Origin of the sequence: Kluyvera chengduensis (genome assembly GCF_044197065.1) — a bacterium.
Lineage (GTDB): Bacteria > Pseudomonadota > Gammaproteobacteria > Enterobacterales > Enterobacteriaceae > Kluyvera > Kluyvera ascorbata_C.
Map to the genome: position 1 here is coordinate 1 of NZ_JBIQOI010000008.1, position 115343 is coordinate 115343.

Consider the following 115343-nt stretch of genomic DNA (forward strand, 5'->3'; position numbering starts at 1 on the left):
TGGTAGTGTGGGGTCTCCCCATGCGAGAGTAGGGAACTGCCAGGCATCAATTAGTGAAGAAGCCCATCCTGACGGATGGGCTTTTTTGCGTCTGTGGAAAAGGAAAGTGCGGTGAAAATCCCGGGGTCGCTGCGCTCGCCCGGGCTACGGGCTGCTCTGATAGCCCGGACGAGGCGTTTTATGCCGACTCTGGAGATGCACCGTGATAACGCAAATGCAGCAACGGATAAGGTCGCCCATGATCATCCGTCTCCGACCGTCCGGTCACGACAAACCCCATCTTCTGATAGAACCCCACCGCCTGTGCATTCTGCTCGTTTACATCCGTGGTCAGATCGGGGATCAGCGACAGCGCATGTTCAACCATTTTACGCCCCACACCGGTTCCCCGCGCATCAGGATCGACAAATAGCGCCTCCAGATGATGCTCAGACAGCAGCATAAACGCGACCGGCACATCATTGTCATCTACCGCCACCCAGAGCGGTGCTTCCGGCAGGAAGGCTCGCACCTGAACTTCAATGTCTGCTCTATCCTGTGCGGAAAGAAAGTCATGCGTAGCGTCGACCGAACGACACCAAATCGCAATCAGCCGTTCGCCCTCATGGCGCTGTGAACGTCGAATTATCATCATTTTTCTCCTTTTCGAATCGTTTCCGTATTCTACCTTAAAGGTAATTGAAACTTTCTCACCTTCAACATGCAGACTCGACATTTCGTTGAAATCTGGGTATCGTTAGGTGTCTGGATGTCTAAACGTTTATACGTATGCTGTGAGGTAATAAGGTTATGCCGATTCGGGTGCAGGACGAGCTACCAGCCGTCAATTTCTTGCGTGATGAGAACGTCTTTGTGATGACCACGTCGCGTGCTACGGGTCAGGAAATTCGTCCTTTGAAGGTACTGATCCTCAACCTGATGCCGAAGAAGATTGAGACAGAAAACCAGTTCCTGCGGCTTCTGTCAAATTCCCCACTGCAGCTGGATATTCAGCTCCTGCGTATCGATGCGCGCGAGTCTCGTAATACACCAACCGAGCATTTAAATAACTTTTACTGCAATTTCGACGACATTCGCGACCAGAACTATGATGGATTGATCGTCACCGGCGCCCCGCTAGGCTTGGTTGAATTCAACGACGTTGCCTATTGGCCGCAGATCAAACAGGTGCTTGAATGGGCCAAAGATCACGTCACATCGACGCTGTTTGTCTGTTGGGCGGTACAGGCCGCGCTCAATATTCTGTATGGCATTCCGAAACAGACCCGCAACGACAAGCTCTCCGGCGTTTACGAACATCACATCCTTCACCCTCATGCGCTACTTACGCGCGGTTTTGATGACAGCTTCCTGGCGCCGCACTCTCGCTATGCCGACTTCCCGGCACAGCTGATCCGTGACTATACCGACCTGGAAATTCTCGCCGAAACGGAAGGGGGCGACGCCTACCTGTTCGCCAGCAAAGATAAACGTATTGCCTTTGTCACCGGCCACCCGGAATACGATGCCCATACCCTGGCGAGCGAATTTTTCCGCGACGTGGATGCGGGTTTAACCCCGGAAGTGCCATATAACTACTTCCCGAAAGACGACCCTAATAACAAACCGCACGCCACCTGGCGCAGCCACGGAAACCTGCTGTTTGCCAACTGGCTCAACTACTACGTCTACCAGATCACACCGTACGATCTGCGGAATATGAACCCTACGCTGGATTGATCCTCTACTCTCCACGATCCTAAAGCGTTTCAGCATTCTCAATCAGGCACCTTCGGGTGCCTTTTTTGTTTCCGAAAATACCCCCAGTAAAAATTATATTTTTATCTTATTACTAATCAATAAGTTGCATTTATTTTTAATTAAAAATGGAAATTGTTTTTGTTTTTTTAATTTTATTGATTAGGCTTAAAAACGTTGAGCGAAAACTACACAACGATCTTCTGCTCAGCTGGCGGGAAAACTATTCGGATCACTCACGAGGAGCTGCACCATGACACAACAGGCCACAACAACCGATGAACTGGCTTTTCTGAAGCCTTCTGGCGCGCAGGAACAGCAGGTTCTGACTGCGGAAGCGGTGGAATTTCTGACCGAACTGGTGACCCGATTTACGCCTAAACGCAATAAGCTACTGGCTGCACGTATTCAGCAGCAGCAGGATATCGATGATGGCAAGCTTCCTGACTTTATTTCGGAAACCGCTTCCATTCGTGAAGGTGGCTGGACGATTCGCGGTATTCCGGCGGACTTACAGGATCGTCGCGTAGAAATTACCGGGCCGGTTGAGCGCAAAATGGTGATTAACGCGATGAACGCGAACGTCAAAGTGTTCATGGCTGACTTTGAGGATTCCCTCGCGCCGGACTGGAACAAGGTCATTGAAGGCCAGATCAACCTGCGCGATGCCGTTAACGGCACCATCAGCTACACCAACGACGCGGGCAAAATCTATCAGCTTAAGCCCGACCCTGCGGTGCTCATCTGCCGCGTGCGCGGTCTGCATCTGCCGGAAAAACATGTCACATGGCGCGGTGAAGCCATCCCCGGCAGCCTGTTTGATTTCGCGCTCTACTTTTTCCACAACTACCAGGCGTTGCTGGCCAAAGGCAGCGGTCCCTATTTCTATCTGCCGAAAACGCAGGCCTGGCAGGAAGCGGCCTGGTGGAACGACGTGTTCTGCTTTGCGGAGGATCGCTTTAACCTGCCGCGCGGCACTATCAAAGCCACGCTGCTGATTGAAACGCTGCCGGCGGTTTTCCAGATGGACGAAATTCTGCACGCGCTGCGTGACCACATTGTTGGCCTCAACTGCGGACGCTGGGACTACATCTTCAGCTATATCAAAACCCTGAAGAATCATCCGGACCGCGTACTGCCTGACCGTCAGGTCGTCACGATGGATAAACCGTTCCTCAGCGCCTACTCGCGCCTGCTGATTAAAACCTGTCACAAGCGGGGGGCTTTCGCGATGGGCGGTATGGCGGCGTTTATCCCAAGCAAAGATGCTGAGCGCAACGCGCAGGTGCTGAACAAGGTGAAAGCGGACAAATCGCTGGAGGCCAACAACGGCCACGATGGCACCTGGGTGGCGCATCCTGGCCTGGCGGATACCGCGATGGCGGTATTTAACGAGGTACTGGGTGAACGTCCTAACCAGTTATCCATTTCTCGTGCTGACGATGCGCCGATCGCCGCAGAAGAGCTGCTGACACCATGCGACGGTGAGCGCACGGAAGAGGGGATGCGCGCCAACATTCGCGTGGCGGTGCAGTACATCGAAGCCTGGATCTCCGGCAACGGCTGCGTACCGATTTATGGCCTGATGGAAGATGCGGCGACCGCTGAGATCTCCCGCACCTCCATCTGGCAGTGGATCCACCACCAGAAGACGCTCAGCAACGGCAAACCGGTCACCAAACCGCTGTTTCGCCAGATGCTGGCCGAAGAGCTGCTGGTTATCAAAGACGAGCTGGGCGATGCACGCTTCAGCGGCGGCCGTTTCGATGATGCCGCGCGCCTGATGGAGCAGATCACCACCTCCGACGAACTTATCGACTTCTTGACCCTGCCTGGCTACCGCCTGCTGGCGTAATTCACCACATAACAATATGGAGCATCTGCACATGAAAACTCGTACCCAACAAATCGAAGATTTACAAAAAGAGTGGACGCAGCCTCGCTGGGAGGGCATTCGTCGCCCGTATAGCGCGGAAGAAGTGGTGAAACTGCGCGGGTCGGTCAACCCGGAATGTACGCTGGCTCAGCTCGGTGCCGCCAGAATGTGGCGTCTGCTGCACGGCGAATCGAAAAAGGGCTATGTCAACAGCCTTGGCGCGCTGACCGGTGGTCAGGCGTTGCAACAGGCGAAAGCGGGTATTGAAGCGGTGTACCTGTCCGGCTGGCAGGTAGCGGCGGACGCTAACCTGGCCTCCAGCATGTACCCGGACCAGTCGCTCTACCCGGCGAACTCCGTCCCGGCGGTGGTCGACAGAATCAACAACACCTTCCGCCGCGCGGATCAAATTCAGTGGGCGAACGGCATCGAGCCGAATGACCCGCGCTATGTGGACTATTTCCTGCCTATCGTCGCCGACGCAGAAGCCGGCTTCGGCGGCGTGCTGAACGCCTTTGAACTGATGAAATCGATGATTGCAGCCGGTGCAGCGGCGGTACACTTCGAAGATCAGCTGGCTTCGGTGAAGAAATGCGGTCACATGGGCGGCAAGGTGCTGGTACCGACTCAGGAAGCAGTCCAGAAACTGGTTGCCGCGCGTCTGGCGGCCGATGTGATGGGCGTACCGACCCTGCTGATCGCTCGTACCGATGCGGATGCGGCGGATCTCATCACCTCCGACTGCGACCCGTACGATAGCGATTTCATCACCGGCGAGCGCACCAGCGAAGGTTTCTACCGTACCCATGCGGGCATTGAACAAGCGATCAGTCGCGGCCTGGCCTACGCGCCGTACGCCGACCTGGTGTGGTGTGAAACCTCTACCCCGGATCTGGCGCTGGCAAAACGCTTTGCCGACGCTATCCACGCGAAATACCCGGGCAAGCTGTTGGCCTACAACTGCTCACCGTCGTTCAACTGGCAGAAAAAGCTGGATGATAAAACCATCGCCAGCTTCCAGCAGCAACTGTCAGATATGGGCTACAAGTACCAGTTCATCACCCTGGCGGGCATCCACAGCATGTGGTTCAACATGTTCGACCTTGCGCACTCTTACGCGCAGGGTGAGGGGATGAAGCACTACGTTGAGAAGGTTCAGCAGGCCGAGTTTGCGGCGGCGAAAGATGGCTACACCTTCGTTTCTCACCAGCAGGAAGTGGGCACCGGTTACTTTGATAATGTCACCACCATTATCCAGGGCGGTACCTCCTCGGTGACCGCGCTGACCGGCTCGACCGAAGAATCGCAGTTTTGATTGACGCCCGGTGGCGCTACGCTTACCGGGCCTACGAAGGGATGTAGGCCGGATAAGCGAACGCGCCATCCGGCATGACTCGGTGCCGGATGGGGAACAATGATGACGCGAGGCCTGGAATTACTGATTGCGCAGACCATTTTGCAGGGATTTGACGCCCAGTACGGGCGTTTTCTGGAAGTCACTTCCGGCGCACAGCAACGGTTTGAACAGGCCGACTGGCATGCGGTTCAGCAGGCGATGAAAAGCCGTATTCATCTGTACGACCACCACGTGGGGTTGGTGGTTGAACAGCTGCGCTGCATTACCGACGGTAAAAGTACTGATGAGGATTTTCTGCTGCGCGTCAAAGCGCAGTACACCCGCCTGCTGCCGGATTACCCGCGCTTCGAAATTGCCGAGAGCTTTTTTAACTCGGTTTATTGTCGATTATTCGATCACCGCTCGCTAAGCCCCGAGCGGTTATTTATTTTCAGCTCGCAGCCGGAGCGCCGCTTCCGCGCGATTCCCCGTCCGCTGGCAAAAGACTTTTTCCCGGATTCTGGCTGGGAAGCGGTGATTTTCAAAATGCTCAGCGACTTACCGCTGCGTCTGCCGTGGCAAAACAAATCCCGCGACGTCGGCTATATCATGGCGCACCTGAGCGAAACGCTGGGCGCTGAGACGCTGCATCGCGCGCATCTGCAAATCGCTAATGAACTGTTTTATCGTAATAAAGCCGCCTGGCTTATTGGCAAGCTCATCACGCCAGACGGCACACTGCCGTTTTTAATCCCGATCCACCGCACCGATGAAGGGGAGCTGTTTGTCGATACCTGCCTGACCACCACCGAAGAGGCGAGCATCGTCTTTGGCTTCGCGCGTTCCTACTTTATGGTTTACGCCCCGCTACCCGCCGCCCTGGTGGAGTGGCTGCGGGATATCCTGCCGGGTAAAACCACCGCTGAACTGTATATGGCGATTGGCTGCCAGAAGCACGCGAAAACGGAAAGCTATCGTGAGTACCTGAACTATATCGCCAGCACCGACGAGCAGTTTATCGAAGCGCCGGGCATTCGCGGGATGGTGATGCTGGTGTTCACGCTGCCGGGCTTTGACCGGGTGTTTAAAGTCATCAAAGACAAATTTGCGCCGCAAAAAGAGATGTCTGCCGCCCACGTGCGCGCCTGCTATCAGCTGGTAAAAGAGCACGACCGCGTTGGCCGCATGGCGGATACCCAGGAATTTGAAAACTTTGTGCTGGATAAGCAGCAGATTTCCCCCGCGCTAATGGCGCTGTTATTACGAGAAGTACCGGAGAAAATCGTCGATATGGGCGATAAAATCGCCATTAGCCATCTATACATCGAACGCCGAATGGTACCTCTGAATATCTGGCTCGAACGGGTGGACGGTCAGCCGCTGCGCGATGCAGTAGAGGAGTACGGCAACGCCATTCGCCAGCTTGCTGCCGCCAATATTTTCCCCGGCGATATGCTGTTTAAAAACTTCGGCGTCACCCGCCACGGCCGCGTGGTGTTCTACGACTACGATGAGATTTGCTATATGACAGAGGTGAACTTCCGCGACATTCCGCCGCCGCGCTACCCGGAAGACGAACTTGCCAGCGAACCCTGGTACAGCGTGTCGCCGGGGGATGTTTTCCCGGAAGAGTTCCGTCACTGGCTGTGCGCCGACCCGCGCATCGGGCCGCTGTTTGAAGAGATGCACACCGACCTGCTCAGCGCCGATTACTGGCGCGGTCTGCAAACGCGTATCAAGAATGGTCATGTAGAAGACGTTTACGCCTACCGCCGCCGCCAGCGTTTCAGCGTACGTTATGAAACCGACCGTAGGCCGGATAAGGCGCTTGTGCCGCCATCCGGCAATGTGCGCCGATCTGCCTGATGGCGTTACGCTTATCAGGCCTACCGAGAATGCCCCAAAGGGGCATTTTGTTTATTTAATTCCGCCGTACGCCAGCGTCACCTCTTTCGCCGCCTTAATCACCATCGCACCAAACTCGGTAACGCGGTCGTCGGTAATGCGCGAAATCGGCCCGGAAATAGAGATAGCGGCAAACGGCTCGCGGTGCTCGTCGTAAATGCACGACGCCACGCAGCGCAGGCCGAGCGCGTGTTCTTCATCATCAAACGAATAGCCGCGTTTGCGCGTCTGGGCGAGGTCATCTTTCAGATGTACTGGCGATACCAGCGTGGCGTGGGTGTAAGCGTGCAGCCCTTTGCGGTGCAGCAGGCTGGTCACTTCCTCTTCGCTCAGCTGCGATAAAAATGCTTTGCCCGCGCCGGAGGCGTGCATCGGTAGCTTGCCGCCAATCGGGGCGGACATGCGCATCAACTGCGTACACTGTACCTGGTCGATGATAATCGCCTGGTGATCGCTCTTATCAAGCACCGCCAGGTTCACCGTCTCGCCGGAGTCTTCCATCAGCTTGCGCAGAATCGGGTGGACGATGGCCAGCAGATTACGGCTTTGCAGGAAACTGCTGCCGACGATAAAGGCGTGCGCGCCCACGGACCAATGCCCCAGTTCACCCACCTGACGCACAAAGCCTAACTGCTGCATGGTGGTCAGCAAGCGGTGGGTGGTGGAATTGGGTAGCCCAGCCTGCTGGGCGAGTTCGGTCAGCGCGACGCTGCTATGGGATTCGGCAATCCACTCCAGCAGCTTCAGGCCGCGGGTCAGTGATTGTACCTGGCCGGTTGCCGGGGCAGCCGCAGGGGCGGGTTTTCTACCGCGTTTCGCAGGAACGTTGGCAACCATCGCAACTCCTTTCTGTATCGTGGAAATAGTTTTCGTTTTTATTGATTATAATACAACCGTTCGTATTACTGCTCCGATGAGTCATGTTGAACATGTCTCAAGTAGCAAGTTGTTTCCTTTTCCACCCTCACAGTTTATGCCAGTATGTTTTATTGCCTTTTTTAGGCCTGGGTTTCGTTGAGCGGTGTCGGGAGTGCTTGTGAGCAGCAAAGTGGAGCAACTGCGTGCGCAGTTAAATGAACGTATTCTGGTTCTGGACGGTGGCATGGGCACCATGATCCAGGGCTATCGTCTGAGCGAGCAGGACTTCCGCGGTGAGCGCTTCGCCGACTGGCCGTGCGACCTGAAGGGAAACAATGACCTGCTGGTGCTCAGCAAGCCGGAGGTGATCAGCGCTATCCATAACGCCTACTTTGAAGCGGGCGCGGATATCATTGAAACCAACACCTTTAACTCTACGACTATCGCCATGGCGGATTACCAGATGGAATCCCTGTCGGCGGAGATTAACTTTGCTGCGGCGAAGCTGGCGCGCGCCTGCGCCGACGAATGGACGGCGCGCACGCCGAACAAGCCGCGCTACGTCGCGGGCGTGCTTGGCCCAACCAACCGCACCGCCTCTATCTCACCGGACGTCAACGACCCTGCTTATCGTAACGTGACTTTCGATCAGCTGGTGGCCGCCTACCGCGAATCCACCAAAGCGCTGGTGGAGGGCGGCAGTGACCTGATCCTGATTGAAACCGTCTTCGATACCCTGAACGCCAAAGCGGCAATCTTTGCGGTGAAAGAAGAGTTTGAAGCGCTGGGTGTTGACTTGCCGATCATGATTTCCGGCACCATCACCGACGCCTCTGGGCGTACGCTTTCCGGCCAGACCACCGAAGCGTTCTACAACTCCCTGCGTCACGCCGACGCCCTGACCTTTGGCCTGAACTGCGCCCTGGGGCCGGACGAGCTGCGCCAGTACGTTCAGGAGCTGTCGCGCATTGCCGAATGTTACGTGACCGCGCACCCGAACGCCGGTCTGCCAAACGCCTTCGGCGAGTACGACCTTGATGCCGACACCATGGCAGCCCAGATTCAGGAATGGGCGCAGGCGGGCTTCCTCAACGTGGTCGGCGGTTGCTGCGGTACAACGCCGGAACACATTGCGGCAATGAGCCGCGCGGTCGAAGGCTTGCCGCCGCGCAAACTGCCGGAGCTTCCGGTGGCCTGCCGTCTGTCCGGCCTTGAGCCGCTGAACATCGGCGACGACAGCCTGTTTGTCAACGTCGGTGAACGTACCAACGTTACCGGCTCGGCGAAGTTTAAACGCCTGATCAAAGAAGAAAAATATAACGAAGCGCTGGATGTGGCCCGCCAGCAGGTGGAAAGCGGCGCACAGATCATCGACATCAACATGGATGAAGGGATGCTCGACGCCGAAGCGGCGATGGTGCGTTTCCTCAACCTGATTGCCGGTGAGCCGGATATCGCCCGCGTGCCGATTATGATCGACTCCTCCAAATGGGAGGTTATCGAAAAAGGGCTGAAGTGCATCCAGGGCAAAGGCATCGTCAACTCCATCTCGATGAAAGAGGGCGTTGAGCCGTTTATCGAACACGCGAAAAAAGTGCGTCGCTACGGCGCGGCGATGGTAGTGATGGCCTTTGATGAAGTGGGCCAGGCCGACACCCGAGAACGAAAAATTGAGATTTGCCGCCGCGCCTACAACATTCTGACCCAAGAGGTGGGCTTCCCGCCGGAAGACATCATCTTTGACCCGAACATCTTCGCCGTGGCAACCGGTATCGAAGAGCACAACAACTATGCGCAGGACTTTATCGGCGCCTGTGAAGATATTAAACGCGAACTGCCGCATGCGCTGATCTCCGGCGGCGTCTCCAACGTATCGTTCTCGTTCCGCGGCAACGATCCGGTGCGTGAAGCCATTCACGCGGTATTCCTCTACTATGCCATCCGTAACGGCATGGACATGGGGATCGTCAACGCCGGTCAACTGGCGATTTATGACGACCTGCCGGCCGAACTACGCGATGCGGTAGAGGACGTGATCCTCAACCGTCGCGACGACGGCACCGAGCGCTTACTGGAACTGGCCGAGAAATATCGCGGCAGCAAAACCGACGAGACCGCCAACGCGCAACAGGCGGAATGGCGCAGTTGGGACGTGAAAAAGCGTCTCGAATACTCGCTGGTGAAAGGCATTACCGAATTTATCGAACTCGACACCGAAGAGGCCCGCCAGCAGGCCGCGCGTCCGATTGAGGTTATCGAAGGGCCGCTGATGGACGGCATGAACGTGGTCGGCGACCTGTTCGGCGAGGGCAAAATGTTCCTGCCGCAGGTGGTGAAATCCGCCCGCGTGATGAAACAGGCGGTGGCCTACCTCGAACCGTACATTGAAGCCAGCAAAGAGAAGGGCTCCAGCAACGGCAAGATGGTTATCGCGACCGTGAAGGGCGACGTACACGACATCGGCAAAAACATTGTCGGCGTGGTATTGCAGTGTAATAACTACGAAATCATCGACCTTGGCGTGATGGTTCCGGCGGATAAAATCCTCAAAACCGCCAAAGAGGTGAATGCGGACCTGATTGGCCTCTCTGGCCTGATTACCCCGTCGCTGGACGAAATGGTCAACGTGGCGAAAGAGATGGAGCGTCAGGGCTTTACCATTCCGCTACTGATTGGCGGCGCGACCACCTCAAAAGCGCACACCGCGGTGAAAATTGAGCAGAACTACAGCGGCCCAACGGTCTACGTCCAGAACGCCTCGCGCACCGTGGGCGTAGTGGCGGCGCTGCTCTCCGATACTCAACACGACGATTTTGTTGCCCGCACGCGCAAAGAGTACGAAACCGTGCGTATTCAGCACGGGCGTAAGAAACCACGCACCCCGCCGGTAACGCTGGCGGCGGCGCGTGAAAACGATCTGGCGTTCGACTGGGAAAACTACACCCCGCCGGTGGCGCATCGCTTGGGCGTGCAGAGCGTTGAAGCCAGCATTGAAACGCTGCGTAACTACATCGACTGGACGCCGTTCTTTATGACCTGGTCGCTGGCCGGGAAGTACCCGCGCATTCTCGAAGATGAAGTGGTGGGTGAAGAGGCGAAGCGCCTGTTCAAAGATGCCAACGACATGCTGGATAAACTGAGCGCCGAGAAAGCACTGAACCCTCGCGGTGTCGTCGGGCTGTTCCCGGCTAACCGTGTGGGCGATGATGTGGAAATCTATCGCGACGAAACGCGCACCCACGTGCTGGCCGTTAGCCGTCATCTGCGTCAGCAAACGGAGAAAGTCGGTTTTGCGAACTACTGCCTGTCTGACTTTGTGGCGCCGAAAACCTCCGGCAAAGCGGACTACATCGGTGCCTTCGCGGTGACCGGTGGTCTGGAAGAAGATGCGCTGGCCGATGCTTTTGAAGCGCAGCACGATGACTACAACAAGATCATGGTGAAGGCGATCTCCGATCGTCTGGCGGAAGCCTTTGCCGAGTACCTGCACGAGCGCGTGCGTAAGGTTTACTGGGGCTACGCGCCGAATGAAAACCTGAGCAACGACGAGCTTATCCGCGAAAACTACCAGGGGATTCGCCCGGCACCGGGCTACCCAGCCTGCCCGGAGCACACCGAAAAAGGCACCATCTGGGAGCTGCTGGACGTGGAAACCCACACCGGCATGAAGCTGACCGAATCCTTCGCCATGTGGCCTGGGGCGTCGGTGTCCGGCTGGTACTTCAGCCACCCGGACAGCAAGTACTACGCGGTGGCGCAGATTCAGCGTGACCAGGTTGAGGATTACGCCTTCCGTAAAGGAATGAGCGTGGCGGAAGTGGAGCGCTGGCTGGCGCCGAACCTCGGCTATGACGCCAACTAATTCACAAAACCGTCATCTTTCCTTACAACTAACAGGGCGCTCAATGAGCGCCCTGTCTCTTTATTGTGCGTAAACCCTTATACTGAAAGAAGGCTCACGCGCGCTGCACACCTTATCCGGCCAGCATAGGGATGATTTGTAGGCCTGATAAGCGCAGCGCCATCAGGCATCGGAGCCTCAGGAACCCATAACAATAAGGAGAAACTGATTCCGTGTTAACTCTGCTGCACCTGCTTTCCGCCGTCTCGCTGCTGGTGTGGGGCACCCATATCGTGCGTACTGGCGTAATGCGCGTTTTCGGCGCACGCCTGCGTACCGTGCTCAGCCGCAGCGTCGAGAAAAAACCGCTCGCCTTCTGCGCGGGTATCGGCGTCACTGCGCTGGTCCAGAGCAGCAACGCCACCACCATGCTGGTGACCTCCTTTGTCGCACAGGATCTGGTCGCCCTGACGCCTGCGCTGGTGATTGTGCTGGGCGCCGACGTGGGGACCGCGCTGATGGCGCGTATCCTGACCTTCGACCTGTCGTGGCTGTCGCCGCTGCTTATCTTTATTGGCGTGGCCTTTTTCCTTGGCCGCAAGCAGAGCCGCGAAGGCCAGCTAGGCCGCGTCGGGATTGGCCTGGGGCTTATCCTGCTGGCGCTGGAATTAATTGTTCAGGCGGTCAGACCGATTACCGAAGCCAACGGCGTGCAGGTGATTTTCGCCTCGCTAACCGGCGATATTCTGCTGGATGCCTTGATTGGCGCGGTGTTCGCCATCATCAGTTACTCCAGCCTGGCGGCGGTGCTGTTGACTGCAACGCTGACCGCCGCAGGGATTATCTCCTTCCCGGTGGCGCTGTGCCTGGTGATTGGCGCTAACCTGGGCTCCGGCCTGTTGGCGATGCTGAACAACAGCGCCGCGAACGCCGCCGCCCGCCGTGTGGCGCTGGGTAGCCTGCTGTTTAAGCTGGTGGGTAGCCTGATTATCCTGCCGTTCGTTCACATACTGGCTGACGTGATGCACAAGCTGCCGTTGCCGGAGTCCGAGCTGGTTATCTACTTCCACGTCTTCTACAACCTGATTCGCTGCCTGGCGATGGTGCCGTTCGCCGAGCCAATGGCGCGGCTGTGTAAGCGCCTGATTCGCGATGAGCCAGAGCTGGATGCCAACCTCAAGCCGAAGCACCTGGACGTGACCGCGCTGGATACCCCAACGCTGGCGCTGGCCAATGCCGCCCGTGAAACGCTGCGCATCGGTGATGCCACCGAGCAGATGCTGGATGGGCTTAAGAAGGTCATGCACGGTGAGCCGCGTGAAGAGAAAAACCTGCGCAAGCAGGCGGATGATATCAACGTGCTCTACACCGCAATCAAACTCTATCTGGCGCGAATGCCGAAAGATGAGCTGGCGGAAGAGGAGTCCCGCCGTTGGGCGGAGATTATCGAAATGTCGCTCAACCTCGAACAGGCTTCGGACATTATCGAGCGTATGGGCAGTGAAATTGCCGACAAATCGCTGGCCGCGCGCCGCGCCTTCTCGGTTGAGGGGTTAAAAGAGCTGGAAGCGTTGTATGAGCTGCTATTAAGCAATCTACAACTGGCGATGTCGGTGTTCTTCGCCGGTGACGTCACCAGCGCCCGCCGCCTGCGCCGTAGCAAGCACCGGTTCCGTATTCTGAATCGCCGCTACGCGCACGCGCACGTCGATCGTCTGCACCAGCAGAACGTGCAGAGTATTGAAACCAGTACCCTGCACCTGGCGCTGCTGGGGGACATGCTGCGCCTGAACTCGCTGTTTTGCTCTGTGGCCTACAGCGTGCTGGAGCAGCCGGATGAAGACGACGATCGCGACGATTACTAGCCATACCCGGCGTCGCTGCGCTCGGCCGGGCTACCTTGTAGGCCGGATAAGGCGTTTACGCCGCCATCCGGCAATGTGCGCCGAATAGCCTGATGGCGCTGCGCTTATCAGGCCTACGGTTTGTAGCCCGGGCGAGGCGTTTACGCCGACCCCGGGTTCACGGCTCAGAAGCGATGCCCTTCCTCCAGCGCTACCGCCTCTTCACCCGCTCTGAACACATAGGTGGTACGCGGCCCGCCAAGCGTCGCCTCACCGTTAGCCACCTGAATCCAGTTGCCTTCCGGCAGACCAATCACCGTTAATTCTGGCGCAACAACCAGCAGCTCGCGAATACGCTGCTCGCGGGTTTCGCCTTTATGGCCTTCCGGCAGCGCGTTGGTGAAGTGTGGGTTAATCTGCAGCGGGAACAGCCCCAGCGCATCAAAGCCCTTTGGATCGACAATCGGCATATCGTTGGTGGTGCGGATGGTCTGGCAGGCGAGATTCGCGCCCGCGCTCCAGCCCACGTACAGCGCACCGCGCTTCACCACGTCGACAATCGGTCCGAGAAGTCCGCGCTCGCGGCTCTCTTTCAGCAACTGGAAGGTGTTGCCGCCGCCAACGATAATCACCTCGGCATTTTCAATCGCGGAGATAGGGTCTGCCACGCTATGGATACCGGTGACCGTCACGCCCAGCGGCGCCAGAACCGCGGCGGTTTTAGCCGTGTACTCGTCCCAGGTCTGCGTGACGCCCGCAAACGGCAGAAACACCGCGCGGCGGCGTCCGTTCAGTTGACCCGCAATCAGCGGCAGCGCGTGTTCCAGCCAGGCTTTACCCGGCAGCGTCGAGTTACTCAGCAGAAGTAAGTCCATCATCTCTCCTATCTATCAGAAATTATCAATCAGGGCGGCATGTTATCACCCTGCGTCAGACCGCTTACTGATGTAGTTCACGATGTTGTAGTAGAGAGCCCGGCCTACCGTTGACGTTACGCTGTTTATTACCCCGCTCTGGCAAACGCCGCCGCTTCGGCAACCAGCGCATCGTCAGGCCGCACCCCGGTGTACATCACGAACTGTTCCACCGCCTGTAGGGCAATCACTTCGGCACCGCTAATGGTCTTTTTCCCCAAGCGCTGGGCGAGCTGAATGACCGGCGTTTCCGGCGGCAGGGCCACCACGTCAAACACCACGCTGGCGCGCGCGACCATCGCTTCACTAAAGGCAAGCTGTTCGCTCTCTTTGCCGCCTGCCATGCCGATAGGCGTGACGTTGACCAGAATATCAATACCGTCGGCTTCCGGCTGTGCCTGCCACTGGAACCCGTACTGTTTTGCCAGCGTGGTGCCGTTGGCTTCATTGCGGGCGGCGATAATCACATCGCTAAAGCCCGCGTCACGGAAGGCGGCAATCACCGCTTTCCCCATCCCGCCGCTGCCCTGAATGATCACGCGGGCAGTGGTATCGAGCTGGTGGCTGACAATCAGGCTTTTTACCGCGATGTAGTCGGTGTTAAACCCGGTCAGATGGCCGTTGTCATTGACGATGGTGTTGACGGAATCGATGACCCTGGCCGACGGATCGATAGCATCCAGAAACGCCATGCAGCTCTCTTTAAACGGCATCGACACCGCACAGCCGCGAATGCCCAGTGCGCGAACGCCTTTCACCGCCGCCTCGATATCCTGCGTGGTAAAGGCTTTATAGATAAAATTCAGCCCCAGTTTTTCATACAGATAGTTATGAAAGCGCGTGCCAAAGTTGCCGGGGCGGCCGGCAAGCGACATGCACAGCTGGGTATCACGGTTAATCATGGTCATGTCCTCGTCAAAGTCTTACTGCACTAAATATTCTGCGGTGGCCCGGTCGGTGACCAGCGCGTTGATATGTTGCCCGCGCAGCGCGCCAAGGATGGCGGCGTGCTTCTCTTCACCGCTCGCCAGTCCAATCACATAACGGGCCTGTTTTAAGGTAGCGAGCTCAATGGAGAGCGTTTTTTCCTGCATCTCGGTAGCTACGGGCGTGCCGTCAGCGGCAAAAAAGCGTGAGCAGATATCCCCAGCCACTTGAAGCGCCTCCAGCTCATCGCTCTGCGCATTGCCGTAAAATGCCTGCCAGTTGGCCGCATGGCGAATGGCGGGTGAACCGATGCCCACCACGGCGATATCCAACCGCTGCCAGTAATCGGCCAGCGTCTGGAAATGTTGAGATTGCATGATGCCCTGGCGAATCAGCGGGTTATCCAGCAGGGCCGGAAAATCAGCGAGATACGACTCGCCTTTTAATCGCGTGGCGGCACTGTAGGTCAGGGTGTTGACGTGATAGCGGCTGGGGAGCTTACCCGATGGCCCGCCAACGATAGGCACGCATACCAGCGGGCGAGGCTGGCTGGACTGCGGCAATGCTTCAACCAGCGCACTGACCGCGCGTCCCCAGCCGAACCCAATGACGGCGTTCGGCGACAGCAGTCGCTCAAACAGCTGTGCGCCATAGGTTCCGGCCTCGCTCTCCAGCGGTGCGACAACGGCCTCTTTCAGGCCAAATTTCTGCTTTAGTCGCTCTTCCAGCCACAGGCTATCGTTGTAGTCATAGTTGATAGCGATGGTCACCACGCCCAGCTCGCGCCCGCGTTTGAGCAGGCGGCTGATGGTGGTGCGGTAAATCCCCAGTTCGTGGGCGATTTGCGCCTGTGTCATCTCCTGCTCGTAATAAAGCTGGGCAATTTTCACGATCAGGCGGATATCGTCGCTGTTTTCCATCGAAGTGGCTGGCTCCTGCACATATGTGCAAAACATAAAAACGGGTTCTCGATCTGGTATAGCGCCGTCATGCTGGGAGTTCAAGCGTATTTGCGGAAAAGCTGCCAGTTGTGTATATGCACTTATGTGCAAAATCGACGTGATGAAAACAAGGATTTGTCGCGGACTATTTTTTCTCACCCGAAAGGTAGGGTATATTTCGCTTTTACAGGAGAATTTATGCTGCCAGACTCATCCACCCGATTAAATAAATACATCAGCGAAAGCGGCATTTGCTCGCGTCGCGAAGCGGATCGCTTTATCGAACAAGGCAACGTCTTTATCAACGGTAAGCGTGCAACGATTGGCGATCAGGTCGTGCCGGGCGACGTTGTGAAGGTTAACGGTCGATTGATTGAGCCGCGGGAAGCGGATGATCTGGTGCTGATTGCGCTGAATAAACCCGTCGGTATCGTCAGTACCACCGAAGACGGCGAGCGCGACAACATTGTGGATTTCGTTAACCACAGCAAGCGTATCTTCCCGATTGGCCGTCTGGATAAAGACTCCCAGGGGCTGATTTTCCTCACCAACCACGGCGACCTGGTGAACAAGATCCTGCGTGCCGGCAACGACCACGAGAAAGAGTATCTGGTTACCGTCGACAAACCGGTTACCGATGAATTTATTCGTGGGATGGGCGCGGGCGTACCGATTCTGGGTACGGTGACGAAGAAGTGTAAGGTGAAGAAAGAGGCGCCGTTCGTCTTCCGTATCACCCTGGTGCAGGGCTTAAACCGTCAGATTCGCCGCATGTGCGAGCACTTCGGTTTCGAAGTCACCAAGCTGGAACGTACTCGTATTATGAACGTCAGCCTGACGGGAATTCCGCTGGGTGAGTGGCGCGACCTGACCGACGACGAGCTGGTGGATCTGTTCAAGCTGATTGAAAACTCCTCCTCCGAAGCGAAACCGAAGGTGAAGGCCAAGCCGAAAACCGCCGGCATCAAGCGCCCGGTGGTGAAGATGGAAAAAACCAGCGAGAAACCCGCACGCCCGGCGGGGAACGGTAAACGATTCACCGCGCCGGGACGTAAAAAGAAAGGCCGTTAACGCCTGCCGCGCGTCGGCGTACTCGCCGACCACGAAAACGAACTCTCGGTATCCGGTTTATAAGCCTGCTGTTTTTTTGCCTGGCGGGCTTTCTTCGCTTCGGCTTCGCGCTGAACCATCAGCTTATCGATGTACTCCTTTTTCACGCTATTGGTTTCCGCGTTGGAAAGCGGACGGCCATGCGCAATGCGCGCGCGGTCGAGCAGGGTTTTCAGTTCACGCTGCTCGCGCTCGGTCATCTCTTTTTGCGTAATGCGGGGGAGTGCCATAAGGGTTGCCCTCAATCGGATAGTTAACCCAGTGTACGGCAAAGGTGAGAGGCTGTGTAGGCCGGATAAGGCGTTTACGCCGCCATCCGGCAATGTGCGCCATGTTGCCCGATGGCGCTACGCTTATCGGGCCGACAAGCCCGGTCAAGCGAAGCGCCGCCAGAGGCTATTTTTGCGTTGTCTGCTTGATAGGCTTCCCAGACCAGTACCCCGCCAGCAGCGACCCGGACAGGTTATGCCATACGGAGAACAGCGCGCCCGGCAGCGCGGCCAGCGGCCCGAAGTAGATTTTCCCCAACGCCGCAGCAAGCCCGGAGTTCTGCATACCGACCTCAATGGCCAGCGTGCGGCAGGTCGACTCATCAAAACCAAACAGACGGCCGCCCCAGTAACCGCCGAGCAGGCCGATGGTGTTGTGCAGAATAACCGCGATAATCACCATAAAACCGACGGAGGCGATATGTGACGCGGAACCGGCGACAACCGCGCTGATAATCGCCAGAATACAGATCATCGAAAATGCTGGCAGATAAGGCTCCACCGCTTTCACCACGCGTGGGAACAGGTGATGGATAACCAGACCCATGGCAATCGGGATAACCACAATCTGCAGAATACTGAGCAGCATACCCATCACATCGACCTGAATATGCGCGTCGACGTACAGGCGGGTTAGCAGCGGCGTGGCGACGACGCCAACCAGCGTGGAGACGGACGAGATAGTGACCGACAATGCGACATCGCCTTTTGCCAGAAAGATCATTACGTTCGAGGCGGTTCCGCTGGCCACGCTACCCACCAATACCATCCCGGCGGACAGCTCCGGCGGCATATGGAAAGCCAGCGCCAGCAGCCAGGCGGCGAGCGGCATCACCAGGTAGTGCAGGAAAATCCCCGCCGCAACCGGCGCAGGCCGTGACAGTACGCGCTTAAAATCGTCCACCTTTAGATGCACGCCCATGCCGAACATAATCAGCATCAGCAGTGAGGGAACCAGCGGCCCGATAGGCGTGAAGGTGGTGGGAGTGAAGTAGGCAATAACAGAGAGCAGCAGCGCCCATAACGGGAACAGCCGGGTGATAACGGCGAGCATGTTGTATTCCTTGCGGTATATTGGTGTTGTGTTTTTATAAAAAAAAGCCGGGTTCGAGCCCGGCTATAGTTATTGTTTATCGCGTGGTGAAATATTATTCAAACAAATTATGATGAAGTTTCTGCACCACCTGCTCGGCCTCCGCCCCCGGTACCAGGAAACACAGGTTATAGCTGGATGCGCCGTAGCAAATCATGCGGATGTTGAACGGCTCAAGTACGCCAAACACCTCTTTGCCGACGCCGCAGGCTTTCGACAGGTTATTACCAATCAACGCCACCAGCGCCAGATTCTCTTCCACTTCTACGCGGCACAGCGCCGACAGCTCCATCAGCAGCGACTGCGTCAGCAGAGTGTCGCCGGTAGAGGTGGAGCCGGTGGTATCCAGCGTCAGCGCGACGCTGACTTCAGAGGTGGTGATCAGGTCTACGGAGATGCTATGGCGCGCCAGAATGCCGAACACTTCCGCCAGGAAGCCGCGGGAGTGCAGCATGTTCAGGCTGTGCAGGGTCAGCAGGGTCTGCTTACGGCGCAGCGCCAGCGCGCGAAACAGCGGCGGGTTGGCGGTTTTATTGCACACCATCGTGCCGCCCGCTTTTGGATCTTTACTGGAGCCGACGAATACCGGAATATCGCTGCGCACAGCGGGCAGCAGGGTAGCCGGGTGCAGCACTTTCGCGCCAAAGGTCGCCAGCTCAGCGGCCTCTTCAAAGGCGATTTCATCAATACGTTTTGCCGCTGGCACTACACGCGGGTCGGTGGTGTAGATGCCCGGCACGTCGGTCCAGATATCGACGCGGGTCGCATGCAGCGCTTCGCCCAATAGTGCCGCGGTGTAGTCGCTGCCGCCGCGGCCAAGCGTGGTGGTACGGCCTTTGCTTTCGCTGCCGATAAAGCCCTGGGTGATCACCAGACCTTCGTCGAGGCGCGGAGCCAGCTGCTGGGTGGCCAGTTCGGCCAGCGCGGCAACGTCCGGCTCGGCGCGGCCAAAGCGGTCGCTGGTGCGCATCACTTTACGCACGTCAAACCACTGCGCCTGCACGTTGCGTTCACGCAGAATTTCAACAAACAGCAGGGTGGACATCAGCTCGCCGTGGCTGACCAGTTCGTCGGTCAGGGCGGTAGAGGTGGCCAGAGAAGCGGCTTCCGCCAGCGTACCCAGGTTTTCCAGCAGACGTTCAATTTCATCGCGGATAACGGCAGGGTTTGCCAGACGTTCAAGCACGGCGTACTGAATGGCGCGGATGGCTTCCAGTTTGGCCTGGCGCTCGGCTGGTTCCAGCCCTTCGGCCAGGGCAACCAGCAGGTTGGTGACGCCCGCCGAAGCAGACAGCACAACCACGCGTACGTTGGCGTCGGAGAGCACCACATCGGCGCTACGGTTCATGGCGTCAAAATCGGCCACGCTGGTGCCACCAAATTTGGCGACGACTAATGCTGTCATAATAACCTCGTGTCAGGGGAGGTCAGGTTCAGATAAACCGGACCAAATTATTCAGCCTTGGCACAAGGGAAGAGCGAAAGACGGGTGGGCGCAGAGCGATAAACAACTACGATTTCACCCAGAAGTGCTCCACCACTTGCGAAACGCCCGACTGCGAACGTTTCTGGTGACAACCCAGGGGATTCAGCCCCTGCAGCCGATGGTGAACGCAACCTGTTGTTCACGCATCTCGGCGTTGCTCCCCCTCAGGTGTTTTCACAGGATTGGTTCCTCCCACACCCTTTACCTGGGCAACGCGCCTCTTCTGGCCTGCGCATGCGCAGGTAGTACGTTTATAAATAAAGGGTTAGCGGGTACCTTGTCAACGCTGGGGTTATGCGGATTTTTCATGCAGGCGAGCCCCACAGAAACGGGACTTATAAAGGCTATACTTTTGTCTGTTTTCTGCGCGATTTTGTCAGCCTTAGAGGGGATAACATTAAAACCATCACAATTTTTTGTGACAGGCGCTACAATCGAGGCAGTTTGATTCTTAAATCAGAAGGGTATTGCTAATGAAAAATATCAACCCAACGCAGACCGCTGCGTGGCAGGCACTACAGAAACACTTCGATGCCATGAAGGACGTGACCATTGCGGAACTGTTCGCTAAAGATAGCGACCGTTTCAGCAAGTTTTCCGCGACCTTCGACGATCAGATGCTGGTCGATTTCTCCAAAAACCGTATTACTGAAGAGACCCTGGCAAAACTGCTGGATCTGGCTAAAGAGACCGATCTGAGCGGCGCGATTAAGTCCATGTTCTCCGGCGAGAAGATCAACCGCACCGAAGACCGTGCCGTACTGCACGTAGCGCTACGTAACCGTAGCAATACCCCGATTATCGTTGATGGCAAAGACGTGATGCCGGAAGTGAACGCGGTGCTGGAGAAGATGAAAGCCTTCTCTGAAGCGATCATCTCTGGTCAGTGGAAAGGCTACACCGGCAAATCCATCACCGACGTGGTGAACATCGGTATCGGCGGCTCCGACCTCGGCCCATTCATGGTGACCGAAGCGCTGCGTCCGTACAAAAACCACCTGAACATGCACTTCGTTTCTAACGTCGATGGTACTCATATCGCCGAAGCGCTGAAAAACCTGAACCCAGAAACCACGCTGTTCCTGGTGGCGTCTAAAACCTTCACCACGCAGGAAACCATGACCAACGCCCACAGTGCGCGCGACTGGTTCCTGGCAAGCGCGGGCGATCAGAAGCACGTGGCAAAACACTTCGCCGCGCTGTCTACCAACGGTAAAGCGGTGTCCGAGTTCGGTATCGATACGGCCAACATGTTTGAGTTCTGGGACTGGGTTGGCGGTCGTTACTCTCTGTGGTCCGCGATTGGCCTGTCTATCATTCTGTCCGTGGGTTACGACAATTTCGTTGAACTGCTTTCCGGCGCGCACGCGATGGACAAGCATTTCTCCACCACGCCGGCGGAGAAAAACCTGCCGGTACTGCTGGCGCTGATCGGCATCTGGTACAACAACTTCTACGGTACTGAAACCGAAGCGATTCTGCCGTACGACCAGTACATGCACCGCTTTGCCGCATACTTCCAGCAGGGCAACATGGAGTCCAACGGTAAGTACGTTGACCGTAACGGCAACAAAGTTGAGCACCAGACTGGCCCAATCATCTGGGGCGAGCCGGGCACCAACGGCCAGCACGCGTTCTATCAGCTGATTCACCAGGGCACCAAAATCGTACCGTGCGATTTTATCGCCCCGGCCATCACCCACAACCCGCTGACCGACCACCATCCGAAGCTGCTGTCTAACTTCTTCGCCCAGACCGAAGCGCTGGCGTTTGGTAAATCTCGCGAAGTGGTTGAGCAGGAATACCGTGACCAGGGCAAAGATCCCGCAACCCTGGACTACGTGGTGCCGTTCAAAGTGTTCGAAGGCAACCGCCCAACCAACTCCATCCTGCTGCGCGAAATTACCCCGTACAGCCTGGGTGCGCTGATTGCCCTGTACGAGCATAAAATCTTCACTCAGGGCGCTATCCTGAACATCTTCACCTTCGACCAATGGGGCGTAGAGCTGGGTAAACAGCTGGCTAACCGCATCCTGCCTGAGCTGAACGATGATAAAGCCATCGACAGCCACGATAGCTCCACCAACGGTCTGATCAACCGTTATAAATCCTGGCGCGCGTAAGGTTATATATTTTCAATGCCGGCATCATGCCGGCATTTTTTTGTCAGATAATTCCGTATATCTTCGTTTTCTGAATTATATTGATATTGAGCATAATCCTAAATATCACCTATCGCAGACATCTGTTTCGGATTAACCGTATGTTGCTATTCTCACATCAATAATTAACACACTGTTATTTATTGATATTTTATTTTCTTATATTTCATTTTCATATTTTCCGAAAAATCCTTCCCCTATTTCCCATCACCGAATTCCGTTCATTTGGTTGTGTATACTCGATGACGCCTGAGTATTCTCGGGTATATCTCCATTCATCTAATGAAGGGAATACGTATGAAGAAAATCCTCTATGGCATTTTTGCCATATCGGCGTTTGCTGCGGCAAGCGCCAGCGCGGCACCTATTGAAACAGGTGAAGCGGCTGGCGCAGCAGCAACGTCCGTGTCGGCCGGGAGTTCAACCGCCACCAGCGCCAGCACCGTAGGTTCTGCGGTCGGTATGGCGCTGGCAGCGGCTGGCGGTGATGGTTCCAACACCGGGACCACCACCACGACCAGTACGACAACGACCACCCGTACCCAATAAAAACGGTACGTTAATCCTAACCACACTTCGGTGTGGTTATTTTGCCCCTGGAGAAGCGTCGTGAAGCGACTTGTTATTCCCCTTATTTGCCTGCTGCTTCAGGCGTGTTCACCCAGCACCAAGGGGCTGGGGAAATCGCTTTGGCAAAGCGTGTCTGGCGAGTCGGGCGTCCAGCTTACCGACGACGAAATCCAGACCATGCCCTACGCCAGCCAATATATGCAGCTTAACGGCGGCCCGCAGATCTTCGTGGTGCTGGCGTATTCCGAAGAAGGTCAGCAGAAATGGCTGACGCAGGACCGGGCAATGCTGGTGACGCAGCACGGCCGCCTGGTCAAAACGACGCTGGTGGGCGACAACCTGCTCACGGTGAATAACCTCGACAACGACCCGCTGGCCCGCCCGAACCAGATTACCGACGGCGCGCGCTGGACGCGGACTATGGGCTGGACCGAGCATCAGCAGGTGCGCTATGCCACCGCCACCTCCACCTTCCACTGGGACGGCAACGACACGCTGAGCATGTCGGGTCAGAACACGGCCGTACGCGTGCTGGAAGAGGAGGTGACCACCTCTGAAGCGAGCTGGCGCAACCGCTACTGGGTCGACAGCGAAGGGCAAATCCGCCAGTCGGAACAGTACCTCGGCGCGGGGACCTTCCCGGTGAAAACCATGCTGATTAAGGCGGCGAAATCATGAAAAAACCGTTAATTATCGCCGCTATGCTCAGCATGACATCTTTTGTCGCCATGGCGGCAGGCACCGTTGATGTACATATCGCCGGAAACGAAAAAACGCTGACCTTAACCCATGCCGAACGACTGGCCGACCTGGTTGGACAACCGAGGCTGGCGGGAAGCTGGTGGCCCGGCGCGGCGATCACCTCTCCGACGGCGGCCGCTAAAGCCGAGCGTGAACATCAGGCGCTGCTGGCAGAACTGGCCGTGCTTGCGGCGGATGAGGGCGGCAGCGAAGCGGGGGCGATTAATGCCCTACGCAACCAACTGCAGGCCATCCCGGTGACCGGACGTTTATTGGTGCCGCTGGACCCAGACACCGTGCGGGTTCATAGCAAGAACAACCCGCCGCTCGAAGGCAATTACACCCTGTGGCTGGGGCGTGAACCTTCCACTATTACGCTGGTGGGATTGGTGGATAAACCGGGAAAAATCCCCTTCACGCCGGGGCGCGACGCGGCCAGCTACCTTGATGATGTCAGCCTGCTCAGCGGCGCGGATCGCAGCTACGCCTGGGTGATTTACCCGGACGGGCGCACGCAAAAAGCGCCGGTCGCTTACTGGAATAAGCGCCACGTTGAACCGATGCCCGGCAGCATTCTGTTTGTCGGCTTTGCTGACTCAATATGGACGAATCAATACGACGCGTTGAACGCTGAAATCCTTCGCTCCCTGTCGCAGCGGAGACCTGAATAATGAAAAAAACCTGTCTTTACAGCCTGCTGGCCCTATCCGTCAGCGCGGCGTGTCATGCGGAAACCTTTCCCGCTCCTATTGGCCCCTCGCAGTCAGACTTTGGCGGCGTTGGCCTGCTGCAAACCCCAACGGCGCGCATGGCGCGCGACGGCGAGTTCAGCCTGAACTATCGCGATAACGATCAGTACCGCTATTACTCTGCCTCTGCCCAACTTTTCCCGTGGCTCGAAACCACGCTGCGCTATACCGACGTGCGTACCAAAGACTACAGCAGCGTAGAGGCCTTCTCCGGCTCGCAAACCTATAAAGATAAAGCCTTCGACGTGAAGTTACGCCTGTGGGAAGAGAGCTACTGGATGCCGCAGGTGGCAGTTGGCGCGCGCGATATCGGCGGTACCGGCCTGTTTGACTCGGAATATCTTGTCGCCAGCAAAGCCTGGGGACCGTTCGACTTTACTCTCGGCCTGGGCTGGGGCTATCTCGGCACCAGCGGCAACGCCACTAACCCGTTCTGCTCTTATAGCGACAAATACTGCTATCGAGACAATAGCTACCGTAAAGCGGGCTCCATCGACGGCAGCCAGATGTTCCACGGACCGGCGGCCTGGTTTGGCGGTATTGAGTACCAGACGCCATGGCAGCCGTTGCGTCTGAAGCTGGAGTATGAAGGTAACAACTACCAGCAGGACTTTGCCGGCAAGCTCGATCAGAAGAGCAAAATTAACGTCGGGGCTGTCTATCGCGTCACCGACTGGGCCGATGTGAACCTGAGCTACGAGCGCGGCAATACGGTGATGTTCGGCTTTACCCTGCGCACCAACTTCAACGATCTGCGTCCATCCTATAACGATAACGCGCGTCCGACCTATCGACCTCAGCCGCAGGATCCTATCCTCCAGCATTCGGTCGTGGCGAACCAACTGACCCAGCTTAAGTACAACGCCGGATTTGCGGCGCCGAATATTCAGGTGAAAGGCGACACGCTGTACGTCACCGGCGAGCAGGTGAAGTATCGTGATTCGCGTGAAGGGATCGAACGCGCCAATCGGATCATCGCTAACGATCTTCCGGAAGGGATCCGCACGATCCGCATTACCGAAACGCGGCTGAATCTGCCGGAAGTGACCACGGAAACCGATGTGGCGAGCCTGCAACGACATCTCGCCGGGGAGCCGCTGGGGCAAGAGACACCGCTGGTGCAAAAACGCGTCGCGCCAATCGTGCCGGATAAAACCGAGCAGGGCTGGTACATCGACAAATCACGCTTTGATTTCCATATTGACCCAGTGCTTAGCCAGTCTATCGGCGGGGCGGAAAGCTTCTATATGTACCAGGTGGGCGTAATGGGCTCGGCGGACTGGTGGGTAACCGACCACCTGCTGACCAGCGGCAGCCTGTTTGCCAACGTGGCGAACAACTACGATAAATTTAACTACACCAACCCACCGAAGGACTCAACCCTGCCGCGTGTGCGTACCCATATTCGTGAATACGTGCAGAACGATGTTTACGTGAATAACCTGCAGGCGAACTACTTCCAGTATCTGGGCAATGATTTCTACGGCCAGGTCTACGGCGGCTATCTGGAAACCATGTACGGCGGTGCGGGGGCTGAAGTGCTCTATCGCCCGGTGGACAGCAACTGGGCCTTCGGCCTGAACGCCAACTACGTGAAGCAGCGTGACTGGCGCAGCGCGCAGGACATGATGAAGTTCACTGACTACAGCGTGAAGACCGGGCACCTCACCGCCTACTGGACGCCATCGTTCGCGCAGGATGTGCTGGTGAAAGCCAGCGTCGGGCAGTATCTGGCGGGGGATAAAGGCGGCACGCTGGATATCTCGAAACACTTCGACAGTGGCATTGTGGTCGGCGCGTACGCCACCATTACCAACGTTTCAGCGGACGAGTACGGCGAAGGGGAGTTCACCAAAGGGGTTTACGTGAATATCCCGATGGATCTCTTCACCTCCGGCCCAACCCGCAGCCGCGCGGTCGTTGGCTGGACGCCGTTGACGCGCGACGGCGGTCAGATGCTGGGCCGTAAGTTTGAGCTGTATAACATGACCGGGGATAAGAGCCAGAACTTCAGGTAACGTGCATCCCGTAGCCCGGCCAAGCGAAGCGCCGCCGGGGATTTTTCGGCTCTGTGCCCATTGTCCCCTCACCCCAGCCCTCTCCCCAAAGGGGAGAGGGAGCCGTTAGGTGTCACAGTCGTTATAGCCGCCGCAACAACCGCGCCGGATTCCCGGCGTACACCCCTTTTTCCTCAATGGAGCGGGTCACCACGCTGCCCGCGCCAATCACCACGCCATCGCAAATCGACACGGCCAGAATGGTTGCACCGCTGCCAATAGAAACGTGGTCGCCAATCGTAATCCTGCCCCAGCTCTCGCGGTCGGCGTTGGGTTTTCCCTCGCGGAACATATCGTTGGCAAACATCACCCCGTGGCCGATAAAACAGCCGCGCCCGACGGTGACGTATTCGCAGATAAAGGTATGCGACTGAATTTTGCTGTTGTCGCCAATCCGCGTATTGCCCTGAATCTCCACAAACGGGCCGATAAACACGTTATCACCGAGCGTGCAGTCATAAAGGTTGGCGGGTTCGTAGATAACTACGTTTTCCCCGTAGATGACGTTGCGTGTGGCGACGGGACGAAATGAGGTCATCGTATCCTCTCAGAGCGTTTAAACCAGAATATACCGGAGGATATTGTGCCAGCAGGTCATGCTAACGGATAAGGAGTAGGGGGAAAACTGTGCGGTATCGCAGTATTTAAAAGGGGAGCAATGCTCCCCGTAGGCCCGGTAAGCGTAACGCCATCGGGCAATAGCCAGGCATTAACGCGGAACCGCGATAACCTCGATCTCGACGCCAGCATCTTTAGGTAGACGCGCCACTTCTACACAAGAGCGCGCCGGGAAGGTCGCATTGTGCTCGGTGAAGAACGCTTCGTACGCGGCATTAATGGTTGCGAAATGATTGAGATCTTTCACGAACACGGTGGTTTTGACGATATCGCCCACGGACAGCCCTGCCGCTTCAACGATAGCCTTTACGTTCTCCAGCGACTGACGCGCCTGTACCGCGATGTCGTCAGACATACTGCCATCCTGCGGGTTCACCGGCAGCTGGCCTGACGTGATAAACATTGAACCAAGATGGACGCCCTGAACATACGGGCCGATTGCCGCTGGGGCCTTAGGGGTATTAATGACCATGCTTTTCTTCTCCTTCTCAACTAAGCCATTGGCTGAATTATATAAAGTAGTTCAGTAAAAACAGGGTACCGACACCGCTGACCACCACCCACACCAGACCCAGGCGGAAGCTGGCGAGGGTGCAGACGATCGCCGCGATCACTTTCGGGTTCTTCAGATCGAACTCCATGCTGGAATTCACGTTTAATATCTGGATGGCGATGATCGCAGGCAGCACGGTAACCGGTACAAAACGCAGCGTTTTGGTCACGCGCTCTGACATCTGCACCTTTCCGGCCACGCCGATAAACGAGTAGCGAATCAGGAACGTGACGGCGGCCATGCCGAGCGTCAGGGCAAAAAACAGGGCGTTATTCATTTTCCAGCGCTCCTTCCAGCGGCAGAACCGGCGCGGCATGCGCTGCACGACGCTCTTCGGCAAGATCAACGCTCAGGCCAGCGAGCACGCCCAGTACGGAGGCAACCACGATACCCAGCGAGTAGGGCAGAACCACCAGCAGCACGCCGGAAACGGCGGCGACAATGGCCGCAACGGTGCAGGCCTGACTTTTAATCTGCGGGACAACGATAGCGATAAAGGCGGCAACCATGGCGAAGTCGAGCCCGTATTTCTCAATATTTGGGAATGAAGCACCGACTAGCGCACCGAGGAAATCAGCCAGTACCCAGACGGCCCAGAAGGTCAGCATGGCGGAGAAATAAAAGACGTATTTATCTTTTTTATTCTGCTCCATCTCTTTAATTGTCGTGGCATACACTTCATCGGTTAAGGCGTAGGCCATAAAACATTTTTTAAAGAAAGACGCTTCCCGCACCTGGCTGGATAACGAGGCGCTATATAAAACGTGGCGCAGGTTAATAATCAGGGTGGTGAAAATAATGACCCCAAGGCTGGCGCCGGTTTTCAGCATATTTAAAGCCAGCATTTGGGCGGAGCCAGCAATCACGATGGTAGACCAGGCGGTACTTTGCCAGATACTCATGCCCGCGCTAACGCTCAGCGCGCCAACAATAAATGAAAACGGAAAATCACCAATGCATAGCGGCATAATGGCGCTCATGCCGCGTAATACTGCTTTCTTACTCATAAATAAATACCTGCCGATTTAAGCTTCGGCTTATCAGGGAACAGAGACAGTGGCGTAAAATCGCGAATTACTTCGCGACCATAATGCTGATGATTTCCCTATCGGTATGCGTCATCGGCTTAATGACCAGACGGCACAGGTTATTAATGGTCTGTTCGACGTCGTCGCAAACAATGCCATCGTTGGCGCTGGCGCAGCTATCCTGCATGGCCATCAGTACGGATTTAAAGGCGCTGGAGACCACGGAGGAGACCTTCATGGCGCAGCTATTTGAAGCACCATCGCAGATCATGCCGGTGATATCGCTCACCATGTTGATGATGGCGGTATTGATGGTGTCGAGATTGCGGGTAAACAGCCACGCCATCCCGGCGGCGGCGCCCATGGCGGCGGTTGAGGCGGCGCACAGGGCAGACAAACGGGTATAGCGTGAGTGGATAGAGATAGCCGCCAGGTGCGACAGCGCCAGCGCGCGGGCCAGGGTATCTTCATCGGCGTTCAGGTGTTTGGCGACGGTGACGACCGGCATGGTGGCGGCAATGCCCTGGTTGCCGGAACCAAAATTAGACATCGCAATGACCGGTGCGCCGCCCATGCGGGCGTCGGATGCCGCTACGGTATCGATGATCACTTTGCTCATCAGGTCGTTGCTCATCAGCCCTTTTTTCACCGCATCGGCGAATGTGCCGTTGATATTCAGACCGTATTTTTTATTTTTGCCTTCCTGCGACAGCGCCGAGTTCAGGCGGCCTGCTTCCAGAATAAAAGCAATCTCTTCTGCCGGAGCATGAGTAATAAAGTCGAAGGCTTCCTGCAGGCTAAAGGTCGGCAGTTCGCCGTTTTTCGCTGAGGCGTTTTGCGTTTGTTTCAGGGGCTGCGCTTCGCCGTTGAGATAAAGCTCAACCACATTCGTATGCGTGCCTTTTACCACCACGCGGCAGGTTTGTTCTGCGGCGCAGAGCGTCAGGTCGAGGTGGATGAAATCCGGCGTATCCTGCACGTCGATATTGACGCTATTAGCGTTAATTAATGCCTGTGCTAATTCAACATGCTGCTCGGTAATACCTTCCAGCGTTTGCAGGCCTTTATCGGAATTACCGCCGAAGGCGCCAATGGCGGCTGCCAGATTAACACCGGAAACGGTGGTTCCAGGAATCGTCACGCCCATGGCGTTTTTATACAGGTTGGCGGAAATAAAACCACTGATATTGTCACATGGATTATTAAGATATTTCGCGGCGTAAGCGGCGGTAAAGGCAATTGCGACAGGTTCCGTACAGCCTAATGCCGGTGCGACTTCTTTTTTCAGCCACTGAATAAACAGTGAGGTGTTTTCGTTGCTCATGTTAAGCGCTTCCCAAAATAACTAATGCTTGAATGGCGCTAATGTAATTTTTTTTATGAGGAAAAACTTACTCTAATTCCCTGCTATTTTTCAGGTTATAGGGAAATTCATTCTCTTTTTAATAAAATGTTTTTGTAAAGCGAAAATAAAGTTAACTCATTGATTTTTATAATTCAGGGTAAGATTTTTTTGAACATTAAATGGGATTTAGTTAACTGGATCACGCTATCGATAGAGTGTGATTTTTCTCTTTATTCATCATTTTGTGAAATAGATTAATAAATAGACAGCGCCTGACTCTTCAGAATGGGTAAAAAAAGTAGATCTGGATCACACTTCTGCGCTATACAAAGAGTTCGGCCCAGAGAAAGAGGTGCTAACCATGACGTCACTATCTCGTCCCCGCGTGGAATTTATCTCCACCATTCTGCAGACCGTGCTGAACCTGGGCTTGCTCAGCCTTGGCCTGATCCTGGTCGTGTTCCTCGGTAAAGAGACATTACACCTGGCGGACGTGCTGTTCGCTCCTGAAAGCACCAGCAAGTATGAGTTGGTGGAAGGGCTGGTGGTCTATTTCCTCTATTTTGAGTTTATCGCCTTGATTGTGAAGTATTTCCAGTCGGGCTTTCACTTCCCGCTACGCTACTTTGTCTATATCGGCATTACGGCGATTGTGCGGCTGATTATCGTCGACCATAAATCACCGCTGGATGTGCTGATTTACTCCGCCGCCATTCTGCTGTTGGTGATTACCCTGTGGCTGTGTAACTCGAAGCGGCTGAAGCGGGAATAATCAGCGCGCTGAATTGCCCGATGGCGCTGCGCTTATCGGGCCTACAAACGCCGCTCCCTGTCGCCCGGCCAAGCGAAGCGCCGCCGGGGAACGGTGTATCTGTGGCAAAAAAAAGGGCGCTCCATAGGAGCGCCAAACAGTCACAAGTTAGGGTTCGTTCAAGTTGAGGATAATAGCAGTGGCATTGCTGATGAAAATTAGCCCTTCACACCCCCGGCCGTCAGGCCGTTCACCAGCCAGCGCTGTGCCAGCAGGAAGACCACGGTAATCGGGATGGCGGAAAGTACGGCCGCGGCGGCAAAGTCGCCCCACAGGTAGTTTTGTGGGTTGAGGTATTGCTGCATACCAACGGCCAGGGTGTAGCTGTTCACATCACGCAGCAGCAGTGATGCAACCGGAACTTCGGTAATCGCGGCGATAAACGACAGGATAAACACCACCGCCAGAATCGGTACCGACAGCGGCAGCAGAACCAGACGGAACGCCTGCCATGGGGTAGCACCATCGAGCGCCGCCGCTTCTTCCAGAGAACTATCAATCGTTTCGAAGTAGCCTTTAATCGTCCAGACGTGCAGCGCGATACCGCCGAGGTAGGCGAAGATAACGCCGCCGTGGGTGTTCAGGCCGATAAACGGAACGTACTGACCCAGACGGTCAAACAAGGCGTACAGGGCAACCAGCGACAGCACCGCCGGGAACATCTGGAAAATCAGCATCCCTTTGAGCAGCGTCGCTTTGCCCGGGAAGCGCATACGGGCGAAAGCGTAGGCGCAGGTGGTGGAGAGCGCGACGATGCCAATGGCGGTGATGCCGGCGATTTTCACCGAGTTCCACAGCCACAGCAGTACTGGGAACGGTGGCGGCGTCACGCGGCCATCGGCGTGTTCAACGCTGAAGCCCAGCGCCAGCTTCCAGTGTTCCCAGGAGATATTTTCCGGGATCAGGCTGCCGGTGGCGAAGTTACCTTCGCGCAGTGAAATGGCGATAACCATCAGCAGCGGGAACATAATCGCCGCAATGAAAACCAGCAGCAGAAGGTGCGTGGTAAAGAGGCGCAGTTTCTGAGATTTGGGTTGTACCATAGCCATGTTCGAGTCTCCCTTAATCAAACTTCATGCGCGTGGCTTTCAGGTTCACTATCGCAAGCGCACCGACCAGCAGGAAGATAAGCGTCGCAATCGCTGCCGCCAGACCGAAGTCCTGGCCGCCGCCGCCTTCAAAGGCGATACGGTAGGTGTAGCTCACCAGCAGGTCGGTATAGCCCGCCGGAGTGGTGGTGCCGAGACGGTCCGGACCGCCGTTGGTCAACAGTTGAATCAGCACGAAGTTGTTAAAGTTAAAGGCGAAGCTGGCGATCATCAGCGGCGTCAGCGGCTTAATCAGCAGCGGGAACGTAATCTTAAAGAAGTTCTGGAACGGGCCAGCGCCATCCATTGCCGAGGCTTCATACAGGTCGTCCGGAATCGCTTTCAGCAGGCCCATGCACAGGATCATCATGTACGGATAGCCAAGCCAGGTGTTGACGATAACAATCATCGAACGGGCAGTGGTCGGGTCGCTGAACCAGGCCGGTTTGATACCGAACAGCGCGCTCAGCATCATGTTGATTTCACCAAAGCTCTGGTTGAACAGCCCTTTGAAAATCAGAATCGAGATAAACGACGGTACGGCGTACGGCAGAATCAACAGCACGCGGTAGATGGCTTTACCCTTCAGCGATTCCCACTGTACGAGGCAGGCCAGCACCATACCGACGGCGACGGTAAGGATGACGGTCAGAACCGAGAAGACTACCGTCCAGACGAAGATAGCGAAGAACGGTTTCTGGATACCTTCATCGGTGAACACGCGGGTAAAGTTGTCCCAGCCAATGCTCACGGTGTAGCCCGGGCTCAGTTTCTCGTCGCCCCAGGAACCGTCGGCGTTGACCACCTGGTAGAAGCCCACGTCGTTGTTAGGACGGTATTTCACGCCACTCTGGTTGTTGGTCAGCAGCCCATCGTCGGCCAGGGTGTAGAGCGGCTGAGTGCCGGAGAACTGGCGCAGCGAGCTCATGGTGACTTTGCTTTCATCCGGCAGCACGGCGGTCAGTTGGTTCAGCGCCTGGCGGTTTTGGGTGATCACGCGTAGCTGCGCGCGATCGATGGTCGGTAGCGCTTCCGTTTCTTTCAACTGCAGCTTCTGCTCGCCGCCAATCTTAAAGCTGTCGGAAAGGTAATTTTTGCCGGTCTCGCCGTCGGTGAGGGCTAACTGCCACTCATCGCCCGCCGGGAACAGGCTGAAGTTATAGGTTTTGCCCGCCTGGTAAGAGCGGTCCATCAGCACCTGCTGCGCGCGCTCGAAGGTGAGCTGGTTGGTGCTGCTGTAGTTGGTAAAGGCGATGGCGATAGTACAAATCAGCGGGAACAGGACGAAGAGCCCCATCCCTGCGACGCCAGGGTAAACATAGCGCCAGGCGTAGGTTTTACGGTTAGCGAAAATATACAGGCCCGCTGAGCTTAAAATCAGCGTCATGATGGCAAACAGGTACTCCCCCTGCACATACATTAAAACTACAAGGTAACCCACCAGCAGGCACAGCAGACCAATCACTGACCACTTCAGCGTGTCGCTTTGCCACCAATGTTTCTTTTTAATGACATCCATGGGGATCTTCCTCTACAGCGTTTGAGCTTTTCTCCCTCTCCTGGGGGAGAGGGTCGGGGTGAGGGCGGATGTTGCAACACAACCCTCACCCTAACCCTCTCCCTGAGGGAGAGGGGATAAAAACATTACTTGGTGATACGACCCTGCGCGTCCTTCAGCGCAGCATCGACGGTCTGACGACCGCTCGCGGCGTTGATGACAGCGGTACGAACGGCATACCAGAATGCAGACATCTGTGGGATGTTCGGCATGATTTCGCCTTTCTGGGCGTTATCCATGGTGGCTGCAATGCGCGGGTCTTTCGCTAACTGATCCTGGAAGGATTTCAGCGCAACGGCGCCCAGCGGTTTGTCCTTGTTCACTTCATCCAGACCCTGGTCGGTCAGCAGGTAGTTTTCGAGGAACTCTTTCGCCAGTTCTTTGTTCGGGCTCGCGGCGTTGATACCGGCGCTCAGCACGCCAACGAACGGTTTGGACGGCTTGCCTTTGAAGGTTGGCAGCAGCGTCACGCCGTAGTTGATTTTGCTCTTATCAATGTTGGACCACGCCCACGGACCATTGATGGTCATCGCCGTTTCGCCCTTGTTGAAGGCTGCTTCTGCGATGGAGTAATCGGTATCCGCGTTCATGTGTTTGTTCTTGATAAGGTCAACCAGGAAGGTCAGGCCCGCTTTCGCGCCAGCGCTGTCCACGCCCACGTCTTTCACGTCATACTTGCCGTTTTCAAACTTAAACGCGTAACCGCCGTCGGCAGCAATCAGCGGCCAGGTGAAGTACGGTTCTTGCAGGTTGAACATCAGCGCGGATTTACCTTTCGCTTTCAGCGTTTTATCCAGCGCAGGGATCTCTTCCCAGGTCTTCGGTGGATTTGGCACGAGGTCTTTGTTGTAAATCAGCGACAGCGCTTCAACCGCGATTGGGTAAGCAATCAGCTTGCCGTTGTAGCGTACGGCATCCCAGGTGAACGGATAGAGCTTGTCCTGGAACGCTTTATCTGGGGTGATTTCAGCCAGCAGGCCAGACTGCGCGTAGCCGCCAAAGCGGTCATGTGCCCAGAAGATGATGTCCGGGCCGTCGCCGGTTGCTGCAACCTGCGGGAATTTTTCTTCCAGTTTATCTGGGTGTTCTACGGTGACTTTAATCCCCGTATCTTTCTCAAATTTCTTACCTACCTCGGCCAGACCGTTATAGCCTTTGTCGCCGTTGATCCAGATAACCAGCTTTCCCTCTTCAATTTTTGCCAGAGCAGAGGCGGAAAACATCATCGTGGTCAATGCGGACAGCGCGAGGATGCGAGCGCCAGTTTTGATTTTCATATATCCCGTCCTTTCCAGGTTATGTACTTGTGGATACACAGAGGTGGTTTAACGTCGATGAGTTTCCTTTTTTAGCAACCCCTTTCCATCCTCCTGGGCTCTACGCCCTAGGGGCCAGTAGTGTGATCTCCGTAACATAAATCCCCGTTATGCGTCTTAGCGCACAAAAAAAAGCGCCGTTTTTTGTCGGCCCCATCACGATTTTCGTTTTGATGAGATGTCATCGGGGGCAGAGCGCGCCTTCTCATCCTCCCGTCTCCTCCCCCATAAAAAACCGGGGGGGTGGAGGATTCACCAAATTGATGTGTACGGCATAGTCAGCCCATCTTGAATGTTTCTGTCGGTGACAAGTTGTAACGAGGGAGAAGGGCATGGCGAACGTACAGCTACGCAATGTAACGAAAGCCTGGGGCGACGTGGTGGTATCAAAAGATATCAACCTCGATATCCAGGAAGGGGAGTTCGTGGTGTTTGTCGGGCCATCGGGCTGCGGCAAATCGACGTTGCTGCGTATGATCGCGGGTCTCGAAACCATCACCAGCGGTGATTTGTTCATCGGTGAAACCCGCATGAACGATATCCCGCCCGCGGAACGTGGCGTGGGCATGGTGTTCCAGTCCTACGCGCTGTATCCCCATTTGTCCGTTGCCGAGAACATGTCTTTTGGCCTGAAGCTGGCGGGTGCAAAAAAAGAACTCATCAATCAGCGCGTTAACCAGGTCGCCGAAGTTCTGCAGTTAGCCCATCTTCTGGAACGTAAACCAAAAGCGTTGTCCGGTGGTCAGCGTCAGCGTGTGGCGATTGGCCGTACGCTGGTGGCCGAGCCACGCGTGTTCCTGCTGGATGAACCCCTTTCTAACCTGGACGCCGCGCTGCGCGTTCAAATGCGTATTGAAATCTCCCGTCTGCATAAACGTCTGGGCCGCACGATGATTTACGTCACCCACGATCAGGTCGAAGCGATGACGCTGGCCGACAAAATCGTGGTGCTGGATGCCGGTCGCATCGCGCAGGTCGGGAAGCCTCTGGAACTGTATCACTATCCGGCAGACCGCTTCGTTGCGGGCTTCATCGGTTCGCCGAAGATGAACTTCCTGCCGGTCAAAGTCACCGCCACCGCCATCGACCAGGTGCAGGTCGAGCTGCCGAACCGTCAGCAGATCTGGCTCCCGGTCGAGAGTAACAACGTTCAGGTTGGCGCCAACATGTCGCTGGGCATTCGCCCGGAACACCTGCTGCCAAGCCACATCGCCGATGTGACGTTGGAAGGGGTAGTCAATGTTGTCGAGCAGCTTGGTCACGAAACGCAAATTCATATCCAGATCCCTGCCATCCGTCAGAACCTGGTTTACCGCCAGAACGACGTGGTGTTGGTCGAAGAGGGAGCCACATTCGCTATCGGCTTGCCGCCAGAGCGCTGCCATCTGTTCCGTGAGGATGGCACCGCATGTCGTCGGCAGCACAAAGAGCCAGGCGTTTAACGAAGTCCCATAAAACAAAACAAGCATGAAGCTCTTACGTCGCCAGCGATAAGGCAAGAAGGGTGGAATGTTCAAGAAAAGCAATGATCTCAGGAGATAGAATGATGATTACTCTGCGCAAACTCCCCGTGGCGGTTGCCGTCGCAGCAGGCATTATGTCTGCTCAGGCAATGGCCGTAGATTTCCATGGTTACGCGCGTTCCGGTATTGGCTGGACGGGTAGCGGCGGCGAACAACAGTGCTTCCAGGCAACCGGTGCACAAAGTAAATACCGTCTCGGTAACGAATGTGAAACCTACGCCGAAATTAAATTAGGTCAGGAAGTGTGGAAAGAGGGCGATAAGAGCTTCTACTTCGACACCAACGTGGCTTACTCCGTAGCACAGCAGAACGACTGGGAAGCCACTGACCCAGCGTTCCGCGAAGCGAACGTCCAGGGTAAAAACCTGATTGAATGGCTGCCAGGTTCTACCATCTGGGCCGGTAAGCGCTTCTACCAGCGTCATGACGTTCACATGATCGACTTCTACTACTGGGATATTTCTGGTCCTGGTGCCGGTATTGAAAACATCGACCTGGGCTTCGGTAAACTGTCTCTGGCAGCAACACGTTCTCAGGAAGCGGGTGGTTCTTATATCTTCACCAGCAACGATACCTATAGCAAATACAAAGACACTGCGAACGACGTATTCGACGTCCGTTTAGCCGGTCTGGAAACCAACCCGGACGGCGTTCTGGAGCTGGGTGTTGACTACGGTCGTGCGAATAAAACTGACGGCTATAGCTTCGCAGATGACGCTTCTAAAGATGGCTGGATGTTCACCGCTGAACATACCCAGAGCATGCTGAAGGGTTACAACAAGTTCGTCGTTCAGTACGCAACTGATGCGATGACTACTCAAGGTAAAGGCCTGTCTCAGGGTTCCTTCACTGGTAACGATTACGATAAAGATACCGAAATTGGTGTTGTAGATAACAGAATAAACAACAACGGTGACCTGTGGCGCGTGCTTGACCACGGTGCAATCTCCCTGGGTGAGAACGTTGACCTGATGTACGTCGGTATGTACCAGAACATCGACCGTGATGATGGCAACGGCACCAAGTGGTGGACCGTCGGTGTCCGTCCTATGTACAAATGGACGCCAATCATGAGCACCCTGATGGAAGTCGGTTACGACAACGTCAAGTCCCAGAAAACTGGTGACACCAACAACCAGTACAAAATTACCCTGGCGCAACAGTGGCAGGCGGGCGACAGCATCTGGTCCCGTCCGGCAATCCGCGTATTCGCAACCTATGCGAAGTGGGATGAAAAATGGGGTTACGACAACGGTATCGCGTACAAAGATACCAGCGCGAAAACCTACAGCCGTGGTGACAGCGATGAGTGGTCCTTCGGTGCTCAGATGGAAATCTGGTGGTAATTCAGCACTAACCTGAAGCAATAAACTGACGAGGGGCGAAAGCCCCTCTGTTCCGTAAGGTTTAGCGCGCTATTGCCTGGCTACCGCTAGACTGACGATTTCTGAGGTCATCATAATGAAAATGAAAAAAAGTCTCGTTGCTCTGTGCTTATCCGCTGGATTGCTGGCGAGCGTTCCGGGCATCAGCCTTGCGGACGTCAACTATGTGCCGCAAAACACCAGCGCCGCACCCACTATCCCAACCTCGGCCCTCCAGCAACTGACCTGGACGCCGGTCGATCAATCTAAAGTGCAGTCCACCCAAATTTCTACCGGTGGTCAGAGCCTGAATGTACCGGGTATCACCGGTAACGTCGTGGCCTACAGCGTGCCGGCCAATATTGGCGAACTCACGCTGACGCTGACCAGCGAAGTGAACAAACAAACCAACGTCTTTGCGCCGAACGTGCTGATTCTCGATCAGAACATGACGCCATCTGCTTACTTCCCAAGCAGCTACTTTACCTATCAGGCTCCGGGCGTAATGAGCGCCGACCGTCTGGAAGGCGTCATGCGCCTGACCCCAGCCTTAGGCCAGCAGAAGCTGTACGTCCTGGTCTTTACCACTGAAAAAGATCTTCAGCAGACCACCACGCTGCTGGACCCAGCGAAAGCCTATGCCAAAGGCACCGGCAACGCGGTACCGGATATTCCTGACCCGGTGGCGAAACACACCACCGACGGCCTCGTGAAGCTGAAAGTCAAAACCAACAGCAGCTCCAGCGTGCTGGTCGGCCCGCTGTTTGGCTCTTCTGGCCCAGCTCCGGTCACCGTGGGTAACACCGCCGCGCCAGCCTATAGTGCGCCAGCGGCTGCTCCTGTGGTCGCCCCAGTCGCGGCTCCGGCTGCCAAAGCAGAACCAATGCTGGATGACACCGAAACCTATTTCAACAACGGTATTAAACAGGCGGTAGCGAAAGGGGATATCGACAAAGCCCTGAAGCTGATGAATGAAGCCGAGCGCCTGGGCTCGAAATCTGCTCGTTCCACCTTTATCGGCGCTGTAAAAGGCAAGGGGTAAGCTTTACCCCGCAGCGCTGATGTTTAGGCGAAGCCTTTTGGTGTGCCCATCCGGGCACGCCATTTTTCTATATCCTCTAGCGCAATAACAAACTGTTGCACTGCTGTTGCGCTAATGATCGTATTTGACCATTCCTGCACCCCCTCCCGCTGTGTTCTGCGATACAATAGCCAGAAGTTATGTATTGGAGAGACAGGCATGTCGCACTCTGCACTGACGCAACTTCGCGCGCTGCGCTATTTTGACGTCATCCCCCCGCTTGAATCGGCACAGCGCGACTGGCTGATGCTGGAAGATTCCATGACCAAACGGTTTGAGCAGTTCGGGAAACCCGTGAGCGTCACGTTGCTGAACGAAGCCTTTGTCACCCGTGATGCGCTGGACGGCGAGCAGCATTTGCTGCCGGATGAACCTCGCTATTGGCTGCGAGAAATATTATTGTGCGTGGGCGACGAACCCTGGCTTGCCGGGCGTACCGTGGTGCCGGAGTCGACGCTGAGCGGCCCGGAACTGGCGCTACAGAGGCTTGGGAAAACGCCGCTCGGGCGCTATCTGTTTACGTCATCGACGTTGACCCGGGATTTTATCGAAATAGGGTGTCATGATGCGCTGTGGGGGCGACGTTCCCGCCTGCGTCTGAGCGGCAAACCGCTGCTGCTGACGGAGCTTTTTTTGCCCGCATCGCCGCTGTACTAAGAGGAAGAATAAAAATGGAGTGGAGTCTTAGGTCGAATAAGCTGCTCGCTTACCATCGACTCATGCGAACGGACAAACCGATTGGCGCGCTATTGCTGCTGTGGCCGACGCTGTGGGCGCTGTGGGTCGCTTCCCCTGGCGTCCCGCCGCTGTGGATCCTGGCAGTGTTTGTCGCGGGCGTCTGGCTGATGCGCGCCGCAGGCTGTGTGGTCAATGATTACGCGGATCGTAAATTTGACGGCCACGTAAAGCGCACCGCCAACCGGCCGTTGCCAAGCGGTGCGGTGACGGAGAAAGAAGCGCGGACGCTGTTTATCGTGCTGGTGCTGCTCTCCTTCGTGCTGGTGCTGACCCTCAACACCATGACCATCCTGCTGTCGATTGCCGCGCTGGCGCTGGCCTGGATTTATCCGTTCATGAAGCGCTACACCCATCTGCCGCAGGTGGTGCTCGGTGCGGCGTTCGGCTGGTCAATCCCTATGGCTTTTGCCGCCGTCAGCGAAACGCTGCCGCTGAGCTGCTGGCTGATGCTGCTGGCCAATATTCTGTGGGCGGTGGCCTACGACACGCAGTACGCGATGGTTGACCGCGACGACGATGTGAAAATCGGTATTAAATCGACGGCGATTCTGTTCGGTGATAACGACCGCCTGATTATCGGCATCCTGCAAGCGTGCGTGCTGGGGCTGATGGCGCTTATTGGCTGGTTGAATGGTTTGCACTGGGAGTTTTACTGGTCAATCCTGATTGCCGGTGCGCTGTTTGTTTACCAGCAAAAGCTGATTCGTCACCGCGAACGCGGGCCGTGCTTCCAGGCGTTTTTGAATAATAACTACGTGGGGCTGGTGCTGTTTATTGGGTTGGCGATGAGCTACTGGCAACGTTGAGATGGGCATTGCCGGATGGCGGCGTAAACGCCTTATCCGGCCTACAACATTAACGGATAAAAAAATCCCCGGTCTTTGCCGGGGATTTTTGTTTTTACTGCGCCGCCTCTTCTTGCGTCACGCTCTCAATCGTCAAGCGCACGTCCGAGGTAATCAGGCTTGCCATCATCTGGTACACCTTCATCGTCTCTTCCGGCTCGGCGTCGCCGCTGTCGCTGATATAGCCTTCATCGCGCAGGGTTAACACCAGTGAAGAGAACACTGCTTTATCGAAGAACTCCGGCGAGTTGATACCGTGCAGCACCGAGAGGCGCTGAGCCAACGTGCGGCTCTCTTTCTCCAGCGTACTGCGGTTCATCGACGGGTTGCCGCTCAGCAGCCAGAAAGTGATCGCATAACGCTGCAGCGTCTCGCGCGCACCGGCAGCCAGCAGCTGCAGGGTGCGGGAGTGAGAAGCGTTGATACGCAGCTTGCCGTCCTGCTCGCAAATCATCTCCTGACGAACCATCTCTGCAATCAGCGTATCGATAACCGCAGGCAGCTCCGCGCGATCCCAGCGCAAGAACAGCTCGGCTTTTAGCATCGGATACAGCGTATCGATAATGCTCAGCACCTGCTCGCGGGAAATCTCGCGATGCTGAGTCATAATCGACGCCAGCAGGGAAGGCATGATCAGCATATGCGCGATGTTATTGCGGTAGTAGGTCATCAACACCGCCTGCTCGCGTGGCAGAATGATGATGTCGCCGATGGTGTCCTTCTCGACTTCGAACTTATTCATCTGCAGCGCGTGATCGATAAGCTCGCTGGCAGAGGCGGTCGGTGCCGTTGCATCCGGCGCATACGGTGCGTTACGCAGCAGCGCCAGATAGCAATCCAGTTGCTGAGTCAGTTGCTCGCGGGTCAGCGAACGCTGACGCGAAGCCAGCAGCGCGGTACAGCACAGGTTCATGGCATTCGCTGCGCCTGCGTTGTTGATACGCACCATCAGTTCGGCCGCCATTTTGTTAACGGTCGGCGTCAGCCAGGCGGGGCGCACGGCTTCGATCGGGTCGATAGACTCGCGCCACTCCGGCACATGGTGGTTCAGGTAGGTCATCAGCGGCATCGGTTCGCCGAAGTTGACGTAGCCCTGGCCCAGATTACGTAGCTTGCTCAAGCCGCGCAGCATCTGCGGCAGGCTCTCTTTCTCTTTGGTCGCGCCGCGCAGCTCTTTGGCGTAGGTCCCCACTTCCATCACGTGCTCGTAGCCAATGTAAATCGGCACTAACGTGATAGGACGGGAGCCGCCGCGCAGCATCGCCTGAATGGTCATCGACAGGGTGCCGGTTTTCGGGTCCAGCAGACGACCGGTACGGGAGCGCCCGCCTTCCACAAAGTACTCAACGGAGTAACCGCGGCTGAACAGCTCGCCGAGGTATTCGCGGAACACGGTGGAGTAGAGCTTATTGCCCTTAAAGGTACGGCGAATAAAGAACGCGCCCAGGCGACGGAAAATCGGGCCCGCTGGCCAGAAGTTCAGGTTGATACCGGCAGCGATATGCGGCGGCACCAGCCCCTGATGATAGAGCACGTAAGAGAGCAGCAGGTAGTCCATGTGGCTGCGGTGACACGGCACATAGACGATTTCATGCCCGTCGTGCGCCAGCTGGCGTACGCGCTCGGCGTTGTTCACGTTAATGCCCTGGTACAGACGGTTCCAGGTAAAGCTGAGGATGCGGTCGGTCAGACGAATCATCTCGTAGGAGAAGTTCGCCGCGATCTCTTCCATCAGCGCAATAGCGTTCTGCTGGGCTTTCTCGTGGGAAATTTTCTTGCTGCGCGCTTCGTCTTCTACCGCTTTAGCGATAGCTTTTGACGCCAGCAGCTTCTTGAACAGGTCATGACGAGCAGGTAGACGTGGGCCGACCGCCGCCAGACGCTGACGAGCAAAGTGCATACGCGCGACGCGAGCCAGTTTCTGCGCGATCGTTTTATCGGTACCGTGTTCGTCAGCCATGCGGCGCAGGGAGACGGACGGCGAGAAACGCACAAAGCTGTCGCGACCGAGCCAGGAGACGGCGAAGAACTTCTGGAAGCCGTTCAGCATACGCAGCGGTGGGTTCACTTCGCCTTTCTCGCGACCCGGCGAACGACCAAACATCACCGACACTGGCACCATTTGCACATCCAGTTCTGGATTGCTGCGGTGCAGATCGAGGTAGTCGTGGAACAGTTTGATCGACTCTTCTTTCGGCGTGTAGTAGGTGAACACGCGCGGGCCGCCGTGGATAAAGACGTAGCGCGGCAGTAGCGTACCGTCGATTTCCAAGGGTTCAAGCGGGTCGGGTAAATCGTGCGCCAGGCACTGAGCGCGCAGCGTCAGCAAGTCAGCCTTAGAGTTATAAGGCAGGACGTACATAATAGGGCGCGACGTATCAAGCCCCAATTCCTGGGCAGGTTGTGCCGGAATAGACTTGCTCTTTACCAGAACACTTAATGGTAAATTCAGTAATTTGTAGTAAATTCGTGGCCAGCCGGACATAAACGATGTAAAGCCTCTGGTTAATCATGCAAATGCGCGGCAAGAATATCAGAAAGTCGGTGAAATTTCTGTTCTACCGCCTCATAACACGCATTGTCATTGACGTAAAAACGAAAAAGGTTCTTGAGATGGCCAATAATACCACTGGGATTACCCGAATCATCAAAGCTGCGGGCTATTCCTGGAAAGGATTCCGCGCGGCGTGGATCAATGAAGCGGCATTCCGCCAGGAAGGGGTAGCCTCTGTTATCGCGATTATTATCGCTTGCTGGCTGGATGTCGATGCCATCACCCGTGTCCTGCTTATCGGATCGGTCCTTTTGGTGATGATAGTGGAAATTCTCAATAGTGCACTGGAAGCGGTGGTTGACCGCATCGGTTCCGAGTATCACGAGCTGTCTGGCCGAGCAAAAGACATGGGTTCGGCGGCGGTGCTGCTGTCCATTTTCGTGGCGGTGATCACCTGGGCCATCTTACTGTGGGCTCATTTTCACTAAACCTGCGAAAACTGCCTGATTTCGTGAGTTTTACGGTTCCAAAATAGCCAGTAGCTGTATATACTCACAGCATAACTGTATATACACCCAGGGGGCGGAATGAAAGCGTTAACGACCAGGCAGCAAGAGGTGTTTGATCTCATCCGGGATCACATCAGCCAAACGGGCATGCCGCCAACGCGTGCGGAAATTGCTCAACGCTTGGGGTTCCGTTCCCCAAACGCAGCTGAAGAGCACCTGAAAGCGCTGGCGCGTAAAGGCGTGCTTGAGATTGTCTCAGGCGCTTCTCGCGGTATCCGCCTGCTGGTGGAAGAAGAAGAGGGCCTGCCGCTGGTGGGCCGCGTCGCGGCGGGTGAACCGCTGCTGGCGCAGCAGCACATCGAAGGTCACTATCAGGTTGACCCTTCTTTGTTTAAGCCAAGCGCGGATTTCCTGCTGCGTGTCAGCGGTATGTCGATGAAAGACATCGGTATTATGGATGGCGACCTGCTTGCCGTACATAAAACCCAGGACGTGCGTAACGGCCAGGTTGTCGTGGCGCGCATCGATGAAGAAGTGACGGTAAAACGCCTGAAAAAACAAGGTAACGTCGTCGAACTGCTACCAGAAAACAGCGAATTTAAGCCTATCGTGGTCGACCTGCGTCAGCAGAATTTTTCCATCGAAGGGCTGGCCGTTGGCGTTATCCGCAACGGCGAATGGCTGTAACTCTCCCCTGATTCACATGGCTGCGATACTTCCGCTATCGCAGCCTTTTTTCGTTTTGGTCGATACTCATGCCGCTACTTACTCACGCCGATAAGGCGCTGTGGCGCCTTGCGCTACCGATGATCTTCTCCAACATCACCGTGCCTCTGCTGGGCCTGGTCGATACCGCCGTTATCGGCCACCTCGATAGTCCTGTTTATCTCGGCGGCGTCGCCATTGGCGCAACGGCAACCAGCTTCCTGTTTATGCTGCTGCTGTTCCTGCGGATGAGTACTACCGGGCTCACGGCACAGGCGTTCGGCGCGAAAAATCCGCAGGCGCTGGCCCGTGCACTGGTGCAACCGCTGATGCTGGCACTCGGTGCCGGGCTACTGATTATTCTTTTCAAAACGCCGCTGATAAATCTGGCGCTCTCCATCGTTGGCGGCAGCGGCGAGGTGCTGGAGCAGGCCCGGCGCTTCCTCGCTATCCGTTGGCTTAGCGCACCTGCCGCATTGGCGAACCTGGTGTTGCTTGGCTGGCTGCTGGGCGTGCAGTACGCGCGGGCTCCGGTCGTACTGCTGGTCGTCGGCAACGTGCTGAATATCGTGCTCGACCTGTGGCTGGTGATGGGGTTGCACATGAACGTGCAGGGCGCTGCGCTGGCAACGGCGATTGCTGAATACGCCACGCTGCTGGTCGGGCTAGGAATGGCGCGTAAGGTGCTGGTGATGCGCGGGATCCCGTGGGCGATGCTGAAAACAGCCTGGCAGGGCGATTTTCGCCGCCTGCTGGCGCTCAACCGCGACATCATGCTGCGCTCGCTGCTGCTCCAGCTCTGCTTTGGCGCAGTGACCGTCTTCGGCGCGCGGCTGGGCAGCGAAGTCGTGGCGGTGAACGCGGTGCTGATGACCATGCTGACCTTCACGGCCTACGCGCTGGACGGTTTTGCCTACGCGGTAGAAGCGCATTCCGGGCAGGCCTATGGCGCGCGTGACGGCAGCAAACTGTTGGAAGTCTGGCGTGCTGCATGCCGTCAGGCGGGCGTGGTGGCGCTGGCGTTTGCCCTGATTTACGCCCTTCTGGGCGAGCATATTGTGGCGCTGCTGACGTCGCTGCCTGAACTGCGGCAGCTTGCCGACCGCTACGTGCTGTGGCAAGCGGTGCTGCCGGTTATCGGCGTGTGGTGTTATCTGCTCGACGGCATGTTTATCGGTGCCACCCGCGGTGCGGAGATGCGTAACAGCATGGCGGTGGCCGCTGCCGGGTTTGCGCTTACCATGCTGGCGCTACCGCTGCTTGGCAATCATGGGCTGTGGCTGGCGCTTGCCGTATTCCTTGCGCTGCGCGGGCTGGCGCTGGCCGTTATCTGGCGTCGTCACTGGAAAAACAACAGCTGGTTTGCCTGACGGTATGGTTAAAGATTCCGAATAATGAAACGGCACCAGAATGACTGACTACAATTAACCTCAAGCTTAGCGAAAAAGATGTCTTTCCTGAAACATGCTTTTCGCTATTCACTCACTGACGAACGAGGATTCAATGATGAATAAAGACGAAGTCGGCGGTAACTGGAAACAGGTTAAAGGTAAAGTGAAAGAGCAATGGGGCAAGCTGACCGATGATGATATGACGGTGATCGAAGGTAAACGCGATCAGCTGGTCGGTAAAATTCAGGAACGCTACGGCTACGCGAAAGATCAGGCCGAAAAAGAGGTGGATAGCTGGGATAAACGCCACAACCACCACTGGTAATAACGTCCTCCTGCCCGTGCGTACAAGGAAGTACGCTCCCTCTGTTAGTGCCCGCTAGCGGGATTTCTTTTTAATCTGAATGGTATGGTCGTGATGGCAGTGTTCGTGAGCGCTGCACGCTTCCACTTCTACGCAGGCCGAGCACAGGCCGTGCGCTTCAATCACGTTATGACGCAGAGCGAAGCCCATTTTGGCCGCCAGCGCGTGCATAATGTCTTCTACCCCTTCCGCACATTCTTCTTTCACCACGCCGCAGCGATCGCAGATAAACATCGCGGAGGTGTGCGTTGGTTGATCGAACAGGTGACAGAGCACGTAGCTGTTAGCCGATTCCACCTTATGCACGAAGCCTTGTTCCAGCAAAAACTCCAGCGCGCGATAGACGGTTGGCGGCTTAGCCTGCGGCTCTTTGACGCGCAGCAGGTCGAGCAAATCGTAGGCGCTAATCGCCCCTTCTTGCAGGCTCATCAGGCGCAATACTTCCAGACGTTGCGGAGTCAGGCGCACGCCGCGTTGCGCGCACAGCTTTTCAGCCTGCGCTAACAGTTCTTGCGTAGTGGTCTTATCCATTGGCGTCCTCGGGTTACGGGTGAAACAAACTCATACTTTACCATGTTATGCCGGAAACACCGAGTTTCCACAGGTGTGCTATAGGTGTGTTATAGCAGGTGTACTTCACACTCAGGATGAAAAATGATGAAAAGACCCGATTGCATTCGCCATTGGCATGATGTTGAAGGACCGGATGACTCGACTTACCCCGATAGCAACGAGCTTTTTGCCATCGGCGCGCCGCTGGCCCGCGCGCTGGGGCTGCGGCATCTCGGAATTCACCACGAACGGCTGCCGCCAGGCCGTCGCACTTCTTACCCACATGCGGAGAGTGACGAAGAGGAGTTTATCTACGTGCTGGAGGGCTACCCGCAGGCGTGGATCAACGGCTATCTGTGGAAGCTTCAGCCGGGGGATAGCGTCGGTTTCCCTGCCGGAACCGGTGTGTGTCATACCTTTATCAACAACACTTCCGAAGAGGTTCGGCTGCTGGTGGTGGGTGAGGCGAACAAAAAACACAACCGCATCTATTATCCGCTAAACGCCTCGTATGCCGTGACGCGTGAGGATCGCTGGGTCGATCACCCGCCGCAGTTTTTTGGCCCTCACGATGGAAAACCTGGGCGAAATTAGCATCTTCTTCTATAAAGATTAGGGTGCTTATTAAAAATAACGATAACCATAAAAATTTCAGTTAGGGGAACACACTACTTTTTTTCCCGCTATTCACAGCAACAGTTCGTCTCCATCCAGGCGATAACGGATGGAGGGTTGTTTCATTATCGACAATAAGACGAGCAAACTGTGAATAAAAAAGACAAATTTTCACTAATGGGGGTCGCTGTCTCCTTTTTCGTGGCGGGACAGGCAGGGGCGGCAAATAGCTGGACAGAGGCGCGCAACGACGCGATGGGCGGCACGGGGGTTGCCTCTGCAAACTACGGTAGCGGCGTACTCATTAACCCGGCACTGCTGGCAAAGGCCAAACCGGACGATGATATTACGCTTATCGTGCCCACTATCGGTGCGCAGATTTCTGATAAGGACGATCTGCGCAGTAAAATTGATGATATCAGCGACGAAATAGACAACTACCGGCAGGTGCTAAGCACGATTAATCTTAGCCAGATTTCAGCGGCGGCGGGCGATCTGGCGAATCAACTCTCCTCGCTGAAAGGAAAAACCGCGAACGGGAAAGCCGGTGCTGGGCTGGCAGTCAGCGTCCCCAATGATACGCTGAACGTGGCTTTTGTGGCGAAAGCGAATGCAAGGGCGCGGGTTAGTTCGTATATCGATCAAGGGGATATTGATCTTCTGCGCAGTATTCAGTCGAATCCTCTTAATGCGGCCACTGCGAACCCCCAGGATCTCAAGTCGAAAGGATATGGCCGTGCGGCGATCGTCTCCGACTACGGCGTGGCGATTGCCCGCCAGTTTGACATCGGCGGCGTGCCGGTGTCGCTGGGCATTACGCCAAAGCTGCAGCAAACCTGGCTCTATAACTACACCACCTCCATCTACAACTTCAGCAGCGACGACATCAACAGCAGCCGTTACCGCAACGACGACACCGGCTTTAACGTTGACGCCGGTCTGGCCGCTGATTTTGGCGATAACTGGACGGTGGGTCTGAGCGGACAAAACCTATTCTCTCGCGACATCGACACCAAAGAGGTCGATGGCGTGCGCGATACCTACCAGATTCGCCCATTGGTCACCGCTGGGGTCGCCTGGCACACGGATATGTTGACCCTCAGCGCCGATGGCGATCTCACTGAAACCAAAGGCTTTAAAAGCGAAGACACCTCGCAGTACGTTGGCGTGGGTGCCGAAGTGCGGCCGCTCGACTGGCTGGCGGTGCGCGCGGGCTATCGTGCAGATGTGAAAAATAACGACAGCAACGTCTTCACAGGCGGGGTTGGCTTTGCGCCGTTCAACCGTGTCCATGTCGATCTGATGGGGCTGTACGGCGAAAACCAAACCTGGGGGGCAGGGGCGCAGCTGAGCGTCACGTTCTAACTTAGCTCCCTTCCCGGAGTCGGTGCTGCGCACCTCGTCCGGGCTACAGGCCATACGACCCTGTAGCCCGGCCAAGCGAAGCGCCGCCGGGATCTCTCCACTCTTGCTAGCCGTGAGCGGCTCTGGAAAGCGTATCGTTAATCCACTGATTGACGCTTTTCCCCGAAACCTCCGCCGCAACGTTGATGGCAGAGTGAACTTCAGGAGAAATACGCAGGCTAATTTTGCCGCTTGCTGGCCGCAGTGGTTCTCGCCCTTGCTCGGTACAGTAGACAATATAATCGTCAACGGCTTCTTCGAACGCTGTACGAAGATCCGTAACGTTATCGGCGTGAAAGCCAATCACGTCCCTGATGCCTGCCACTCGCCCGATAAAGCATAAATCTTCGTCGCTGTAATCAATCTTTGCGGCATAGCCTTTGTACGTCATGGTATTCATCATGGAGTTACTCCTACTGCGATAAGAAATGCCATTGCATCACGAACCTGGTAAACCTTTGCCTCTTTATCAGGGTGGGGACGGTGGAAAGAAGCCACAATATGATTGATTTCGAACCGTACCCGGGAGCCGTTTCCTTCCGATACTTTTGCACCTAGCGCTACAAGCAGAGACTCAATTTTTCGCCATTCCAGAGTGGCTGGAGTGGGTAATGAAAATATCAGCCGCAGTGTTTTCTGGTGTCTGGCGTTTAATGACTTCATTTATGCTTCCATTCCGTTGTGTATTGCATCCGCCAAAGTCCACTTGATGATATCATTTTATGATATCACATCAAGGCGAATCGTATCCGATTGCGGCCTGTGCTATAGTAGCGCCCCCAATTCACCAGGTGCTCAAAATCTCGCCATGTCTTCAGAATCACAACGCCATTTCCCCGCTCACCGTTTCTCCATCGCGCCCATGCTCGACTGGACCGACAGACACTGCCGCTACTTCCTGCGCCTGCTGTCGCAGCACACACTGCTGTATACCGAAATGGTGACCACCGGGGCGATTATTCACGGCAAGGGCGACTATCTGGCCTATAGCGAAGAAGAGCATCCGGTCGCATTACAGCTGGGAGGCAGCGACCCGGTGGCGTTGGCACACTGCGCGAAGTTGGCGCAAGAGCGTGGCTACGATGAAATTAACCTCAACGTTGGCTGCCCGTCCGACCGCGTACAAAACGGCATGTTTGGCGCTTGTCTGATGGGCAACGCGCAGCTGGTGGCAGATTGTGTGAAGGCGATGCGCGACGTGGTGTCTATTCCAGTGACGGTGAAAACTCGTATTGGTATTGACGACCAGGACAGCTACGAATTTCTCTGCGATTTTATCGACACGGTTTCCGGTCGCGGCGAGTGTGAGATGTTTATTATTCACGCCCGCAAAGCCTGGCTCTCCGGCTTAAGCCCGAAAGAGAACCGCGAAATTCCGCCGCTGGACTATCCGCGCGTCTACCAGCTCAAACGTGATTTCCCGCACCTGACGATGTCTATCAACGGCGGTATTAAGTCGCTGGAAGAAGCCAAAGCGCATCTGGAGCATATGGACGGCGTGATGGTGGGCCGCGAAGCCTATCAGAATCCAGGGATTCTGGCCTCCGTTGACCGTGAAATCTTTGGTGCCACCGATGTAGACGCCGACCCTGTCGCCGTGGTGCGCGCCATGTATCCGTACATCGAGCGCGAACTGAGCAACGGCACCTATCTGGGCCACGTCACCCGTCATATGCTGGGCCTGTTCCAGGGTATCCCGGGCGCGCGCCAATGGCGTCGCTACCTGAGCGAGAACGCTCACAAAGCGGGCGCCGATATCAACGTACTGGAACACGCGTTAAAGCTGGTGGCCGATAAGCGTTAATTATTTCGCTAAATTCTGGTCAAATTCACCAAGCCCTGCACAGCGTTGCGGGGCTTTTTTATTGATAATCAATAAGTTATTTTTGGCACGGTTTTTGTAATAGTTCAGACAGCGACGTATGATTTCTGGGAGAACCACCATGCTGGAACTGTTATTTGTGATTGGATTTTTTGTGATGCTGCTGGTCACCGGGATTTCGCTACTCGGCATTATTGCTGCGCTGGTGGTGGCCACCGTATTAATGTTCGTTGGCGGGCTGTTTGCTATTATGATTAAGTTACTGCCATGGCTTATCCTGGCGGTTGTGGTGGTGTGGGTTATTCGGGCGATTAATTCACCGAAAGAACGGCCATATCGCGGCAATTATCGGAGGTATTGAGGTACTCGTCACAACCTCAATCATTTTGCATAAAACCCCATAGGATTTGCGTAATAAATCTGTCACTATTGCTGCCGTTAAAGAATTCATCGAGCTGTACCCTACATACAGCCGAACTAAAAAAAGAAAGGGCTTCCTACGGGAAGCCCTAGTCTTTTGTGCGGTAGGAACGTTACGGAATCAGCAGGCTCGAGCCCTGCGTTGCCCGGCTTTCCAGAATCTCATGCGCGCGTCGTGCATCCTTCAGCGGGTATTTCTGGCTCTCCGCCACGTCCACTTTGATAATCCCGCTCGCAATCAGCGAGAACAGTTCGTGGCTAGCCTCCTTCAGCTCATCGTAGTTGGTGACGTAGCCGTTAAGGGAAGGGCGGGTGGCGAACAGTGAGCCTTTTTGATTGAGAATGCCGAGGTTAACCCCGGTCACCGGGCCGGAAGAGTTCCCGAAGCTGACCATCAGCCCACGGCGCTTTAAGCAGTCCAGCGACGCTTCCCAGGTGTCTTTCCCCACGGAGTCGTACACCACCGACAGCTTTTTGCCGCCGGTCATCTCTTTGACGCGCTCGGCGATATTCTCATCGCGATAGTTAATCACCTGCCAGGCGCCGGCCTTAAGTGCGCGCTCTGCCTTCTCCTGGCTACCGACGGTACCGATAAGCTTCGCGCCCAGCGCTTTTGCCCACTGGCAGGCAATCAGCCCTACGCCGCCTGCGGCCGCATGGAACAGGAACGCTTCGCCGGGCTTGATTTCGTAGGTTTTGCGCAGCAAATAGAAAACGGTTAGCCCTTTGAGGAACGAGGCGGCAGCCTGCTCATAGGAGATAGCCGCCGGAAGCAGGGCGACCTTATCCGCCGGGACATTATGCACCGAACTGTAGGCACCGAGCCCGGACTGCGCGTAGACCACGCGATCGCCCGCTTTGATGTGCTTCACGTTGCTGCCCACCTGGCTCACCACGCCCGCCGCTTCGGTGCCTAAACCGCTGGGCATCGACGGCGGTGGATACAGTCCGCTGCGAATGTAGGTGTCGATATAGTTGATACCGATAGCTTTGTTTTCCACCTGCACTTCGTTTTCGCCAGGGGCCGATGGGGTGAATTCGACGGCGTTCAGCACTTCCGGGCCGCCATGTTTGCTAAATTCAATACGGGTTGCCATGCTTCCTCCAGAACGATTATGTGGTAATCTTTCGACCCACTCTTTATCTCGGTAATACCATTCACTATGGCAGCAAATAAACCCTTCAACAAACCGCAAACCGAACCTCGCGTCCGCGATTTTCAGGTAGACGGGCTGAAAGTACCGCCGCACTCGATTGAAGCGGAACAATCGGTGTTGGGCGGACTAATGCTGGACAATGAGCGCTGGGACGATGTTGCCGAGCGCGTGGTGGCGGAAGATTTTTATACCCGTCCACACCGTCACATCTTTACGGAGATGGGCCGTTTGCAGGAAGGCGGTAGCCCAATTGACCTGATTACGCTCGCGGAATCGCTGGAGCGACAGGGGCAACTGGACAGCGTCGGCGGGTTTGCTTATCTGGCAGAACTCTCCAAAAATACGCCAAGTGCGGCAAACATTAGCGCTTACGCCGATATCGTCCGCGAACGTGCCGTTGTTCGTGAAATGATTGCAGTGGCCAACGAGATTGCCGAAGCCGGTTTCGACCCGCAGGGGCGCACCAGCGAAGACCTGCTGGATCTCGCCGAGTCCCGCGTCTTTAAAATTGCTGAAAGCCGCGCCAACAAAGACGAAGGCCCGAAAAATATTACCGAAGTGCTCGACGCTACCGTCGCGCGCATCGAACAGCTTTTCCAGCAGCCGCATGACGGCGTCACCGGGGTCAATACCGGCTATGACGACCTCAATAAGAAAACCGCCGGTTTACAGCCGTCGGATTTGATTATCGTGGCAGCGCGTCCGTCGATGGGTAAAACCACTTTTGCAATGAACCTCGTCGAAAACGCGGCGATGTTGCAGGATAAACCGGTACTAATCTTCAGTCTCGAGATGCCCTCCGAACAGATTATGATGCGTTCTCTGGCATCGCTATCGCGCGTTGACCAGACCCGTATTCGTACCGGCCAGCTCGATGACGAGGACTGGGCGCGTATCTCCGGCACCATGGGCATTCTGCTGGAAAAACGAAACATCTATATCGATGACTCCTCCGGCCTGACGCCGACGGAAGTGCGCTCCCGCGCGCGCCGTATCGCCCGTGAACACGGCGGCATCGGCCTTATCATGATCGACTACCTTCAGTTGATGCGTGTGCCGTCGCTTTCCGACAACCGTACGCTGGAGATCGCCGAAATTTCCCGCTCGCTCAAGGCGTTAGCCAAAGAGCTGCACGTGCCGGTGGTGGCGCTGTCGCAGCTTAACCGCTCTCTGGAACAGCGTGCGGACAAACGCCCGGTCAACTCCGACCTGCGTGAATCCGGCTCCATCGAGCAGGATGCCGACTTAATCATGTTCATTTATCGTGATGAGGTTTATCACGAAAACAGTGACTTAAAAGGCATCGCCGAGATTATTATCGGTAAACAGCGTAACGGCCCCATCGGCACGGTACGCCTGACGTTTAACGGTCAATGGTCGCGCTTCGATAACTACGCTGGCCCGCAGTACGACGACGAATAACAACGCTGAATCAGCAAACTCATACCAAGGAACACAAATGCAAGCGGCAACTGTAGTCATTAACCGCCGCGCTCTGCGACACAACCTGCAACGTCTGCGTGAACTGGCACCTGCCAGTAAGCTGGTTGCGGTGGTGAAAGCGAACGCTTACGGACACGGCCTCCTCGAGACCGCGCGAACGCTCCCCGACGCCGATGCTTTTGGCGTTGCCCGTCTTGAAGAGGCGCTGCGCCTGCGCGAGGGCGGCATTACCCAGCCGATCCTGCTGCTGGAAGGCTTCTTTAATGCGAGCGATCTGCCGACGATTGCCGCGCAGCATCTGCATACCGCCGTGCATAACATCGAACAGCTTGAAGCGCTGGAAACCGCCGACATCAGCGAGCCGGTTACCGTGTGGATGAAGCTCGACACCGGCATGCACCGTCTGGGCGTACTCCCGGAAGATGCCGATGCGTTCTATCAGCGCCTGAGCCAATGCAAAAACGTACGCCAGCCGGTTAACGTGGTTAGCCACTTTGCGCGTGCCGATGAACCTGAATGCGGCGCGACGGAAAAGCAGCTCGCCATTTTCACCGCTTTTACCGACGGCAAGCCGGGCCTGCGTTCTATCGCGGCATCCGGCGGCATTCTGCTGTGGCCGCAGTCGCACTTCGACTGGGCGCGCCCTGGCATCATTTTGTACGGCGTATCCCCGCTGGAGCAGAAACCGTGGGGCCCGGATTTTGGTATGCAGCCAGTGATGTCATTGACCTCCAGCCTGATTGCCGTGCGCGAGCACAAAGCCGGTGAGCCGGTTGGCTACGGTGGCACCTGGGTCAGCGAACGCGATACCCGACTCGGCGTGGTAGCGATGGGCTACGGCGACGGCTACCCGCGTGCGGCACCGTCCGGTACGCCAGTGCTGGTCAATGGCCGCGAAGTGCCGATTGTCGGCCGCGTGGCGATGGATATGGTCTGCGTTGATTTGGGCCCGAATGCCGAGGATAAAACCGGTGATGAGGTGATTATGTGGGGCGAAGGTCTGCCGGTTGAACGCATTGCTGAAATCACAAAAGTGAGTGCTTACGAACTTATTACGCGCCTGACGTCGCGGGTGGCGATGAAGTATATCGAATAAGACTATCGCGTGCCGGATGATGCGATCGCCCATCCGGCAATGCTTTTTCAACAATGCCTAATTCATCCGTTGTCCCCGCCGGTGCCAGTCGTGAACAAAGAAAAAGAGGACAAGAATCAGCAGCGTGCCGAAGTCTTGCAGTATCCAGAAAGGCAGCGTGTCGTGCATATAATCCGTGCGGTTAATTAAAAATGGGATATTCAGGGCACTTTGGCCAAACAAGCCAAAGGCGATTGAAATAAGCCCTATTTTATAACCGATGTGCAAATGTGTGATGCGTTGGCTATAAGCGCAAAATAGAATGACAAGTGACACCAGTAAATCAATGACGGTTGTAATGAACAGCGTGCTCCAGTAGGACAAATGGTCAATGCTCATTTGAGGTGTCCTTATGGTCTTTCGCAGAGATCTTCGTTGGGCGATTTTCACGGATCTTGTGCTTAATCTCGCTCGCTATTTCAAAAATGTCATCTTGCTCATGGCGGCTAAAGAAGTTTGCGACTGCCGCAATCATGCCAATGCTGATGGCTCCAACGATATACCCAAGGCCAAGCGCAGCATCGGCTTCACTAAGGTCGAAACGCAACCAGTGGGCAGCCATACCGACAAGTGCAAAGGCTGCGAACATACTGATGCTGCCGGTGATAATCCCTGCGATAAAAGGTCCGTGCTGGTGTAGTTTTTTTGGTTGCCAGAAGAAAGAGATGCTCACACCACCAAATAATCCTGCTAGTGCTGATAGCCCCTGGTTAATTACAATATTGCTGATATCACTCATGATTATCTCTCCGGCTTGGCAGCAGCATTATTGGCAAGGCTGAACGGGAGTGAGCTGCCCGGTACGCTGATTGCTGATATAACGCATCGCGCTATTTGGGCTATAGAGCAGTCTGTTATCGCCACGAAGACCTTTGTAAGAATCGAGGTCTGCTGAATACCAACTACCTTGATTTCCTTCGGGGTGCTGGGCTGACTCGTCTCCTCCAATCCACTTACCGTTGGTCGGCTTCAGACCCCATAGAGTATCTGTGGCTCTTCCGCTCCAGCCTAAATACATTGCCTGTTGGGTGGTGATATAGCGGGAGGGGAGTCGCCCATTTTGCTGGAGATAGCGTAGGGTCTTGACCAGATCATTCTCGTCGTGGATAGGGGGAAGTGACTGTTGCTGTAACTGGTTATTCAGCGCGGTAACACTGCTTTCGCAGGTGGGTAATTCTGCTGCTTGCAGAGAAGCCATAAAGCCCATACCGAGACAGGCTGAAATCAAAGAAAAACGAATGATACTCATAAAACCTCCTTGTAATTCAGTGCTATGCTAAAAATAGCTTCATTTCCGCTTCACGGCGACGGGTCAATCCTGCCAGTACTTTTCCTCCGGCCTTATTCCAGACCAGAAATTGCAGAGCAGCGCTATTGATATCCCCTTCATTCAGTTTGCGTAACAGCGTCGATTTTTTTAGATTTCCGATACCGACATTGAAGGCAAAAGAGACCAGTGCATCAAACTGATTTTGGCCGATCTCGCAGGTCACCATCCCGTTGACCCCTTTTTCCGTTCGCGCCAGATCGTTGCGCAGCAATGTTCTGGCTTCTTCAAGGGTTATTTTGCATAACGAGTTGATTTCTTGAGGTAAAATAAGGTGTCCATAACCAATGGTCCATAGCCCTGCCGCGTCCTTGTATCGTTCGAGTTTAAGACCTTCAAATTCTGCAATAAGCTGAATACCGACTTCACTGGTATAGCGTGGTAGATGCGTCATGAAGATGGCTCCTCTTCTGATAAGCGTGGAATAATTTTATTGGTGTATTCATCAATTAAGCGCATAACGCTTTCCGGTGGTTCCAGCACCGTAAATTGCATTTCGATATCGACGTGGCGGCTGTCGCGACCGCCTTTCGTATTGCTTGCAGGGGAAAGACTGACGTGAAAACGGCTAACATCGTTGGTGTCGGTTCCTTCGCTTACGCTCGTTTGCTCCACGCCTTCGGTGCGTACCGTCAAGTGCACCTTCATTTTTTCCAGCATTAATCCACGTGGTGTTGCGAGCGCGACCAATGGCATCTCGAAATGATGTTTTTCATCAAGCTGCATTCGTACGGTACGCGGTGCGAGCTGACCGTCTTCGGTTGGCTCAAAAAAGGGATCCAGTGCCTGCATATACTGGTGTGCAATTAACTCATTCGCGGCCGTCGCTGCGTGCTGCATACCGCGTGTAATATCTTCCAGCGTGACGGGAACGTTCGGGATAGTCGCAGCAGACTGGGGATTTGCCGGTTCAGGTTCTGACTGTGGGCGCTTTTCCGGCTCGTCTTCCTTTTTGCTCCATAGCCAGTCTTTTAAGGACATTATTTGCTCCAGTTTGGGGCCGAATAGCCCAGCCCCAGTGATTGTTGTCGGTACTAGCTAGCGTTTTCTGACGTTTTAGACGGAATAGTTCCAGGCAATATGACCGGTTTGGTTGTGGCTTCAGTCAGGTAGTCAATGACTCGCATCAGCGCTTCAGGTGGTTGCTGACGCTTAATTTGCGTATGGATGGAGTACTTTGCTCGGGTATCGGTCGCTCGAGTTTGCTCTGATTTGTGAGTCACCTTTCCGGTCATTTTGGCGCGGAAGAATCCCCAGCCTAACGAAGCTTCCATTGAGGCTTCGGCCCCGGTTTCGCTCTTACTGGATTCGCTTTGCGACACTTCCAGTTCGAAGTCGATGGTACCTTCTTCAATGCAGATAATAGGGTGGGAAATTGTTGCCAGGAGTGGGATACGCATTTTCTTGGTGATCGTACCCTGGCTAACCCCTTGCTCATCGACAACGGTTTCGTCGTAATCAAATTCGACAGCGACGGCTTTGCCGTCCTTGATACATACTGATAATAAAAAGTCAGCGTAAGCCTTACTTGCCTGCACCTGAGCCCTGATCATGGCCTGCAATGGACCGCCGATCATGGTCTCCAGCGGAAGGGCGTTAATGACGGAACCAATAAATTGAGAATCCATATCGTATCTCCTTTACGAGTGATGGCGCGCCTTTGCGCATTTCTGATGTTAAGGTGGGATAGGCGGTTTAGATATTGGACAAATGTCCTCTCAAGACGAGCCGAAAGGTGTAATACGCAGAGATGATTCATAAACCACTCGCGCCTCCGTCTCATCCGGTTTATTGTGTTATTTCCTGCCTTCTGTAAACCTGGAGAACCATCGCGTGTTTCAAAAAGTTGACGCCTATGCGGGCGACCCGATTCTTTCTTTAATGGAACGCTTTAAAGAAGATCCGCGCAGCGACAAAGTTAACCTCAGCATTGGCCTTTTTTATGACGAAAACGGCATTGTTCCGCAGCTGAAATCAGTGGCCGAGGCTGAAGCGCGCCTTAACGCGCAGCCGCATGGCGCGTCGCTGTACCTGCCGATGGAAGGGTTGAATAGCTACCGCCATACCGTAGCGCCGCTGCTGTTTGGCGCCGATCATCCGGTTCTCCAGCAACAGCGCGTGGCGACTATCCAAACCCTTGGCGGCTCCGGCGCGCTGAAAGTGGGCGCAGATTTCCTCAAACGTTACTTCCCGGATTCCGGCGTATGGGTCAGCGACCCGACCTGGGAAAACCATATCGCGATTTTTGAAGGCGCAGGCTTCGAGGTCGGCACTTACCCATGGTTTGATAGTGAAACCAACGGCGTACGCTACGACGCGCTGCTGGAAACGCTGAATACGTTGCCAGCGCGCAGCATCGTGCTGCTGCACCCGTGCTGCCACAACCCAACCGGTGCCGATCTCACGAATGCACAGTGGGACGGCGTGGTGGAAGCGCTGAAAGCGCGCGATCTCATCCCGTTCCTCGACATCGCCTACCAGGGCTTTGGCGCAGGCATGGAAGAAGACGCGTATGCCATCCGCGCGATTGCCGACGCAGGCCTGCCGGCACTGGTCAGCAACTCGTTCTCCAAAATTTTCTCCCTGTACGGCGAGCGCGTCGGCGGCCTGTCGATTGTCTGTGAAGACAATGAAACCGCGCTGCGCGTGCTGGGCCAACTGAAAGCAACGGTACGCCGCAACTACTCCAGCCCGCCAAACTTCGGCGCGCAGATTGTGGCAGCGGTGCTTGGTGATGCTGAGCTGAAAGCCATGTGGCTGGCGGAAGTGGAAGGGATGCGCACCCGCATTCTGGATATGCGGCAGGCGCTGGTGAACGTGCTGAAAGAAGAAATGCCGAATGGTAACTTTGACTACCTGCTCAAACAGCGCGGGATGTTCAGCTACACCGGCCTGAGCGCCGCGCAGGTCGATCGCCTGCGCGATGAGTTTGGCGTCTACCTGATTGCCAGCGGCCGTATGTGCGCGGCGGGCCTCAACAGCCGTAACGTCCAGCGTGTGGCCAAAGCCTTCGCAGCAGTGATGTAAGTGAGTACTCACGCTGGCTTGGAGGTATATTCTGAGCCAGCGTGCTTTCAAAGCATCAAACTGTGATCCCCTTACTTTTTTCAGGATTATTCTGAGATAAACCTTTCAATCGTATCCCTCAGACGGTAAGGTCAGCTGTGCTTTTATTTGAAGCAACACTCACTTTATTACAATAACGACTCGACGAATTAAGGGAAAACATGCGCAAGATCACGCAAGCTCTCAGTGCCGTCTGCTTGTTATTTGCACTGAATGCTTCGGTGACGGCTCACGCCTCGTCACCTTCTCCGCTCTATCCAGGCACCGACGTTGCGAAGCTGGCCCAACAGGCCCCTATCCACTGGGTTTCCGTGGCGCAAATTGAAAACAGCCTGATGGGCCATCCGCCAATGGCGGTCGGTTTTGATATCGACGACACCGTTCTGTTCTCAAGCCCAGGCTTCTGGCGCGGGCAAAGAACCTATTCTCCAGACAGCCAGGACTACCTGAAGAACCCAGAGTTCTGGGAAAAAATGAATAACGGCTGGGACGCGTTCAGCATCCCGAAAGAAGTGGCCCGTTCGCTGATTGCGATGCACGTGAAGCGCGGCGACAGCATCTACTTCGTGACCGGTCGTAGCCAGACCAAAACGGAAACCGTTTCTAAAACGCTGCAGGATGATTTCCTGATCCCCGGTGCGAACATGAACCCGGTGATTTTTGCCGGTGATGAGCCAGGCCAGAACACCAAGACCCAGTGGCTGAAAGAGAAGAACATCAGAGTGTTCTACGGTGATTCCGATAACGACATCACCGCCGCGCGTGAAGTAGGAGCCCGCGGTATCCGCGTCCTGCGCGCCTCTAACTCGACCTATCGCCCGCTGCCACAGGCCGGTGCATTTAACGAAGAAGTGATCGTTAACTCCGAGTACTAACGGCAAACCGTTGTAGGCCGGATAAGGCGTTTACGCCGCCATCCGGCAATCTGCTGTATGCTGCCGGATGGCGCTTCGCTTATCCGGCCTACCACTTGCACCAATAAATGATGCTTTTTTAGTCAAAAACAGTCGCTGAAAGGTTTATCCTTTCGGCGTCTTGTTGCACACTGATATGATGCTTTTTTGCACAACGTGGTTTGCGAGACTGAGGAGTATAAAATGATGACCAGTTCGGATCTTCTGCAGTACTGCATGGCGAAGCGTGGCGCGGAACAAAGCGTACACAGTGACTGGAAGGCAACACAAATTAAAGTCGCCGATGTGCTGTTTGCGATGGTGAAGGATGTTGAAGACCGCCCGGCGGTATCGCTGAAAACCAGCCCCGAACTGGCAGAGCTGCTGCGCCAGCAGCATAAAGACGTTCGCCCAAGCCGCCATCTCAATAAAGCGCACTGGAGCACCGTCTACCTGGACGGCTCGCTGCCAGGCTCACAAATTTACTATCTGGTGGATGCGTCGTATAAGCTGGCGCTGGATCTGCTGCCGGAAACGCTCCGACAGCAGATGTACTCTGATTAACCCAGCAGAGGCTTAAGGAAACGAGCCGTGTGCGAGGCTTCACAGTTCGCCACCGTTTCTGGCGTCCCGGATACGAGGATTTCACCGCCGCCGCTGCCGCCTTCTGGACCGAGATCGACAATCCAGTCCGCGGTCTTAATCACGTCCAGGTTGTGCTCGATAACCACAATGGTGTTGCCCTGATCTCTGAGCTGATGCAGTACTTCCAGCAGTTGCTGGATGTCGGCAAAGTGCAGGCCGGTGGTCGGTTCATCCAGAATATACAGCGTCTGACCGGTACCGCGTTTTGACAGCTCGCGCGCCAGCTTCACGCGCTGGGCTTCACCGCCGGAAAGCGTCGTTGCCGACTGGCCAAGACGGATGTAAGTCAGGCCAACGTCCATCAGCGTTTGCAGCTTACGCGCCAGCGCCGGAACGGCATCGAAGAACTCACGCGCCTCTTCAATGGTCATATCCAGCACTTCGTGGATAGTCTTGCCCTTGTACTTAATCTCCAGCGTTTCGCGGTTATAGCGCTTGCCTTTGCACTGGTCGCACGGCACGTAGATATCCGGCAGGAAGTGCATTTCGACTTTGATCACGCCATCGCCCTGACAGGCTTCACAGCGACCGCCGCGGACGTTAAAGCTGAAACGGCCCGGCGTATAGCCGCGTGAACGCGACTCTGGCACACCCGCAAACAGCTCACGTACTGGCGTAAAGACGCCGGTATAGGTGGCTGGGTTTGAACGCGGCGTACGGCCAATCGGGCTCTGGTCGATATCGATAACTTTATCGAAATGCTCCAGCCCCTGAACGTCGCGGTATGGTGCCGGTTCAGCAATAGTTGCACCGTTTAATTGCGTCTGCGCAATCGGGAACAACGTATCGTTAATCAGCGTTGATTTACCGGAACCGGACACACCGGTGATGCAGGTAAACAGGCCGACCGGCAGCGTCAGGGTCACGTCTTTCAGGTTGTTACCCGTGGCGCCCGTCAGCTTAAGCACTTTTTCCGGGTTCGCCGGAACGCGGTTTTTCGGCACTTCAATTTTGCGTTTCCCGCTCATGAACTGCCCGGTTAACGACTCCGGCACCGCCATAATGTCGTCCAGCGTCCCTTCAGCCACTACCTGACCACCGTGAACACCCGCGCCTGGGCCGATATCGATAACGTGGTCGGCGGCGCGAATCGCATCTTCATCGTGTTCAACCACAATCACCGTGTTGCCAAGGTTACGCAGGTGAATCAGCGTGCCGAGCAGACGTTCGTTGTCGCGCTGGTGCAAGCCGATAGACGGTTCATCCAGCACATACATCACGCCAACCAGCCCCGCGCCAATCTGGCTTGCCAGACGGATACGCTGCGCCTCGCCGCCGGAGAGGGTCTCTGCGGAACGGGAGAGGGTCAGGTAGTTCAGACCGACGTTGACCAGGAACTTCAGACGGTCACCAATCTCTTTCAGCACTTTTTCCGCGATTTGCGCACGCTGGCCGGAGAGCTTCAGGTTATTGAAGAAGTCCATGGCGTGGCCGATGCTCATATCTGAGATAGTCGGCAGCGGCGTATTTTCGACGTAAACGTGACGCGCTTCGCGACGCAGACGGGTACCGTCGCAGCTGGCGCACGGACGGTTGCTGATGAACTTCGCCAGCTCCTCACGTACCGCGCTGGATTCCGTCTCTTTATAGCGGCGCTCCATGTTGTGCAGCACGCCTTCAAACGGATGGCGGCGCACGGACGTATCGCCACGGTCGTTGATGTATTTGAATTCAATCGACTCTTTGCCGGAGCCGTAGAGAATGGCTTTCTGCGCTACCGCGCCGAGGCTTTCCCACGGGGCTTCGACGTCGAACTCGTAATGTTCCGCCAGCGACTTCAGCATCTGGAAGTAATAGAAGTTACGACGATCCCAGCCGCGAATCGCGCCGCCGGCCAGCGACAGTTCTGGATTCTGAATCACGCGGTCAGGGTCGAAATACTGCTGTACGCCAAGGCCGTCGCAGGTTGGGCACGCGCCTGCCGGGTTGTTGAACGAGAACAGACGTGGCTCAAGCTCGCGCATGCTGTAGCCGCAAATCGGGCAGGCGAAGTTGGCGGAGAACAGCAGCTCTTCCGCTTTCGGGTCGTCCATATCGGCGACCACCGCCGTGCCGCCGGAGAGCTCCAGCGCGGTTTCAAACGATTCCGCCAGACGTTGCGTCAGGTCATCGCGCACTTTAAATCGGTCAATCACCACTTCGATGGTGTGTTTCTTTTGCAGCTCGAGCTTCGGTGGATCGGACAGGTCGCAGACTTCGCCGTCGATGCGCGCGCGGATATAGCCCTGGCTTGCCAGGTTCTCCAGCGTTTTGGTGTGCTCGCCCTTACGTTCTTTAATGATCGGGGCCAGCAGCATCAGGCGTTTGCCCTCCGGCTGCGACAGCACGTTATCGACCATCTGGCTGACGGTTTGCGCCGCCAGCGGCACGTCGTGATCCGGACAGCGCGGCTCGCCTACGCGAGCGTAAAGCAGACGCAGGTAGTCGTGGATTTCGGTAATGGTACCGACCGTCGAACGCGGGTTGTGTGACGTCGACTTCTGCTCGATAGAAATCGCAGGCGACAGCCCTTCAATATGATCGACATCCGGCTTTTCCATCAGCGACAGGAACTGGCGCGCATAGGCAGAAAGCGATTCTACATAGCGACGCTGCCCTTCGGCATAGAGGGTGTCAAAAGCCAGTGAGGATTTGCCAGACCCGGACAGCCCGGTGACGACAATCAGTTTGTCGCGAGGGATGACGAGGTTGATGTTTTTGAGATTATGGGTGCGGGCGCCCCGAACTTCGATCTTATCCATTCACCTTTCCCGGTAGAGGAGATACACGGATTGCCTGGTTTGTTAGAAGGACAAACGGCAGAAACGGCTAATTATGACACAACTTAACCTGAATGAATATACAGTATTGGAATGCCGATTGCGGATGCCGATGAAAATTGCAGCGGGATAAGATGTTTAGTGGAATACAGCTCGCGGCTATCAAAATACCGTCTGGAAATGATACACTGGCGCGTTTACACTTAACCAAGATTCATATTTCAGGAGAGACAAACATGGCCAGCAGAGGCGTAAACAAGGTGATTCTCGTCGGTAACCTGGGCCAGGACCCGGAAGTGCGCTACATGCCGAATGGTGGCGCAGTTGCCAACATTACGCTGGCGACTTCCGAATCCTGGCGCGACAAAGCGACCGGTGAAATGAAAGAGCAGACTGAATGGCACCGCGTTGTGTTGTTCGGTAAGCTGGCGGAAGTAGCAGGCGAATACCTGCGTAAAGGCTCTCAGGTTTATATCGAAGGCCAGCTGCGTACCCGCAAATGGACCGATCAGTCCGGCGCTGAAAAATACACCACCGAAGTCGTGGTTAACGTTGGCGGCACCATGCAGATGCTGGGTGGCCGTCAGGGCGGTGGCGCACCGGCAGGTGGCGGCCAGCAGCAGCAGGGCGGTTGGGGTCAGCCTCAGCAGCCACAGGGCGGCAACCAGTTCAGCGGCGGCGCGCAGTCTCGTCCGCAGCAGCAGTCCGCTCCGGCACCGTCTAACGAACCGCCGATGGACTTCGATGACGATATCCCGTTCTGATTTATCGCCGTCCCGACGGCCTTGATCAAAACGACAAAAAACCCTGCTCCGGCAGGGTTTTTGCTTTTTTAGTACGCACCATCAGACCACATCGGCACCGCTTCGGTGCGAACATTGCCCCGCGTTAATCTTCTCTTTTTCTGTTCCATTCACATAACCTCAAGATAATTAACAAAAATAACAGTTGGCACGCTTTGTGCCTACATCTGTGTATACACTCATGTAGGCAAGGTGCAGACGATGACTCAAATCCAATCAGCTAAATGTATGCAGGGCATGGCCGTTGCGCCGCACTCGCTGGCCGCGGAAAGCGCGGTGGCCGTTTTGCGCGATGGCGGTAATGCGGTTGAGGCGATGGTGGCGGCGGCGGCGACCATCGCGGTGGTTTACCCGCATATGAACGGCATCGGCGGCGATGGATTCTGGTTAATCTCAAAGCCGGGCGAAGCGCCGGTGGCGATCCAGGCCTGCGGCTTTGCGGCGGAAAAGGCGACTATCGATTTTTATCGTCAGGCAGGCTACGAGCAGGTTCCGGTGCGCGGCCCGCTGGCGGCCAATACCGTCGCCGGTACGGTGGGCGGCTGGGAGCGAGCGCTGGAATGGGCGGGTGAGCAGATGCCCAACGCGCCGCTGCCGTTAACGCGCCTGCTGGACGATGCCATCCACTATGCGCGTCATGGCGTACCGGTGAGCGCGGGGCTGCATCAACAAATCACCGCGCGTTTACCGCAGCTCGGCCAGCACCCAGGTTTTTGCGGCCTGTTTGCGCCAGAAGGACAGGCGCTCAGTCCAGACGATCTGCTGCTCCAGCCTGCGCTCGCCAACACTCTGGAGCGGTTGGCAACCCATGGATTGAGTGATTTTTACCACGGTGAAACGGCCCGATTGATCGCCAGCGAACTGGAGGCGGCCGGAAGCCTGCTGCGCTTTAGCGACCTTGATGCTTATCGCGCGGCGCGGGTGAAACCGCTGGCGCTGGAAACGGAGAACGGGACGGTATATAACCTGCCGCCGCCGTCGCAGGGCCTGGTCTCGCTGCTGATTACCGGCATTATCGAGCAGCAGCGTAAAAAGGGCGCGATTGCCGACGAAGCCGATTTTGTCCACCACTGCGTCGAAGCGACCAAGCTGGCGTTCACTTTGCGCGATCGCCATATCACCGACCCGGCCCATATGACCCTCGACCCACAGTCGCTGCTGACCGCAGACAGTATTGCTCAGCTCAGCGCGCAGATTGTGCCCGACCGGGCACAGGCCTGGGGCAAAGGGCGTGGGCCAGCGGACACCATCTGGATGGGCGTTATCGACGGTACCGGCACCGCCGTCAGCTTTATCCAGAGCATTTATCATGAGTTCGGCAGTGCGGTGATCCTCGCCGACAGCGGCATCATCTGGCAAAACCGCGGCAGCAGCTTTTCGCTTGACCCGAACGCCACCAACCCGTTACAGCCGGGCCGCCTACCGTTTCATACCCTCAACCCAGGGCTGGCGCGTCTGGCCAACGGCGACGCGCTGGTGTACGGCAGCATGGGCGGAGACGGCCAGCCGCAGACGCTGGCGGCGGTCTTTGACCGCATCCTCCATCAGAATATGACTCCGCAGGCGGCCGTGGCCGCTCCGCGCTGGCTGTTAGGGCGCACCTGGGGAGAAAGCAGCGACACGCTTAAGATTGAAAGCCGCCTTAGAGCGGCGACTACCGACACCCTCAAACAGTACGGCCATGACGTCGATATTTACCCCCCTTATGACGACCTCATGGGGCATGCCGGGGCAATTCTCCGGCACTGCAACGGCATGCTGGAAGGCGGCAGCGACCCTCGTAGCGACGGTGGCGTTGCCCGCTGGTAATCCAGCATTTTCCAAATGAAACATTCGCGGAATGATGAGGCGCGCTGCGCGCGCCCGCGTTCTGACGACATTTTTTCGTCTATTGGAGCGTAAAATGACCGTTCTCAGAGAACCTTTGGTAGCACCAAAATTTGGCAAATGGGCGCAGCTGGTGCTGGGTCTTATCTGTATGGCTTCCATCTCCAGCCCGCAGTACGTATGGACGCTGCTGACCAAACCGCTGACGGAAAAGCTGGGCGTCGGCCTGCCGGAGCTGCAGGTCACCTTTTCGCTGCTGATTATTCTGCAGACCTTCTTTTCTCCCTTCCAGGGACGGCTGGTTGAACGATTTGGCCCCCGGCTGTTGATTTCAATCGGCACGGTGATGGCCGGGTTAAGCTGGGTGCTCTCCGCGCATATCAATGGCCTGATGGCGCTATACCTGGTCTATGGCTGTATCGGCGGGTTGGGTACCGGGATTGTGTACATTGGCGTGGTTGGGCTGATGGTGAAGTGGTTCCCGCAAAACCGAGGCTTTGCCGCAGGGGCCGTGGCGGCGGGTTACGGTATGGGGGCGATTTTGACCACCTTCCCGATCTCGATTTCGCTGGGCAGCTATGGGCTGGAGCAGACCATGACCGTGTTCGGTATCGTCTTCGCTATCGTCGGGCTATTGGCCAGCCAGGGGCTGAGCCTGCCTCCCAACTCGACTGCACTGCCCGTCAGCCGGAAAATCGTGCAGGGGACGCGCCAGTTTACCTCTCGTGAAATGCTGCGCCAGCCTCTGTTCTGGCTGATGTTTGCCATGATGGCGATGATGTCGACCTCCGGGCTGATGGTGACCTCGCAAATGGCCATCTTCGCTGAAGATTTTGGCATCAGTAAGGCGGTGGTATTCGGCATGGCCGCGCTGCCGCTGGCACTGACCATCGACCGCTTTACCAACGGTTTGACCCGCCCGCTGTTTGGTTTTATTTCCGACCGCTATGGTCGTGAAAAAACCATGTTCATCGCCTTTGCTCTTGAAGGGGTCGCGATGACGCTGTGGCTGGCCTGCCGGGACGATCCGATGCTGTTTGTGTTGCTCTCTGGGGTGGTGTTCTTCGGCTGGGGCGAAATCTTCTCGCTGTTCCCTTCTACATTGACCGACACGTTTGGCAGCGAGAATGCGGCTTCAAACTACGGTTGGTTGTATATCTCGCAGGGGATTGGCTCCATTTTCGGCGGGCCGCTGGCTGCGTTACTGTACCAGCACACTCAAGGGTGGCATGTGGTCTTTGGCTGTGCGATTGCCCTTGATTTCATCACGGCGGGGCTGGCACTGTGGGTGCTGAAACCCTGGCGTGCGCGCTTTATTCGCCAGCACAGTTAATTGCGGAGCACTCTATGACGGTCACGACATCGGAACCCACGCCGCTTCTGGCGCATTCGGAGCGAGTATTTCAGCAACTGCGGCAGGAGATTTATCAGTTCATCCTGCTACCCGGCGATCGCTTTACGGAGGTGGAGATAGCCCGGCGGCTGGGATGTTCCCGCACACCGGTTCGCGAAGCGCTGCTGTTGCTGCAAAACGAGGGGCTGGTCAGACGCTGCCTGCGTAACGGCTGGGAAGTGTTCCCCATTGATTTCGATGTCTATGAAGACCTGTACGAGACGCGCGCGCTGATTGAAGCCAATTCGGTGCGCAGCCTATGCAGTTCGACGTCAGCAAAAGTGAACCGCCAGGTGCTCACCAGGCTGAAGGCTATCTGGCAGGTGGCGCCGGAAATCGCGCTGGCGTGTGATGATATCGCTTCGCTGGACGAGCAGTTTCACCTGGCGTTAACCGAGGCGGCGGGCAATCGGGAGTTGACGGCGATTCTGACCAATATCACCAACCGCATTCGCATTATGCGGCGGCTCGATTTTGAATATGAAACCCGGATAACCCAGACTTACAAAGAGCATGCGGAGCTGCTAGAAGCCATTGAACAGCGCGACGAAGCGCGGGCGGTGGCGCTGATCGTCGCGCATATTCAGGATGCCTACAAAGGCGCGAGCACGATCACTCTGCGACGCTTGCAGGATGTGCGGGTTAAGCAAATTCCGTAACCGACGCTATCCGTCGTTTTTATCGGAAGCGGGCAGAATCGGCGGTTTTCCCATCGCCGCCCGCTTCCTGTTCATTTCGTCGAGAATCAGCCGATAAGCGATGTAGTACTTGTAGATATTACCAACGTAGGTCACCGTCTCCGCACCTATCTTCTCGGCCGCCAGATTCTCCACGTTGCCAAACCAGACGTTCGGATCAAAACCGCGCTTTCGTGTCTCTACCCGCAAGCGTGCAATCCGCGCCGGACCGGCGTTATAAGAGGCAAATGAAAACAGCGCCTTATCCAACTGCGTCATCGGTTCATCGCCGTAGTAGCGGTCGATCATCCAGCGCATATACTTCACCCCGGCGTGAATATTGGGGTCGAGCAGTTTGATATCACCGACCTTCAGCTCCTTGCCGGTTTTCGGCATCACCTGCATCACGCCGATGGCCCCGACATGGCTGCGCACTGACTGATTCAACCGCGATTCCTGATAACCCTGCGCCGCCATTAGCAGCCAGTCGACGTCATAACGGTCGCCGTATTTTCTGAAAATTTCTACCATCTGCAAAAACTTACGCCGCTCTTTTTCCGCCGCCGCGTTCTTCACGTATTTCGCACTTTTCAGGTAGCGCAGCAGCAGAGTATTGCCCAACGTGCTGCCCTGACGGTTATCTTTCACAAAGCCGTTAAGCTCGGCGAGGAGCTTAGGATTATCTTTGCGCACCGCCCACGCGATGCTGCCGTTATCGCGCAGCACCACATCCTCATGCACCCGAATTTTTGGGAACACCTGCTTCCAGAAAACGGCCTTGTGATGGTCGACCACCGTCAGCGGGATAAGCCCGGCGTTGAGCATCTCCAGCAAATCTTCATCCTCCAGCGCCTCCGGGGCTGGTTTGATGATAACCGGCGGTTTAGCGGTTTTGACAAACTGTGCGTTGAGCGCGGTCAGGCTCTCGTAATAGCTCGACGATTTACGCACAAACACCGTTTTTCCGGAAAGAGCATCCAGGCTGTTGACCTGCGGCGACGCGGGGCCGGAAATCAGCAGTTCTTTGATATTGTTATAGAAAGGATCCGTAAAGGCGACCGCTTGCTGGCGCGAGGGGGTGATGGTCAGGTTGGCGGCGGCGATATCGCCTTTCCCCTCGTTGAGCGCGGTAAATAGCGTATCGCGGGTTACCGGGACAAAAATAATCCGCACCTTGAGGTGCTTCTGCTTAAGCTTCTTATCCTTCGCAAGCTGTGCGTTCAGGCTGTGCTCGAAGGCGGCGAAAATATCGTGCGTCGCGCCGCGTTGCTGGCCTTTGTCGATAAAAAAGAAGGTCTTACTGTAGGTGGTTAAAACGCGAATCACGCGGCGATCCAGCATACCGGGCAGATCGCCTTTCCACGGCTGCATGAGATTCTCGATGTTCACTTCCAACGCATCGTTTTGTTCATCCGGTTTGGGGTCGGCATAAACCGGGCTGGACAGCAGCAGGGCGCATAAACAGACGGTAATGAGACGATGAAAAGGGGTGGCGTTCATGGTGCGGCACTCCGCAGGGCGCATTCGTCAATTTTAGTCGAATAGCGCTAAAAAACCTGCTTCCGGTAGGGCTTTTTCATGGCGATAGAAGCCGCCATCTGGCTCGTGTTGATGGCAACCGCTACAATGCGCGTTTTGCCATGGAGAGACATCATGACCAGCCTCAATCGTATGCTGTCGGTACTTGATTTGTTCACTGCCGCCCGCCCCGTGTGGGAAGCCGATTGCATCGTCGAAGCGCTGGGATGTTCCACCCCCACTGGCTATCGCTATCTGAAAGAATTGATGCACGCTGGCCTGCTGCAGCGCTTTAACGGCGGCTATTATGCGCTGGGGCCGCGCATCACCCTGCTGGACTATGTCATCCGCAGCACCGATCCACTGCTGGCCGCCAGCATCCCGCAGATGCGCGAACTGGTGACGCTGACGGGCTGCCACTGCACGCTCTCCAGGCTTGATGGCGATGTCTTTCTCGACCTGCACCACGAGTGTTCGAATCAGGAGATTGCACTGATTTACGGCCGAGGCCGCCCGCGCCCGATGTTTTCCGGCAGCGCACCAAAGGTGGTGATCGCTAACCAAACCTCGAAGCAGCAGCGTGGATTGTTCGAACGTTGTCGTGAAGAGGTTCTGGCGGCAGGTTTAGGTGAAACGGAAGAGGCATTTCTTAAACGGATGCAGCAGATTCGCAAAGTGGGCTGCTACCGTGCCAATGAGGAGCTGGCCGTCGGGGTGTCGTCGCTGTCGGTGCCGGTGCGTTTTGCGCCGAAAGAGCACTGCGCGGCGCTGGCGCTGGTCTCATCGACTCAACATTTTGCGCAAAGTAACGTTGGGGAGTGGCAGGACAAACTCAAAAAAGCGGCCCGGCGCATCAGTGCGGCATTAGACGGGGATGAGGTGTAGTAGGCCGGATAAGGCGTTTACGCCGCCATCCGGCAATTTGCCATAAGGCGCCGGATGGCGCTTCGCTTATCCGGCCTACCGCGTTGAGTGGCAAATTAGTAGAGCGCGACTGGCCATTCTGGCGGCGTCTGGCTCATCACTTCAACCATCACATCTTTGATATTGTTAAAGATGGTGGAGATTTCGACCAGGGTGATACCGAGCAAACTGGTTGCGAACCAACAGGCGGCCGCAAGACCGAGCATGCTGCAAATAGCGCCCAGACCGATGTAGTCAGCTTTACGAAGTTTGATTTTCAGGGTACTGGCAACGAACATCAGCACCGCGCTGGTTAACGGCCAACGCAGCAGCGTAACGCCTGCGGTAAGTGAAAGCATGGGACCTTTTCCTCAGAGATAAACAACAAGCTGCCCTGACAGCACTTGTGGATGAGGCACTGGGCGCTCTGGCTATCTGAAGGCATTCACAAATTGAATGAAACAGCGTTTCTGTTTCATTGCAATGTGTGAACTATATCACGTTTGTTGTTTTATTCACCAGAGGTAAACGCAGGATTTTTGTCAATCCAATAACCCTGTTTTAAACAGGGATAAGGCTGCCGCAACTGGTGCGGTAGCCTGAATGCGGGTTAGGCGGAGATCTGGTGACGATAGTCCGTCGGCGTGCGATCGAACTCACGGCGGAATACGCGCGAGAAGGTCTGCTGTGAGACGTAGCCGAGATCCATAGCGATATCAAAGATAGGCCGCTGGGTGGTGCGCAGCGCTTCTGCGGCAAGCAGCAGGCGTCGCTGGCGGATATAGTCGCCCAGCGTCTGATGCATCACGGTGCGGAACATTCTTTGCAGATACCATTTCGAGTAGCCGGACTTGCGGGCCACGATATCGATGTTAAGCGGTTGATCGATATGTTCATCTATCCATTCAATGAGCGTCTGAATAATTTCCCGATGGGACATAAGGCTCTCCCCGTTGTCTATTTTCGCGTCGATTTCTGTTCTGTCGGCGAGTATAATTCCTCAAGTTAACTTGAGGTAAAGCGGATTATGGAAAAAAAATCGACGAGAATAAAAACGCTGCTTTCACCCGGTGAAGTAGCGAAACGAACTGGCGTTGCGGTCTCTGCACTGCATTTTTATGAAAGCAAAGGGTTGATTCGTAGCACAAGGAATAGCGGTAATCAGCGGCGCTATAAGCGTGATGTTTTGCGTTACGTGGCGATTATCAAAATTGCCCAGCGGTTAGGGATCCCGCTCGGTACTATCGGTGAATCGCTGAGCGTCCTGCCGGAAAACCACACGCTGGGGCCGAAAGACTGGAAGCATTTCACCACGCAATGGCGCGAAGAGCTGGATAAACGCATCCACGCGATGGAAGCCTTACGAGACCAACTGAACGGCTGCATCGGCTGCGGCTGCATGTCGTTGCGCGACTGCCCGCTGCGTAACCCCGGCGATAAACTGGGGGAAGAGGGGACCGGCGCGCGTTTGCTGGAAGATGAGTAATCCTTATTTATTTCCCCCTGAGAATTGCGACATTTTTGCCATAGAAATGTTGCTGGATTGCGCATGAACGATAACGTTTGCGCATGGGTTGACCAATTATTCATCGGCATTCGTTAATTTTCATAAACCAGGGCAAACTTCTGTTGAAAAAAGGGGCATAAAAGCCAGATAATCGTTTGCCTTCAAATTTCGGACGCATCTTACGCCGAAAAAGAGCAGGCCAACCTTATCTCGCACACGCCGAGGATAAGGAATTCCGAATATCGTTTTGTCTGCGCGGAGTTAATCGTTTGCTTTTTTGTGGCTCCCCTATTGCCACAAGTCGCACATGGAGATGACGCTTAGCTGGCAGTGGATGTTCCACCACGCAGACGAACGAATGATAAAAACTCTCAGGGGATGTTTTCTATGTCTACGCCTTCAGCGCGTACCGGCGGTTCTTTAGACGCCTGGTTTAAAATTTCTGCACGTGGTAGCTCCGTTCGTCAGGAGATTGTCGCCGGTCTTACTACCTTCCTGGCGATGGTTTACTCGGTGATCGTGGTGCCGGGCATGCTGGGTAAAGCCGGTTTCCCACCGGCTGCGGTCTTCGTGGCAACCTGTCTGGTGGCCGGCGTCGGTTCTATCGTGATGGGTCTGTGGGCAAACCTGCCGCTGGCTATCGGCTGTGCGATTTCACTGACCGCCTTCACCGCTTTCAGCCTGGTGCTGGGCCAGCACATCAGCATTCCGGTTGCGCTGGGCGCGGTATTCCTGATGGGTGTGCTGTTTACCATCATCTCTGCTTCCGGTATCCGTAGCTGGATTTTGCGCAATCTGCCGCAGGGCATTGCGCACGGTACGGGCATTGGTATCGGCCTGTTCCTGCTGCTGATCGCCGCGAACGGCGTTGGCATGGTGGTGAAAAACCCACTGGACGGCCTGCCGGTTGCGCTGGGTCAGTTCGATAGCTTCCCGGTTATCATGACGCTGGTCGGTCTGGCGATGATTATCGGTCTGGAAAAAATGAAGGTCCCGGGCGGCATTCTGCTGACCATCATCGGTGTTTCTATCGTTGGCCTGATTTTCGATCCAAACGTGCACTTCTCCGGCGTGTTCGCGATGCCATCGCTGAGCGATGACAAAGGCAACTCGCTGATCGGTAGCCTCGATATTATGGGCGCGCTGAACCCGGTTGTTCTGCCAAGCGTGCTGGCGCTGGTGATGACCGCGGTATTTGATGCCACCGGGACTATCCGCGCGGTAGCCGGTCAGGCGAACCTGCTGGATAAAGACGGCCAGATCATCAACGGCGGCAAAGCGCTGACCACTGACTCCCTGAGCAGCGTATTCTCCGCGGTAGTGGGCGCATCCCCGGCGGCGGTCTATATCGAATCCGCAGCGGGTACGGCGGCAGGCGGTAAAACCGGTTTGACGGCGATCACCGTCGGCATCCTGTTCCTGCTGATCCTGTTCCTCTCTCCGCTCTCTTACCTGGTCCCAGGCTATGCGACCGCGCCTGCGCTGATGTACGTTGGCCTGCTGATGCTGAGCAACGTGGCGCGTATCGACTTCAACGACTTCGTTGACGCGATGTCTGGGCTTATCACCGCGGTAATGATCGTGCTGACCTGTAACATCGTTACCGGCATCATGATTGGTTTCGCAACGCTGGTGATTGGCCGCGTAGTTTCCGGTGAATGGCGCAAGCTGAACATTGGCACCGTGGTTATCGCCGCGGCGCTGGTGGTGTTCTATGCGGGTGGTTGGGCGATTTAATCTCGCCACTGCCATAAAAAGAACCCGCCTGATGGCGGGTTTTTTGTAGCCCGGCCAAGCGCAGCGCCGCCGGGGCAGGCTCCGAACCGATCCCGGCGGCGCTGCGCTTGGTCGGGCTACACTCGTGCTGGCCTACAGGTCCGGACTTTTTTTCTATTTTCAGCCACCTCTCGTTTCCTTTTGCGTTAATCTGGGTAACGTAAACTCGGAAGCACGATGCTTCATGTTTTGAATAATAAGACAACGCTGTAAACAGGGAACGCATGGAAATATTCTTCACCATACTCATCATGACCCTCGTGGTTTCGCTCTCCGGGGTGGTTACGCGCGTACTGCCCTTCCAGATCCCACTACCTTTAATGCAAATCGCTATCGGTGCGCTGCTGGCGTGGCCGACGTTTGGTTTGCACGTTGAATTTGACCCGGAACTGTTCCTCGTTCTGTTCATCCCGCCGCTGCTGTTTGCCGACGGCTGGAAAACGCCGACCCGCGAGTTTATTGAGCACGGGCGAGAAATCCTCGGGCTGGCGCTGGCCTTAGTGCTGGTGACGGTAGTGGGGATTGGCTTCCTTATCTACTGGATAGTACCGGGAATCCCGCTGATACCGGCCTTTGCGCTGGCAGCCGTACTCTCGCCGACCGATGCCGTGGCGCTCTCCGGGATTGTCGGTGAAGGGCGCATCCCGAAAAAAATCATGGGCATTTTGCAGGGCGAGGCGCTGATGAACGACGCCTCTGGCCTGGTGTCGCTGAAGTTCGCCGTCGCGGTAGCGATGGGCACGATGGTCTTTACCGTCGGTGGCGCTACGGTCGAATTCCTCAAAGTTGCCATTGGCGGCATCCTGGCGGGCTTTGTCGTTAGCTGGTCGTACGGCCGCTCAATGCGCTTCCTCAGCCGCTGGGGTGGCGATGAGCCGGCCACGCAGATTGTGCTGCTGTTCCTGCTGCCGTTCGCTTCTTATCTCATTGCCGAACATATCGGGGTGTCCGGTATCCTCGCGGCGGTAGCGGCCGGGATGACCATCACCCGTTCCGGCGTGATGCGCACCGCACCGCTAGCGATGCGCCTGCGCGCCAACAGCACCTGGGCGATGCTGGAGTTTGTGTTTAACGGCATGGTGTTCCTGCTGTTAGGTCTGCAGCTTCCGGACATCCTCGAAAGCTCGCTGGTGGCGGCAGAAGCTGACCCGAACGTCGAAACCTGGATGCTGTTTACCGATATCATCCTGATTTACGCGGCGCTGATGCTGGTGCGTTTTGGCTGGCTGTGGACGATGCGCAAGCTGAGCCAACGCTTCCTGAAAAAGAAACCGATGGAGTTTGGTTCGTGGACCACTCGCGAACTGCTGATCTCCTCCGTGGCCGGTGTGCGTGGGGCAATCACCCTTGCCGGTGTGCTCTCCATTCCACTGCTGCTGCCTTCTGGCGATGCCTTCCCAGCGCGCTATGAGCTTATCTTCCTCGCCGCGGGCGTGATTCTGTTCTCGCTGTTTGTCGGGGTGATTGCGCTGCCGATTTTGCTGCGTCATATCGAATCAACCGATAACGTGCAGCAGCGTAAAGAGGAACGCCTGGCGCGAGCCGCGACGGCAGATGTGGCGATTGTCGCCATTCAGAAAATGGAAGAGCGCCTTGCCGCGGATACCACTGAGAATATCGATAATCAGCTGCTGACCGAGGTCAGTTCGCGCGTGATTGGTAACCTCCGTCGTCGCGTCGATGGGCGTAACGATGTGGAGACCTCGATGCTGGAGGAGCAGCTTGAACGCCGCTTCCGCCTCGCGGCGCTGCGCTCTGAGCGCGGGGAGCTGTATCACCTGCGCGCGACGCGTCAGATAAGCAACGAGACCCTGCAGAAGCTGCTGCATGACCTCGACCTGCTGGAAGCGCTGTTGATTGAAGATGCGTAGTTAAGTTCGGCGCTGCCCCGGCGGCGCTGCGCTTGGCCGGGCTACCACCGCCGGATGGCGGCTTCGCCTTATCCGGCCTACGAGCCTGTAGGCCTGATAAGCGTAGCGCCATCAGGCACTCACGTCGCGTAGCCCGGGCGAGGCGTTCACGCCGACCTCGGGAATGGCACCATATCTACTCCGGCAGCGTAAACCCCTCACAGCACTTCAGCCACGCCTGGGCGCTGTGAGACAAATAAACCCCTTCCCGCCAAATCATCCCCAACTGCCAGCGCAAATCGCTCTCCAGCGGCAGCCAGCGCAGGGTTTTTTCATCGAGCCTGCGGCAAATCGGCTCCGGCAGAATCGCCACGCCGACGCCCGCCTGGACCATCGCGGCGAGAAAATCCCACTGCCCGCTGCGCACCGCAATACGCGGCTTTACGTCGTAGCGCGCAAACAGCTGCATCAACTGGCGGCTCAGCGCAAAGTCTTCGTTGTAGATAAGCAAAGGATGCGCGGCAAGCTGCTGCGGAGAGACCGACGTTTGCTCCAGCCAGTCGCCGGAACGCGGCACCAGCACGCAGAGCGGGTGGCTGAATAAGAGCCGGGTAGTCAGCGCGCTCTCTTCTTCCACCGGCAGCGCCGTCATCGCCAGATCCAACTCGCCGTTCATCACCGCCTGCTGCACGGTCAGCCCGCCGCCCTCGGAGATTTTCAACTCCACGCCGGGGTAGCGCTGGCGAAACAGGCTGATGGGCCCGGCCATCAGCATGCCGACCATCGGCGGAATGCCGAGTCGCAGTACGCCTTTATTGAGATGGTTAATATCGCTGAGCTCAGCTTCCAGCTGGCGGAATTCGTCGAGAATAGCCAGCCCGCGGTCGAACACCACCTGCCCGGTATCGGTCATTAACAGCTTACGGCCGTCGCGAATCAGCAGGGTGCAGTTCAGCTCATCTTCCAGGTTTTTGAGCATTTTACTGATGGTGGGTTGCGTCACGAAGAGCTTCTCCGCCGCGCGGGTAAAGCTCTGCTGACGAACGACTTCGACGAAGTAGCGCAGCGTTCTGATGTCCATGATTATGCCTCTAAACTATGCTACCAATGAGTTTAATTCATTTTTGTCATCATCGTTGCCCCACTATACTGTGCCTCTCTTTTTTTTCTGGACATCCCTCCATGGCTGAGGCCTTAGGGCGCGTTGTGCCCTCCGTTTTAAACCGTCTCCAGGTTCCAGTACAGGTCGTGCTGTACGCTGGACTGTTTGTTTTTGCTGACTATCTGGTGAACCGGTGGCATCTGCCGCTGCCCGCTAACCTGGTGGGTATGGTGCTGCTGCTGGCGCTGATCGTCTGCCATATCGTGCCGCTAAAATGGGTGCGCGCCGGGTCGCGCTGGCTGCTGGCGGAAATGCTGCTGTTCTTTGTGCCGGCAGTGGTGGCGGTGGTGAACTATGCCCAACTGCTGATGGTCGACGGCTGGCGGATATTTGTGGTGATTGCCCTGAGCACGATGATGGTGCTGGCGGCGACCGCGTGGGTGGTCGATAGGGTCTATCGTTACGAGTTAAAACGGATGCGCCATGAGTAACTTTCAGCTGAGCGTGCTGTGCCTGGCGATTACGCTGGTGCTCTATTTTGCCAACAAACGCCTGTATCGCCGCTTTCGCAAGCTGCCGCTGATGCCGCTGGTGCTCACTCCGGTGCTGCTGGTGCTGATGCTGGTGTTCGGCCATATCTCCTATCAGAACTACATGGGCGAAGCGCACTGGCTGCTGTGGCTGCTCGGCCCGGCAACCATCGCGTTTGCGGTGCCGGTGTATGACAACCTGGCGATCATCAAACGTCACTGGATGTCGCTGTCGGCGGGGGTGATCACGGCGACGGTGGTGGCGGTGACCAGCTCCGTCTGGCTGGCACGGTTGTTTACGCTGTCGGATGAAATTCAGCGTAGTCTGGCGGTACGTTCCATCACCACGCCGTTTGCCCTCGCGGCGGCGAAATCCCTCGGCGGCCAGCCTGAGTTGGTGGCGCTGTTTGTGGTAGTGACCGGCGTATTTGGCATGGCGATTGGCGACGTGCTGTTCCTGCGCTTAGCGATCCGTGAAGGGATGGCCAAGGGTGCGGGCTTTGGCGCAGCATCGCACGGTGCCGGGACGGCGCGCTCCTATGAGCTGGGGCCGCAGGAAGGCGTGGTGGCGAGCCTGGTGATGATGCTGTCCGGCGTGGTGATGGTGCTGGTGGCACCGTTAGTGGGCTGGATTATGTTCTGATGCTACTGCCGGGTGGCGCTGCGCTTACCCGGCCTACAAGGGCGCAATCCCGTAGGCCTGATAAGCGAAGCGCCATCAGGAAAACCTAGCGGTTCAACCGTCGCACAATGCGCTCCACCTGCTGGCGGAAATCGGCAACCACTTCCGCTGTCGTCTGCTTACCCAGGTCCAGCTTCTCGCGGGCCGAGGTAAACTGATCGATAACCTGCAAATCCTCAATATACGGCGTGGCGACAGCGGTAGTGTGCAATGACTGCGCCTGGCGCAATCCGGCGACGACCGGGTCATTCGGGTCAATCACCCCTTTTTCAGTCAGCAGCGTTTCTGCCGCCTTGTTCAGCGGAATACCGCGCTCCAGCCCCAATGCCTCCACCGACTGCGGGTCGCTGACCAGGAAGTTCAGCAATATCGCCGCCTCTTTCGGATGTTTGGTCGACTTCGCCACCGAGAACATTTGCGACGTTTTAAAGTAAACGCCGGACTCCTCCGTTCCCGGCTGCATCACATAGTCGCCGAGCACCAGTTTCGCTGGTGGTGTCATGTTGTTGGCAAACATCCGGATGGTGATATTCCAGGTGAACAGGCCGCCCCATTCGCCGTTAATCCACGGCTTCATCTCATACAGATTGCCCTTGCCGTAGGCGGAAAGCGTTTTCGGTGACGGCAGCACGTGGTCATCGCTCAGCCGCTTCACAAAGTTGAAGGCCTCAATCCACTGCGCCTCATCCCAGGCAAACTTACCGTCGCTGTTGAACATCGGCTGCTGGTGTTGCTGCATCATGTAGGCGTTGAGCAGCAGAATCACGTCCTGATCGACCATGGTGTACGGATAGTAGTTGTTGCCCAGTTTCTGCTGGAATACTTTCCCGGCGGCGAAGAACTCGTCCCAGGTTTTAGGATAGGCCAGCCCGGCTTTTTGCCAGGTGACATCGTTGTAGTAAAAGACCGGCGCGTTAACCGAGATAGGCAGGCCGTTGAGCTTGCCTTTGACGGTAGTGGACTGCAAATCTTTGGCCTGATACTGGCTGAAATCGAGCTCGCCCTTGAGCTTATTGAGGTCGTAATAGCCTTCACCGTTTTTGGAGAAGATGATCAGCCACGGCCAGTTGGTCTGCATCACATCCGGCTCAGTGCCGCTGGCCATCTGGGTGGTCAGGCGCGAGAGGTGCCCGTCCCAGCCGGTGTATTCGGCCTTCACTTTGATATCCGGATACTTTTTCTCGAAGACTTCCAGCGCTTTCAGCGTCGCCTGGTGACGGCTGTTGCCGCCCCACCACGACATGCGCAATTCAACGGGCTGCTGCGCCCAGGCGGAGGTACAGGAAAATAACAGCGATGCGATGACACCTGAAACGAGTTTATTCATTATTTGTCTCCAGGATAGAGGCATTAATAGCGTTATTAAACAGGTGAGTAACAGCAAAATACTGACCAGTCGCTCCGGCGCAGCCTCCTGCCGCGCCGGAAGGCGTGCGGCTTAACGTTTTGTCAGACGGGAAACCAGTTCAAACTCCTTAAAGTTCACCGGCCGCTGCTGCTGCATCGAAATGTTGCCCGCAATGCCGGTGAGGATAGACATCGCCCCGGCGCGGTGGTCGGCGGCGCGTTGCAGCGGGTCGTTGCCCGGCTCGCCGAACAGGTCCGCCAGCATGGCATTATCGCCGCCGCCGTGGCCGCCTTCGCCGAGGTTAAACTCTGCTTTCCACGGTTCGGCAAACATGGGGAACACGGTGATATCGCACTGCTCCAGGCTGCCTTCGTTTTCGCGTTTGCCACCGGCATTGACGTAGGATTTTTCGACGATTTTCATCTCCAGGCGGCCTTCGGTACCGTTAAACACCACGTTCAGCCCTTCCCACGGCAGATAGGCGTTCAGCGAGTAGGTGAGCTGTACCTGGTTTTGGTATTTCACCAGCACCGACATGGTGTCTTCGATGGTGATGCCGTCGCTGAACACGCTTTGGTCGCGGAAGTAGTTATCTTCATGCTCGGCGTCCAGATACAGCGCTTTAAGCTGTTCGTTGTCCGCCATATTCAGCGCAAACGGGTCGTCCTTCGCTTCGGCATAACCATGGGTGCGCGGGTAGAACCGGCTGACGCCACGTTTCTCGGCATTCTCTTTGCCGTAGAATTGCAGGCTGCCTTCGGCGTACACGCGCTCCGGATAGCTCGCCAGCCAGAAGTTCATCAGGTCGAAGTGGTGGGTCGATTTATGCACCAGCAGGCCGCCGCTGTTGCGTTTTTCGCGGTGCCAGCGACGGAAATAGTCTGCACCGTGCTCGGTGTTGAGCAGCCACTCGAAGTGAACGGAGGTGACGTTACCAATCACGCCCTGCATCAGCAGTTCGCGCACCTTGCTGTGGTGCGGCGCGTAGCGGTAGTTGAAGGCCACGCGCACGGTGTGCCCAGTCTCTTCGATGGCGTCCAGAATGCGCAGCGCGCGCTTCTCGTCGATGGTCATTGGTTTTTCGGTGATCACATCGCAGCCCGCATGCAGCGCCCGCACGATATAGTCGTCGTGGGTGCGGTCCATGGTGGTGACGATGACGATGTCCGGCCGGGTTTCGCGGATCATCTCTTCAAACTGCGCCGCTTTCCAGGTGGAGACTGGCTCGGCTCCCTCTTTTTGCAGCAGCGTATTGGCGTAGTTCATTCGCGTCTGGTTGGTGTCGCAAAAGGCGACCATTCTGGCGTTATTACGCCAGGTTCCACCAATAGCGGAAATATATAAACCTGCACGACCCCCGGTCCCGACCAACGCATATTTTTTCATGACATCCTCGATTAATATATCAACACCAAAATCCGCAAGGCGACGCAATGAAACGTATTCCGCATCAATTGATGGAGCTGAACAGCACTTTTATCTGGCACTGGCCCTGGTTTATTCAGGGTGTCAAAAGCGCGAAACAGCACGGTTTCACCGGCATCATCCTGCACCAGCAGGAACTGCTTTCTATTCTTGCGACGCCCTCGCCGTTGAGTCAGAAACTCCACGTCGAGAACTTAATTCATCAGCAACATTACGCGTTGCAGTATTTAAAACGCGTTGACCGTTATCTGGCGGAAAATAACCTGTCGTTCTGGCTTCAGGGGGAAGCGGCGCCTAATGACGACATTATTAAGCGTAAATTTCCCGAACTGACCTTCGACGAAAGAAGCGCGCCGGATTTCTGGCAGCAGTTTTATGCCGCGATACTGCATTCGCTATTACCGTCGTTGCCGCACCTCAGCGGCATGATCCTGAGCCTGACCACCCCGGACTTTCAGACCGCCCGCTGGCAGCAGAGCCTGCACGATGTCTGGAGCCTGCTGCGCGCCCAGGGGAAAAAGCTGGTGCTGCGCGACTTTATCGATGACAGCTGGCCGCGCCAGCAGCTCTCCAACATCCTTGCCCGGCTCTCGGACGACGTTCGCGCCTCTATCAAAGCCACCGAACTGGACTATCACCCCGGTTTTGCCAACCACCCGCACATCGCCACGCTGCCGGGGCATAAAAAGTGGATCGAGTACGATCTTTTCGGCACCGGCTACGGCTGGACCGCGCTGCCGTGCTATCTGGCTGATGAGATCAGCGGCCGCCTGAGCTGGGCGCTGAGCGCCGCCGAAAACGAAATTGAGGCCATTACCTCTCGCGTGAGCTGGCAGTGGCTGCCCGATAGCCGGGTCATGGACTCCGCTAACGCGATTAATCTCTTTGGGCTGTCTGCCGCCAACCAGGTCGACGATGCCGCGCCGTCGGCCTTTGAACGCTGGGCCGAGCATCAGCAGCTTGGCTTTCGCTCGACGCAGGATAAACACCAGCTCTCTGCCATCGTCCACGCCAGCTACGACTGGCTGTGTAAAACGCCGAACTTCCTCGGACGGCGGCTGCACTACCAAAGCCAGATCCCGGAGAGTATTTCCCAGGCGCAGCAGTTGCTGCATATGGACACCCGCAGCGCCAACTGGATGCACGCCTGGCAACCCTTAATGCCGACCGACGACCCGGCGCTTGGCAAAGAGCAGCGCGAGCGGGTGACGCTGGAAAAAGAGGCCGCCTGCTTCCTCGCGACCCGCACGGTACAAAATCTGCGGGAACTGATGCCGCGGATTACCTGCCCGGACGATACGCTAGAGGTGCTGCTAGCCGCCTGGCGCAGCGCGGAAATCTACAGCCAGATGTTCTCTCGCGTGGCGGCGGCGGTGACCGACGCCCTGTGGCTTGACCACTACGGCCCGCAAAGCCTGCCGGCCGATACGCTGCAAAAACATCAACAGCAGTTGCTTCGCTACGCCGACACGCTGGAACGCTGGCTGGTGAATCCGCCCGCCAGCGGCCCGCTGTTCCTGCCGTTGCTGTTAAGCCCGGAGCGCTTAACCCGCTTTGCCAGAAGCCTTGAGTAAAGAATAAAAAGCGCGGCGCGGGTTGTCTGTAAACGTCGTAGCGGTAAAACCAGGGATTGGGGTGAAAACGGGAAAAGTGTGATGGCCTTTGCGAATCGCAGATAAAGCTTGTGATGCGCATCGGCTTTTTTCGTTTTGGCGACGTGATAAACGTCACCTGAAGGGGGAAAAAATGTGATCCCCGACCAGACGGCCGGGGAGGGAGTTTTAGTGTGCACGGCCCTGGTCGATACCCAGACCGGTTTGTGAACGGATAAACTGCGCGCGGAACTGCTCGCGTTCAAGGTTGCCTTCTGCAGAGTTATCGGTGGCAGAGAAGAACCAGATACCGATAAAGGCGATGGCAATAGAGAACAGCGCCGGGTACTCATACGGGAAGATAGCCTTCTCGTGGCCGAGGATCGTCACCCAAATGGTTGGGCCGAGGATCATCAGCACCACCGCCGTCAGCAGGCCCAGCCAACCGCCAATCATCGCGCCACGGGTGGTCAGCTTCGACCAGTACATGGAGAGCAGGATAATTGGGAAGTTGCAGCTTGCCGCGATGGAGAACGCCAGTCCCACCATGAACGCGATGTTCTGATTCTCGAACAGAATGCCCAGCAGAATCGCCACCACGCCCAGCACCAGCACGGTGATTTTTGATACCTTCAGCTCTTCACGTTCGGTCGCGCCTTTCTTAAAGACGTTGGCGTACAGGTCGTGAGAAACCGCCGAAGCCCCGGCCAGCGTCAGACCGGCGACCACCGCCAGAATGGTGGCGAAAGCAACCGCAGAGATAAAGCCGAGGAACAGGTTACCGCCCACGGCATCGGCCAGGTGAACCGCCGCCATGTTGTTGCCGCCAATCAGCGCGCCCGCTGCGTCTTTAAACGCCGGGTTCGCCCCAACCAGCATGATCGCGCCGAAGCCGATGATAAAGGTCAGGATGTAGAAGTAGCCCATAAAGCCGGTGGCGTAGAACACGCTCTTACGCGCTTCGCTGGCGTCGCTTACGGTGAAGAAACGCATCAGGATGTGCGGCAGACCCGCGGTACCAAACATCAGGCCGAGACCCAATGACAGCGCCGATATCGGATCTTTCACCAGCCCGCCAGGGCTCATGATGGCTGCGCCTTTCGGGTGTACCGCCATGGCTTCGGTGAACAGGTTATTGAAGCTAAAGCCGACGTGTTTCATCACCATAAAGGCCATGAAGCTGGCGCCGAACAGCAGCAGTACCGCTTTGATGATCTGTACCCACGTGGTGGCGAGCATGCCGCCGAACAGCACGTACATCACCATCAGCACGCCAACCAGCACCACGGCGACGTGGTAATTGAGGCCGAACAGCAGTTCGATAAGCTTACCGGCACCGACCATCTGGGCGATGAGGTACAGCGCCACCACCACCAATGAGCCGCAGGCGGAAAGCATGCGGATTGGCCCCTGCTTTAGTCGGTACGAGGCGACGTCGGCAAAGGTGTAGCGGCCAAGGTTACGCAGGCGTTCGGCAATCAGGAACAGAATGATTGGCCAGCCGACGAGGAAGCCCAGCGAGTAGATAAGTCCGTCGTAGCCGGAGGTGTAGACCAGCGCGGAGATACCGAGGAACGAGGCCGCCGACATAAAGTCACCGGCGATTGCCAGCCCATTCTGGAAACCGGTGATGTTACCACCCGCGGTGTAGTAATCGCTGCGCGAACGTACGCGCTTCGAGGCCCAGTAGGTGATGTACAGCGTCAGCAGCACGAAAATCAGGAACATGACAATCGCCTGCCAGTTGGTTGGCTGGCGCTCGACGTGTCCGCTAATCGCATCGGCCGCGTTGGCTGCGAAAGGAAGTGTGGCGGCAAGCGCCGTCAGGACTTTCTTCATGATGCTTTTACCTCACGCAGTACGGCCTTGTTCAGGCGATCGAATTCATTGTTGGCCCGCCAGACGTAGACGCCGGTCAACAAGAAGGAAATGACGATAATGCCGATCCCAATCGGGATACCGCGCGTGACGCTGGTGCCTGGATGCAGCGGCGTGCCAAGCCAGCCAGGGGCAAAAGCGATGAGTAAAATAAAACCGACGTACACCACTAACATGATCAGCGATAAGAAGGTGGCAAACCGTTGCCGTTTTTCGACGAGCTCCCTGAAATGCGCACTATCTTCTATCTGCTGACAAATTTGATCATTCATCACAGAATCTCCAGAGGTACAGGTAGGGGTTGTTGTTATAGGTAGAGCTGTCTATTGCCGGATGGCGGCTGGCGTCTTATCCGGCCTACGGTTGACTCCCGTAGTAGGCCCGGTAAGCGAAGCGCCACCGGGCAAAATAGTCTTATGACGGCATCGTGATGGCCTGCTTCTCTTCCAGCAGTTTGTCCACCACGCCCGGATCGGCGAGCGTTGAAGTATCGCCCAGGTTGCTGGTGTCGCCAGCGGCAATCTTGCGCAGAATGCGGCGCATGATCTTGCCTGAACGGGTTTTCGGCAGCGAGTCGGTCCAGTGCAGCACGTCCGGGGTTGCCAATGGGCCAATCTCTTTACGGACCCAGTTGCGCACCTCGGTATACAGCGCTGGCGTTGGCTCTTCGCCGTGGTTCAGCGTGACGTAGGCGTAAATCGCCTGGCCTTTAATGTTGTGCGGAATACCAACCACGGCGGCTTCGGCAATTTTCGGGTGTGATACCAGCGCTGATTCGATTTCTGCGGTACCCAGACGGTGGCCGGAAACGTTCAGCACGTCATCGACGCGGCCGGTGATCCAGTAGTAGCCATCTTCATCACGACGCGCGCCGTCGCCACTGAAGTACATGTTCTTGAAGGTGGAAAAGTAGGTCTGCTCAAAGCGCTCGTGGTCGCCGAACAGGGTACGCGCCTGGCCCGGCCAGGAGTCGGTGATCACCAGGTTGCCCTCGGTTGCCCCTTCCTGCGGATGGCCTTCGTTATCGACCAGCGCGGGCTGCACGCCGAAGAACGGACGGCTGGCGGAGCCGGCTTTCAGCTCAATAGCGCCCGGCAGAGGGGTGATCATAAAGCCGCCGGTTTCGGTCTGCCACCAGGTGTCCATCACCGGGCACTTCTCGTTGCCGATCTGCTTCCAGTACCACTCCCAGGCTTCCGGGTTAATCGGCTCGCCGACGGAACCGAGAATACGCAGGGAAGAGCGGTCGGTGCCCGCGGTGGCTTTATCGCCTTCCGCCATCAGCGCACGAATCGCCGTCGGCGCGGTATAGAGAATGTTGACCTTATGCTTATCCACCACCTGGCACATACGCGCCGGGGTCGGCCAGTTTGGCACGCCTTCGAACATCAGCGTCGTTGCGCCGCAGGCCAGCGGGCCGTACAGCAGATAGCTATGGCCGGTGACCCAGCCCACGTCGGCGGTACACCAGTAGATATCGCCCTGATGGTAGTCGAAGACATATTTAAAGGTGGTCGCGGCATACACCAGGTAACCGCCGGTAGTGTGCAGTACGCCTTTAGGCTTGCCGGTGGAGCCGGAGGTATAAAGGATAAACAGCGGGTCTTCAGCGTTCATTTCTGCTGGCTGGTGCTGGTCGTTGGCTTTTTCCATCAGGTCGTGCCACCACAGGTCACGGCCTTCGTGCCAGTCGATATTGCCGCCGGTGCGCTTGAACACCACCACGTTTTCGATGGTTTTAACGTTCGGGTTTTTCAGCGCGTCGTCGACGTTTTTCTTCAGCGGGACGTTGCGCCCGGCGCGAACGCCTTCGTCAGAGGTAATCACCAGACGAGAGTTGGAGTCGATGATACGACCCGCGACCGCTTCCGGTGAGAAGCCGCCAAAGATAACGGAGTGAATCGCGCCGATGCGGGCGCAGGCCAGCATCGCCACCGCCGCTTCCGGCACCATTGGCATATAGATAGCTACCACGTCGCCCTTTTTCACACCCAGTGACAGCAAGGTGTTGGCAAAGCGGCAGACGTCGCGGTGCAGTTCGCGATAGGTAATGTGTTTGCTTTGGGAGGCGTCGTCGCCTTCCCAGATGATGGCGGTCTGGTCGCCACGGGTCTCCAGATGACGGTCCAGGCAGTTAGCTGCCAGGTTCAGCGTGCCGTCTTCGTACCATTTGATGGAGACGTTGCCAGGGGCAAAGGAGGTGTTTTTGACTTTGGTGTAAGGCTGCATCCAGTCGAGGATTTTTCCCTCTTCACCCCAGAATGTATCCGGGTCGGTGACTGACTGGTGATATTTGGTCTGGTATTGCTCCGGGTTTATCAGGCAGCGTTCTGCAATATTTGCAGGAATAGAGTGTTTGTGAATTTGGCTCATGCTTTTTTTCTCCTTGTAAGATGTTAATAATATGTCTCATAAAAGTTAATAACAGAGGTAGGAGAAGCTTTGTTTACTATTTGCGCGGCAGATCACGCAATATTGGAATTGTTCAAATAACGTTCATTTGATTCTTTGAACAAAAATAATTACGGGGAGGGATTTATAGAAAAATACGGATTTTTTCTTTTTTTATAACAAAAGCTTATAAATAATTACTGGTAGAAATCAGTAGTAATATGGAATTTCTTAGTGAAAAGCCCTGTTCTGAAAGGCTTGCGCGAGACACCGTGCAGATGGTACTGATATTGCGCGTTAAAAACCTCTAAAAGTAAACGCAACACAAATCACCCCCTTTCAAATGGATACCATTCCTGTTTGGCATGGTATTTTTCATTGAGGAAGTCTGCAGTTATGAAGAAAACACGAATCAGCCTGGCATGGCAAATTCTCATTGCCCTCGTGCTAGGTATTATTCTCGGTAGTTACCTGCATTATCATAGCGATAGCCGCGACTGGCTGGTTATGAATCTGTTATCACCCGCTGGCGATATTTTCATCCATCTGATTAAAATGATTGTCGTGCCGATCGTTATTTCTACGTTGATCGTCGGAATAGCCGGTGTGGGCGATGCTAAACAGTTAGGGCGTATTGGCGCAAAAACCATCATTTATTTCGAAGTGATCACCACGGTAGCGATTATTATCGGTATTACCATGGCGAATGTCTTCCAGCCTGGGTCAGGGATCGACATGTCTCAGCTGGCGACGGTGGACATTTCGAAATACCAAAGCACCACCGCCGAAGTGCAAAGTCACGCTCACGGTCTGATGGGGACTATCCTGTCGTTAGTGCCGACCAATATCATCGCCTCGATGGCGAAAGGTGACATGCTGCCGATCATCTTCTTCTCGGTGCTGTTTGGTCTGGGGCTCTCCTCGCTGCCTGCTACCCACCGTGAACCGCTGGTGACGGTGTTCCGTTCTATCTCGGAAACCATGTTCAAAGTTACCCACATGGTGATGCGCTACGCGCCGGTCGGTGTCTTTGCGCTGATCGCGGTGACGGTGGCGAACTTCGGTTTCGCGTCGCTGTGGCCACTGGCGAAGCTGGTGCTGCTGGTGCACTTCGCGATTCTGTTCTTCGCGCTGGTGGTGCTGGGCATCGTGGCACGCATCTGTGGGCTGAGCATCTGGATCCTGATTCGTATCCTGAAAGACGAGCTGATTCTGGCGTACTCCACCGCCAGCTCCGAGAGCGTGCTGCCGCGTATTATTGAGAAGATGGAAGCCTACGGCGCTCCGGCGTCTATCACCAGCTTCGTCGTGCCGACCGGTTATTCATTTAACCTCGACGGTTCCACGCTGTACCAGAGCATCGCGGCTATCTTTATCGCGCAGCTGTACGGTATCGACCTCTCCATCTGGCAGGAAATCGTGCTGGTGCTGACGCTGATGGTGACCTCAAAAGGGATCGCGGGCGTACCGGGCGTATCGTTCGTGGTACTGCTGGCGACGCTCGGCAGCGTTGGTATTCCGCTGGAAGGCCTGGCGTTTATTGCCGGCGTTGACCGTATCCTCGACATGGCGCGTACCGCGCTGAACGTGGTGGGTAACGCGCTGGCGGTGCTGGTTATTGCCAAGTGGGAACACAAATTTGACCGTAAGAAAGCGCTGGCGTATGAACGCGAGGTGCTGGGCAAGTTTGATAAAACCGCCGATCAGTAAATAGAACAATAATGCCGGGCTTGCCCGGCATTATTGTTTTTGGGTGTCGGTGCCGATCCCGGCGGCGCTTCGCTTGGCCGGGCTACGCCTTGTAGGCCTGATAAGCGTAGCGCCATCAGGCAATTCGGCGCAGGTTGCCGGATGGCGGCGTTGCCTTATCCGGTCTACATCACTGGCTGATGCGGGTCGTTACTCCGCACTCACCTTATCAAACTCCTCACACCCAGTATCAAACCCTTCCGTACAGCTCAGGTTCAACCACTGTAATGCTTTCTGTTTGTTCTGCGGGATAAACCCTTTCTCACCGCTCAGGAACATCATCCCGGCCCAGTACTCCGCGTAGCCGGTACGGGAGAGCGCGGAACTGTTTTTGAAGTAGTCCGTCGCCTTCTCATCATCTTCCTTTACGCCTACGCCGTTGGCGTAAATCAACCCCAGCAGCATTTGCGCGTCTACCGCGAAATCGCTCTCGGCATTCATCGACGCTTGCTGAAGCAGCGTAATGGCCCGCGGGTAGTCGGTCTGGCCCGCCTGGCTGTTGATAAGAATGCGTGCCAGGATAACTTCACCGGCCCGGCTTCCCGCTTTAACGGCTTTCTCCGCCAGCGCTTTGGCTTCGGTATAGTCGAGGCTTACCGGGTTAGTGATTTTAATCTGCGCCAGCAGGGCGCAGGCATCGGCATCGCCGCTATCGGCGGATTTTTGCGCCCAGAATTCGGCTTTACTCAGGTCGCCGGAGCTAAACCAGGTATCGGCCAGATAGTATTGCGCCCGTGCGTCTCCCGCTTCGGCGGCTTCCAGGTATTGACTGCCTGGCTCGTCGGCGTGCGCGGATAGCGCCGTCAGGCATAACCATAACAATGCAAAAATTCGTTTCATCTTATTATGTAGGTTGTCGAGGAAGGGGGCAGTATAAAGAGATTGGCAGGATAAAAAAACGCCCCCGAATGGGGGCGTTGAAACGAGTCCGCTTAGCCCATTGCGCTTTCGCGCAGTCCGGCCTTCAGCTTCGTATACTCATCAATAACATACTGCTCTGCGGCACGCTGGTCGGCAATCGGCTCAACGTTCACGGCGCAGTATTTATACTCAGGCGTTTTGGTAATCGGGCTTAGGTTTTCGGTTACCAGCTCATTACAGGCCCCAATCCACCACTGGTAGGTCATGTAAATCGCGCCTTTGTTTGGACGATCGCTCACGGCGGCACGGGTGATGACGCGGCCTTTGCGGGAGTTGACCCACACCAGCGCTTCATCTTCGATGCCTAAACGCGCCGCATCAGCGGTGTTGATCTGGGCATAGCCCGGTTCATCCGCCAGTGCTGCCAGCGCCGCACAGTTACCGGTCATCGAACGGCAAGAGTAGTGGCCGACTTCGCGCACCGTCGACAGCACCATTGGGTACTGCTCGGTCAGCTTGTCGATTGGCGCTACCCAGTCGCAGGTGAAGAACTGCGCCATACCGTTCGGGGTGTCGAACTTCTCTTTAAAGAGGTAAGACGTTCCCTGATCGGCATCGCCGGTATCACGGCAAGGCCACTGGATATAGCCCAGCTCGCCCATTTTCTCGTAGGTGGCACCGTAGAAATCAGGGCACAGATTACGCAACTCATCCCAGATTTCCTGGGTGTTGTTGTAGTGCATCGGATAGCCCATACGGGTCGCGATTTCACTGATAATCTGCCAGTCCGTTTTCAGATCCCACTTCGGTTCAACGGCTTTAAAGAAGCGCTGGAAGCCACGGTCAGCCGCCGAGAAGACGCCTTCATGCTCGCCCCATGACGTAGACGGTAAAATAACGTCTGCGGCAGCAGCGGTTTTGGTCATGAAGATATCCTGGACGATAACCAATTCCAGATCTTCGAAGCCTTTACGCACCGCGGAGAGCTCGGCGTCGGTCTGTAATGGATCTTCACCCATAATGTACGCGGCGCGAACTTCGCCATGCGCGGCACGGTGCGGCAGTTCGCTGATGCGATAGCCGGTATGTGCTGGCAGGCTTTCCACGCCCCAGGCTTTGGCGAATTTCTCGCGGTTAGCCGGGTTGTTCACGTACTGGTAGCCCGGATAAGTATCCGGCAGCGCGCCCATATCGCAGGCACCCTGTACGTTGTTCTGACCGCGAACCGGGTTCACGCCCACGCTTGGCTTACCGAGGTTACCGGTCAGCATCGCAAGGCTGGTCAGCGAACGGACGGTTTCCACGCCCTGATAGAACTGGGTGACACCCATGCCCCACAGGATAGCCGCGCTTTTCGCACCGGCATACATACGCGCACACTGACGAATTTCCTGTGCGCTGACGCCGGTGATCGCTTCGACGGACTCCGGCGTATAGCCTTCGACAATCTTGCTGTACTCTTCAAAACCTTCAGTACGGGAAGCGACGAACGCTTTGTCGTACAGGTTTTCTTCAATGATGACATGACCCATGGCGTTGAGCAGCGCGATGTTCGAGCCGTTTTTCAACGCGATGTGCATATCGGCAATGCGCGCGGTTTCAATTTTGCGCGGATCGCAGACGATGATTTTCGCCCCTTTACGTTTGGCGTTAATCACGTGATTCGCCACGATAGGGTGGGAATCCGCCGGGTTGTACCCGAAAATAAAGACTAAGTCAGTGTCATCAATTTCGTTGATGGCATTGCTCATTGCGCCGTTACCGACCGATTGGTGCAGACCTGCAACCGAAGGGCCGTGTCAGACGCGTGCGCAGCAGTCGACGTTGTTAGTACCAATCGCCGCACGCGCAAATTTTTGCATGACGTAGTTGGTTTCGTTACCCGTCCCGCGTGAGGAACCGGTAGTCTGAATGGCATCCGGGCCGTATTTCGCTTTGATCGCACTCAGGCGGTCAGCCACGTAATTCAGCGCTTCGTCCCAGGAGACGGATTCCAGCTTGCCGCCACGTTGGCGACGGATCATTGGGGTTTTCAGGCGTGGCGTCAGGATCTGGGTATCATTAATGAAATCCCAGCCGTAATAGCCTTTCAGACACAGGGTACCCTGGTTGGTTTTCCCCTGAGCCGCCTCTGCCCTGACGATTTTTCCGTTATCGACCACCAGGTTGATTTTGCAACCTGATGCGCAATACGGGCAAACCGTGACGACTTTTTTCATCGGTCTCGCTCCAGTTAATCAAATCGCGCATACGCGCTGTCGCCCTCAGTATGCATCTTTTATGCCACTTTTTTATTGTGGGCATTCCCTGATAATACGGGTGATTTTTGGACAAAACGCTGACGAAAAACAGGCTGTCGTCATATTTGACGTGTCGATGGGAAAAACGGGGTGACATTTATCACGCGGTTTTTATCGGGTAGGATTGGGATTCGTCCGCTACATCGCCAGGGGATACTTGCATAACCTACCGCCAGCCCCTTGACGAGACTGGCCCTATGAAACGCTACTTCACCGCCGTGTTCTTTTGCGCGCTGTCGCTGACAAGCCAGCTCGCGCATGCCGACATTATCGATGATGCCATCGGCAATATTCAGCAGGCGATCAACGATGCCTACAACCCCGACAGCAGCGATCGCTCCAGCCGCGATCGTGATGATGACGATCGATCCTATAACGATCGCCGCAGCACGCAGAGCAGCCAGCAATATAACGATCGTCGTCGGCAGCTTGATGACCGTCGCCGCCAGCTCGACGATCGCCAGCGTCAACTGGATCAGGAACGCCGTCAGCTGTCGGACGACGAACGTCGCCTCGACGACGATTACGATCGTTAATCCAGACGGATTTTCATGCCGTCGTAGCCCGCCTCAATGCCGGGCGGCAGCAGGTGGGTCATCATCCATTCATCAAACTGGTGGCTGATATGGGTTAGGATAACGCGCGGGCAGCGGATCGTATCGTTCAGCACCTGGATTGTCGCCAGATCGCTATGGTTGCGCGGTGTTTGATCCCGCGGGGCGTGGCTACAATCAATCACCATCACCTGCGGGCGATTATTGCTTAAAAAGGTCAGCGTTTTCTCCGGTAGCCCGGCGGTATCCGAGAGCCAGGCGACGCGGCTGTGCGGCGTTTCTAGCAGGTAGCCAAAGGTGAGCTTCGAGTGTTCGAGCGGCACGGGCGTCACTTGTAACCCCTGCAAATCAAACACCACGAACGGTTCCACGGTGTGGCTGAAATCCAGCAGGCCGGGATGCTTGAACAGATCGTCGCAGCCCTGTTCATCCGGCGGGCCGTAAACCGGGACGGTATCGCCCACGCCCCAGCGCAGCGGAAACAGCCCCTGTACGTGATCCATATGGTAGTGGGTGAGCAAAAACTGCTGGAAAGATCCGGCGGGCCAGCTGTCGGTGAGATCGTGCAGCCCGGCGTCGAGAAGGGTCACGGCGTCGTTAAAGCGGACCACGCCGCTACAGGCTTTACGCCGATACTGCGGGGCGCGACGGGCCCGCGTACAGGCCAGACAGTTGCAACCCCAGGCGGGCACGCCCTGCGCGCCGCCGGTACCGCTGAGGGTGAGGCTCAAACTCATACAGCATCCTCATAACGCTTTGGTGAAACGAACGTGGCTCGGGGCATAGCCCTCACGCTGGTAAAAACGGTGGGCATGAAGGCGCTTCGTGCTGGTGGAAAGCTCGGTCATCTCTGCGCCTGCCTCGCGCGCGGTCTCTTCCGCCCACGCCAGCAGCTGGCTGCCAATACCGGTGCTGCGCACCTGTGGCATCACCACCAGTTCCTGAATCTCGCCAATCCAGTTGGCGTGATGCAGGTGAAACTGCAAATGCAAACTCACCATGCCCACCACCTCGTCGTCGAGCACGGCCAGCTGATAATGCAGGTTCCTATCCTGAAGATTGGCGGCGAAGCCGGTGTAAAAGGCGTCTCTGTCGTATTCGGCCTGTTTCAGCTCGCACATCAGCGCGTAAACGTCCTCGATGTCCTCGAAGGTGGCATGGCGTAGTTCACAGACAAGCATAGCGTGGCTCCTTTCTCCCCATCAGCGTGAGGAGCTTCTCTACCGACTGTAGCAGACTGCCGTCATTATTGAGCGTATGGCATTCCGACGGTGTATAGCGCGCGGCGCGTTCCAGCCGGGCGGTAATCTCCACGCCGTTCTCCCGCCCGCGGGCGTGAAGCCGTTGGCGGAGGATCTCTGGTGAAACCTGCAAACAGACCGGCAGCAGCGCATCGGCGTAGCGGGCTTTGGCCTGCGCCATGTGCGCGCGGGAACCGTTGACCACCACGTCAAACCCGGCGTGCAGCCAGAGGTCAATCTCCACGCCCACGCCGTAATACAGACCGTTGGCGTGCCAGCTTAATGCCAGTAGATTGTGACCGGCGCGGGTGAAAAACTCCTGTTCGCTCAGCGCGATATGGTTTTCACACCCGGCGTTGGCGGGGCGAGTGATATAGCGGTGAGCCACTAACAGTTGCGAAAGTTCCTGCTGGCGAAGTACTTCCAGCAGGCTGTCCTTCCCGGAGCCGGACGGCCCCATTAACCAGACCAGTTTTCCCTTCATCAGAACACCCTTTTTCCTTGACGCCAGACGTGGTCGATATGAATGTGCTCGCCTTTGCGGTGGGCCAGCACCAGGTCGGCGCGTTTGCCTTCGCCAATCACCCCACGGTCGTGCAGGTTCAGCGCTCGCGCCGGGTTTTTTGTCACCAACCTCATGGCCTGAGGGAGGGTAAAGGTATTGCTGTCGTCATCCGCTACGCGGAAGGCCGCGTCCAACAGACTGGCCGGGTAGTAATCAGAGGAGAGAATATCCAGCAGCCCCAGTTGGGCTAATTCACGCGCCGCGACGTTGCCGGAGTGCGAGCCGCCGCGCACGATATTTGGCGCGCCCATCAGCACGTTCATGCCGTGGTGTCGCGAGGACTGTGCGGCTTCAAAGGTGGTGGGAAACTCGGCGATCACGCTGCCCAACTGGTGTGATTCCACCACGTGTTCATGGGTGGCATCGTCATGGCTTGCCAGCGCGATATGACGATCGCGGCACATCCCGGCAATGGCGGCGCGGTTCGGCTGCGACCAGCGGGCGGCCAGTGCCAGCTGCTCTTCTTCGTACTGACGCATCTGCGCATCGGTCAGCGAGTATTTGCCCTGGTAGTATTCGCGGTACTTCTCGCGGTTGGCGAACTGGCGCTGGCCCGGCGAGTGGTCCATCAAGGAGACCAGCGACACCGGCTCGCGGCCCACCAGTTTTTCAAACAGCGGCAGGGTGGTGTGATGCGGCAGTTCGCAGCGCAGATGCAGCCGGTGCTCGGCGCGGTTAACGCCGCGTTTTTGCGTCTCCTCGATGGCGTTGATCATCTTTTCGAGGTTTTCCAGACGGTCACCGCCGTCACGCACGTCGCCAATGGCGACAGCGTCCAGTACGGTAGTGATACCGCTGGCGACCATCAGCGCGTCGTGGCTGCTCATCGCCGAATGGGCGGGCCAGTCAACCTTCGGGCGCGGGGTGAAGAATTTATCCAGATTATCGGTATGCAGCTCAATTAACCCCGGCAGCAGCCAGCCGCCTTCGCCGTCCATCGCTTCCGGCAGGCGGCTCTGGCTTTCGGCAAAGGCGCGAATTTCGCCGTCCTGTACCTCAAGGGAGCCGTGAACCACGTCGTTCTCAAGAACCAGCTTTACGTTATTGATAATCATACAGGCGTACCCATTGGGTGGAGGCGGTCGGCGACCTGGTTGCGGACGGCTTCGTCGTGGAAAATGCCGACGATAGCCGCGCCGCGGGCTTTGGCTTCGGTAATCAGGCTGACCACGGCAGCGCTGTTTTTGGCGTCCAGCGAAGCGGTGGGTTCGTCGAGCAGCAGAATCGGGTAGTCAACGATAAAGCCACGGGCGATGTTGACGCGCTGCTGTTCGCCGCCGGAGAAGGTCGACGGCGCGAGGTGCCACAGGCGCTCCGGCACGTTGAGGCGCGTCAGTAGCTGAGCGGCTTTTGCCGCGCAGACATCACGCGGCACGCCGATGTTGAGCAGCGGCTGCATCACCACTTCCAGTGTGGAGATGCGCGGGATCACCCGCAGAAACTGGCTCACCCAACCGACGGTGGTCTTACGCACTTCCACCACCTTGCGCGCCGGGGCACTTACCAGGTCTACCCATTCGCCGCCGTGTTTAATATGGATATGGCCTTCGTCCGGCAGATAGTTGGCGTACAGCGAGCGCAGCAGGGTCGATTTACCGCTGCCGGAGTGACCATGCAGCACCACGCACTCCCCGGCGTTGACGGTGAGTGAGGCGTCGCGCAGCGCCGCCGGGAACGGCACCGAGGGTTAGTTCTGCAACACCGACGACACCAACAGCTGGGTATACGGATGATGCGGATCGTCGAGCACCCGGTCGGTCAGCCCACTTTCCACCACCTGGCCCTGCTTCATCACCAGCAGGCGGTCGGCGAGCAGGCGCGCGACGCCCAAATCATGGGTGACAATCACCACCGCCAGGTTCAGCTCCACCACCAGGCCGCGCAGCAGGTCGAGCAGGCGCGCCTGCACCGACACGTCCAGCCCGCCGGTGGGCTCATCCATAAACACCAGCTTCGGGTGGGTGACGAGGTTGCGGGCAATCTGCAAACGCTGCTGCATCCCGCCGGAGAAGGTGGTTGGCAGGTCGTCGATGCGCGAGGCCGGGATCTCCACTTCCTCTAGCCAGCGCCTGGCGGTGGCACGGATATCGCCGTAATGGCGCGCGCCGGTGGCCATCAGCCGTTCGCCGATATTGCCGCCCGCCGACACCTGACGACGTAGGCCGTCCATCGGATGCTGATGCACCACCCCCCACTCGGTGCGCAGCAGACGGCGGCGGTCGGCCTCGGTCATCGCGTACAGCGAACGATCCTCGTAGCGAATTGCCCCTTCCTGCGGCGTCAGGCGCGCCGAAATGGATTTCAGTAGCGTGGTTTTGCCGGAGCCGGATTCACCGACGATGCCCAGCACTTCGCCCGGCCACAGGTCAAAAGAGACGTTGCTAAAGCCTTTGCCCGGCGCATAGAGATGGGTCAGGCGGTCAACGGAGAGTAAGGGTTGCGTCATGTGTTTTTCGCCTCGCGCTGTTGGCGGCAGAAATCGGTATCGGAGCAGACAAACATCCGTTTGCCGCTGTCATCGAGTACCACTTCGTCGAGATAACTGTGCTGCGACCCGCAGATGGCGCACGGCTCGTCCCAGCTCTGAATGGTGAACGGATGGTCGTCAAAATCGAGGCTCTCAACGCGGGTAAACGGGGGCACAGCGTAGATGCGTTTTTCGCGCCCGGCGCCAAACAGCTGTAGCGCGGGCATCATGTCCATTTTCGGGTTATCGAATTTTGGGATTGGCGACGGGTCCATCACGTAGCGGCCATTCACCTTCACCGGGTAGGCGTAGGTGGTAGCGATATGGCCGAAGCGGGCGATATCTTCATACAGCTTCACCTGCATTACGCCGTACTCTTCCAGCGCGTGCATGGTGCGGGTTTCGGTTTCGCGCGGTTCGATAAAGCGCAGCGGCTCGGGGATCGGCACCTGGAAGATCAGGATCTGATCCTCAAGCAGCGGCGTCTCCGGGATCCGGTGACGCGTTTGGATCAAGGTGGCGTCCTCGGTGCGTTCGGTGGTGTTCACCCCGGTCACGCGCTGGAAGAACTGGCGGATGGAGACGGCGTTGGTGGTGTCGTCCGCGCCCTGGTCAATCACCTTTAGCACATCCGCTTCGCCAATCACGCTGGCGGTAAGCTGAATGCCGCCGGTGCCCCAGCCGTAGGGCATCGGCATTTCGCGGCCACCGAACGGCACCTGATAACCGGGGATCGCCACCGCTTTGAGGATGGCCCGGCGGATCATGCGCTTGGTCTGTTCATCGAGGTAAGCGAAGTTATAGCCGCTGAGATTAGCCATTTTTCTGCTCCCGTTGCAGGCGTTTCAACAGTTCCAGTTCGGCCTGGAAATCGACGTAGTGGGGGAGTTTGAGGTGTGAGACGAAACCGGCGGCTTCAACGTTATCGGCGTGGGCGAGAACAAATTCTTCGTCCTGCGCCGGACCGACGGCGTGCTCGCCATACTCTGGCGCCTGCAACGCGCGGTCGACCAGCGCCATCGCCATTGCCTTGCGCTCGCTCATGCCGAACACCAGGCCGTAGCCGCGGGTGAAGTGCGGCGGTTCGTCAGCCGGGTCAACGAAGCCGTTGACCATTTCGCATTCAGTCATCAGCAGTTCGCCGACGTTCACCGTAAAACCCAGCTCTTCTGGCACAATTTCCACATCAATATGGCCGCTGCGAATTTCGCCGGCAAACGGGTGATTGCGCCCGTAGCCGCGCTGGGTGGAGTAGGCCAACGCCAGCAGGTAGCCTTCGTCGCCGCGCATTAGCTGCTGTAAACGCGAGGAGCGTGAGCACGGGTAAACCGGCGGCGTGCGGGTGATGTCATCCGGTGTTGCGCCGTTATCCTCTTCCGCTTTTGCCAGCCCCTGTTTCGCCAGCAGGCTAAAGACGTGGGGGGCGGCAGACGGTTCACCGTCATCGGTTTGCAGGGTCGGCGCGTCGCCGTTCGCCAGCAGCGTGAAGTCCAGCAGACGGTGGGTGTAGTCGTAGGTGGGGCCGAGCAGTTGGCCGCCGGGCACGTCTTTATAGACGGCGGAGATACGGCGCTCCAGGCGCATGCTGTCGGTCTTCAGCGGTTCGCTCACCGCCAGCTTGGCAAGCGTGGTGCGGTAGGCGCGCAGCAGGAAAATCGCTTCGACGTTATCGCCGCTCGCTTGCTTCAGCGCCAGCGCCGCCAGTTCACGGTCGGCGATGCCGCCTTCGGTCATCACCCGGTCCACCGCCAGGTTAAGCTGCTGTTCAATCTGGGCGACGCTGAGCTCCGGCAGCGCGGTGTCGCCCCGACGTCGATGTTCCTGTAGCGCGTGGGCGGCGGCTATCGCCTTCTCGCCCCCTTTGACGGCAACGTACATATCAGCAAACCTCGACGTGAGTGGTGCGCGGAATGGCCAGCAGACGCTCGCCGCAGGTGAGGATCAAATCCACGCCAAGCGGGAACGGGTGCGGGCGTTCGGTCAGTTCATGCAGAATGCAGTTCGGTAACTGCGGGGCGATCATCCGTTCTTCGGCGATGCCCGCTCCGGTCAGGCGCAGCATGCGGCCGCCGCTGAGGCTGGAGACCTGCACAATCAGCGTGGCGCTGGTTTCCGGTGCCACGGCGCTGCCTTCGCACAGGGCGTTTAGCTGCTCGCTGCTGATGGTGTCGCTTGAGACGGCAAAGGTAGCCTGCTGCGGCTGCTCAACCAGCGGCGCGTTGGTGTGAAAGCGCAGGCTCTGGCTGACGATATCGTTATGCAGGGCGTTGGATAGCCACACCGGCGTGTCGTTGTCGGCAAGGGTCAGCAGCACGCTGGTGGTGGCGACGTTCAGCGGCTGCCAGCCGTGTTTGAGCTGATGCAGCGCGACGATCACGCCCGGCTCGCTCATGGCTTTTAACAGGCGACGAAAGCTGTGCTGGGCATCCTGCACGGGAAGGGTAAAAGCGGTTTCCAGGGTCATGCGTTATCTCCGCGAACCAGCGTAAAGAAGTCGACCCGGCTGGCGTTGATTTCGTCCTGACGTGCGGCAATGCGCGCGGTACGGTCGGCTTCCAGCGGGGTAATCAGGGTTTCTAATAAGGTTTGAAAATGAGTGGGTTGCTGCATCAGCGCGTCAATCACCGCGCAGCGTTCGGCGTGCGGTTTATCGCGTCCCAGCACCCAGCTGTAGCCCATGGTGCCGTTGGTCAAGCGCACGGCGGCGCGGGTCAGCGTGGCATCGCCAGCAAAAAAACGTTCTCCGGTGCCGCCCATGCGGCCCTGGAGCTGGACCAGACCGGTTTCCGGGGCGCGGATCGTCTCGTAGTCGGCGGTAATGTTCAGCGCGACCATTTTTTCCGCCAGATTGGCGGGGTCGCTGTGGGACAGCACCGACATCCAGTGCTGACGGGTCGCGGTATCGAGGTGCATTCAGTGCTCCATAATAAATTCGATCATGTCGGCGCGGGTCAGGCTGACGGAGTACTCCATCACCTGGTCATCACCTTCACGATGGTTCAGGGTGCGCACGCACAGCAGGGGCGCCATATTGGGAATTTCTAAGCGCTGACTCTCTTTGGCCTGCGCCCGGCGCGCGCTGATACGGGTCTGGCTGCGTTTGAGCGCAATGCCGGTTTGCTCACGCAGGAAGTCATGCAGCGAACCGCTGCTGAAGCTTTGCAACGTCGGCCAGAGCGTGAGGTCGGCGAAGTAGTGGTCGATAAGGCACAGCGCCACGCCGTTGACCCGGCGCAGGGTGCGCAGGTGAATGACGTTGTCGCCTTCGGTTATCCCCAGCGCTTCGGCAATATGCCCGGAGGCCGGGCGCAGCACCGACAGCAGCTTTTCGCTGGTGGGGTGGCTGCCCTGGTCGAGCAGGTTCTGGCTAAAGCGCGCCTGGGCGTTCAGCGGGTAGTCGAACGGGCGCATCAGCACCAGCACGCCAATCCCCTGACGACGCTGAACCCAGCCTTTCTCCACCAGTTGGTCGATGGCGCGACGCAGAGTGTGGCGGTTCACTTCAAAGCGCGCGGCAAGCTGGTGCTCGGCGGGCAGATAGTCGCCGCAGCGGTAGTTCTGACGCAGTTCTTGCTCCAGGCGAGCGGCAATCTCTTGATAACGCGTCGGATAACTGGTCGGATGTGTAGACAGGTGCATAGTCAACAAAACCTCGCTAATCAGATGAAGTGCTTACGCAAACGCTGAGAGAGGAAATCCAGCAGGCTGACGGTGATGATGATGAGGACCATCAGCGCGCAGGTTTGCTGGAACTGGAAACCGCGAATCGCCTCCCACAGCGTCACGCCGATGCCGCCTGCGCCCACCATCCCGACCACCGTGGCGGAGCGGACGTTGGACTCGAAGCGGTAGAGCGAGTAGGAGATTAAAAGCGGCATCACCTGCGGCAGTACGCCGTAGAGGATCTCTTCAATTTTGTTGGCGCCGGTGGCGCGAATGCCTTCAACCGGGCCGGGTTCAATGGCTTCCACCGCTTCGGAAAGCAGCTTGGAGAGCACGCCAGTGGTGTGAATAAACAGCGCCAGCACCCCGGCAAACGGGCCTAAGCCGACGGCCACCACGAACAGCATGGCGAAGACCATTTCGTTGATGGCGCGACAGGCGTCCATCAGGCGACGCATTGGCTGGTAAATCCACCACGGCACCAGGTTTTCGGCGCTCATCAGGCCGCAGGGAATGGAGAGTACGACCGCCAGCGCGGTGCCCCAGACGGCGATTTGCAGGGTCACGGCCATCTCGCTGAGATAGTCCTGCCACTGGCTAAAGTCCGGCGGGAAGAAGTCGGCGGCGAAGGTCGCCATGTTGCCCGCGTCTTTGAACAGCGTGACCGGGTTCATTTCCGCCCCTTTCCAGGAGACGACGAGCACCGCCAGCAGGATGGCCCAGCTGATAAGCGAGAACCAACTGCGCTTGGGCGGGGGAACGGTGATGGTGTGTTGCATGGTTTGGCTCCGTGCGTGAGTTATTGCCGGATGGCGGCGCAAGCGCCTTATCCGGCCTACCATCGTAGGCCCGGTAAGCGAAGCGCCACCGGGCACCGGGATTACTGCACCGCTTTGGTCACCGACGTCATCGCGCCAATCGCCGCCGTGGTACGGTCAAGGTCGCTCAGACGTGCCTGAATTTCCGCGGTCTTGGTGGCCTTCTCCGCGTCGTTCAGCGTGCCGTTGCCCTTCACGGTCTGCATCTCTTTAAACAGCGTCAGCTGGCGAATCGGCAGCAGCTGCAGGTCGCTGGAGGCGCGGAACGGTGCCCAGCCCAGTCGTTCCAGCACCGCTTTCTGTTCCGGCGTTTTGCCGTAGTTCATAAAGAAGCTGTACACCTTGTCTTTGGTGGATTCAGACAGGTTTTTACGCCACACAATTGGGTCGCCTGGGATCAGCGGTGACTTCCAGATAACCTTCAGTTCTTTCAACTTGTCCGGCGCAGAGACCTTCAGCTTGTCGAGGTTTTCGGTGTTGTTGGTGGCGACATCGACCTGCTTGTTGGCAACGGCCAGGGCGTTGGTTTCATGGCTGGCGTTGACCGTGCGCTTGAAGTCGCTGGCGGAGGCGTTGTTCTTGGCGAAGACGTAGTAGCCCGGGACCAGGAAGCCGGAGGTGGAGTTTGGGTCACCGTTGCCGAAGGTCAGCTCTTTACGCTTGGCAAGCAGGTCATTGAGGTTGTTGATGGGGCTGTCTTTGTTGACGATCAGCACGCTCCAGTAGCCTGGGGAGCCGTCGGCGGCCACGGTCTGCGCGAATACCTGACCGTTAGCGCGGTCCACCGCTTCCATGGCGGAGAGGTTGCCGTACCAGGCGATATCGACCTTGTTAAAACGCATCCCCTGGATAATCCCCGCGTAGTCCGGTGCGAAGAAGGCGTTAACTTTTACGCCCAGCGACTTTTCCATGTCCTTCAGGAATGGTTCCCATTGCGGCTTTAAGTTCTGCTGTGATTCCGTCGAAATAATGCCGAAGTTCAGCGCCTTTTCCTGCTCTTCCGCGTGGGCTGGGGTTAACAGGGTGCTGAGGCTAAACATGCTGGTAAAGGCCAGCGCGGCAACGGCTTTATAACTCATTTCCATTCCTCATTGTGGGGACGTTAAGCAGCCTGCGCGTTCTCTTCGACGCGATTCATGCTGCGGTAGAGATGGTCAAATCGTTCGTTATCAAACTGCTGGCTGCTGCCGTCGTAGAACACGTGTCCCTGACGCAGCGCAACGATGCGTTCGCAGTAGCGCAGCGCATAGTCGACCTGATGCAGTGTTACCACCACGGTGATGCCGTCGGTCTGGTTAATGTCGCGCAGCGTGTCCATTACGATGCGCGCGGATTCCGGATCCAGCGAGGCGATAGGTTCGTCGGCGAGGATTACTTTTGCCTGCTGCATCAGCGCACGGGCAATTGCCACGCGCTGCTGTTGTCCGCCGGATAAGGTTGAGACGCGCTGGTGGGCCATGTGCGCCATACCCACGCGGGTGAGCGCTTGTAGCGCGCGTTGTTTCTGCTCGCGGGTGAACCAGCTAAAGCAGGTGCGCCAGAACGGCGTGCTGCCGAGCGCGCCAATCAGCACGTTCTCCATCACGCTCAGGCGGTTAACGAGGTTGAACTGTTGGAAGATGTAGCCGGTGTGGGCGCGGCTTTTGCGAATGTCGCGCGCCAGACGGCCCGACTGCTGCACGGTGTTGCCCAACAGTTCGATGCGGCTGCTCGGCGTTTTATCGCCGACGATAAGGCCGCTCAGATGACGTAAAAGGGTGGATTTGCCAGAACCGGACGGGCCAAGCAGAGCCACCATCTCACCGGCGTGGACGTTCAGGTCGATGGCGTGGAGTACCTGATTCTGATTGAACGTCTTGTTGAGCTTTTCAACGCGGATAATCGTTTGCATGTTGAGACCCTCAATTAAGGTGGCCTCATCGTGGCGAAGTCGTGTGACATTTGGGTTAAGGCGGGATGACTCGGTGATGAATAATTGACAGGTATTTGATGACAGGACGGGAGGCCGCGGCCTCCCGCGTTGTTAGAGCGTGGGCTCCTGTTGTTTGACCACGTTAATCATCCACGGCACGCCGTAGCGGTCGACCACGCGGCCAAAGCCGTGCGCCCAGAAGGTTTCCTGCCAGGCCATTTCAACCTTGCCGTTGGCGGCGAGATTGTCGAACCAGCGTTTTCCCTCTTTTACGTCCTGGGTGTCGAGCACCAGCGTAAAACCCGAGTAGCCCGCGGCATCCGGCGAGGTACCGTCGCTCATCATGATATCGCTGCCCGCAATGACGACGTTGGCGTGAGCGATGGCATTATCGGGGAATTTCAGGCCGGACGGGCAGCCGCCTTCGTCGTCCATGGCAGAGGGCGGCATTTCGCCAAAGGTGATTTTGTAGCGCAGTTCCGCACCCAGCGCCTGTTGATAATAGGCAATGGCATCGGCGCAGTTTCCGGAAAAGGCAATATAGGGACTTAACGGCATGATCGTTACCTCAGGTAAGAAGTGCTCATTAAGTGTAGTGCGTGTCGGTTCTGGGGGCGAAGCGGGGCGGGGGGCGTATTGCCGGATGGCGCTTCGCTTATCCGGCCTACGGGGTGGTGCAATTTGTAGGCCGGATAAGATGCGTAGCATCGCCATCCGGCAATGCTACATGTTCAATCAGTTCTTTTTCACAAACTCAGATTTCAGCTTCATCTGGCCGAAACCGTCGATTTTGCAATCGATGTTGTGGTCGCCTTCCACCAGGCGGATGTTCTTCACTTTGGTGCCGATTTTCAGCATCGAAGAGCTGCCTTTGACCTTCAGGTCTTTTACTACGGTGACGCTGTCGCCGTCGACCAGCAGGTTGCCGTTGGCATCTTTAACGATCAGCTCGTCGCTGTCGTGCGCTGGTTCAGCATCGTTCCACTCGTGCGCGCACTCCGGGCAGATGAACATGCCGTTGTCTTCGTAGGTGTATTCGGAGTTGCATTGTGGGCAATGGGGTAATGACATGGATAGATCCTCAAATGTGCAGTGCGAAAGGCAAAGGCCTGTAAAACGGCAAATCGCCGAAAATAGCCCTGATTATACAATAAAACCCTGCATTTGTCGGTGGTATCCGGAATTTGGTTGACGAATGGTCAGAAAATGAGGGGGGCTTTTCCCCCTCTCCCCTTTGGGGAGAGGGGGCCGATTAGTGGTGCGCGGGCTCTTGAGCGGGTTTGATCTCATTTTCAGCGGATTGCGGTGCGCCATAACGTTTGGCGTACAGCGCCGTAATAATCGGCACCAGAATCGCGGTGACAATCACGCTGGCGGCAACCAGCGCCGTTGCGGAGGCGGCAACCGGGGCAAACGACGGGTTAATCTGCGCAATGATAACCGGGTTCGCCACGGCAGCACCGGCGGCAGAAGAGGCGGCTACGCCTGCGGTACCATTACCGCCGCCAATCACGCGGTCAGCAATAATCAGTGGAATACCGGTGATGACGATAACCGCTACGCCCAGCACGATACCCAGCAGGCCGGTGTCGAGGATGACGTTCAGGTTGATGGTGTTACCCAGCGCGAAGCCGAAGAACGGAATCAGCACCGGCGTGGCTTTGCTGAAGAACGCACGCAGATCGTGGTCGAGGTTGCCGAGGGCGAAGCCAATCAGGAATGGCAGCACGGCACCGATAAAGTGGTGCGGCTCAAAGGACGCCAGGCCTGCGGAACCGAGGATCACCATGGTCATCAGCGGGCCGGATTCCAGCGACATCAGCACGAACGCACCGGACTCTTCCTTGGTGCCGTACTGGTTCATCAGGCTGGCGTACAGACCACCGTTGGTCATATCCATCGCGGAAACGATCGCCAGTACCGAGAGGCCGGCAAAGAAACCGGTCTGAATACCGGTATCAGGAATAAAGGAGGCCGCAATCATCGCCACTACCCAGGCGACGGCGATTTTGGTCAGCACCAGCGTGCCGGATTTGCGTAATACCGTGCCGGTCGCGCGTAAATCAATGGACGCCCCGATACAGAAGAACCATACCGCCAGAATCGGTACCGTTCCGCCAATCATTCCTTTTGTGAAAGACCCGAAATATTCACCGGTTGTTGGGGCCAGGGTATTTAATACCGCGCCTAACAGTAACGGGATAAGCATCATCCCGCCAGGGACTCGTTCCATTGTTGCTTTGATTTTCATGTAGCGTCCTCGCTTCTTATTGCCGCTTGGCAATAGAAGAGGTTAAGTATAATAATTTCAGTGTGTTATATGGCTATCATCTGGTGTTTTCATGTCACAACACTTGCGTGTTAAAAAGAAACGCATCGACATATTCAACGTTGCTTCGGCAGTCATAATGCATTTATAGAAATGACGATTCAATGAAAATAAAACAGTGTTTTATATATATAGATCACATATTTCAAATGTTGACATTACGTTCGTTCGAAAGATAAAAATGGTGTGAAATGAATGTGACAAATTCTGAAAAAACTCTTTTCAAAGTTGAGGTGAAAAAACGGCGCGAACGGTGCGTTATCGCTAGCGTTGAGCGGGAAATGAGCAGGGAAATGTGAGTGGAATATTTCGCTTTAGTAGCATGATTCAATCTTTTGTTAAGTTGATCACAATATTAATCGCTGTTAGGGTAAATAGGATTGTCCCTCAAATGGTCATTTTCCGAGGGGCGGCTTTTTAACTGACTCGCCAGCAGGCCCAACAGGTTTGAGTGTCCGGATAACATCCACCTACATAGACATGCAAACCTGCTACGCTTGGATAAACGGAACCAGAATCTCCACGGTTCCCTTTACGCGCCCTCGCAAACACATCGTGTGTTTGTCGCCACTGGGTGTGCGTTCAAGGCGAAATTGAACGAGGAAAACCATGCTTAAAAGGAAAAAAGTAAAACCGATCACGATTCGTGACGTCACCATTATCGACGACGCCAAACTGCGCAAAGCGATTACCGCGGCTTCATTGGGTAATGCGATGGAGTGGTTTGACTTCGGGGTTTATGGGTTTGTGGCCTATGCGCTAGGTAAAGTCTTCTTCCCGGATGCCGACCCAAGCGTGCAGATGATTGCCGCGCTGGGTACCTTCTCCGTTCCCTTCCTGATTCGTCCGCTGGGCGGTTTGTTCTTCGGGATGCTCGGGGATAAATACGGTCGCCAGAAGATCCTTTCCATCACCATTATTATCATGTCCCTCAGTACATTCTGTATTGGTCTTATTCCGTCGTACGAGACCATTGGTATCTGGGCACCTATTCTGCTGCTGCTGTGTAAAATGGCGCAGGGCTTCTCGGTCGGTGGTGAATATACCGGGGCGTCTATCTTTGTGGCCGAATATTCCCCTGACCGTAAGCGCGGTTTCATGGGCAGCTGGCTGGACTTCGGTTCCATTGCCGGGTTCGTGATGGGTGCGGGTCTGGTGGTTCTGCTTTCCACCGCGGTGGGTGAGGCGAACTTCCTTGATTGGGGCTGGCGTATTCCGTTCTTCGTCGCGCTGCCGTTAGGGATTATCGGTCTCTATCTGCGTCATGCGTTAGAAGAGACCCCAGCGTTCCAGCAGCACGTGGATAAGCTGGAGCAGGGCGATCGTCAGGGTCTGCAGGATGGGCCAAAGGTTTCATTTAAAGAGATTGCCACCAAGCACTGGCGTAGCCTGCTGGCGTGTATCGGTCTGGTTATCTCTACCAACGTGACCTACTACATGCTGCTGACCTACATGCCGAGCTACCTGTCGCATAACCTGCACTACTCGGAAGACCACGGCGTGCTGATTATCATCGCCATTATGATCGGTATGCTGTTCGTGCAGCCGGTGATGGGACTGCTGAGTGACCGGTTTGGTCGTCGTCCGTTTATCGTTGTCGGTAGCATCGCGCTGCTGGTGTTCTCGATTCCGGCCTTTATGCTGATTAACAGCAACTCGATTGGCCTGATTTTCTCCGGTCTGCTGGTGCTGGCGGTGATCCTGAACTGCTTCACCGGGGTGATGGCGTCGTCGTTACCGGCGATGTTCCCGACCCATATCCGCTACAGTGCGCTGGCGAGTGCGTTTAATATCTCGGTGCTGGTTGCCGGTGTAACGCCAACCCTGGCCGCCTGGCTGGTGGAGTCGACGCAGGACCTGATGATGCCGGCTTACTACCTGATGGTGGTGGCGGTGATCGGCCTGATGACTGGCGTGATGATGAAAGAGACCGCGAATCGACCGCTGAAAGGCGCGACGCCTGCGGCATCGGATATGGCCGAAGCGAAGGAGATTCTCCAGGAGCATCACGACCATATTGAGCATAAGATTGAAGATATTGATGCCGAAATTGCCGCGCTGCAGGAGAAACGCTCGCAGCTCGTGATGCAGCATCCGAAGATTAACGACTAAACCGTGCCCGCTCCCGGGCTACCATCCCGTAGCCCGGCCAAGCGAAGCGCCGCCGGGATAAGCACCGAAATAGACCAATAAAAACCCCGGCCTTGTCGAAATGCCGGGGTTTTTTTATGCTTATCGTTCGCGGAACGCCTCCGCGCGGGCGCGCAGAATCGGCTTTAACAGATAGGCAAGAATGGTTTTCTTGCCGGTAATTATATCCACCGAGGCCACCATCCCCGGAATAATAATCAGCGGATTTTCATCGCTGCCAAGATGATTTTTCTCGGTACGCAGACGAATCACGTAGAAACTTTTCCCCTCTTTATCCGTCACCGTATCCGGGCTTATCTGCTCGAGTTTACCCTTCAGCCCACCATAGATGGTGTAGTCGTAGGCGGTGAACTTCACGACGGCCTCCTGGCCGGGACGCAGAAAGGCGATGTCCTGCGGACGGATTTTGGCTTCGACCAGCAGGGTGTCATCCAGCGGCACGATTTCCACAATATCGTTACCCGGCTGAATAACGCCGCCGATGGTGTTGACCATCAGTTGCTGAACGATACCGCGAACCGGCGAGGTGACGAGCGTACGGTTAACCCGGTCCTCAATCGCTTTTCCAGACGCTTCGGTTTTACTGAGATCGGTACGCGCTTCATTGAGCTGCGACAGCGCCTCGCTGCGGTAGCGACCACGCGCTTCCCCCATTTTGCTCTCAATCTCTTTAATCGCCGCCTGCGCGCGTGGTACCGCCAGCGTCACCGACTCCAACTGCCCACGGGTTTCTACCTCAGAGCGGCGCAGACGCAGCACCTCAACCTTTGAGATAGCCCCTTTGGCAACCAGCGGCTCAGACAGGCTGATTTCCTGCTGTAGCAGACCCAGGCTACGACGGTACTGTTCGGCTTTGGCCTGGTAGTCCAGCAGCTCCTGTTTTTTCTGCACCAGCTGTTCATTGAGGCCGGATAGCTCGCTCTGAATGCGTTTGTTCACGCTGGCAAAAAGCGCCAATTCACCGTCCGCGATATCCGGGGATTTCGCCATGATATTGGGCGACAGCGTTAGGGTTTCTTTGCCCTCGACCTGGGCGGTCAGACGCTGAATACGTGCCTCCAGCGCTAGCCGGTCGGCTTCCGATTCCCCGGCATTAGAACGAAAGCGGGTATCGTCCAGACGCAGCAGCGGCGCACCTGCGTTGACCACTTCCCCTTCATGCACGAAAACTTCCGCGACAATCCCCCCTTCCAGGTTCTGGATTTTTTGCAGCCGTGAGGAGGGGATCGCCTTACCATCGCCGCGCGTTACTTCGTCAATTTCGGCAAGGGCGGCCCACGCAATCATGATGATAAAGAAGCCGAGGATGGCCCATAGCGTGATGCGCACCACTCGCGGGGAGTCGTCGATCAGCGCTTTGTTTACCTCGTTGGCGGCCAGGGTTGAGGTATTTTTATCACCCAAAAGCCATGCTTTCAGGCGGTTGATTCGGTTAGCGTTGCGCATGAATTTATCCTTTTTTCAGTGCGTTTATGACGCTCTCTTTCGGGCTGTCTGCAATGGACTTACCGTTGTTGAGGATAATCAGGCGGGGAGGTCGCATGTTCAGGTGAATCAGTATAAGACGCCATAATCAGACCTTATAAGCCATCAACAGGTTCGAATTGCTTAAAGCCTATAACGGGCTACCCCACCGCAGAGTGGCATAGCCCGCAGGTCCAAATCGTTACTTCAGTTCCGGTAAATTGGCATGTGCGCTTTGCTGTTCCTCAACGGGCTGTGCCGCCGTGGGGGCCTGAATATTAAGCTGTTTTAACAGGTCGCCAATGCGGGCGTTGATACGGTAGGTGGTGAACATTTCCACGAACTGCATTTCGACGTAGCGGCGCTGGGCGTTGAACACTTCGTTTTCGCTGTCCAGCATATCCAGCAGGCTACGTTCGCCGATGCTGAACTGCTCCTGGTAGGCGGTGCGTACCACGGCGCTGCGATCGGCGTAATCTTTAGCGATAGGTACCTGCTGTCTGGCGTTCTGCCAGGCGTTCCAGGACAGGCGCAGCTCTTCATCAAGCTGACGCAGTGCGTTACGTTTTACGTCCTGCGCTTCCTGCATTTTGTAGGCATAGGATGAGAGCTGGGCTTTATCGCTGCCGCCGTTGAACAGGTTGTAGTTCATGCGAACCATGGCCTGCCATTCCTGATCGTGGCCGCGAGTGCCATCGACGTTGTTGTCCATTCGACGGCCAAGGTCGATATCCACGCTTGGGTAGAAGCGGGATTTCGCCGCTTCGTACTGCTGGCGGGTGGCTTCAACGTCGGCATCGGCCTGTTTCAGCAGCGGACTGTTTTCCAGCATTTGCTTGCGTGCTTCAGCCTGGGAAGCCGGAACTTTAGTGGTCATTGGCATCGACAGACCGGAGGCCTCTTTACCCACCACGCTGTAGTAGTTGGCCTGAGCATCTTCAAGGTTGGTCTGCTCGGTCAGCAGGTTGTTGCGAGCCTGTGCCAGACGCGCCTGTGCCTGCTCATAGTCGGCCTTACGGCCAACGCCCTGTTCGGTGCGCAGACGAATCTGATCGAAAACGCGCTCGTGGCTGGTGAGATTACTTTGCGCCAGTTGCACCATTTTTTGACGCATCAGCACGTCCAGGTAGCTTTGAATCGCGTTCAGCGCGGTGACTTCACTGGTGTTCATCACCGAGAACGCGCGGGAGTTGACGGTCGCTTTTTGCCGGGCGACTTCGCTGGTGGTGGCAAAGCCGTTAAACACGTTCTGGCGCAGATTGAGGCTGGATTCACTGCGATTCAGGTTACGATGGTGGTCGTTTGCCGCCCGGGTGCTGGAGTTATCGGTCTGCTCCCAACCGGTACCGGCGGACAGGTTTAACGTGGGTAAGTATCCCCCTTTTGCCGCACGGAGATCTTCGTCGGCAGAGTAACGGCTGTTAACGGAGGCGCTTACCTGTGGATGCCACAGCAAACTGTCTTTGACCGCCTGTTCTAACGTTGCTGCGCTGACGTTGTTAGCGAACAGCAGCGGCAGAGAGAGGCTGGTTAATACCCGAATGTGTTTTTTCATCATGTCATCCTTTTCTTGTGTTCATTTCCCTTGCTGGTGGGGGGCCACCAGAGGCGAGGTCGAGGCAAAAAACAAAATTGTTGCTGCCTTACATCGGCAATCTCCTGCTCCCATCAGGAGAAATAGCGAACGCTTTCCCGGCGTTCGCTTTAATTGTTCCGTTTACATCAGCCATCATTTATTCCTCTTAATTTTCGTGAACGCATCCATTCGTTCATACCAGCACAGTCAATAAAAAACGGATATCTCATACGTTTGTGTGTGCGCTGATAGTATTCCAGGTGTCTCGTAGATATGAGGTCTGGTAAATAAAGAGTCTGGCTATGTTTATAAAGTAATACGCAAGATAAACGGTTTCTTTGATTTTAATGTCGATTTTGTAAGGATTTTCTGTAAAAAAATTATTGGCTAAAAATAAAAGTATAAAGATAAGTCTTTGACTGTCTATATTGTGTTGTTTTTAAAAGGCAAATGAAATGGCTAATCAGAGGTGTATCTGTAGAGTAATATCAATATTTGACGTCGATTTATAGTGATTAATAATTTTATGATTTTATTTAACTGCTATATGGACTATGCCATTCATCTGTAATTCATTGATTTATAATGCTCTTTCTAGCTATGGGAACAGGTGTGTACGGATGCTAATAGTTTTGTACCACTTATTGCTGTTTCAGGCATTAATTTTTCTACTAATAGTCTGATCGTGTCATTAATGTATTAGCGACATTAACTATTTTTACCTGGTTAATATATTGATGTATTAAAGGCATGCATATTTCGTATTCGCCATGCATGTGTTTTATCAGCGGGATGGGAAAGTTTTCAGGCACAAACATGATGTGCCTGAATAAATAAAGACAATTTTTTCTTATATTAAGCGCACGTCATCATCGCTGATAAGCCCTTCCAGGCCGCCTAGCGTTTGGCGAGCCTGTGCGCGGTTAAGCAGTTTGCTTTGGGCGGCAGCAGGGAGGTCGGTAATGCTGATAACGCCTTTGCTCATCAACACTTCGATAAGATCCTCCAGTACGCGCACCATGTTCAGGTCGCTCTGCTGCAATTGTTGAATCGTCGAGGCGCGAAGCTCGCTCACCTTAAGCCAATCGCTGATTTCCCCTGTGGTCACTTCGCTGATTTCGGTCATACCGCTGAATTCCGCGGTCTCGACCCGAACTATCCGCCCGTCGTCATCACGTTCTATAAAATGCATGGCTGCTCTCCTGAGTGTTTTGTAGTGTGCCAGCGTCGCTAAAGTAACGCCCCATTGCGCCATACAGGCCGATGTTTTCCAGTACCGCCAGCTCGCCTTCGGTTTCGACGCGCTCGGCGATGAGCGGCAGGTCAATTTGCCGCGTAGCCCAGTAAATGGCTTCGATAAACAGCTTCTTATCTTCTTCTTCGTTGATGCGGTGAATGTAGCCACCGTCCACTTTGATCCAGGCGAGCCCCCACTGCGGCAGATTGCCAATCAGATGGAAGCGGCCGCCAAAGTGCTGGATCCCCAGGCCACAGCCCAGATCCTGTAATTTTTTCACCAGGATGCTGACGCGCTCGGGATCCGGCAGCTCGTTTTCATCCAGCTCCAGCGTCAACCGTGGCGTCAGATGGCGCAAGCCTTTCAGCGGCTTAAGCAGTGCGTTCAGGCTTTCATCATCGGCCACGCTTTCGCCGCTAATGCTGAGGGCAAACTCATGCCGGCTGCTTTCCATGGCACGCAGGGTCTGCTTAAGCATGACGATATCCATTTTGCGGCTGAGAGACAGGCGGCGAACCCAGGGAATAAAGCGCCCCGCCGGGATGATTTCGCCTTCATCGGTCTGGATACGCGCCAGAATTTTGTTATGCAAAACAATGCGTTTGTTATTGCACTGGTACACCGGCTGCGCGTAAAGCTCGAAGGCTTCTTTATCCAGAACGGTGGTCAAACGGTGATGCCACTGATGGTGGTCTTCATCTACCTGCTTCGCGGTGGCCTGTGGGTCGACGAATGAGCGCATATCCGTTTCGGTCGCGACCAGTATCTGATCTGCCTGGCGCAGCAAAGTTTGCGGTGAATCGCCATAGTGAAAGGCGACGTCGACAAAGTGGGCGACGGGGTCAACGTCACTCAGGCCTGTTTCATACAGCGCTTTGAGCTGAGTGCTAAGCGAGCTGGCGAAATGTTCCATCTCGGTGGGCAGCACCGGGTCAGTGAGAATGGCAAATTCGCCGCCGCGTACGCGAGCGACAAAGCCTTCATTAAGGAAAAAGCGCTGCTGCAGGGTGATAAGAATCTCACCGATATTCTTCAATAGTTTATCGGTATTGACGCCGCCGAGTCGTTGGTTGAGGCCCATCAGGTCCTGCACGCGTAGTAAGATAAGATTCCCGTCCGCGTTTTCTTCGTCGCTCAAGCGGGTCTGGAATTTAATATCAAACGCCCGGCGGTTATTCAGCCCGGTCAGGCTGTCGTTATAGGCCTCCTGACGCAGCGTTTCGGTGCGTTTGGCCTGCTCGCTGAACAGCGCTTTTAGCTGCGTGACCATCATGTTGGTGGCTTCAACCACCCGGCGAAGCTCCGGCGTTTTCGGTAGGGCGGGGATACTTAAAAATTCACGGCGGCTGATGGCCGTTGCCTGTTCGACGATATAATTCAGCGGACGCAGGCGATTTCGCAGCAAGAACATCGCGCCCAGAATACACAGCACGCTACAGCCGCTGAGCCACAGCAGGCTAGCCACCAGGCTGCTCCACAAACGCGCCAGCGCAAACATCGGGTGGCTGACCACTTCCACGCGCGCCGCCTGGCTCCAGCCGCGCATCACAATAGCTTCACCTTGTCCTGGGTCCAGATGCACCATGCGGACAAACCAGGCCGGAACATTGGCGCTTGGCGGCACGTTCTGGCGCTCGATAATTGGCTGGCCGCTTTTAATATCAATGACCTGGATGCGGTAGAAATAGCCGCTATCAAAAATGGAGTTAACCATGAGCTCCGTCATCACCGGATCGTCGATATGCGCCGTCAGCGACAGCCCAAGGGCGGTGGCGGCATCCTGGGCATGAGCGCTGAGCTGGTTGTAATACTGTTCGCGCGAGCTCTCCAGCGTGGCAAAAAAATTGCCGCAGAATATAGTGAAGGTAAACAGACAGATGCCAATCAGTAGCTGTTTATAAAGGGACATGGCTGAATCCTATTCATTAATGACAAATCCTTCTGCACGCATCCTGGTGAGAAGATCCTGCCAGCGAGAGAGCTTTTTGCTGTCGCCGACACGTTTGCTGCCGTTTGCCTGCGGGATCCAGAGACCTTCACCGTTAAAGGAATAAACGGGAAGCAGGTCACTGCGCGCGGAGGCGGGTAATATGTTGGGTTTAAGGTTATCAAGCACTAACGGAACGGCATCAGGCGTGGAATACCAGGTTAAGACCATATGGGCCTGGTTAAGCTGTAAAGCTTTAACATAGGTAATTCTTAACTGGCTGGCGGGAACGCCCAGTTGCCGTAGCGTAAAATATTTGGCGATGGCGTAGTCTTCGCAATCACCAGCTCCCTTGCGTAACGCCTCAACCGGGGTTGCCCAATAATCCTGCTGACCCCATACCGAAATATCATCGGTAAACCGAATTCGGGAATTAAAAAACTGATTCACGCGGTTCAGCGTGGCGCGAATATCGCTCGACGGCGTCTGCTTAAGCAGCGCTTCCCAGGCGTCTATATGGCGTTGTGCGGTGGGCGTCGTCGGGCCATAAAGTCGCTGGGTACGCGAATTAATGGTATTAAAATCCCAGCCCGCGCCCAGATTTGGCGCGACCAAAAGCAACAGCGCCAGTAGCGATGGAAGCCATCGTTTCTGGAGACTGAGAGGACTAACGCTGGCCGAACGCCATGTCATTACGTCATGCCTGCAGGCTGTTGAAAGGCCCGTTGAATGTGCGCAATTAAATAATGCAGTGACATTTATTCTCCTTGCTGCGCGATGAGATCCCTGTAAAACGTCGCTTTAGCCAGAATAACATTATGTCTGTGGATTTGGGGATGCCTCCGAAACGGAATAGGTGAGGTTCCAGCTATCATGGTGAATGTACAGGCATTTATTATTCATTAATTATTTTTTAGTATTTTTTAAATGCATAAAAAATACTAAGCGTTATATCTGAGTTATCGGCTATTTTCAGGAATAACGTAGCGCTTTTTTATTTTTTGGGACTTTCTACTTCTCGATGTAGTAGGTCTGCGTAAATATCAGTTAATACGCCCTGCGGGCCAAACTGCCGTTTTATCCACTGCGTCACCTGACCGTTGGCCGAGTGCTGAGTCGCCAGCAGCATGCGGGAGTCCTGACGCGGGTTGTTGATCTGCCGGGTGACCAACTGAGATTGCGCTTCAGCATCGCGCACCATGTAGTCCGGCAGGAAGCCAATCCCTTCGCCGAGGATCTGGCACTCGCGCTTGGTGTTGAAGTCAGGCACGAGGATCGACTCTTGGCCGTGCAGCAGCCAGCCGACCTTTTTATTAATGGTGTGCGCGGTATCTTCCACCATGATGTTGGGGTAGAGGCGTAGCTGGCTTTCAGCAATGGGCTCCGGCATAAACGCCAGCGGGTGTGACGGCGCGATGGCAAAGGCCCAGCGGATCGCGCCAATTTCGGTGTAATCAATGCCGCCGCCATCGAGCAGGGTATCTGGCGCGCCGATGGCGATGCTGGCCTGATTATTGATTATCGAATCCCAGACGCCGTTGTAGACCTCGGTGGTGACGGTTATCTGACAGGTAGGAAACTGCTTTTTCAGCACCTGTAGCAGCCGGGCGGTGTGCTTCGGCGTATAGAGCAGTTGGTTAATGCAGATGCGCACTCGCGCTTCAATGCCCTGGGAAATGGTGTCGATGCTGCGCTTGATGGCGTGGAAATCATTGAGCAGGTCGCTGGCTTTACGAAAGAAGTAGCGCCCGGATTCGGTTAGCTCGATGCTGCGGGTGCTGCGGGTAAACAGCACCACGTCGAGGCCTGTCTCCATCCGCTTGATGGTATAGCTGATGGCGGAGGTGGTGAGGCCCAGCTCCTCCGCCGCCTTACTGAAGCTGCCAAACCGCGCGGCGGTGGTGAACGCCAGCAGATTCTCTTCCGTAAAAATTGAGTTCATTCACCTGCTCCCCGGTTCAGCTATTCATTGGGCCTCTTTGATGAGATGAATGTATTGGTTGAAGTGATTGTTGGGCAACCATTTTTGAATAACTTTTAAAACCGCTGTTTAGGGTTCTATTTGGCTCTCTGCGGCATGTTGCCGGATGGCGCTGCGCTTATCCGGCCTACAAACTCTGCGGTATGTTGCTGGGTGGTACCGTTACAACGGATGTTCCTCCGTAGGCCGGATAAGGCGTGTACGCCGCCATCCGGCAGCATACCGCTACGCGGCCTCTTTCGAGGTGGCTTCACTCAGCTTGCGCCCGGTATATTCGGAGATAATCCCGACGCAGTTTCCGGCAAAAAATCCCAGCAGCGTGACCCACCAGTTCATCCCGGTGGCGAAAAACAGCGTCATG

General features: G+C 56.2%; 107 protein-coding genes, 1 pseudogene and 1 riboswitch (1 of these 109 running past the window's edge). Of the genes and pseudogenes, 45 read left to right on the forward strand and 63 right to left on the reverse strand.

Annotated features, from left to right (window positions below; all coding sequences use genetic code 11):
• Positions 1–178: 178 nt before the first annotated feature.
• Entirely contained in the window at positions 179–634 is a 456-nt protein-coding gene (locus tag ACH1XZ_RS17870) for an acetyltransferase (protein WP_395596590.1), read from the reverse strand.
• A 155-nt stretch (positions 635–789) separates the two neighbouring features.
• Between ACH1XZ_RS17870 and metA the strand changes: the two genes are divergently transcribed.
• The 4 genes from metA to aceK all read left to right on the forward strand — a co-directional run bounded on the left by metA (position 790) and on the right by aceK (position 6815).
• Positions 790–1719: a homoserine O-acetyltransferase MetA gene (gene metA / locus ACH1XZ_RS17875; protein WP_395596591.1), complete on the forward strand. Its 930-nt coding sequence runs from the start codon at positions 790–792 to the stop codon at positions 1717–1719.
• A 271-nt stretch (positions 1720–1990) separates the two neighbouring features.
• Positions 1991–3592, forward strand: coding sequence for a malate synthase A (gene aceB, locus ACH1XZ_RS17880; protein ID WP_395596592.1), 1602 nt, complete (start codon positions 1991–1993; stop codon positions 3590–3592).
• A gap of 31 nt (positions 3593–3623) precedes the next feature.
• Positions 3624–4928, forward strand: coding sequence for an isocitrate lyase (gene aceA / locus ACH1XZ_RS17885; protein ID WP_395596593.1), 1305 nt, complete (start codon positions 3624–3626; stop codon positions 4926–4928).
• A gap of 102 nt (positions 4929–5030) precedes the next feature.
• Positions 5031–6815 (forward strand): bifunctional isocitrate dehydrogenase kinase/phosphatase, encoded by a 1785-nt coding sequence (aceK, locus tag ACH1XZ_RS17890; RefSeq protein ID WP_395596690.1) that lies wholly within the window; start codon positions 5031–5033, stop codon positions 6813–6815.
• A gap of 51 nt (positions 6816–6866) precedes the next feature.
• Here the strand turns inward: aceK and iclR are convergent, their stop codons facing one another.
• Positions 6867–7691: a glyoxylate bypass operon transcriptional repressor IclR gene (iclR, locus tag ACH1XZ_RS17895; protein ID WP_035895219.1), complete on the reverse strand. Its 825-nt coding sequence runs from the start codon at positions 7689–7691 to the stop codon at positions 6867–6869.
• A gap of 199 nt (positions 7692–7890) precedes the next feature.
• On the opposite strand from iclR, the gene metH reads away from it, so the two are divergent.
• Complete coding sequence (gene metH, locus ACH1XZ_RS17900; protein WP_395596594.1) at positions 7891–11574, forward strand: methionine synthase; 3684 nt, start codon at positions 7891–7893, stop codon at positions 11572–11574.
• A gap of 212 nt (positions 11575–11786) precedes the next feature.
• Positions 11787–13418 carry a Na/Pi cotransporter family protein gene (locus ACH1XZ_RS17905; protein WP_395596595.1) on the forward strand — a complete coding sequence of 544 codons (1632 nt, stop codon included), beginning with the start codon at positions 11787–11789 and terminating at the stop codon, positions 13416–13418.
• 164 nt (positions 13419–13582) lie between these two features.
• Here ACH1XZ_RS17905 and pepE read toward each other — a convergent pair whose 3' ends face one another.
• The 3 genes from pepE to ACH1XZ_RS17920 all read right to left on the reverse strand — a co-directional run bounded on the left by pepE (position 13583) and on the right by ACH1XZ_RS17920 (position 16158).
• A complete protein-coding gene (pepE, locus tag ACH1XZ_RS17910) occupies positions 13583–14272 on the reverse strand; it encodes a dipeptidase PepE (RefSeq protein ID WP_395596691.1) in 690 nt (229 codons plus the stop codon).
• Between the two features lie 128 nt (positions 14273–14400).
• Complete coding sequence (locus tag ACH1XZ_RS17915; RefSeq protein WP_395596596.1) at positions 14401–15213, reverse strand: shikimate 5-dehydrogenase; 813 nt, start codon at positions 15211–15213, stop codon at positions 14401–14403.
• 21 nt (positions 15214–15234) lie between these two features.
• Positions 15235–16158, reverse strand: coding sequence for a sugar-binding transcriptional regulator (locus tag ACH1XZ_RS17920; protein WP_395596597.1), 924 nt, complete (start codon positions 16156–16158; stop codon positions 15235–15237).
• A 219-nt stretch (positions 16159–16377) separates the two neighbouring features.
• Between ACH1XZ_RS17920 and rluF the strand changes: the two genes are divergently transcribed.
• Complete coding sequence (rluF, locus tag ACH1XZ_RS17925) at positions 16378–17250, forward strand: 23S rRNA pseudouridine(2604) synthase RluF (protein WP_395596598.1); 873 nt, start codon at positions 16378–16380, stop codon at positions 17248–17250.
• On the opposite strand, the gene ACH1XZ_RS17930 is transcribed toward rluF, so the two are convergent.
• From ACH1XZ_RS17930 to lysC, 3 genes are all read right to left on the reverse strand, one after another.
• Positions 17247–17519, reverse strand: coding sequence for a YjbD family protein (locus ACH1XZ_RS17930; protein ID WP_395596599.1), 273 nt, complete (start codon positions 17517–17519; stop codon positions 17247–17249). The genes rluF and ACH1XZ_RS17930 overlap by 4 nt on opposite strands.
• A 166-nt stretch (positions 17520–17685) precedes the next feature.
• Entirely contained in the window at positions 17686–18612 is a 927-nt protein-coding gene (gene panS, locus ACH1XZ_RS17935) for a ketopantoate/pantoate/pantothenate transporter PanS (protein ID WP_333497105.1), read from the reverse strand.
• Positions 18613–18706: 94 nt separating this feature from the next.
• Positions 18707–20056, reverse strand: coding sequence for a lysine-sensitive aspartokinase 3 (gene lysC / locus ACH1XZ_RS17940; RefSeq protein WP_395596600.1), 1350 nt, complete (start codon positions 20054–20056; stop codon positions 18707–18709).
• A 114-nt stretch (positions 20057–20170) separates the two neighbouring features.
• Positions 20171–20368, reverse strand: a riboswitch (Lysine riboswitch).
• A gap of 242 nt (positions 20369–20610) precedes the next feature.
• Here lysC and pgi point away from each other — a divergent pair.
• The 5 genes from pgi to ACH1XZ_RS17965 all read left to right on the forward strand — a co-directional run bounded on the left by pgi (position 20611) and on the right by ACH1XZ_RS17965 (position 26377).
• Complete coding sequence (gene pgi / locus ACH1XZ_RS17945) at positions 20611–22260, forward strand: glucose-6-phosphate isomerase (protein ID WP_395596601.1); 1650 nt, start codon at positions 20611–20613, stop codon at positions 22258–22260.
• 336 nt (positions 22261–22596) lie between these two features.
• Positions 22597–22848: an exopolysaccharide production protein YjbE gene (gene yjbE / locus ACH1XZ_RS17950; RefSeq protein WP_035895200.1), complete on the forward strand. Its 252-nt coding sequence runs from the start codon at positions 22597–22599 to the stop codon at positions 22846–22848.
• Between the two features lie 60 nt (positions 22849–22908).
• Positions 22909–23547, forward strand: coding sequence for a YjbF family lipoprotein (locus ACH1XZ_RS17955; RefSeq protein WP_395596602.1), 639 nt, complete (start codon positions 22909–22911; stop codon positions 23545–23547).
• Complete coding sequence (locus ACH1XZ_RS17960; RefSeq protein ID WP_395596603.1) at positions 23544–24281, forward strand: capsule biosynthesis GfcC family protein; 738 nt, start codon at positions 23544–23546, stop codon at positions 24279–24281. The genes ACH1XZ_RS17955 and ACH1XZ_RS17960 overlap by 4 nt, the downstream gene beginning before the upstream one ends.
• Positions 24281–26377 carry a YjbH domain-containing protein gene (locus ACH1XZ_RS17965; protein ID WP_395596604.1) on the forward strand — a complete coding sequence of 699 codons (2097 nt, stop codon included), beginning with the start codon at positions 24281–24283 and terminating at the stop codon, positions 26375–26377. The genes ACH1XZ_RS17960 and ACH1XZ_RS17965 overlap by 1 nt, the downstream gene beginning before the upstream one ends.
• A 121-nt stretch (positions 26378–26498) precedes the next feature.
• Here ACH1XZ_RS17965 and ACH1XZ_RS17970 read toward each other — a convergent pair whose 3' ends face one another.
• The 5 genes from ACH1XZ_RS17970 to ACH1XZ_RS17990 form a co-directional block, all read right to left on the reverse strand.
• On the reverse strand, positions 26499–26954 hold the full coding sequence (locus ACH1XZ_RS17970; RefSeq protein WP_395596605.1) for an acyltransferase: 456 nt from the start codon (positions 26952–26954) through the stop codon (positions 26499–26501).
• A gap of 171 nt (positions 26955–27125) precedes the next feature.
• Positions 27126–27506: a RidA family protein gene (locus tag ACH1XZ_RS17975; RefSeq protein WP_395596606.1), complete on the reverse strand. Its 381-nt coding sequence runs from the start codon at positions 27504–27506 to the stop codon at positions 27126–27128.
• A gap of 37 nt (positions 27507–27543) precedes the next feature.
• Positions 27544–27864 carry an AzlD domain-containing protein gene (locus tag ACH1XZ_RS17980; RefSeq protein ID WP_395596607.1) on the reverse strand — a complete coding sequence of 107 codons (321 nt, stop codon included), beginning with the start codon at positions 27862–27864 and terminating at the stop codon, positions 27544–27546.
• A complete protein-coding gene (locus ACH1XZ_RS17985) occupies positions 27857–28594 on the reverse strand; it encodes an AzlC family ABC transporter permease (protein ID WP_395596608.1) in 738 nt (245 codons plus the stop codon). The genes ACH1XZ_RS17980 and ACH1XZ_RS17985 overlap by 8 nt, the downstream gene beginning before the upstream one ends.
• A gap of 67 nt (positions 28595–28661) precedes the next feature.
• Entirely contained in the window at positions 28662–29939 is a 1278-nt protein-coding gene (locus ACH1XZ_RS17990; RefSeq protein ID WP_395596609.1) for an L-cysteine desulfidase family protein, read from the reverse strand.
• 382 nt (positions 29940–30321) lie between these two features.
• Between ACH1XZ_RS17990 and psiE the strand changes: the two genes are divergently transcribed.
• Entirely contained in the window at positions 30322–30732 is a 411-nt protein-coding gene (gene psiE, locus ACH1XZ_RS17995; RefSeq protein WP_035896861.1) for a phosphate-starvation-inducible protein PsiE, read from the forward strand.
• A 197-nt stretch (positions 30733–30929) separates the two neighbouring features.
• Here the strand turns inward: psiE and malG are convergent, their stop codons facing one another.
• From malG to malE, 3 genes are all read right to left on the reverse strand, one after another.
• Entirely contained in the window at positions 30930–31820 is an 891-nt protein-coding gene (malG, locus tag ACH1XZ_RS18000) for a maltose ABC transporter permease MalG (RefSeq protein WP_395596610.1), read from the reverse strand.
• A gap of 13 nt (positions 31821–31833) precedes the next feature.
• Complete coding sequence (gene malF, locus ACH1XZ_RS18005) at positions 31834–33378, reverse strand: maltose ABC transporter permease MalF (RefSeq protein ID WP_395596611.1); 1545 nt, start codon at positions 33376–33378, stop codon at positions 31834–31836.
• A 125-nt stretch (positions 33379–33503) separates the two neighbouring features.
• The gene (gene malE / locus ACH1XZ_RS18010) at positions 33504–34694 is read right to left on the reverse strand and encodes a maltose/maltodextrin ABC transporter substrate-binding protein MalE (protein WP_395596612.1); all 1191 of its coding nucleotides are present in this window, start codon (positions 34692–34694) and stop codon (positions 33504–33506) included.
• A gap of 371 nt (positions 34695–35065) precedes the next feature.
• Between malE and malK the strand changes: the two genes are divergently transcribed.
• The 5 genes from malK to ubiA all read left to right on the forward strand — a co-directional run bounded on the left by malK (position 35066) and on the right by ubiA (position 40245).
• The gene (gene malK / locus ACH1XZ_RS18015) at positions 35066–36175 is read left to right on the forward strand and encodes a maltose/maltodextrin ABC transporter ATP-binding protein MalK (RefSeq protein WP_395596613.1); all 1110 of its coding nucleotides are present in this window, start codon (positions 35066–35068) and stop codon (positions 36173–36175) included.
• A 101-nt stretch (positions 36176–36276) separates the two neighbouring features.
• Positions 36277–37602: a maltoporin gene (locus ACH1XZ_RS18020; RefSeq protein ID WP_395596614.1), complete on the forward strand. Its 1326-nt coding sequence runs from the start codon at positions 36277–36279 to the stop codon at positions 37600–37602.
• 115 nt (positions 37603–37717) lie between these two features.
• Complete coding sequence (malM, locus tag ACH1XZ_RS18025) at positions 37718–38662, forward strand: maltose operon protein MalM (protein ID WP_395596615.1); 945 nt, start codon at positions 37718–37720, stop codon at positions 38660–38662.
• Between the two features lie 198 nt (positions 38663–38860).
• Positions 38861–39358 carry a chorismate lyase gene (gene ubiC / locus ACH1XZ_RS18030; protein ID WP_395596616.1) on the forward strand — a complete coding sequence of 166 codons (498 nt, stop codon included), beginning with the start codon at positions 38861–38863 and terminating at the stop codon, positions 39356–39358.
• Between the two features lie 14 nt (positions 39359–39372).
• Positions 39373–40245: a 4-hydroxybenzoate octaprenyltransferase gene (ubiA, locus tag ACH1XZ_RS18035; RefSeq protein WP_395596617.1), complete on the forward strand. Its 873-nt coding sequence runs from the start codon at positions 39373–39375 to the stop codon at positions 40243–40245.
• A 94-nt stretch (positions 40246–40339) separates the two neighbouring features.
• On the opposite strand, the gene plsB is transcribed toward ubiA, so the two are convergent.
• The gene (gene plsB / locus ACH1XZ_RS18040; protein ID WP_395596618.1) at positions 40340–42769 is read right to left on the reverse strand and encodes a glycerol-3-phosphate 1-O-acyltransferase PlsB; all 2430 of its coding nucleotides are present in this window, start codon (positions 42767–42769) and stop codon (positions 40340–40342) included.
• A gap of 128 nt (positions 42770–42897) precedes the next feature.
• Here plsB and ACH1XZ_RS18045 point away from each other — a divergent pair, with 128 nt between their 5' ends.
• The 4 genes from ACH1XZ_RS18045 (at position 42898) to ACH1XZ_RS18060 (ending at position 45708) form a co-directional block, all read left to right on the forward strand.
• Positions 42898–43266: a diacylglycerol kinase gene (locus tag ACH1XZ_RS18045; protein ID WP_395596619.1), complete on the forward strand. Its 369-nt coding sequence runs from the start codon at positions 42898–42900 to the stop codon at positions 43264–43266.
• A 99-nt stretch (positions 43267–43365) separates the two neighbouring features.
• Positions 43366–43974 (forward strand): transcriptional repressor LexA, encoded by a 609-nt coding sequence (gene lexA, locus ACH1XZ_RS18050; protein ID WP_035897335.1) that lies wholly within the window; start codon positions 43366–43368, stop codon positions 43972–43974.
• 68 nt (positions 43975–44042) lie between these two features.
• Positions 44043–45362, forward strand: a complete 1320-nt coding sequence (gene dinF, locus ACH1XZ_RS18055; RefSeq protein WP_395596620.1) for an MATE family efflux transporter DinF — start codon at positions 44043–44045, stop codon at positions 45360–45362.
• 136 nt (positions 45363–45498) lie between these two features.
• Positions 45499–45708: a CsbD family protein gene (locus ACH1XZ_RS18060; protein WP_331388551.1), complete on the forward strand. Its 210-nt coding sequence runs from the start codon at positions 45499–45501 to the stop codon at positions 45706–45708.
• Between the two features lie 54 nt (positions 45709–45762).
• Here the strand turns inward: ACH1XZ_RS18060 and zur are convergent, their stop codons facing one another.
• On the reverse strand, positions 45763–46278 hold the full coding sequence (gene zur, locus ACH1XZ_RS18065) for a zinc uptake transcriptional repressor Zur (RefSeq protein WP_035897338.1): 516 nt from the start codon (positions 46276–46278) through the stop codon (positions 45763–45765).
• Positions 46279–46404: 126 nt separating this feature from the next.
• Between zur and ACH1XZ_RS18070 the strand changes: the two genes are divergently transcribed.
• On the forward strand, positions 46405–46893 hold the full coding sequence (locus ACH1XZ_RS18070; protein ID WP_035897345.1) for a cupin domain-containing protein: 489 nt from the start codon (positions 46405–46407) through the stop codon (positions 46891–46893).
• A 171-nt stretch (positions 46894–47064) separates the two neighbouring features.
• On the forward strand, positions 47065–48279 hold the full coding sequence (locus ACH1XZ_RS18075; protein WP_395596621.1) for a conjugal transfer protein TraF: 1215 nt from the start codon (positions 47065–47067) through the stop codon (positions 48277–48279).
• Between the two features lie 106 nt (positions 48280–48385).
• On the opposite strand, the gene ACH1XZ_RS18080 is transcribed toward ACH1XZ_RS18075, so the two are convergent.
• Together ACH1XZ_RS18080 and ACH1XZ_RS18085 are read right to left on the reverse strand one after the other, a co-directional pair.
• The gene (locus ACH1XZ_RS18080; RefSeq protein WP_395596622.1) at positions 48386–48721 is read right to left on the reverse strand and encodes a type II toxin-antitoxin system HicB family antitoxin; all 336 of its coding nucleotides are present in this window, start codon (positions 48719–48721) and stop codon (positions 48386–48388) included.
• Entirely contained in the window at positions 48718–48981 is a 264-nt protein-coding gene (locus ACH1XZ_RS18085) for a type II toxin-antitoxin system HicA family toxin (protein WP_395596623.1), read from the reverse strand. The genes ACH1XZ_RS18080 and ACH1XZ_RS18085 overlap by 4 nt, the downstream gene beginning before the upstream one ends.
• Before the next feature lie 145 nt (positions 48982–49126).
• Between ACH1XZ_RS18085 and dusA the strand changes: the two genes are divergently transcribed.
• Together dusA and pspG are read left to right on the forward strand one after the other, a co-directional pair.
• Entirely contained in the window at positions 49127–50122 is a 996-nt protein-coding gene (dusA, locus tag ACH1XZ_RS18090) for a tRNA dihydrouridine(20/20a) synthase DusA (protein ID WP_395596624.1), read from the forward strand.
• A 139-nt stretch (positions 50123–50261) separates the two neighbouring features.
• On the forward strand, positions 50262–50501 hold the full coding sequence (pspG, locus tag ACH1XZ_RS18095; RefSeq protein WP_395596625.1) for an envelope stress response protein PspG: 240 nt from the start codon (positions 50262–50264) through the stop codon (positions 50499–50501).
• A gap of 172 nt (positions 50502–50673) precedes the next feature.
• Here the strand turns inward: pspG and ACH1XZ_RS18100 are convergent, their stop codons facing one another.
• Entirely contained in the window at positions 50674–51657 is a 984-nt protein-coding gene (locus tag ACH1XZ_RS18100) for a quinone oxidoreductase (protein WP_395596626.1), read from the reverse strand.
• Between the two features lie 66 nt (positions 51658–51723).
• On the opposite strand from ACH1XZ_RS18100, the gene dnaB reads away from it, so the two are divergent.
• Together dnaB and alr are read left to right on the forward strand one after the other, a co-directional pair.
• Positions 51724–53139 (forward strand): replicative DNA helicase, encoded by a 1416-nt coding sequence (gene dnaB, locus ACH1XZ_RS18105; RefSeq protein ID WP_035896759.1) that lies wholly within the window; start codon positions 51724–51726, stop codon positions 53137–53139.
• A 37-nt stretch (positions 53140–53176) separates the two neighbouring features.
• Entirely contained in the window at positions 53177–54256 is a 1080-nt protein-coding gene (alr, locus tag ACH1XZ_RS18110) for an alanine racemase (protein WP_395596627.1), read from the forward strand.
• A 57-nt stretch (positions 54257–54313) separates the two neighbouring features.
• Here the strand turns inward: alr and ACH1XZ_RS18115 are convergent, their stop codons facing one another.
• The 6 genes from ACH1XZ_RS18115 to ACH1XZ_RS18140 are packed head-to-tail and all read right to left on the reverse strand — an operon-like array spanning position 54314 to position 57250.
• Entirely contained in the window at positions 54314–54634 is a 321-nt protein-coding gene (locus ACH1XZ_RS18115) for a hypothetical protein (RefSeq protein ID WP_395596628.1), read from the reverse strand.
• Positions 54624–55034, reverse strand: coding sequence for a hypothetical protein (locus ACH1XZ_RS18120; RefSeq protein WP_395596629.1), 411 nt, complete (start codon positions 55032–55034; stop codon positions 54624–54626). Before ACH1XZ_RS18120 ends, ACH1XZ_RS18115 begins: the two co-directional genes overlap by 11 nt.
• A 27-nt stretch (positions 55035–55061) precedes the next feature.
• Positions 55062–55544, reverse strand: a complete 483-nt coding sequence (locus tag ACH1XZ_RS18125; protein WP_395596630.1) for a ribonuclease — start codon at positions 55542–55544, stop codon at positions 55062–55064.
• A 22-nt stretch (positions 55545–55566) separates the two neighbouring features.
• Positions 55567–56016: a lysozyme gene (locus ACH1XZ_RS18130; RefSeq protein ID WP_395596631.1), complete on the reverse strand. Its 450-nt coding sequence runs from the start codon at positions 56014–56016 to the stop codon at positions 55567–55569.
• Positions 56013–56603 (reverse strand): DUF2589 domain-containing protein, encoded by a 591-nt coding sequence (locus ACH1XZ_RS18135; RefSeq protein ID WP_395596632.1) that lies wholly within the window; start codon positions 56601–56603, stop codon positions 56013–56015. The genes ACH1XZ_RS18130 and ACH1XZ_RS18135 overlap by 4 nt, the downstream gene beginning before the upstream one ends.
• Positions 56604–56656: 53 nt before the next feature.
• A complete protein-coding gene (locus tag ACH1XZ_RS18140) occupies positions 56657–57250 on the reverse strand; it encodes a DUF2589 domain-containing protein (RefSeq protein ID WP_395596633.1) in 594 nt (197 codons plus the stop codon).
• Positions 57251–57455: 205 nt separating this feature from the next.
• Between ACH1XZ_RS18140 and tyrB the strand changes: the two genes are divergently transcribed.
• The 3 genes from tyrB to ACH1XZ_RS18155 all read left to right on the forward strand — a co-directional run bounded on the left by tyrB (position 57456) and on the right by ACH1XZ_RS18155 (position 60145).
• Positions 57456–58649 (forward strand): aromatic amino acid transaminase, encoded by a 1194-nt coding sequence (tyrB, locus tag ACH1XZ_RS18145; protein WP_395596634.1) that lies wholly within the window; start codon positions 57456–57458, stop codon positions 58647–58649.
• A gap of 200 nt (positions 58650–58849) precedes the next feature.
• Positions 58850–59563 carry an acid phosphatase AphA gene (aphA, locus tag ACH1XZ_RS18150; RefSeq protein ID WP_395596635.1) on the forward strand — a complete coding sequence of 238 codons (714 nt, stop codon included), beginning with the start codon at positions 58850–58852 and terminating at the stop codon, positions 59561–59563.
• A 225-nt stretch (positions 59564–59788) separates the two neighbouring features.
• On the forward strand, positions 59789–60145 hold the full coding sequence (locus ACH1XZ_RS18155; protein WP_395596692.1) for an MmcQ/YjbR family DNA-binding protein: 357 nt from the start codon (positions 59789–59791) through the stop codon (positions 60143–60145).
• On the opposite strand, the gene uvrA is transcribed toward ACH1XZ_RS18155, so the two are convergent.
• Complete coding sequence (uvrA, locus tag ACH1XZ_RS18160) at positions 60142–62967, reverse strand: excinuclease ABC subunit UvrA (protein WP_395596636.1); 2826 nt, start codon at positions 62965–62967, stop codon at positions 60142–60144. The genes ACH1XZ_RS18155 and uvrA overlap by 4 nt on opposite strands.
• Before the next feature lie 254 nt (positions 62968–63221).
• Here uvrA and ssb1 point away from each other — a divergent pair, with 254 nt between their 5' ends.
• The 4 genes from ssb1 (at position 63222) to ACH1XZ_RS18180 (ending at position 67667) form a co-directional block, all read left to right on the forward strand.
• Complete coding sequence (ssb1, locus tag ACH1XZ_RS18165) at positions 63222–63749, forward strand: single-stranded DNA-binding protein SSB1 (protein WP_035896752.1); 528 nt, start codon at positions 63222–63224, stop codon at positions 63747–63749.
• A gap of 240 nt (positions 63750–63989) precedes the next feature.
• Complete coding sequence (locus ACH1XZ_RS18170; RefSeq protein ID WP_395596637.1) at positions 63990–65597, forward strand: gamma-glutamyltransferase family protein; 1608 nt, start codon at positions 63990–63992, stop codon at positions 65595–65597.
• Between the two features lie 34 nt (positions 65598–65631).
• Positions 65632–66948: an oxalate/formate MFS antiporter gene (gene oxlT, locus ACH1XZ_RS18175; RefSeq protein WP_395596693.1), complete on the forward strand. Its 1317-nt coding sequence runs from the start codon at positions 65632–65634 to the stop codon at positions 66946–66948.
• A 14-nt stretch (positions 66949–66962) separates the two neighbouring features.
• Positions 66963–67667, forward strand: coding sequence for a GntR family transcriptional regulator (locus tag ACH1XZ_RS18180; RefSeq protein WP_395596638.1), 705 nt, complete (start codon positions 66963–66965; stop codon positions 67665–67667).
• Between the two features lie 6 nt (positions 67668–67673).
• On the opposite strand, the gene ACH1XZ_RS18185 is transcribed toward ACH1XZ_RS18180, so the two are convergent.
• Positions 67674–69185: an MltF family protein gene (locus ACH1XZ_RS18185; protein ID WP_395596639.1), complete on the reverse strand. Its 1512-nt coding sequence runs from the start codon at positions 69183–69185 to the stop codon at positions 67674–67676.
• 153 nt (positions 69186–69338) lie between these two features.
• Between ACH1XZ_RS18185 and ACH1XZ_RS18190 the strand changes: the two genes are divergently transcribed.
• Positions 69339–70088 carry an IclR family transcriptional regulator gene (locus ACH1XZ_RS18190; protein ID WP_395596640.1) on the forward strand — a complete coding sequence of 250 codons (750 nt, stop codon included), beginning with the start codon at positions 69339–69341 and terminating at the stop codon, positions 70086–70088.
• A gap of 95 nt (positions 70089–70183) precedes the next feature.
• Here ACH1XZ_RS18190 and ACH1XZ_RS18195 read toward each other — a convergent pair whose 3' ends face one another.
• Both ACH1XZ_RS18195 and soxS read right to left on the reverse strand, forming a co-directional pair.
• Positions 70184–70465 (reverse strand): YjcB family protein, encoded by a 282-nt coding sequence (locus ACH1XZ_RS18195; RefSeq protein WP_035895939.1) that lies wholly within the window; start codon positions 70463–70465, stop codon positions 70184–70186.
• Between the two features lie 251 nt (positions 70466–70716).
• Positions 70717–71046: a superoxide response transcriptional regulator SoxS gene (gene soxS, locus ACH1XZ_RS18200; RefSeq protein ID WP_185668463.1), complete on the reverse strand. Its 330-nt coding sequence runs from the start codon at positions 71044–71046 to the stop codon at positions 70717–70719.
• 87 nt (positions 71047–71133) lie between these two features.
• On the opposite strand from soxS, the gene soxR reads away from it, so the two are divergent.
• The 3 genes from soxR (at position 71134) to ACH1XZ_RS18215 (ending at position 75260) form a co-directional block, all read left to right on the forward strand.
• Positions 71134–71592 carry a redox-sensitive transcriptional activator SoxR gene (soxR, locus tag ACH1XZ_RS18205; RefSeq protein WP_035895941.1) on the forward strand — a complete coding sequence of 153 codons (459 nt, stop codon included), beginning with the start codon at positions 71134–71136 and terminating at the stop codon, positions 71590–71592.
• Between the two features lie 408 nt (positions 71593–72000).
• The gene (locus ACH1XZ_RS18210; RefSeq protein ID WP_395596641.1) at positions 72001–73350 is read left to right on the forward strand and encodes an NCS2 family permease; all 1350 of its coding nucleotides are present in this window, start codon (positions 72001–72003) and stop codon (positions 73348–73350) included.
• Between the two features lie 263 nt (positions 73351–73613).
• Positions 73614–75260, forward strand: a complete 1647-nt coding sequence (locus ACH1XZ_RS18215) for a Na+/H+ antiporter (protein WP_395596642.1) — start codon at positions 73614–73616, stop codon at positions 75258–75260.
• A 175-nt stretch (positions 75261–75435) separates the two neighbouring features.
• On the opposite strand, the gene ACH1XZ_RS18220 is transcribed toward ACH1XZ_RS18215, so the two are convergent.
• Positions 75436–76320 carry a LysR family transcriptional regulator gene (locus ACH1XZ_RS18220; RefSeq protein WP_395596643.1) on the reverse strand — a complete coding sequence of 295 codons (885 nt, stop codon included), beginning with the start codon at positions 76318–76320 and terminating at the stop codon, positions 75436–75438.
• 101 nt (positions 76321–76421) lie between these two features.
• On the opposite strand from ACH1XZ_RS18220, the gene ACH1XZ_RS18225 reads away from it, so the two are divergent.
• Both ACH1XZ_RS18225 and ACH1XZ_RS18230 read left to right on the forward strand, forming a co-directional pair.
• Complete coding sequence (locus ACH1XZ_RS18225) at positions 76422–76832, forward strand: CidA/LrgA family protein (protein WP_395596644.1); 411 nt, start codon at positions 76422–76424, stop codon at positions 76830–76832.
• Positions 76825–77514, forward strand: a complete 690-nt coding sequence (locus tag ACH1XZ_RS18230; protein WP_035895947.1) for an LrgB family protein — start codon at positions 76825–76827, stop codon at positions 77512–77514. The genes ACH1XZ_RS18225 and ACH1XZ_RS18230 overlap by 8 nt, the downstream gene beginning before the upstream one ends.
• 85 nt (positions 77515–77599) lie before the next feature.
• Here ACH1XZ_RS18230 and ACH1XZ_RS18235 read toward each other — a convergent pair whose 3' ends face one another.
• A complete protein-coding gene (locus ACH1XZ_RS18235; protein ID WP_395596694.1) occupies positions 77600–78883 on the reverse strand; it encodes an ABC transporter substrate-binding protein in 1284 nt (427 codons plus the stop codon).
• A 108-nt stretch (positions 78884–78991) separates the two neighbouring features.
• Positions 78992–80287, reverse strand: a complete 1296-nt coding sequence (locus ACH1XZ_RS18240) for a Gfo/Idh/MocA family protein (RefSeq protein WP_395596645.1) — start codon at positions 80285–80287, stop codon at positions 78992–78994.
• Positions 80288–80334: 47 nt separating this feature from the next.
• Here ACH1XZ_RS18240 and ACH1XZ_RS18245 point away from each other — a divergent pair, with 47 nt between their 5' ends.
• Complete coding sequence (locus tag ACH1XZ_RS18245; RefSeq protein WP_395596646.1) at positions 80335–81900, forward strand: hypothetical protein; 1566 nt, start codon at positions 80335–80337, stop codon at positions 81898–81900.
• Between the two features lie 207 nt (positions 81901–82107).
• On the opposite strand, the gene actP is transcribed toward ACH1XZ_RS18245, so the two are convergent.
• The 3 genes from actP to acs all read right to left on the reverse strand — a co-directional run bounded on the left by actP (position 82108) and on the right by acs (position 86169).
• Positions 82108–83757: a cation/acetate symporter ActP gene (gene actP, locus ACH1XZ_RS18250; protein ID WP_395596647.1), complete on the reverse strand. Its 1650-nt coding sequence runs from the start codon at positions 83755–83757 to the stop codon at positions 82108–82110.
• On the reverse strand, positions 83754–84068 hold the full coding sequence (locus ACH1XZ_RS18255) for a DUF485 domain-containing protein (protein ID WP_106928512.1): 315 nt from the start codon (positions 84066–84068) through the stop codon (positions 83754–83756). Before ACH1XZ_RS18255 ends, actP begins: the two co-directional genes overlap by 4 nt.
• A gap of 142 nt (positions 84069–84210) precedes the next feature.
• A complete protein-coding gene (acs, locus tag ACH1XZ_RS18260) occupies positions 84211–86169 on the reverse strand; it encodes an acetate--CoA ligase (protein WP_395596648.1) in 1959 nt (652 codons plus the stop codon).
• A 414-nt stretch (positions 86170–86583) separates the two neighbouring features.
• Here acs and gltP point away from each other — a divergent pair, with 414 nt between their 5' ends.
• Positions 86584–87897 carry a glutamate/aspartate:proton symporter GltP gene (gltP, locus tag ACH1XZ_RS18265; RefSeq protein ID WP_395596649.1) on the forward strand — a complete coding sequence of 438 codons (1314 nt, stop codon included), beginning with the start codon at positions 86584–86586 and terminating at the stop codon, positions 87895–87897.
• A gap of 189 nt (positions 87898–88086) precedes the next feature.
• On the opposite strand, the gene ACH1XZ_RS18270 is transcribed toward gltP, so the two are convergent.
• Both ACH1XZ_RS18270 and fdhF read right to left on the reverse strand, forming a co-directional pair.
• Positions 88087–88776 (reverse strand): tetratricopeptide repeat protein, encoded by a 690-nt coding sequence (locus tag ACH1XZ_RS18270; protein WP_373240702.1) that lies wholly within the window; start codon positions 88774–88776, stop codon positions 88087–88089.
• A 92-nt stretch (positions 88777–88868) separates the two neighbouring features.
• A complete protein-coding gene (fdhF, locus tag ACH1XZ_RS18275; RefSeq protein ID WP_395596650.1) occupies positions 88869–91016 on the reverse strand; it encodes a formate dehydrogenase subunit alpha in 2148 nt (715 codons plus the stop codon).
• A 278-nt stretch (positions 91017–91294) separates the two neighbouring features.
• Here fdhF and yjdP point away from each other — a divergent pair, with 278 nt between their 5' ends.
• A complete protein-coding gene (yjdP, locus tag ACH1XZ_RS18280; protein ID WP_395596651.1) occupies positions 91295–91633 on the forward strand; it encodes a DDRRRQL repeat protein YjdP in 339 nt (112 codons plus the stop codon).
• Here the strand turns inward: yjdP and phnP are convergent.
• The 17 genes and pseudogenes from phnP to kdgT all read right to left on the reverse strand — a co-directional run bounded on the left by phnP (position 91630) and on the right by kdgT (position 104568).
• Entirely contained in the window at positions 91630–92388 is a 759-nt protein-coding gene (gene phnP / locus ACH1XZ_RS18285; protein WP_395596652.1) for a phosphonate metabolism protein PhnP, read from the reverse strand. The genes yjdP and phnP overlap by 4 nt on opposite strands.
• Positions 92389–92397: 9 nt before the next feature.
• Entirely contained in the window at positions 92398–92832 is a 435-nt protein-coding gene (phnO, locus tag ACH1XZ_RS18290; protein WP_035896843.1) for an aminoalkylphosphonate N-acetyltransferase, read from the reverse strand.
• On the reverse strand, positions 92819–93376 hold the full coding sequence (gene phnN, locus ACH1XZ_RS18295) for a ribose 1,5-bisphosphokinase (protein WP_395596653.1): 558 nt from the start codon (positions 93374–93376) through the stop codon (positions 92819–92821). Before phnN ends, phnO begins: the two co-directional genes overlap by 14 nt.
• Positions 93376–94512: an alpha-D-ribose 1-methylphosphonate 5-triphosphate diphosphatase gene (phnM, locus tag ACH1XZ_RS18300; RefSeq protein ID WP_395596654.1), complete on the reverse strand. Its 1137-nt coding sequence runs from the start codon at positions 94510–94512 to the stop codon at positions 93376–93378. The genes phnN and phnM overlap by 1 nt, the downstream gene beginning before the upstream one ends.
• A pseudogene (gene phnL, locus ACH1XZ_RS18305) lies at positions 94509–95120 on the reverse strand (phosphonate C-P lyase system protein PhnL); the annotation flags it as partial. The pseudogene phnL and the gene phnM, both read right to left, overlap by 4 nt.
• Positions 95121–95144: 24 nt before the next feature.
• Positions 95145–95903: a phosphonate C-P lyase system protein PhnK gene (phnK, locus tag ACH1XZ_RS18310; RefSeq protein ID WP_395596655.1), complete on the reverse strand. Its 759-nt coding sequence runs from the start codon at positions 95901–95903 to the stop codon at positions 95145–95147.
• The gene (phnJ, locus tag ACH1XZ_RS18315) at positions 95900–96745 is read right to left on the reverse strand and encodes an alpha-D-ribose 1-methylphosphonate 5-phosphate C-P-lyase PhnJ (protein WP_395596656.1); all 846 of its coding nucleotides are present in this window, start codon (positions 96743–96745) and stop codon (positions 95900–95902) included. The genes phnK and phnJ overlap by 4 nt, the downstream gene beginning before the upstream one ends.
• Positions 96738–97802: a carbon-phosphorus lyase complex subunit gene (locus tag ACH1XZ_RS18320; RefSeq protein ID WP_395596657.1), complete on the reverse strand. Its 1065-nt coding sequence runs from the start codon at positions 97800–97802 to the stop codon at positions 96738–96740. Before ACH1XZ_RS18320 ends, phnJ begins: the two co-directional genes overlap by 8 nt.
• Before the next feature lies 1 nt (position 97803).
• Positions 97804–98388, reverse strand: coding sequence for a phosphonate C-P lyase system protein PhnH (gene phnH, locus ACH1XZ_RS18325; protein WP_065356600.1), 585 nt, complete (start codon positions 98386–98388; stop codon positions 97804–97806).
• Entirely contained in the window at positions 98385–98837 is a 453-nt protein-coding gene (gene phnG, locus ACH1XZ_RS18330) for a phosphonate C-P lyase system protein PhnG (protein WP_395596658.1), read from the reverse strand. The genes phnH and phnG overlap by 4 nt, the downstream gene beginning before the upstream one ends.
• Positions 98838–99563 (reverse strand): phosphonate metabolism transcriptional regulator PhnF, encoded by a 726-nt coding sequence (gene phnF / locus ACH1XZ_RS18335; RefSeq protein ID WP_395596659.1) that lies wholly within the window; start codon positions 99561–99563, stop codon positions 98838–98840. It lies immediately after the preceding gene.
• Positions 99564–99583: 20 nt separating this feature from the next.
• Positions 99584–100366: a phosphonate ABC transporter, permease protein PhnE gene (gene phnE, locus ACH1XZ_RS18340; RefSeq protein ID WP_333500041.1), complete on the reverse strand. Its 783-nt coding sequence runs from the start codon at positions 100364–100366 to the stop codon at positions 99584–99586.
• 101 nt (positions 100367–100467) lie between these two features.
• Positions 100468–101484 carry a phosphonate ABC transporter substrate-binding protein gene (phnD, locus tag ACH1XZ_RS18345; RefSeq protein ID WP_333497056.1) on the reverse strand — a complete coding sequence of 339 codons (1017 nt, stop codon included), beginning with the start codon at positions 101482–101484 and terminating at the stop codon, positions 100468–100470.
• Positions 101485–101507: 23 nt separating this feature from the next.
• Positions 101508–102296 carry a phosphonate ABC transporter ATP-binding protein gene (phnC, locus tag ACH1XZ_RS18350; protein ID WP_395596660.1) on the reverse strand — a complete coding sequence of 263 codons (789 nt, stop codon included), beginning with the start codon at positions 102294–102296 and terminating at the stop codon, positions 101508–101510.
• A gap of 132 nt (positions 102297–102428) precedes the next feature.
• Positions 102429–102875, reverse strand: a complete 447-nt coding sequence (yjdN, locus tag ACH1XZ_RS18355) for a VOC family metalloprotein YjdN (protein ID WP_395596661.1) — start codon at positions 102873–102875, stop codon at positions 102429–102431.
• 177 nt (positions 102876–103052) lie between these two features.
• A complete protein-coding gene (locus ACH1XZ_RS18360) occupies positions 103053–103388 on the reverse strand; it encodes a zinc ribbon domain-containing protein YjdM (protein WP_035891906.1) in 336 nt (111 codons plus the stop codon).
• 181 nt (positions 103389–103569) lie between these two features.
• A complete protein-coding gene (gene kdgT, locus ACH1XZ_RS18365) occupies positions 103570–104568 on the reverse strand; it encodes a 2-keto-3-deoxygluconate transporter (RefSeq protein WP_395596662.1) in 999 nt (332 codons plus the stop codon).
• A gap of 687 nt (positions 104569–105255) precedes the next feature.
• On the opposite strand from kdgT, the gene proP reads away from it, so the two are divergent.
• Positions 105256–106758, forward strand: a complete 1503-nt coding sequence (gene proP / locus ACH1XZ_RS18370; RefSeq protein WP_395596663.1) for a glycine betaine/L-proline transporter ProP — start codon at positions 105256–105258, stop codon at positions 106756–106758.
• Positions 106759–106878: 120 nt separating this feature from the next.
• On the opposite strand, the gene ACH1XZ_RS18375 is transcribed toward proP, so the two are convergent.
• The 7 genes from ACH1XZ_RS18375 to ACH1XZ_RS18405 all read right to left on the reverse strand — a co-directional run.
• Complete coding sequence (locus ACH1XZ_RS18375) at positions 106879–108243, reverse strand: HlyD family type I secretion periplasmic adaptor subunit (RefSeq protein ID WP_395596664.1); 1365 nt, start codon at positions 108241–108243, stop codon at positions 106879–106881.
• Positions 108244–108463: 220 nt separating this feature from the next.
• Positions 108464–109816 (reverse strand): TolC family outer membrane protein, encoded by a 1353-nt coding sequence (locus tag ACH1XZ_RS18380; RefSeq protein ID WP_395596695.1) that lies wholly within the window; start codon positions 109814–109816, stop codon positions 108464–108466.
• Between the two features lie 871 nt (positions 109817–110687).
• Positions 110688–111029 carry a tryptophan synthase subunit beta gene (locus tag ACH1XZ_RS18385; protein WP_395596665.1) on the reverse strand — a complete coding sequence of 114 codons (342 nt, stop codon included), beginning with the start codon at positions 111027–111029 and terminating at the stop codon, positions 110688–110690.
• The gene (locus ACH1XZ_RS18390; protein ID WP_395596666.1) at positions 111010–112983 is read right to left on the reverse strand and encodes a bifunctional diguanylate cyclase/phosphodiesterase; all 1974 of its coding nucleotides are present in this window, start codon (positions 112981–112983) and stop codon (positions 111010–111012) included. The genes ACH1XZ_RS18385 and ACH1XZ_RS18390 overlap by 20 nt, the downstream gene beginning before the upstream one ends.
• A 9-nt stretch (positions 112984–112992) precedes the next feature.
• Complete coding sequence (lapG, locus tag ACH1XZ_RS18395) at positions 112993–113694, reverse strand: cysteine protease LapG (protein WP_395596667.1); 702 nt, start codon at positions 113692–113694, stop codon at positions 112993–112995.
• Positions 113695–113995: 301 nt separating this feature from the next.
• Positions 113996–114943, reverse strand: coding sequence for a LysR substrate-binding domain-containing protein (locus tag ACH1XZ_RS18400; RefSeq protein WP_395596668.1), 948 nt, complete (start codon positions 114941–114943; stop codon positions 113996–113998).
• 264 nt (positions 114944–115207) lie between these two features.
• Positions 115208–115343 carry the end of a DUF1097 domain-containing protein gene (locus ACH1XZ_RS18405; protein WP_395596669.1) on the reverse strand. It continues 359 nt past the right edge of the window, so the window shows 136 of its 495 coding nt (coding positions 360–495); its start codon lies off the right edge, out of view; its stop codon occupies positions 115208–115210.

Coding starts and splice junctions, on each gene's coding strand:
- ACH1XZ_RS18060 (WP_331388551.1), top strand. CDS start 45,499: ATGAATAAAGACGAAGTCGGCGGTAACTGGAAACAGGTTAAAGGTAAA.
- ACH1XZ_RS18400 (WP_395596668.1), bottom strand. CDS start 114,943: ATGAACTCAATTTTTACGGAAGAGAATCTGCTGGCGTTCACCACCGCC.
- ACH1XZ_RS17985 (WP_395596608.1), bottom strand. CDS start 28,594: ATGAGTAAGAAAGCAGTATTACGCGGCATGAGCGCCATTATGCCGCTA.
- ACH1XZ_RS17965 (WP_395596604.1), top strand. CDS start 24,281: ATGAAAAAAACCTGTCTTTACAGCCTGCTGGCCCTATCCGTCAGCGCG.
- soxS (WP_185668463.1), bottom strand. CDS start 71,046: ATGTCCCATCGGGAAATTATTCAGACGCTCATTGAATGGATAGATGAA.
- ACH1XZ_RS17960 (WP_395596603.1), top strand. CDS start 23,544: ATGAAAAAACCGTTAATTATCGCCGCTATGCTCAGCATGACATCTTTT.
- ACH1XZ_RS18070 (WP_035897345.1), top strand. CDS start 46,405: ATGAAAAGACCCGATTGCATTCGCCATTGGCATGATGTTGAAGGACCG.
- rluF (WP_395596598.1), top strand. CDS start 16,378: ATGCTGCCAGACTCATCCACCCGATTAAATAAATACATCAGCGAAAGC.
- ACH1XZ_RS17870 (WP_395596590.1), bottom strand. CDS start 634: ATGATGATAATTCGACGTTCACAGCGCCATGAGGGCGAACGGCTGATT.
- dusA (WP_395596624.1), top strand. CDS start 49,127: ATGTCTTCAGAATCACAACGCCATTTCCCCGCTCACCGTTTCTCCATC.
- phnJ (WP_395596656.1), bottom strand. CDS start 96,745: ATGGCTAATCTCAGCGGCTATAACTTCGCTTACCTCGATGAACAGACC.
- ACH1XZ_RS18245 (WP_395596646.1), top strand. CDS start 80,335: ATGAAACGTATTCCGCATCAATTGATGGAGCTGAACAGCACTTTTATC.
- ACH1XZ_RS18155 (WP_395596692.1), top strand. CDS start 59,789: ATGACCAGTTCGGATCTTCTGCAGTACTGCATGGCGAAGCGTGGCGCG.
- psiE (WP_035896861.1), top strand. CDS start 30,322: ATGACGTCACTATCTCGTCCCCGCGTGGAATTTATCTCCACCATTCTG.
- dnaB (WP_035896759.1), top strand. CDS start 51,724: ATGGCAGCAAATAAACCCTTCAACAAACCGCAAACCGAACCTCGCGTC.
- oxlT (WP_395596693.1), top strand. CDS start 65,632: ATGAGGCGCGCTGCGCGCGCCCGCGTTCTGACGACATTTTTTCGTCTA.
- ACH1XZ_RS18240 (WP_395596645.1), bottom strand. CDS start 80,287: ATGAAAAAATATGCGTTGGTCGGGACCGGGGGTCGTGCAGGTTTATAT.
- ACH1XZ_RS18120 (WP_395596629.1), bottom strand. CDS start 55,034: ATGAGTGATATCAGCAATATTGTAATTAACCAGGGGCTATCAGCACTA.
- ACH1XZ_RS18125 (WP_395596630.1), bottom strand. CDS start 55,544: ATGAGTATCATTCGTTTTTCTTTGATTTCAGCCTGTCTCGGTATGGGC.
- ssb1 (WP_035896752.1), top strand. CDS start 63,222: ATGGCCAGCAGAGGCGTAAACAAGGTGATTCTCGTCGGTAACCTGGGC.
- dinF (WP_395596620.1), top strand. CDS start 44,043: ATGCCGCTACTTACTCACGCCGATAAGGCGCTGTGGCGCCTTGCGCTA.
- pepE (WP_395596691.1), bottom strand. CDS start 14,272: ATGGACTTACTTCTGCTGAGTAACTCGACGCTGCCGGGTAAAGCCTGG.
- ACH1XZ_RS18185 (WP_395596639.1), bottom strand. CDS start 69,185: ATGAACGCCACCCCTTTTCATCGTCTCATTACCGTCTGTTTATGCGCC.
- ACH1XZ_RS18045 (WP_395596619.1), top strand. CDS start 42,898: ATGGCCAATAATACCACTGGGATTACCCGAATCATCAAAGCTGCGGGC.
- ACH1XZ_RS18130 (WP_395596631.1), bottom strand. CDS start 56,016: ATGACGCATCTACCACGCTATACCAGTGAAGTCGGTATTCAGCTTATT.
- ubiC (WP_395596616.1), top strand. CDS start 38,861: ATGTCGCACTCTGCACTGACGCAACTTCGCGCGCTGCGCTATTTTGAC.
- lapG (WP_395596667.1), bottom strand. CDS start 113,694: ATGACATGGCGTTCGGCCAGCGTTAGTCCTCTCAGTCTCCAGAAACGA.
- phnP (WP_395596652.1), bottom strand. CDS start 92,388: ATGAGTTTGAGCCTCACCCTCAGCGGTACCGGCGGCGCGCAGGGCGTG.
- phnK (WP_395596655.1), bottom strand. CDS start 95,903: ATGACGCAACCCTTACTCTCCGTTGACCGCCTGACCCATCTCTATGCG.
- phnO (WP_035896843.1), bottom strand. CDS start 92,832: ATGCTTGTCTGTGAACTACGCCATGCCACCTTCGAGGACATCGAGGAC.
- ACH1XZ_RS18170 (WP_395596637.1), top strand. CDS start 63,990: ATGACTCAAATCCAATCAGCTAAATGTATGCAGGGCATGGCCGTTGCG.
- malM (WP_395596615.1), top strand. CDS start 37,718: ATGAAAATGAAAAAAAGTCTCGTTGCTCTGTGCTTATCCGCTGGATTG.
- ACH1XZ_RS18230 (WP_035895947.1), top strand. CDS start 76,825: ATGAGTAACTTTCAGCTGAGCGTGCTGTGCCTGGCGATTACGCTGGTG.
- ACH1XZ_RS18220 (WP_395596643.1), bottom strand. CDS start 76,320: ATGGACATCAGAACGCTGCGCTACTTCGTCGAAGTCGTTCGTCAGCAG.
- zur (WP_035897338.1), bottom strand. CDS start 46,278: ATGGATAAGACCACTACGCAAGAACTGTTAGCGCAGGCTGAAAAGCTG.
- aceB (WP_395596592.1), top strand. CDS start 1,991: ATGACACAACAGGCCACAACAACCGATGAACTGGCTTTTCTGAAGCCT.
- phnF (WP_395596659.1), bottom strand. CDS start 99,563: ATGCACCTGTCTACACATCCGACCAGTTATCCGACGCGTTATCAAGAG.
- ACH1XZ_RS17975 (WP_395596606.1), bottom strand. CDS start 27,506: ATGGTCATTAATACCCCTAAGGCCCCAGCGGCAATCGGCCCGTATGTT.
- ACH1XZ_RS18210 (WP_395596641.1), top strand. CDS start 72,001: ATGTCTACGCCTTCAGCGCGTACCGGCGGTTCTTTAGACGCCTGGTTT.
- acs (WP_395596648.1), bottom strand. CDS start 86,169: ATGAGCCAAATTCACAAACACTCTATTCCTGCAAATATTGCAGAACGC.
- ACH1XZ_RS18190 (WP_395596640.1), top strand. CDS start 69,339: ATGACCAGCCTCAATCGTATGCTGTCGGTACTTGATTTGTTCACTGCC.
- pspG (WP_395596625.1), top strand. CDS start 50,262: ATGCTGGAACTGTTATTTGTGATTGGATTTTTTGTGATGCTGCTGGTC.
- lysC (WP_395596600.1), bottom strand. CDS start 20,056: ATGACAGCATTAGTCGTCGCCAAATTTGGTGGCACCAGCGTGGCCGAT.
- ACH1XZ_RS18380 (WP_395596695.1), bottom strand. CDS start 109,816: ATGAAAAAACACATTCGGGTATTAACCAGCCTCTCTCTGCCGCTGCTG.
- phnE (WP_333500041.1), bottom strand. CDS start 100,366: ATGCAACACACCATCACCGTTCCCCCGCCCAAGCGCAGTTGGTTCTCG.
- actP (WP_395596647.1), bottom strand. CDS start 83,757: ATGAAGAAAGTCCTGACGGCGCTTGCCGCCACACTTCCTTTCGCAGCC.
- ACH1XZ_RS18080 (WP_395596622.1), bottom strand. CDS start 48,721: ATGATGAATACCATGACGTACAAAGGCTATGCCGCAAAGATTGATTAC.
- ACH1XZ_RS18215 (WP_395596642.1), top strand. CDS start 73,614: ATGGAAATATTCTTCACCATACTCATCATGACCCTCGTGGTTTCGCTC.
- phnD (WP_333497056.1), bottom strand. CDS start 101,484: ATGAGTTATAAAGCCGTTGCCGCGCTGGCCTTTACCAGCATGTTTAGC.
- ACH1XZ_RS18390 (WP_395596666.1), bottom strand. CDS start 112,983: ATGTCCCTTTATAAACAGCTACTGATTGGCATCTGTCTGTTTACCTTC.
- ACH1XZ_RS18115 (WP_395596628.1), bottom strand. CDS start 54,634: ATGAGCATTGACCATTTGTCCTACTGGAGCACGCTGTTCATTACAACC.
- ACH1XZ_RS18270 (WP_373240702.1), bottom strand. CDS start 88,776: ATGAAACGAATTTTTGCATTGTTATGGTTATGCCTGACGGCGCTATCC.
- ACH1XZ_RS17915 (WP_395596596.1), bottom strand. CDS start 15,213: ATGATTAACCGTGATACCCAGCTGTGCATGTCGCTTGCCGGCCGCCCC.
- iclR (WP_035895219.1), bottom strand. CDS start 7,691: ATGGTTGCCAACGTTCCTGCGAAACGCGGTAGAAAACCCGCCCCTGCG.
- phnM (WP_395596654.1), bottom strand. CDS start 94,512: ATGATTATCAATAACGTAAAGCTGGTTCTTGAGAACGACGTGGTTCAC.
- ACH1XZ_RS18360 (WP_035891906.1), bottom strand. CDS start 103,388: ATGTCATTACCCCATTGCCCACAATGCAACTCCGAATACACCTACGAA.
- ubiA (WP_395596617.1), top strand. CDS start 39,373: ATGGAGTGGAGTCTTAGGTCGAATAAGCTGCTCGCTTACCATCGACTC.
- yjbE (WP_035895200.1), top strand. CDS start 22,597: ATGAAGAAAATCCTCTATGGCATTTTTGCCATATCGGCGTTTGCTGCG.
- plsB (WP_395596618.1), bottom strand. CDS start 42,769: ATGTCCGGCTGGCCACGAATTTACTACAAATTACTGAATTTACCATTA.
- alr (WP_395596627.1), top strand. CDS start 53,177: ATGCAAGCGGCAACTGTAGTCATTAACCGCCGCGCTCTGCGACACAAC.
- ACH1XZ_RS17920 (WP_395596597.1), bottom strand. CDS start 16,158: ATGGAAAACAGCGACGATATCCGCCTGATCGTGAAAATTGCCCAGCTT.
- aceK (WP_395596690.1), top strand. CDS start 5,031: ATGACGCGAGGCCTGGAATTACTGATTGCGCAGACCATTTTGCAGGGA.
- ACH1XZ_RS18140 (WP_395596633.1), bottom strand. CDS start 57,250: ATGGATTCTCAATTTATTGGTTCCGTCATTAACGCCCTTCCGCTGGAG.
- aceA (WP_395596593.1), top strand. CDS start 3,624: ATGAAAACTCGTACCCAACAAATCGAAGATTTACAAAAAGAGTGGACG.
- aphA (WP_395596635.1), top strand. CDS start 58,850: ATGCGCAAGATCACGCAAGCTCTCAGTGCCGTCTGCTTGTTATTTGCA.
- ACH1XZ_RS17980 (WP_395596607.1), bottom strand. CDS start 27,864: ATGAATAACGCCCTGTTTTTTGCCCTGACGCTCGGCATGGCCGCCGTC.
- kdgT (WP_395596662.1), bottom strand. CDS start 104,568: ATGAAAATCAAAGCAACAATGGAACGAGTCCCTGGCGGGATGATGCTT.
- phnN (WP_395596653.1), bottom strand. CDS start 93,376: ATGAAGGGAAAACTGGTCTGGTTAATGGGGCCGTCCGGCTCCGGGAAG.
- gltP (WP_395596649.1), top strand. CDS start 86,584: ATGAAGAAAACACGAATCAGCCTGGCATGGCAAATTCTCATTGCCCTC.
- ACH1XZ_RS18375 (WP_395596664.1), bottom strand. CDS start 108,243: ATGCGCAACGCTAACCGAATCAACCGCCTGAAAGCATGGCTTTTGGGT.
- ACH1XZ_RS18225 (WP_395596644.1), top strand. CDS start 76,422: ATGGCTGAGGCCTTAGGGCGCGTTGTGCCCTCCGTTTTAAACCGTCTC.
- malG (WP_395596610.1), bottom strand. CDS start 31,820: ATGGCTATGGTACAACCCAAATCTCAGAAACTGCGCCTCTTTACCACG.
- ACH1XZ_RS17990 (WP_395596609.1), bottom strand. CDS start 29,939: ATGAGCAACGAAAACACCTCACTGTTTATTCAGTGGCTGAAAAAAGAA.
- ACH1XZ_RS18320 (WP_395596657.1), bottom strand. CDS start 97,802: ATGTACGTTGCCGTCAAAGGGGGCGAGAAGGCGATAGCCGCCGCCCAC.
- soxR (WP_035895941.1), top strand. CDS start 71,134: ATGGAAAAAAAATCGACGAGAATAAAAACGCTGCTTTCACCCGGTGAA.
- metA (WP_395596591.1), top strand. CDS start 790: ATGCCGATTCGGGTGCAGGACGAGCTACCAGCCGTCAATTTCTTGCGT.
- ACH1XZ_RS18255 (WP_106928512.1), bottom strand. CDS start 84,068: ATGAATGATCAAATTTGTCAGCAGATAGAAGATAGTGCGCATTTCAGG.
- ACH1XZ_RS17930 (WP_395596599.1), bottom strand. CDS start 17,519: ATGGCACTCCCCCGCATTACGCAAAAAGAGATGACCGAGCGCGAGCAG.
- ACH1XZ_RS18100 (WP_395596626.1), bottom strand. CDS start 51,657: ATGGCAACCCGTATTGAATTTAGCAAACATGGCGGCCCGGAAGTGCTG.
- malK (WP_395596613.1), top strand. CDS start 35,066: ATGGCGAACGTACAGCTACGCAATGTAACGAAAGCCTGGGGCGACGTG.
- uvrA (WP_395596636.1), bottom strand. CDS start 62,967: ATGGATAAGATCGAAGTTCGGGGCGCCCGCACCCATAATCTCAAAAAC.
- proP (WP_395596663.1), top strand. CDS start 105,256: ATGCTTAAAAGGAAAAAAGTAAAACCGATCACGATTCGTGACGTCACC.
- ACH1XZ_RS17970 (WP_395596605.1), bottom strand. CDS start 26,954: ATGACCTCATTTCGTCCCGTCGCCACACGCAACGTCATCTACGGGGAA.
- phnC (WP_395596660.1), bottom strand. CDS start 102,296: ATGCAAACGATTATCCGCGTTGAAAAGCTCAACAAGACGTTCAATCAG.
- yjdN (WP_395596661.1), bottom strand. CDS start 102,875: ATGCCGTTAAGTCCCTATATTGCCTTTTCCGGAAACTGCGCCGATGCC.
- pgi (WP_395596601.1), top strand. CDS start 20,611: ATGAAAAATATCAACCCAACGCAGACCGCTGCGTGGCAGGCACTACAG.
- ACH1XZ_RS18085 (WP_395596623.1), bottom strand. CDS start 48,981: ATGAAGTCATTAAACGCCAGACACCAGAAAACACTGCGGCTGATATTT.
- ACH1XZ_RS18135 (WP_395596632.1), bottom strand. CDS start 56,603: ATGTCCTTAAAAGACTGGCTATGGAGCAAAAAGGAAGACGAGCCGGAA.
- ACH1XZ_RS18180 (WP_395596638.1), top strand. CDS start 66,963: ATGACGGTCACGACATCGGAACCCACGCCGCTTCTGGCGCATTCGGAG.
- phnH (WP_065356600.1), bottom strand. CDS start 98,388: ATGACCCTGGAAACCGCTTTTACCCTTCCCGTGCAGGATGCCCAGCAC.
- phnG (WP_395596658.1), bottom strand. CDS start 98,837: ATGCACCTCGATACCGCGACCCGTCAGCACTGGATGTCGGTGCTGTCC.
- ACH1XZ_RS18020 (WP_395596614.1), top strand. CDS start 36,277: ATGATGATTACTCTGCGCAAACTCCCCGTGGCGGTTGCCGTCGCAGCA.
- lexA (WP_035897335.1), top strand. CDS start 43,366: ATGAAAGCGTTAACGACCAGGCAGCAAGAGGTGTTTGATCTCATCCGG.
- panS (WP_333497105.1), bottom strand. CDS start 18,612: ATGCTCGCCGTTATCACCCGGCTGTTCCCGTTATGGGCGCTGCTGCTC.
- yjdP (WP_395596651.1), top strand. CDS start 91,295: ATGAAACGCTACTTCACCGCCGTGTTCTTTTGCGCGCTGTCGCTGACA.
- malE (WP_395596612.1), bottom strand. CDS start 34,694: ATGAAAATCAAAACTGGCGCTCGCATCCTCGCGCTGTCCGCATTGACC.
- ACH1XZ_RS18385 (WP_395596665.1), bottom strand. CDS start 111,029: ATGCATTTTATAGAACGTGATGACGACGGGCGGATAGTTCGGGTCGAG.
- ACH1XZ_RS18195 (WP_035895939.1), bottom strand. CDS start 70,465: ATGCTTTCACTTACCGCAGGCGTTACGCTGCTGCGTTGGCCGTTAACC.
- malF (WP_395596611.1), bottom strand. CDS start 33,378: ATGGATGTCATTAAAAAGAAACATTGGTGGCAAAGCGACACGCTGAAG.